Below are 92,242 nucleotides of genomic sequence, written 5' to 3'. Positions count from 1 at the left end.
AGGGTATGCCCTTTGTGGCCCAACTGGCCACCGGTTGGACGCTGGGAGGATTTGCGCAAACTTTTTGTAACAGGTTTACGCAAACCATCTGTAGAAGGTGGTTTATGACTATTTGTAGAGTTTTTTTTTGAAGCATGTTCTAGTTCTTGAACCCGTTTTTCTAACTTAGAGAATGTTTCTTCAAATAAAGAAATAACAGCTTCAGGTCCTTTTTTATATGCATCTAAAATGATTTTTCGATCGACCATCCTATTCACCCCCCTGTTTGATATACTCAGTATTTACAAATGGGAGGCATATGAAACTAGTAAAATTAAAAAAAGACACCAAAAGGTGGCTGAGTAGTTACATATAAAAAAGGTGTGCTTGTAAGTTTGGCTTTTACTACTTTAAATATTAGTGACATATTGAATCGGTAAATGAAATTATATCGGCGATTTTTCAAATATATCGGCGCAACTACAAAAGCTGAAAATAAAAAATGGGCTGCTCCACAAAAGGAACAGCCCACTTCTCTCTTTATTTCTTTAAAGGTGTTACCGTCCAGTACGTAATAACACGCCAAATCCATTCTAATGGACCCATTTTAAAGATTTTCATCCAAATTACGCTACATACAATTTGAATTGCGTAAATTGCAATACATACATATAACGTCTGCATATAAGTTAAATTTCCTGCAAAGTTAAATACACTTCCTGCGATTAAAATCATTGCAGTTTGTCCGATATAATTTGTTAAAGCCATACGACCGTAGTATTTCAATGGTGCTAATAATGTTTGAACTGGTTTTAACTGAAGTAATAAAATTAATGCTCCTACATAGAAAGCTGAAATAATTGGTCCAACTGTAATGCCAATTTTTAAGAATTGACCTGCAGCGTCCACTGTTCCATCCTCATTCATGAGCATCATATTTACAAATGGTTCGGCAGGAACGTGTCCATATTGATACCATAACGCGACAACACTTAAAACAAACATAATTCCTGTAAAAATAGCGACTTGTTTAATTTTTGCTGAAAGATTTTCAAATACTTTATACTGCCCCGCAGCAAGACCTAATAAAATTAACCCTAATGGTAATAATTCCTTAGCTGCCATAATACTAAAAGCTATCGTAAGAATAAGACCAATTACTACATTCACTTCTTTTTTCGCTTTATAAAACGGTAAAACGATTAACCCACAAATTGCGTATAACGCTAGTGCTTCTCCAGGCTGAAACATTTGATGAATTAAACCAAAAATAAATAATGCTACTAAGCGACGTAAAAATAAAACATAGCCATTTTTCCCTTTCGCAATCGCTCTTGAAATAAAGATATAGAATCCCACTCCAAATAAGAATGAGAAGATTGAGAAGAAACGACCTTCTACAAATAAGTATAAAAATCTTTGATAGCTAGCATCCACTGTATTAGGATCTGGAATTTTAATGTTAAGTAATGCGAGAATATTTACTAAAATAATTCCCAGTAGTGCAAAGCCACGAATGTAATCTAACTCATCAATTCGCTTGTTTGTAATATTGTTCCCCATAAAGCAACTCCTTGTATAAAATTTAATCCTTCCTTACTCTACTGGAGAAAGCTGCTCACAACTATCGACAAACCTTACATAAATCTTACATTATTGTCATATAGCAAAATAAAACCAGGTCATATTTCGACCTGGTTTACTCTGATTGTTTTGATTTTTGAGGTTGTCCTTTTTTACTATTACGCTGTTTTACTTGAACAATCGGATCAAGTTCATTCGAAAACTCAGCGTTATGTCCATTTTGTGTTTTTTGCTCTGGGTTATTTTGATCTGAACGTTTCGCCATTACATTCACTCCTTATTAGTGCGGTGTAATAATCATTTGATGTTGCAATTGGCGAATTGCCATACGTGCTCTATTTAATTGCTCACGTTGCTCATCATTCGCATGTTGTTGCATCGTTTGTAAATCGTTATACGCTTGTTCTAATTGTAACTGCGCATCCGAATACTCCATCGTATTATAATGCTCTTGTCTCATACCTTGGTCTAATTGTTCTTTCGCATATTCCACCGCTTGTTCCGCTTGTGTAATATACGATTCAAGTGATTGACGCTCTGCCATAATTGTCCCTCCTTGCTTCAATTCCCCTTTAGTGTGTCCCTTCCTTATGAACCTTATGAGTATGTTATAATGGATTTTGTGTTATTTTGACTCGGCTTAGGAGGGAAAGTAATGAAGGTTCAAAACCCTTTTCCATATACAAACGACAATAAACGTTATCATACATGGAATTATCATTTACGAAATGAATTTGGTGAAAAAATCTTTAAAGTTTCATTAGATGCTGGCTTCGATTGCCCGAACCGTGACGGTACAGTTGCTTATGGCGGTTGTACATTTTGCAGTGCTGCTGGATCTGGTGACTTCGCTGGCGATCGCCGCGACGATGTTATAACGCAATATCATGAAATGAAAGAAAAAATGCGCTCAAAGTGGAAAGACGGAAAATGTATCGCTTATTTCCAGGCGTACACAAATACACATGCACCACTTGAAGTGTTAAAAGAAAAATTCGAACCGCTTCTAGCAGAAAAAGACGTTGTCGGTCTTTCTATTGCGACTCGTCCAGATTGTTTACCGGACGATGTTGTTGAATATTTAGCGGACTTAAATAAACGCACTTACCTTTGGGTTGAACTCGGACTACAGACTGTTCATGAACGTACTGCAAATCTTATTAATCGCGCTCACGATTATCCGTCTTATGTGGAAGGTGTAAATAAATTACGTAAGCACGGCATTCGAGTTTGTTCTCATATTATTAACGGCCTTCCACTTGAAGATTACGACATGATGATGGAAACAGCACGTGAAGTAGCGAAGCTTGACGTACAAGGAATTAAAATCCACTTACTTCATTTATTAAAAGGAACGCCAATGGTGAAGCAATATGAAAAAGGACAACTCGAGTTCCTTTCTCTTGAGGATTACGTAAGTCTCGTTGTTGACCAACTTGAAATTATTCCAGAAGACGTAATTGTGCACCGTATCACAGGTGACGGTCCACCTGATTTAATGATTGGCCCAATGTGGAGCTTAAATAAATGGGAAGTATTAAATTCCATCGATGCAGAATTTGTGCGCCGCGGAAGCTGGCAAGGAAAATATGCAAATGAGGAGAAACAAAAATGAAATTAGAACGTGTATTACCGTTTGCTCGCTCGCTTCTGCAAACGGCAGTAAAAGAAGGCGATTACGCTGTAGATGCAACTTTAGGAAACGGCCATGACACTTGCTTCCTAGCTGAAATCGTTGGAGATAACGGAAAAGTATTTGGATTTGATATTCAAAAAGAGGCAATTGAAAGCTCAACAACTCGTCTAAAAGAAAAAGAACTTTTCGAACGTACTGTTTTAGTTCACGATAGTCACGATACACTTCTATCCGTATTACCAGAAGATGCAAAAGGAAAAGTAACAGGCGCAATTTTCAACTTAGGTTACCTTCCAGGCGGAGACAAGCATATCGTTACAAAACCGAACTCAACAATCTCAGCGATCGAACAATTATTAGAAGTAATGGCACCTGAAGGTATCATCGTCCTTGTTATTTACCACGGACATCCAGAAGGACAAGTAGAACGCGACGCTGTACTTAAATTTGCCGAAGAACTAGACCAAAAACAAGCACACGTACTGCAATACGGCTTCATTAATCAACAAAATAACCCGCCATTTATTGTGGCGATTGAGAAGCGATAATATATCAACGATTTTTCAATTATATCTATCGTAACTCGGGATATATCAACGATTTTTTCGATATATCTATCATAACTTACAATATATCAACGATTTCTCGGATATATCGATTGTTCGACAAAACATAACAAAAAAAGACGTGCATTCACTGCACGTCTTTTTTTATTCTCCTATATAATGGATATATACATTCTTAAAGGAGACGAAACAATGATCGGAATACTAGCAGGAATGGGTCCAAAATCAACTGGACCATTCGTCGATACAGTTGTAGCAAGGTGCCAAACAATATACGGAGCAAAACATGATATGGACTTTCCTCATATGATGATTTACTCGTGCCCAACACCGTTTTACATGGATCGCCCTATTGATCACGAAGCGATGAAAAAAGCGATTATTGAAGGAGCACAAAAACTTGAAAGTACTGGCGTAGACTTTATCGCTATGCCGTGCAATACAGCGCATCTTTATTTTGAAGAATTACAGCGTTCGCTTTCTATCCCGATTTTAAATATAGTCGATGAAACGTTACAAGCAATTCCTGAAAATACAAAAAGAGTCGCTCTTCTCGCAACAGAAGCAACTGTTCAAGCTAGGATTTACCAAGATGGGATTGCAAAGCGTAATATAAAATACATTCATCATGAAAAATGGCAGGAAAGCATTAATCAAATTATTACTTGCATTAAATCTGGAGAGATTGAAGAAGCTCGCGAATTGTGGAATGCGCTCGTTTTACAACTGAGAGATGAAGTAGATACTGCAATTATCGCGTGTACCGATTTGAATGTGGTGGCGAATGAGGATTTTGTTGATTCCTCTCAATATCTTGCTGAAGCGGTTGTTGAAATGTATTTATCAAATAAGAAGAAACATTTATAAACGTTGAAAACCCTAAAAACTTTTAACTTTCTTCACAATTCTTTCAAAGTAATCACACTTAATCTCGCTATATTAAATAAGTAGTTATTCATATAGGGAAGGTTAGGGGAACTGAAAGTATGAAACAAAATCGTTCGCTTCATTACATTTTTTGGCGTTGGCATTTTTATGCTGGACTTTTTATTACGCCGCTTCTTATTACTTTGTCACTGAGCGGAATTGGGTATTTATTTCGGGAGGAAGTTGAAGATTTCATCTATAAAGATTTATATTTTGGAAAGAGCGCTCAAACAGAATCTATTTCGATGGCTGATTCTATTTCCTTAACAGAGAAAAAATATCCACATTATAGCGTGGCGAAAATTAGTGAGTTTAATGGGGATTATAATACGAGACTTACGATTGCAAATGAGTATACTGGGCAACAAAAATATGTGTATTTAGATAGTAATAATCAAATTGTTGGGGATCAAAACGCAAGTGAAACGTTTGCCAATATAATGAGGGAATTACATAGTTCTCTTTTAGTTGGTGGCACTGTCGTCAACTATACTGTAGAACTTGCAGCATGCTGGACAATCTTTTTAATTGTAACCGGATTGTACATGAGTATACGCCAATTCAAAAACACACCATCATCCAATAAGCGAGAAAAGGCAAAAAGACGTCATTCTATTATCGGTATTATATTTACAATTCCTCTCTTTCTGCTAATCGCATCTGGATTGCCATGGTCAGGATTTATGGGGAACCAAATTTATAAAATTGCATCTTCTAATGAATCACTCGGATATCCAAAATTGTACATGGCACCGCCTGAATCAAAGGTAAAAGAATTGCCGTGGGCAACAAGAAAAGAAGCTCCTCCTGAATCGAATTCAAATGAACCGAAAGCAATTTCTGTCGATGAATTACAAAAAGGAATTGAAATAAAGAAGCCATATGTTATTTCACTACCAGCTGATCCGAAAGGTGTATTCACTGTTTCGAAATCGAGCGGTTCTGGTATTACAGGGATGCATGTTGCACCAAGTGAAGAGATAACAGCTTACTTTGATCAATATAGCGGGGAACTCATTTCAAAAACGGACTATCGTGATTATGGATTACTTGCACAATGGTTCACTTACGGTATCCCACTTCACGAAGGACATTTATTCGGATGGCCAAATAAAATATTATGCTTACTAACGACATTATCTCTATTACTTCTTATTTATTACGGAGTAAAAATGTGGTTAGCAAGAAAGCCAAAAGGAAAATTAGCAGCACCTCCAAAGCAAAGAGATAAGAAAAGTATATTCGTTTTCTTTATCATGATGGTAATACTAGGCGCTGTCATGCCTTTATTTGGACTATCTGTTTTAGTTATTTTTGCAATTGAACTTCTCATATATGTATTTTTAAAAATACGATCATAATGAAAAAGCATTTGTACCATCGTGTACAAATGCTTTTTATTTACTGTTCTCTTTTTTTCTACCACTTATTAAAAAAACAATATCTACTATAATAATCAATGCAATGATAATTTGAGCTACATAATCCATCGTTGTAGGACCGCCGGTTTTATTCATCATCATATACATTCCAGTTACAAATGAAATGGAAAGTAGCACAAGTAATATTACTTCAATATTGTCATATAGCTTTTGAAACAATGGCTTCATTTCCACCACCACCTTTACCATATTATAACAAAGAAAACCACTCTACATGAGTGGTTTTCTTCATCACTGCGCCATTTTCTTTCGGTACATCTTCCCGTTCCAATAGAAGAATCTTGAAGTGAGGCCTCCGTACTTTACAATGCGCCGTGCCATTTTGTGCATATTCTTTTGTGCTGATACTTTTTGATCTGATAAATAAATACCAAGTAATCCTCGGCTTATAAGACGATGAAACTTCGCATGAGGCAAATCACCAATGCTCTTCTCTGCTTCTTCTACAAAGTGTTTCATACGATCTAATATAGCTTGCTCGTTTTCATAATAACTACAGAAATTCAAATCTCCGCCTATGCGGTCTTCTTCTTGATCGATGAAATAATCAAGTAAGATATGAAGTCCTTGTACGTAAGGAAAGTATCCTTGTCTAATTTTCGCAATATCTTCATCATGTAATTCATCATGAAATGCATATGCTACAAGGCAGAAAATTCCAAGCGTAGAACCGGCACATGCTGAAAATTCAAACCAGCTCATCTCAGGTAAGTTTTCTTTATGTGCTTCAAACCATGTTTTCAGGCGCGGTTCTCTCTCTTCTAACTTCACGTGTTTATGAATTTGTAAATCACAATAATAACAAGCAAGTTCATGGAGAACAGGAGCGATTTTGTCATAGTGCTTCGTTTTCTTTAAAACATCTTGGCACGTTTCAACAAGTTCATCTAAATAACCACCATCATCTTGATCATCACGGTAACGATAATAATTACCGCCACCTTCCACTTCAGGTGATAGTGCCATTAACATTGATTCATGTAGCGCGGCAAAATCATTCGGATCAAGTGATGTACTGCGATCACATAAATTATCTAAATAGTCACTGATTGTTTGATACGCTACGATAAAACGAATACATTCCTCTCGGTGTTCATTTGCTAGCAGCGATAAAATGCCACCACCCTCACAATGAAACGTTTTATGCTCAATACTTGCGATTGCCTGACTATGAAGCTCATCATTCGGAATATGGTAGGCACGCTCTTTCCACATCGCTAGCTCATGGTGTACAACCGGAAACACATCACGGTATACTTTCGCCATGAGCGTTATGGGATTACTCGGTACGTTCACTTCTTCCTTCATCTCCTCTATTAAATGTACAAATAATGATTTATTTGTTTGTTTTTACTATATTATTGACATGTATTTCAGTAAATGACTGAATATAATTCAAAATTTCATCACGCTCATACTCATTTAATAACTCGTGATAACAATTCGGCCATTCTTTATATGCCTTATCACCTATTTTAACATTATCAAACCACATGCGGACACGTGTTTTATCTACAAGTTTATCCTCACATGCTTGCATTAGCAAGAGCGGAACGTCTGGAAAATCGTCTATTTTTTTATGAGCAATTTCGATAGACTTAATCAATTCACTATACCAACGTACTGATACTTTGCGCAAGAACAATGAATCATTCTCCATTGCATCTCTCACTTCATGATTCCTTGTTGACATTTCCACCGTAAGATTCGTTGCAAATTGCAATTTTGGAGCCACAACATTTAATATTTTTGAAGCAAATTGAAGCGGAGCAGAGGGTCCAGTCACTACCCCTAAACAAGGCGAACTCAAAATAATACCCTCTACATCTTCTCTCTTCGTTTCTTGCATCATACGAATGACGATAAGACCACCCATACTATGACCGAATAGAAAAATAGGTAACCTATACTTTCTTGCTTCTTTCACCCATAATTTAACTTCCTCTATGTATTCATCAAATGAATCAATATGTCCTCTATTTCTTGAAGTTGTTCCATGTGATGGAAGATCCCCCATCACGACGTGGTAGCCGATGTGATTCCACATTTCCGCAACGGCTTCGTAACGTCCGTGATATTCCATTGCGCCGTGCACGATAACAATGACAGCTTTTGCTTCCTCTGCTTCATAATTCCACATACGGACCTCCTCCATTTCACTCTTTCTCATAATTTGATACACTAAAACTAGTCTCTAGGAAAGGAAGACTTTACATGATATATCCTTACAAAGAAAAAAATCCGAAAATTGCGAGTAGTGCTTTTATCGCTGACTATGTTACGATTACAGGCGACGTTTCCGTTGGCGAGGAATCAAGTATTTGGTTTAATACAGTCATCCGTGGTGATGTGTCACCAACAATAATTGGAGACCGAGTAAATGTACAAGACCAATGTACACTCCACCAAAGCCCTCAATATCCTCTTATTTTAGAAGATGATGTTACAGTTGGGCATCAAGTTATTTTACATAGCTGTCATATTAAAAAGGATGCTTTAATTGGAATGGGATCCATTATATTAGATGGTGCTGAAATTGGTGAAGGAGCTTTTATCGGCGCTGGAAGCCTCGTTTCACAAGGAAAGAAAATTCCACCAAACACGTTAGCTTTCGGTCGTCCCGCGAAAGTCATTCGTGAATTAACAGAAGAAGACCGTAAAGATATGGAGCGTATTCGTACGCAGTATGTTGAAAAAGGTCAATATTATAAATCACTACAAAAATGATTTTACTGCTGCCATAATACTGGCAGCTTTTTTATATAAAAACTAACTTTTTCTTTACAAAACATTATTACTCCCTCAACAAAATCTTATTAAAATAAAAGCTAATATCTCCATATATATGTAAACGAGGGAGGAGAATTTTCATGAAGGTCAGTGGATTATATAAAATAGAATGTTACATTTTTAAAGGAATTAATCGCTACTTTGATCAAAAAACATTAAACATCTTTTTCAGCAATATTACCCATATCGGTGGTGCTACTTTCTCCATTGCACTTACACTTTTCTTTTTAATTTTTGCAAAAGGGACTTTACACCAAGCAGCAATCGCTACTGCTATTTCTTTAGCAATTAGCCATATTCCTGTACAAATATTAAAAAGGTGGTATCCACGAAAACGTCCTTATTTAACAATTCAGGATGCGAAATATCCAGTCCATCCATTAAAAGACCACTCTTTCCCGTCTGGTCATACAACAGCCGTTTTCTCTGTCTTCATTCCATTTATTTGCTATAATCCAAGCTTACTTGCTTTCCTATTACCGTTAGCATTATGCGTCGGTATTTCACGTATTTATTTAGGACTTCACTATCCGTCAGATGTGTTCGTCGGCATGTGCCTTGGCACTTGCTCTGGCATCATCTCTTTTTATCAATTCATCCCACTTTTCACATAAAGGAGTGATATGATGAGAATCGCCATTTTTACCGATACTTTTACGCCACAAGTTAACGGGGTTGCGAAAACGTTAGAACGATTAACAAGTTACTTTCAGAAAGAACAGATCGCCTATTCTGTTTTCGCCCCTCAGCATACAGCTGAAGATAATTTCGTAGCTAATGTGAACAAGATGAGAAGTATCCCGTTAACAATATTATATCCAGAATGTCGCTTTTCTTTTCCTACTCCGCGTATTAAACGGGAACTTCATTCCTTTAAACCTGACATTATTCACATTGCTACACCTTTCAACATGGGACTTTGTGGACTGTATTACGCCAAAAAGTTAAACATCCCAGTTGTCGGTTCTTATCATACTGATTTCGATGCGTATTTACGCTATTACAAAATTGAATTTCTCTCCAATATGCTTTGGAACTATTTAAAATGGTTTCATAGTCATATGCAAAAAAATTTTGTTCCCTCCTCTGAAACATTACATCAATTAAAAAATAAAGGCTTTCAGGCCCTCTCCATTTGGGGACGTGGTGTAGATTGTACACTCTTTCATCCAGCTTACAATACAGACCTATTCCGAAAAAAATATAATATTACAGCGAAGTACGTTCTTTCCTATGTAGGACGAATTGCTCCTGAAAAAGATATTGATACGTTGCAAAACCTTATCGTTAAAACATCGCATACTCGAAACGACATTCATTGGCTCATCGCAGGAGACGGACCTCTAGCAACAAATTTGCGTGAAGCTGTTCCACAAACAAATGTCACTTTTACTGGCTATTTACAAAGTGCAGATTTAGCTGAAGCATATGCTTGTTCTAACATAATGGTATTTCCATCAGCTACTGAAACATTCGGAAATGTCGTACTTGAATCACTCGCATGTGGCACACCTGTCATTGGTGCAAATAGTGGCGGGGTTAAAAATATTATTACAGATGGAAAAACGGGAATTCTTTGTCCCCCTAAAAATGAGGATGCATTTCTATCATCCATTTATTCTTTATTGCAAAATGAAGAAAAACTTGAGCAGATGGGAATAGCAGCTTCATCTTTTGCAAAATCAAAAAGCTGGGATGAGATCTTTCGCGGCTTACTTAACCAGTATGAAGAAGTCCTTCAGCATACCGCATCAGAGTTACTTGCTTGAACAGAAAAACTCCCTTCAAAAAACGAAGGGAGTTTATTACACACTTGTAAATTTTAGTTGAATGAATGATACATAAGGTGAAATATCATTTATTTCCATATTCATTATAGCAAAAATAAATATAACTAAACAGACTTGTAATAAAAACCCATAAAAATTAATATATGGTTATACAGTGTTTTTGCTGTATAATGATTTTAAGAATTCCCCTTAAAATCAACTTACTCACATACCTTTATACAGCAATTGTTCCCCAATTCTGTATATCAAAAAAACCTTTCATTCATTTGAAAGGTCTTTTTGAGCCTGCACATATTCTTCTTTCGTATTTACATTTATAAACCAACCCGCATTCACTTGTACATCTTCTCCAGAAACATACTTCACATTACATTGTGATAAAAGCTGCCCCATACTTCTTTTTTCTTCCTGAAGTAAAGCATAAATCTTTTCTTTCACGCGGTTATGATACGCTGCAAGTAGCGGCTGTTTTCTTCCATTAATAATAGGTACAACCGCATCATATTCATTGCTCGTTTGCTCCAGTAAAATGGTAAACCATTCATGCGAAACATTTGGCGCATCGCAAGGCATAATAGCATACCAATCTGCTTCTATGTATTCCATTCCTGATACAATACCGGCCAGCGGTCCATTCCCTTTATAGTGCGGGATATCTTCTATAACAGGAACTTGTACGAATTGCTCTACTCGCTCTTTTATATCAGAATGACTAATGACTACAACTTCTTGGAGCGCACTTGTCATCTCTTTCAAAATATGCTCAATAAAAGTACTACCTTGCCAGCTCGCTAACGCTTTCGGCTCACCAAATCTACTCGACATACCGCCCGCTAATACAATTCCAGCCCACCTACTCATTGGCGATGTAGCTCAAATGTAATATGGCCTAATTCCGGTAAAATTAATTTATTCATCGCAAGGCGAACCGCCCCGCTCGATCCTGGCATCGAGAAAACTACTTTGCGCCCAATTGTACCCCCAATCGCTCTACTTAACATTGCGCTGCTCCCGATATCTTCTAAATAACTAATCATGCGGAACAACTCACCAAACCCGACAATCTCTTTATCTAATAGAGCTGACACTGCTTCAATTGTTACATCACGCTTCGTAATACCAGTACCGCCATTTGTTAATACAACATCTACATCTTCCTTATGATAACCAGCTAACACTGCTTGCTGAATACTTTCTTTATCATCTTTTACAATTTCATAAGAGGTTACTGTATGGCCCGCTTCTTTTAACAATTCATGTAATAGTTGTCCGCTCTTATCCGTTTCTTCCGTACGTGTATCGGAAATCGTAACAATCTTGCAACGCACTTCTTTTGGAGCTTGTTTTTTATGTTCAGTTACACTCATTTTTTATCTTTCCTTTCTTAAAGACTTTTCTTCATTTTATCATACATATCTTTACACAATTATGTATGAAGCCAATCATGCGCCATGATACAATATAAGTATACTAACCCACAAAAAGGAAAGTGCACTTTCTTATACTCCTAGACTACACATCTTTAGTTACTCTTTATATTTTCTACATAATAGAATTCAATTTTAAAACTTGTACTAAAAAATAAATTGGAGGTCTACATAGTATGGAACTTTATAAAAAATTAACAACAACATTCATCCTCTTATTCATCGCTTCCATCACTGTCGGCTTTTCCTTAAAAGGTGCAATTCCATACGCTACATTAGTAAGCATTATATTCGCGACACTATTTTTACTAAGTAGTGCCTTTTGCGCAGGTAAAGTACGTCAAATGAAAGGTTGATCACGTATGTTCCAGAAGAAACCCATCCTTTGTAAATCATGTAAAAAGGAAATACAAACGTATGAAAAGGCATGACTAATACGAAAAAGTATATTGAGCTAGAAGGCGAAGTATATTGCAAATCATGCATTCAAATTATAAGTAAAACGAAATAAAAAAAGCTTTGCGCTCACCGCGCAAAGCTTTTTTTCATATATTATAGACCAGCTTGCTCTTTTAAAGCTGCAGCTTTGTCTGTACGTTCCCATGAAAGATCTACATCAGTACGTCCGAAGTGGCCGTAAGCTGCTGTTTGTTTGTAAATTGGGCGACGTAAGTCTAGCATTTTAATAATACCAGCTGGGCGAAGATCGAAGTTGTTACGAACTAGTTCTACTAGTACGTCTTCAGATACTTTACCTGTGCCGAATGTATCAACTGAAATTGATACTGGTTGTGCTACACCGATTGCGTATGCAAGTTGTACTTCTGCTTTGTCAGCAAGACCAGCTGCTACGATGTTTTTCGCAACATAACGAGCTGCATATGCTGCAGAACGGTCAACTTTTGTTGCATCTTTACCAGAGAATGCACCGCCGCCATGGCGAGCGTATCCACCGTAAGTATCAACGATGATTTTACGTCCTGTTAAACCAGCATCACCTTGTGGTCCACCAATTACGAAGCGGCCAGTTGGATTAATGAAGAATTTCGTTTCTCCATCCATTAATTCTGCTGGTACTACAGCTTTAATTACGTGCTCTTTTAAGTCGCGATCGATTTCTTCCCATGTAACATCTGGGTGATGTTGTGTAGAAATTACGATAGTATCAACACGTACTGGTTTACCATTTTCATCATACTCAACTGTAACTTGCGTTTTTCCATCTGGACGTAAGTATGATAATGTATCATCTTTACGTACTTCAGTTAAACGGCGAGCTAATTTGTGAGCAAGCGAGATTGGAAGTGGCATTAACTCTTGTGTTTCATTACATGCGAAACCAAACATTAAACCTTGGTCTCCTGCACCAATTGCCTCAATCTCAGCGTCAGTCATTTGACCTTCGCGTGCTTCTAGCGCTTGGTCAACACCCATAGCGATGTCAGCAGACTGCTCATCGATAGATGTTAAAACAGCACAAGTTTCTGCATCGAATCCGTATTTTGCGCGTGTGTAACCAATGCCTTGAATTGTTTCACGAACGATTTTTGGAATATCTACGTAAGTAGAAGTCGTAATTTCCCCCGCTACCAATACTAAACCAGTTGTTACAGTTGTTTCACAAGCTACACGTGCATTTGCGTCTTTTGATAAGATCGCATCTAAAATTGAATCAGAAATTTGGTCACAAATTTTATCTGGATGTCCTTCAGTTACAGACTCAGATGTGAACAGATGACGTTTTTTTGTCATGTGGTAAACCTCCCTACAGTAATTGTATATATTGTACGGAACTCATCCTTAATTTGCCACAAACTGCGACATACATTTATTCTCCCACACAAGCATACAGAAAAACCTTTCCTACTTTACATAGAGGAAAGGTTTAATTTGCTACTTGCATACTGCTTTTTGCCCTTCGCTCTTATCGTTCGAGACCTGTAGCCTCGCACAGGTTTTAGCACCTATTCACCTGCATTTATCAATACAAGTGAGGTTGCTGGGCTTCATCGGGCCTGTCCCTCCGCCAGCTCGGGATAAGAGAGTATCCGTCCCAACCTATACTAAAGAAATGATATTCATTTGTCAATTAATATTCACATTTTCCTGAAAGTTTTTCTCAATACGCCTGAAATGAAATATTAATAGGGAAATAATGCATTCACACAAACAAAAAGAAATAAATAGTATACATTATTTATATAATTGTGTTATACTCTTGTTGGGGATTACGAGAAATATTTCATTAAATGAAAAGGATGGTATATAAATATGAGTACTGTGAATGTCCAAATTGGTTTACACGAATTATTGAACGGAAGCAATGCACAGATTCAACTAAGTGTTCCGCAATTAGTGGAAAAAGTATTAATGCGAAATGAAGGGAAATTAACTTCGACTGGTGCCGTTTCTGCTTCAACTGGAAAATATACAGGACGTTCTCCTAAAGATAAATTTATTGTGAAAGAAGCATCGGTTGCTGACAAAATTGCTTGGGGAGCTGTGAACCAACCGATTTCTGAAGAACATTTTAATAAATTATATACTAAAGTTTTAGAATACTTAAAAGAAAAAGAAGAGTTATTCGTCTTCAAAGGATTTGCAGGCGCTGACCGCAATTACCGCCTACCAATTCAAGTTATTAACGAATATGCATGGCACAATTTATTTGTACATCAATTATTCATTCGTCCAACTGAAGAAGAATTAACAACTCATGAATCAGAGTTCACAATTGTTTCTGCACCGAATTTCAAAGCTGATCCAGCTGTTGACGGTACAAACTCTGAAGCATTCATTATGGTTTCATTCGAAAAACGTATCGTACTAATTGGTGGTACAGAATACGCTGGAGAAATGAAAAAATCAATCTTCTCTATTATGAACTTCTTATTACCTGAACAAGATATCCTTTCTATGCATTGCTCTGCAAACGTAGGTGAAGAAGGCGACGTAGCACTATTCTTCGGTTTATCTGGAACAGGTAAAACAACATTATCTGCTGATCCAAACCGTAAATTAATCGGTGATGATGAGCACGGTTGGTCTGATAACGGTGTATTCAATATTGAAGGCGGTTGCTATGCAAAATGTGTAAACCTTTCTCACGAGAAAGAACCACAAATTTTCGATGCAATCAAATTTGGATCTGTTTTAGAAAACGTTATCATTAATGACCAAACGCGTATCGCCGACTACAACGATACTACTTTAACAGAAAATACTCGTGCTGCATACCCTATGCATGCGATCGACAATATCGTACTGCCAAGTGTTGCTGGACACCCAAATACAATTATTTTCTTAACTGCTGATGCATCTGGCGTATTGCCTCCAATCAGTAAGTTATCAAAAGAGCAAGCTATGTATCATTTCTTAAGTGGTTACACTAGTAAACTAGCAGGAACAGAGCGCGGCGTTACATCTCCGCAAGCTACATTCTCAACTTGCTTCGGTTCACCATTCTTACCACTTGATGCATCTCGCTACGCTGAAATGCTTGGTGAAAAAATCGAGAAACACGATGCGAAAGTATTCCTAGTAAACACTGGCTGGACTGGCGGCGAATACGGCGTTGGTAAACGTATGAACTTAGGTTATACTCGTGCAATGATTCAAGCAGCATTAAGCGGCGAACTTGCAAAAACTGAAACAGCTAAACATGACATCTTCGGTCTTGAAGTTCCACTTCACGTACCAGGTGTACCTGACGAAGTGTTAATGCCTGAACAAACTTGGGCTGATAAAGCTGCTTACAAAGCAAAAGCAATCGAGCTTGCAAATGAATTCAAAGAGAACTTCAAAAAGTTCGAAAGCGTTTCTGAAGATATTATTAACTTAGGCGGTCCAATCGCTTAAATTAAAACTTTCTGTTGGAATAACCCTTTACTCATATGAATAAGTGTCGTGTAACCGTAAAGTTTCGCGTACTCACCGACAAAACCCAATGCGGCTTAACGGTTACACACACTTACATAAAAAAGAAGCTTACGTGAAAACGTAAGCTTCTTTCTATATCTTATATAAAGTGAAATGCTAATCTCTTCATCTGTGACCTAGATTATAAAATTACAGCTTCGAATATATACATTATATCCCTACTCGCTACATCTCTCGGGTTTCACATCGTATGGGGTTAAAAAAGGCCCTGACCGCTTCTATTCGTGGCTGGATCATCTATTCCATCTAAAAAGAAGTCTTTTATCTTTTTATCTCTTTGTTAGTTCTTTCTCATCTTTCATGCTATAGTATCCTAAATTCACAACGATTAAGAAATAACCACCCATAATCCCTACTGCAAATGCCCACATAACCATGTGGTGCTCAATTTCGTACATAATAATAGCACCCAAAATGGCAGCTGCAAAACGGTTAAACATACCGAGTGTCGGTGCTTTCGTCTTCTTTACAATACTATCTCCAAGCTTCTCAATTCTTCTCCCTAAAAGCCAAACGCAATACATACTTACAATAAGCCCAATTCCAGCGCCTAAAAAGTGTGCTGAAAACGGTGTTAACATCCAACCTAGTAACAAAATACCTAGTATATAATACGATTGGATTTTAAATGATCTTAGTGACATACTAATCATGCTGTACCTCTCTTCATTCGTTCTTATCTATCCAACAAAAAATTTCTTTCAAATTCATATTCCTTACATCCATTTCACTCAAATTAAAAACAACATAAACAGTATGTTTATGTTGTTTAAATGTTTTTAGAAAATAATATTATACAAGATTTCAAACATTATATTCTCATATTTTGTGACGGTTTTTCAAACTTTTTTCGTCCATTTATGAAAAAAATGATATCAATCTATGAACATACGGATATGATGTAATAAGTACACAAATAAAGGGGGCGTCTAATGATTTATTTTTTAATGGCTCTCATTCACCTCATTATCCCTGCACTTATCGGACTTTCATTGTATTGGTACACGAAAAACCATAGCATTTTTTACGCTGTCCTCGGTGTTCTTCTTCCAGGTATTATTCTTATTACACTCTTCCGTATTCCATTTTTAAACTTAATCCCACTTATTACTGCTATCTTATTTCTCATCTTCTTACCAAAAATAAAAAAATAGGAAAGCAGATCATAGGTGATCTGTTTTCCTATTTTGATATAGGTTCCCCTGCAATAGAATGAACTTTTACTTTCTCCGATTTCACAAACCATAGACCGACAAAAATGATAATTCCACCGATGATCTGTTGAAACGATACATATTCATTTGCCCAGACAGCTGCAAATAAAACAGCTACAAGCGGCGTTATATACATATATACCATCGTATGTGACGCCCCAATTTTTTGAACACCAACATACCACATTACTAGACCAAATACTGTGACAAAGAAAATAGAATATAGTAAAGCAAATTGTGTCATTCCGTGAGTAATGTGAAATGGCATGACAAACACATGCGGACCACTTAACAATAATAGCGGAATCGCACCCACTAATGCAGACCATGCTGTAACACGTAATGCTGAATATTTTTTAATTAATGGTCCTGCTAAAACAGGATAAAGCCCCCAGCATATGGATGTAATAAGTCCAATTCCATTGCCATAAAAAGAACTAGTAAGTGAATGTCCTGCTACTAAAACTAATGCTGCACCAACAAAAGCAATCATAGAACCGATTAACTTTCGAGAAGAAAAATTTTCTTGTTTCAGAAAAATCGCAAATACAGTTGTAAAAATAGGTGAAATAGAAATGAGTAAAGAGGCATTTGTAGCGGATGTATATTTGACAGTTTCCATAAATAACGTTTGATACAGTACAATACCTACAACGCTAACGATGATTAGTCTAGGTATATCCTTTCGCTCCATATAAACCGACTTTTCAATAAAAAAGGTAAGAAGTAACAGGAGCGGTGCCGCCGCCATCATACGAAGTGCAGTAAATTCAATTGCTGCAAATTCTAAAAATCCATACTTTGCAATCGTATAGTTAATCCCCCAAATAATAACAACACTTAAAATTAATAACTCAATTCCCCATCTTCTCATGCGTATCCCCTCCGCAAAGAAGATTATACAGAAAATTCAATCACATGTACATTTCATTATGTGAAAAAATCTTTTTACTATTGGGACGTTTTGGTAAATGAAATTATATCGGCGATTTTCTGAATATATCGGCGCAACTCCATTTATACCGGCGATTCCCCAAATATATCAGCGCAACTCCATTTATATCGGCGATTTTTTCAATATATCGACAATAATAGCGACTTATAAAATAAAAAAATGTGAGTCCAAAATACATTTTGGACTCACATTTCCTTTACTATACTCGAACGTGTAATTTCATATTTGGATTATAAAACTGGCTTGGGCTCTTCAACTGAAAAGTTCCTCCACCTTCATGCCAATCAACCGTTAACTTATCGTCCATAAATACAAGCTTTGTACGATCAGCGATAAAATTCATTGTGCTTGATTCAATATCCACATCGCGCTCATCTTTTTCTGCTACAGCTACTAAATCGATGATTCCGCTCATGACACAACCGCAACCCTCATTATCATAAAATAACTTTATATATTTCGCTTCGCTTGGAATCGTATCCATAATCTTTTTATATGCTGCTTCTGTTACAGTAACGTACATATGTTAATCTTCATCCTCTCTTCTCTTATCATTCATATATTGTATCACCATTTTTCTTAAAAGTTATATACAGAAAATTAAGACTAATATACAATGTATGTGATAAAGTTTCAGCAATCGAGCTTTTATGAGTAGTTCATGCAGGAGAAAGGATGTTTACTATCTGTGTTCAAACTACAACGATATCCTATGTTATTAGGTCTATTTAGTAGTTTCTTCATTTCTAGCGGAATGCTATTACAGCATGTACTTCCCTATTCTCCTTCTATTGGCTGGATTCTAGGTTTTATTTGTTTCCTATCCACTTCTTATTTTGCTACGAAGAATACAAACAACTCATAAAGCAAGAATCATCTTAAGGAGGATTATTAAACATGCCAGCCTTAAAAAAATAGAGCAATCACTCGATTACTTATTTCAAATTGAAAAATACGGGAAAGATAGTGCCTTTAGTCGATTTATCCCAGCCGTATATGATCCTATCAAATTTCCTTGGCAACAATTTTTTGAAGCAAATTTTGTAGATTTATTTAACGGCCTTATGATGCACGGATCTGAAAATGTAAACAAAGTATTTTTAGCTGTATTCCCTACAGATGACGTTCTTGAAACATTCATTTCACAATCCACACCTGGTGATTTACTCTTTATGCACCATCCCCTTGTAATGGAGTGTGGTGATCCGCTTGGAAGATCAGGCCGCGGTTTCATACCAATTCCTGAAAAATATTTGCAAGGAATAAAAGAAAAACAACTTTCTATATATACATGTCACGTACCAATGGATTTTCATCAAACACATGGAACGAGTATTTCAATTGCAAAAGCATTAAACGCTACTGTAGTGGACGACTTTGCATATGGAGGTCCAGAACAAGAACCAGTTGGCCTTATTTGTGAAATAGATGAAACATCAACAGAAGCACTCCAAAAACATCTAAAACAACTCTTCCAGATTCCTTACACAGACTTCGAAGGTAAACGACATGATTCCATCAAAAAAATCGCAATTATCGCTGGATGTGGCGATGTTGTATCTTTAATGAAGGAAGCAGAAGAAAAAGGTGCTGAAGCATATATTACAGGAGAAATCCATTGCCATATCGACAATGATTACGGCCGACATAAATACTCGCTCATTATGGATTATGTAAAAGAAACGGATATGTCTCTAATTGGCGTGTCACACTCTGCCTCTGAATATTTAGTAAAAGAGACATTGATGTATGATTGGTTTAAAGAGAATTTTGATGTGGATGTTATTTTGCTTCCGCAGGAGAAATGGTGGCTCTAACACTACTTAATTCTCCTCCCGCTATCTTTTGAAATCTAGACACAAAATACGATCTGCCACACAAAATTATAGAATTCATAATATATATATAGTAGTTCTATTTTAAAAACTAGATTTTGAAAATATAGAAAGGAGAACATATATGTACCCACGTAATTATTTTAGTTGCGACGGCAGGCGCAACAGCGGTTCTAACGGAAACACTGGGCCCACGGGGAACACCGGACCCACGGGGAACACCGGATCCACGGGGAACACCGGATCCACGGGGAACACCGGACCCACGGGGAACACCGGACCCACGGGGAACACCGGACCTACTGGTAATGCTGGACCTTCCGGAGCGGGTTTCCAAAGTACTACCACCTTCAGTCTAGCAGCGGCTCCCAACTATAAAAAAGGACAAGTTGTCACTTATACGGGCAGCGGCTATGTTGTAAAAAAAGATGCACCTCAAGGGTTTCCTAATATATCTCCAGATTATATCGTATTAGTAGAAAGTGGACCTACCGGTAGTACCGGACCTTCCGGCATCACTGGCCCTACGGGGAACACTGGACCTTCCGGCATCACTGGCCCTACGGGGAACACCGGACCTACTGGCATCACTGGCCCTACGGGGAATACCGGACCTACTGGCATCACTGGCCCTACGGGGAATACCGGACCTACTGGCATCACTGGCCCTACGGGGAATACCGGACCTACTGGCATCACTGGCCCTACGGGGAATACCGGACCTACTGGCATCACTGGCCCTACGGGGAACACCGGGCCTACTGGCATTACTGGACCTACGGGATCTGCCGATAGTGCTTCAGCAAAAAGTATTGTTTTTCAAGGAACAAATGCTGGTTTTCAACGTATAGCGGGTTCTCCTGGAATTGACTCCAATGTTATTCCATATGTCACTGCTGGAGCCGGTAGTGTTGTCGGCTTTTCTGCGTCTATAAATATAAATAATTTACCTGCTGCTATTTATACGATTAATATTTGCAGAAATGTCCCAACAAACCTTACAACCCCTTCTTCTAGCTACATCCTATCTACTATTACCTTAACTACTACTGACAAAATTACCGGAACTATGGTATTTTCCATTAAACCAACGGATAGCGGATCAGAACAAATTCAAGTATTTAATCCTACTCCGGCAGTAGGTCCCGCTACTGTAACTTGGACTAGCATTACAACTGGAAACCCAGTTGCAAGAGGAGATGCTATATCCCTTTATATTACCCCTGGAATTACTGCAAGTGCTGTATATTCTATTTTTCTAATTACTAACATATAGCAATTCATTTCATAAAAAAAGACCCGAGATTCGGGTCAACAAATAGAAATATAAATGAACTACAACAAATAACAGACAAAGCCATTATATATTTTTCGTAGTAAAACATCCATTAATTTCTTTTTACACTATCAATATATTATTTTTCGTTATCGTCCTCTTTTTTAGAACGTCTACCTAAGAAGAATACAAGAACTAATAATATAATTAACAGTAGTACTCCGCCGATAATGTAATATAATGTGTAGTCTTTTTTCGCTTCTACCGCTGTATCATTTAACTTATCAGCTGTCTTTCCTTCAATTGTAAATTTCTTCGTCCATTCCCATTTTTGATCGCCATCAGTGGCTTTCACTTCTACTCGGTACGTTCCTGGATCAAATGCTTTGTTTTCCCAGCTAATAGCATAATCAAAGTTTGAGTTTGGCGCCATTCTTAAATTTTCTTTTTTCGCTTCAAATAAAACGTCTCTACCTTTTTCTTTATATACTTTTGCATCAACACTTAAATTTTTTAACATTGCTGGCTTTACGTTTTGTAAATTTGCAGTAACAACGTTACGCCCGTTAATTTGTGTTGGCTTTACTTCGTTTAATTTCATGTCTGGTTTTACTTCAGCATCCGTCTCTTTTAAAACAACACCAATTGCGTATGCATATTTATTTTCAATTTGCACACCTTCATCTTTTTTCTTTGCATTCTCATCTTCTTTTTCTTTAAAGTATAAACCACCTAAAATAACACCATCAAACGACTCACTTGGCATTTCTAGGTTTATATCAACTGTCACTATGCTGTTAGCTGGGACTTTCGTTTCTTTTGGCATTTTAGCAATTTTAGAAAACGGATATTTCAAAGTAGAATCCGTTTTTGGTTCTACTGTACTATAATCTGTAATACCATTGCTATTCGTAATTGCTGTATTAGCAAACGATTCTACCACAACTTCTTTATTCGTATCATTTTTCATTTGGACTTGAATTGTTTGCTTTTGTCCAGGTTGCATTTTCAAATCAAAATACGTTTGATTTTTATCAATTTGATTTTCTGGTATAACTGCTGTCACAGCGAATTTCATTTCAGCTGCATATACTGAAAAAGCGTTTGCCATGAAGAATGTAATTAATAGTAAGCTAGTAAATAGTTTTTTTACCATCTCTTATGTAATCCCCTTCATATCCATTTTATAGACAAGAAAGAGACAAGGTTAAAGCCATTCCCTTATCTCTTCTCATTTTCCTCTTTTATCTTAAAATTCCTCTTACTTACATAGGAGCGTCTGTTAGTTCCCAAGTTAGTGAAGTTGTGTATTGTGTTTGTTCTTTTTTCGTTTTACCTGGTACAGATAACTCTACGCTTTGTTTCGCTTCTGTTGCATCTTTACCAAACGTATTTACCCATGTACCCATACCTTGGTTTTCTTTTGCATCGATTAAATCAGATGCTGCACCACTTGGATTTAATGTGATAGATTGTTCTGCTGTTGGTGCGTCGCTACCTGCATTTGATTTCAAAGCTGAATTTTTTAATGTTAATGCCGCACCATCCAACGCTTTATCATCTGCAGTTTTGAATTGACCATTTTGTTTTACTGTTAAATGCCATCCAGCATTTGTACCACGATTATCTGTTACTTGAACGTAGTTCGGCACGTCAATTACAGAACCGTCTACTTTTTTCTTTACTTTATCTAATTCTGCAAAGTAGATTTCGTTATTCCCTGATGCTTTTTGTGTTTTAAAGTTGAAGTTAGATACATAATCAATACTTAGTGGACCATCTGTACCTTTTTTATCTGGATCAACTGGATCTACAGTTTCATCTGGATTCTCTGGATTAACAACATCAATTTTATCTGTATTTTTCTCGAATTTAATGAATGCTTTTGAGTCTAATTTCCCGCCATCTTTCTCAGCTGCAAATGCAGACGTTCCTACTGATACTGATGATAATGTTACCGCTCCAATTAATGCTATTTTTGCTAGTTTCATAGTTTTATACCCCTTTATGATCATTTTTAAAATTCAGTCATTCTTAATTTTTAATCTTGTATAAGCTTAGTTTGGTGTATCTTCTAAAGTCCAAGTTAACTCAGCTGAATATTTCGCACCTTTTTCTTTCGCTGTCGTACCTGGTACGAATAAGCTCACACTCTGTTTACCTTGTTCTGTTCCTTTACCAAATGCAGTCGTCCAATCACCCATACCTTTATTCTTTGCGGCAGTAGTAATTTCCACCGCATCTCCACCTGGAGCTAGCGTTACTTTATTTTTAAATGTTGTAGGTGCATATTGTGCATCAGTTACAGAATTTACAGCTGGGTTACTTAAGCTTAAAGCTGCATTTGTTAACTCACTATTACCACTTTTAAATTGTGCATTTTGCTTTACTTTCAATTTCCATCCTGCATTTGTACCACGGTTATCTGTTACAGATACGAAGTTAGGTACTTCAACTGTTTTGCTCCCTTGTTTCACTTTATCCAATTTTGCAAAGTATGTTTGATCATTACCAGAGATAACTTGCTCGCCGAAGTGTAAGTTAGAAACGTAGTTAATACTTAATGGACCTTTTGTTCCTTTTTCATGGTCACCAGGGTTCTCTGGTGTAACTTTTTCATTTGGATTTTCTGGATTGTTTGGATCTGTTGTGCTTGTATCTTCAATAAACGTTACATCGGTTTTTGATTTCATATTTGCTTTCTCTTCCGCAAATACTGAAGTTCCTACTGCTGCAACTGATGTTAATGATACTGCACCGATTAATGCTAATTTTGCTAGTTTCATATGTACCTTCCCCTTTTCTCTGTTTTCATCTATTTTTTATTTTGAATACACTTGCTTTCCCCTAATTCTTTTGAATACATATAGAGATAAAACAATCGAAAACAATCCTATATATTGTTTGAAGTCCCGTGTCTGGCCTCCTGTTTTCGGTAAATATTTATCTCCATTTTTATTTTTATCAACTGTCTCTTTTTTTGTATTTATCTTTGTCGGATCAGTTGATGTATTTGGTGTATAGCTATTCGAAAATGTAATACCCGCTTTTGAATTCGTACTTGTAGCCGTTACTACATTTGCCATAAGAAACGGCACACATATAACTGTGGAAACGATAATACCAACTATTTTTTTCATTACTCTCTCCTTTCTAAAATTTATATATTTCATATATTTTTAGAGAGGAGCATCGGTTAATGTCCATTCTAGCTGTCCAGCATATTTAGTATTTGCTTTGACATTCGGCCCTGGTTTTACTTGTAAATGAATTCCTTCGTTTTCCTTCCAATTTAGTGAAACCTCCTCGTCGTTTTTAGAAATATACGAGAATGCTTCTATACTAGAGGTACTTAAAGGTGTATCCTTTCCATTTCGTTTGTAAATCAATGCTCCTGTCAATGTGTCATTTTGCGCTGAAGTTAATGGTGTGATTTCCTTTACATATACACTCCATTTTTGCTTTTTAACACGATCATCGGTTACCTTTAAAGGATTTGAAATCGTCTTCGGTGCGTATGTCGTTGTTTTCGATGGAATTGTTAAATCTCCAAATGTAATTTCTTTTGGTACGTCTACTAACTTTAAAGTCCCATCAACGACAGTAACCGGCACTTGAATCTCCGCTTGTACACCTTGCTTCGTTTCAATTATAACCGTTACAGTATGATTCCCTATTGTTTTGGTATCTGGAATATTGATTAACTTCACTACTGATATTGGTTTATCTACATCCAAATTCGTATCTACAGATAAATCTGTCACAAATTTAGAAATATCCATTTTTGTTAAATCTGTTCCTTGCACTACTTTTTGTGGGACTGGTTTCCCAGTTGGAATACCTTTATACCTTATTTTTGCGATTCCATCTCGATTACTATCTTGTCCATTCTTATCGCCATCTAAATAATTTTTAGCTGACACCGGTATTTCAAGATAACCATCTTTGTAATATTTCATTACATTAGCACCTTTTACAGGAGAACCTGTAATTGTCATTTCATAAATTTTCCCGTTGAATTCTTCTGTTTTTAGCGCATTTACTTTCGCAACCGCAGTGACTTTATTGTTTGTCCTGCTAATATCAAAGAAGCTACTTACATCATCTCCACTCTCCACATCTTGAATGGAAACATCATTCACAGTAAAATCCTTATTCACTTCACTTTCTAATACAAAAGATTTCGCATAGTGAATCTCTTTCGATTGAGCAGGCATATTTTGATATACCTTATAAGAAAGTTGACGGGAATTATCTTCCACAATATCTCCTATTACACTTGGAGCTGGAATTTCAATTTGTGCAATCGCTAATTGGTCGTATGATACATTAACACCTGAAGCATTTAATCTAACTTCTAGCGGTAATTCTGTTAAATTATCAAATGTAATTGTCATATCTGCTTCTGGAGTAGCTACTGGACCTGCTGTTCCAGAAAACTCGATTTTATTATTCCCTTTGTCTTGATACCTAATTGAACTCGTATCATACACGTATAAATTCGTTAAATGACTACCATCATTACGTAACGTTACATTTTTATAACTATTTATCCTTTTGAAATTCCACATTGCCGTTAATGGTACTTTTTTACTTGTTCCGTGTTCATAAAATTCAAAGGAAGCATTATAAGTTTGTCCTGACCTTCCGTTCCCATATAATTGTAAAAAGTTTTTTGCATCACCTTTAGTTATTGGTGTTTTAACATCTACAGATGAAGCTGTCATAGAGTGAATATTAATACGGACATCAATCCATTTCCCTTGATATTCACCAGCTTTTTTTACTAATACGTACTGTTCTCTATTTGAATTTCTAAATGTATATTGACTTTGACCAGTTCTGTCATTGCTACTACCCTTTACCTCATATGTTACTTGTGGGCTCCAAACAAATCTAAAAGCATATTTACCCGAGATAGAAGGCCCTTCACCTGTTCTATTATTTATTACCTTTACATTTGGATATTTAAGAATACTTGTAACAGGACTAGCAGCTAGTAGAGATTGGCTCTTTAATACCTTCTCAGCTTGAATAGCAGGTAATTCCTGATTATTTTCGTTTATCCTATTGCTCTCTTTTAATTCATTTTCCTTTGGTACGAGTTCTTCATTAACCTTTTCTTTCGCTAAAGTCTTCGTTTCTTTTGGAACTTCAGCATTAGTAGAATTTATTTCTTGTTTTTTATTTTCTTCCGATACTTTCACTTTTTCACTTATTTCTTTTCTCATAACTTCCTCTGAAGCCTTTGGATTTTCATCAGAAATGGCTACATTTAAAGCCTCTTTTTTCTCTACAACATGTAGAGAAGGAGATTCAATTTTCTTTTCATCCCCTTCAAACTTCACTATCGGTTCAAATTTGTACTCTCCAGCTTTTTTCATTTGAATGACTACATATACGTCACCGATAAAATTACTTTGTTCATTCTTTTCAATTTTTACAATGTGATCTTCTGTTACTGAAATGTTTTGAATCGCTTTATTGTTTTCGTTCATTTTTTTCGTTTCTGCTTCATTGAACAGCTGTTCATTAGATAATTTCAGCTCGATATTAGCATCTTGTTTATTTGTATTTGTAATCTTTAATACTACATTTTCATCAACTTTTATTTCTTGTTTATCCATATGAACGATAAAACGTCCTTGCTCGTCGTTTGTAACCGCATAAACTTTCGTTGCAGAGTAATCTAGCACACCAACTTGCGTAAATAATATTCCTCCAGCGAGAAGTATACGCCCAAATTTACCTATTTGATTTTGCAATGTACTTCCCTCCCTCGCTTCTTATGAACCGAATATTTCGAACATTAAATTTATTATTCAGCTAAATTTACAATCATAATGTGTATTCCTAGAAAATAAAAAGCCTGGTTGCCTTTTCGATTTTCATACATCACAACATGTGTGAAAATCCAAACTGCAACCAGACTATCATAGTAATTTTCATTACCTTAGACTCTTAGCTTTGCGACCTATCCTTTCGAATAGTGTGCCCATTTATTTTTTCTTTTTGAGACAATAAAAAATCTGGTTGCCTCTTCGATTTTCATACATACAACTATGTGTGAAAATCCAAACTGCAACCAGACTATCATAGTAATTTTCATTACCTTAGACTCTTAGCTTTGCGACCTATCCTTTCGAATAGTGTGCCCATTTATTTTTTCTTTTTGAGACAATAAAAAATCTGGTTGCCTCTTCGATTTTCATACATACAACTATGTGTGAAAATCCAAACTGCAACCAGACTATCATAGTAATTTTCATTACCTTAGACTCTTAGCTTTGCGACCTATCCTTTCGAATAGTGTGCCAAAAATAGGTATTTATTTATCGTGTTTTGAATATACCATTAAAACCCAAAAAAGAAAATAGTTTTTTTAGAAAAAAACAATTAATTTTTATAGTCTAAATTTTTCACTGAAAAATCCATAATAAAAACTAAAAAAACATTTTGATCTTAGAAATACATCATACATTCTTTATCGATAAAATGAGATTTTTACTATCCACAAATAGCAAGATAAAATAGAAAAACATCACTTATTTGGAAGTGATGTTTTTTCTATTTAATGCAGTGGTAACATAACCTCAACCGTCGTTCCAACCCCAACTTCACTTTCAAAATTCATTTTACCGTTGTGGTCTTTAATAATTTTTTCTGTAACTACTAAACCTAGACCAGTTCCTGTTTCTTTCGTTGTATAAAAGGCTTCATTTAACTTTGGAATTTTATCTTTCGGAATGCCGCATCCCTCATCTTTCACTTGAATGATGATTCCATCTTTTACAGTAACTTTAATCGTAATTGTTCCGCCAACTGACATTGCTTCAATTGCATTTTTAATTAAATTAAAAAAGACCTGTTTTAATCGTTTTTCATCACATGTAATTGATGGTAAGTCTTTACTGTAAATACCTTGTATGTAGACTCCTTGTTTTAAAGCAGGCTTTTCCATAACTCGAATAACATAAGAGATAATTTCTTGTATGTTATGAGTTTCTGATTCTAGTGATTTAGATTTCTCAAATCCACTAAGTTCTGTAGCAATTATATGAATCCGATCTACTTCTTGTTTCATAATATCACTATAAATTTTATCCTCTGGATGCTTGTCTGCTTGTTTATTCACAAGTTTTTTTAAGTTTGCTAAAGGTCTTCTAATCTTATAACCAATAACCGTCGCCATTTTTCCAACAGCTGCTAGTTTTTCTGTCTGTTTTATTTCTTTGTCCATCATCTCAAGCGTACGAACGTAAGACTGAACCCTCAAAAATATAATCCAACATATGATAGTAAATACACTATATAATGCCATTGGGATTAAAACGAGAGAAGATTGAATAATGATTCCTGTAAGAGCGTACTTCCCGACAAGTATCGCTGGAACTAACCAGAAATATCTTTTGTTCACAAAGATTGGTGCGAACAAAATAAAAAATACTTCTACTATATTTCCACCGTCAAATTCCGCATCGCTACCATAATAAATCATAATGTTATGGATACAATCTAATACATTATAGCCAATTAGAATAATATACTTTACCACAAAAACATTCTTCCATTTCATAAAGTATATTCCAATGCAAAACAATACTACCGTCAAAAAGTAAAGCCATAAACCTAAACCATCTTCAAACTTTCCTACGCCTTCTTGCTCTCCCGCGATTAAAGGTACGATAAATTCATAGGCAAGATCATACACAAAAAATATAATAAAAAATAAACTTAAAAATACTTTCAACGCCTTTATTTCTTCATTTTTAAATATATAGCCTTTATTCATATGGTAACTCCTAGCTTTTCTTCCACTTGGATTTCAGTATTTCCACACTCCCTTGGGAGAATGATGTCTATTCTCGTTCCAGTATCTCTTTCACTTGAAATATGCAGCTCACCAAGGTGCTCGGCGACAATTCGATTCGCTACCGTAAGTCCCAGACCAATTTTATCTTGTTTCGTTGTATAAAAGGCCTCTGTAACACGGGTTAAGTTTTCTTGCTTAATACCATAACCATTATCGATTACGCTGATTATTACATATTCTTTCCCTTTATTCTCTAATTGCAAATGTAATATGCCACCTTGTTCCATTGCCTCTAAAGCATTTTTTATCGTATATAAAAAGACTCCTCTTATTTTTCGTTCATCACATTCAACTTCTATTGTTTTTTCTTCCACATTAGAAATAAACTGTACGTTTAATTCATTCATTTTTTCGCGAAGACTTGTTATTACTTGTAATACAATTTTTCCTACATCATGTTTCTTATAAATAGAAGGTTTGCATGTAGCAACTTCCATTAACTCACTTATCATATTATTCATATTTTCTATTTCAAAAATCATACGTTTATAAATAGGATCCTCTTCATGCTTCTCTCGTTGTAATTGCGTAAATCCTTTTAATGAAGCGAGTGGATTTTTAATTTCATGTCCAACCGTCGCTGCCATTTTTCCGATTACTGCTAATTTCTGTGATTCGCTAGCAATCGCAATACTTTCCTTTACAGCTGAAAGATATTGTAAAAATCGATTTAAAATGATATATGCAGCTATTAACATAAGTGTACACATAATAAGGAACATAAATGCTTTTACTTCCTCTAATACAAATAAATAAATTAAATATTTTCCTACAATAGAGGAAAGTAAAAACACATAGAATTTTTTATTTAAAAATATAGGTACAAAGAAAATGAGAATAATTTCTATTATATTTGTCGCATCAAACGCCGCTTTATTATAAAAAACATATGCAAATATATTAGCGATTTCTATCGCTATGTATGCAAATATCCATGCATATTTAACAAGGTTTGCCTTCTCTTTTTTCATTAAATATATATTCACGCACAGTATTGCTACTCCGCAAATAACTTGCCATATTATGTTGTATCCCTTATCCATTATTGATTTCTCTTCTAATACGATTGCATAGAAAATTTGATATACAATAACAATGACATATAACACCCATAAAAGGATTTTTGCATTCTTTTCTTCTTCTTTATATGATAGAAAACTTTCTTTCACTTCAACACCCCTTCAAAATAATATCTCGAAGAATACCATTTATTATAATAAATGATTTTCATAGACAAACAAAGATAAATCGAACATTTGAGGAAAATCGTACCAAAAACGCAATATATTTAGACTATATACAGAGCATAAAATCTATGATCATTAATACGTATATTATGGAGGATGTTTTATATAGACGGCCTAAAAAGTAAAACAAAGCTTTTAGAATGGAGCCTATTGATAGAACAGGGGGAAATTTATGTTTATTACTGTCGAGAAAGATGTGCATATTTTTGTGCAAAACGTTAATCCTGGTCCAGGTAGTAAGACTGTTTTCTTCGTTCACGGATGGCCTTTAAATCATCAAATGTATCAATATCAACTCAATGTTTTACCAGAGCATGGCTTTCGCTGTATCGCCATGGATATACGAGGGAATGGACAATCTGATAAGCCATGGACTGGTTACACGTATGATCGATTAGCCGATGATATCGCAATTGTTCTAGAAGCACTCCAAGTAGAGAACGCTACATTAGTCGGTTTCTCAGTTGGTGGTGCTCTTTCTATTCGATATATGTCTCGCTATAATGGGCGCCGCATTTCTAAGCTCGCATTAATTGACGCTGTCTCTCCCTCTTTCGTTAAAAATCAAGAGTCCCCTTACGGTGTACCGAAAGAACAAGCAGATGCTCTCATTAATCAAATGTATGCTAATTTACCAAAATTTTTAAATGATGTATCTTTATCCTTTTTCAATAGAAACTTAGGAGCTGCAACCCTTGAATGGTTTTCTTATCTCGGTATGCAGTCCGCTTCTTATGCCCTTATCAAAATTTTACAAGCAGCTGCAAATGAAGATGTAACGAAAGATTTAAATAAAATTAACGTCCCAACAAAAATCTTCCACGGCGTTCACGATCAACTAATTCCTTACAAAAGTGCTGAGCTTACGCAACAACGAATTAAAAATTCTCAGTTACATGCTCTTACAAATAGTGGTCATGGTTCACCAATCGATCAAGCGGATGAATTAAATAAAGAACTGATAAAATTTTTACAGACATAACAACTGCAATATAAGAATGAACGTTAACATAATCGTTTTTTATAAAACATAAAATTCACACATTTCTCACAAATACACAAATAAAACGATTATATTTTCATATATACTAAATGTACAAGTAATACTCCCTAAACCCAGCTTGTCTGGTTACCCCGTTAAATATTATGAAAAAAGAACTTGTATCGTTATACAAGTTCTTTTTGTTTCTTTTATTTAAAGAGAATATCTTTACTATATTGATTTCCAACGAGTAAATCATATTGAAGCATTTTATATTGCTCTAACATTTCTTTTTGTTTCTTTGTTAAATCATTGATTACTTCTCCATTTTTATCAACTTTTAATTCATCTCTAAGCACTGGTATTTCCTTGTAAAGTTCCGATAAAAATTGATAAAATAAGGATTTATTTAATCCTGCATAATCAAAAATAAGATTAGAAAAATGAATTGGGCTTACTAAACCTAAATTATCATTTGGCATATCAAAGTTTGCATACATTAATAACGGAGTTTGCGCCATCGCTAAACGTTCGCTCGGTGTTTTTTCATTCGTTATATACCCATTTTCTTTATAAAAAGATTTATTTGTTCCTAATGATGGAAGATGATCTCCAAAGAATACTAATAATGTAGGTCTATCTAAATTATCTAGTTGCTCTATTAAATATTGAAGAGCCTCATCTGAACGTCTTAATCCTTCTGTATACGTCTCTAATTCTCCCTTTGATTCTTCATTTTCTAGACCGCTAATTTCTATTAGGTTTTCACCAAATCGGCCTTCTGTAAATGGAAAATGATTTTGCATCGTAACTGCATGAATAAATGTTGGCTGTTTTTGTTCCTCTAACTCAGCAATTATCTCTTTACTCATCGCTAAATCACTAATATAATCTCCATCAATATCCACATTTTCCATCGTGTCATCTGCATTAAACTTATCAAATCCTAACACCTTATATACATCGTCACGTTTAAAGAATGTGCGACCAAATGAATGAATTGCACTTGTGTAATAACCTTCTTTCTTCAACGCCGTAGGGATTGATGGAATTTCTTTCTTATTTGTAATGACCTGCTGATATGGTATAGAACCTGGCTTTAACAAACTCATTGAATAACTTGTTAATGCCTCAAATTCAACGTTCGCCGTATTTCCCCCAAATGTAGGAGAAATAGTTTGTCCACCAGGAAAGTTTTCTATATAATGATGTAAATTTGGTACAGGATCTTCACTAAAAGAAAGGTTAGTTACTTTCGTCGGATCCCAAAACGATTCACTCATTACAAAAATAATATTCGGTTTCTCTTTTTTCTTTTGGCTCCCTATATTTCCACTATATTGTTTTTTTATATCGTTTGCTATTTGAAGCATATTTTCTTTAGAATAATTTTTTGGTTTTTCCATAACTGTTGTATCTAAATTGCTAATAAACCCAAGTACAAAACCATTTGAAGCATAGTTCTCATTTTGATTCCACAAAACAAAATCTACACCTGATTTTTGAAATACTTTATTCATAAATGTATTCGCAAAATTACCGTACGCATATAAAACAAAAATAGATCCTACTACTAATAAGGCTCTAATTCCTAGATGAATCTTTACATTTTGAATATAGCTTCTCATATATATCCCTGCAACAATACAAGCTACGATACTTAAGATAATGACAAAAATATAGCTCCAGCTAAAATAGTCCATCACCATCGGTATAACAGATTGCATATGCGTAATTTGTGTGAAATCAGAAGGATATAACGGATCGCCTCTGAAAATAAGCTTTAAATAATTCACAATACCTAAAATGACTAACGTACAGCTCGTTAAAACCATACTTAGAAAAACCTTACCTATTAAATTATATACAAGAATATATATTGCATAAATTACTACAAAACTTAATATAAACTGCATATTATAAAAGTAAATCCAATTCATTGCCTCTATGAAAATCATATTAACTTGCATGACAATATAAAATAACGCTACTGTATGAGCTAGTAAAAGTAATATAAAATGCACTCGCAGAGATGCTCTAAGTATAGACATCTCTTTTTTATTGAAATGCGTAATATAAAACGTTATGCCCCATATGAAAATCATCATAACACTTAAAACAAGCTTTTGATTTAAATGATCTTTCATCATATCTAAATTAAAAACCTTTAAAATCATAAACAGCATAGTTATTACTAATAAAGTCACCATACTACTTATAATGCTAGAAATTAATATATTTCTTTTTGGAAGATGAAAAAGTGTAGAACCATACTTCAATTCATTCCCTCGTTTCTATGTCTTAATTTCCCTCGCATCGAAAGAACTATTTCTATTAAAATAACATATATTACATATTTCGTCTGCATACTTGTTTCTATCATAAATGTATTGTCTTAATATTCCCTTAATCAACAGTTAAATTGTGGCATACAAATTACTCATTCTTGAAAAACTTAATTTCAGCATTCCACTTTATGATACAATAACTATTTTTTAGAAGTCCTGCTATTAAAGATTTAACATGAAAATACGAAAGAATTAATAAAAAGGCGTTGCACGTTTTTAACAACTATTACTATAACGAAAAGAACCTGCCACAAGACAGGTTCTTTTCGTTATTTTATGATAAAAGAGAAAATGATTAGTATGTGTATTATATAAAGGGAAGCAGCCATATTTTCCATACGATACATACGAGTACTATAATTACAAAATCAAAAAAATCTAATCTCGGACCTTTTTTCATATTCATATGTAGCCACATATGAAACCACTTTATTTTTGTATATTTATGGATGTTTTTCTTTGCAAATCGGTAAATAAGCATTTGCATGATAAAAAATCCGGCCACAAAAATAAATAATAAGATGAGAAATCCAATCACAAAATTCCTCCTATTTTTGTAGCGTTTTTTCTACTATCCGATTTTTCAACACCCACTCTTCAAACTGGGCACTTCCAAATTCCCAGCTAAGATCGCGAGCATGTACAGAAAAAACGTAATGACCAGCATATTCGTCCATAAATCTCCCTAACCCTACATCGTCTTTCTGAATACCGTATACTCCAAAATTAAAATACACATCCCATACGTCTTCATTCTTTCTCTTATAAGCAATCGATTCCATATCACATTCTGTCCCGAAATAATCAAGATGTAAATGTACGCTATCATCGTATTCGTACTCCATTTTATCACCCCTTATATTTGTACTTCTTTACCACCAAAAAAATTCCTGCTATCTACACTCACATATGGGCGATTACCTACATATCATGCTTGTAGAGTGACTTCTAGGAGGTGTTATATAGTGAAAAAATTAATCGCGATTTTTTGCATCATGTTACTAGCTGTTTTTACTTTTGCTGCTTGTAGTAGTAAAAAAGAAGGTACGAAAGAACAAACTCAAAACATTCGCGTCGGCGAAGTTACCCATTCTCTCTTCTATGCCCCATTATATGTTGGGATTGAAAAAGGATTTTTTAAAGATGAAGGACTAAATATTGACCTACAAACAACAGCTGGTGGCGATAAAACGATGACCGCCCTATTATCTGGCGGAATTGATATTGCTCTCGTCGGTTCTGAAACGTCTATTTACGTTCATCAACAAGGAGCGAAAGACCCTGTCATTAATTTTGCACAGCTTACACAAACAGATGGGACATTTTTAGTTTCACGTAAAAAACTAGACTCTTTTAATTGGAATGACGTAAAAGGTGTTACATTTTTAGGACAGCGTAAAGGCGGCATGCCGCAAATGGTTGGAGAATACGTTTTAAAGAAAAATGGCATTGACCCTCATAAAGATACAAACTTAATTCAAAATATCGAGTTTGCTAATATTGCAAATGCCTTCTCATCTGGTACTGGAGAGTTTGTACAGCTCTTTGAACCGACTGCAAGTATACTTGAGAAAGAAGGTAAAGGTTATATCGTCGCTTCATTCGGAAATGAATCTGGTACTGTTCCTTATACAACGTTCATGGCAAAAGAAAGTTTCTTAAAGAAAGATAAAGCTGCTGCTGAAAAGTTCACACGTGCTCTCTATAAAGCACAGCAATGGGTTGATACACATAGTCCAGAAGAGATTGCTGATGCTGTTTCCCCGCTATTTAAAGACACTTCAAAAGACATAACAGTAAAAGTAATTGAACGGTACAAAAAACAGCATTCTTATGCGACAAATCCACTACTAGATGCGGAAGAATGGAAACAGCTCCAAACTATTATGAAAGACGCTGGCGAATTACAAAAAGAAGTCCCACATGAAGCGCTCGTCAATACAAAAATTGCCGAAAGCGTTATTAAGAAATAGAGGCGAAGTGTATGAGTTTTTTACAAATACGTAACGTTTCTCACTGCTTTTTTGCAAAAGAGAATGCCAAACTTATTCTCGAAGACATGAGCTTACAAGTGGAAGAAGGCGAATTTATTTCTATACTCGGTCCAAGTGGTTGTGGTAAAACAACGCTCCTCTCAATCATTGCTGGACTACTTGATCCAATTGACGGTATCGTCTTTTTAGATGGTGAACCGATTACAACGAAAACATCATCTATGGGATATATGTTGCAACAAGATTACTTATTCCCTTGGAAAACGATTGAAGAAAATATTATGCTCGGACTTCATATTCGAAAGATTTATGATGAGCAGATGAAAGAACATACTTTAAATCTTTTAAAACAAGTCGGTCTGCATGGTGTAGAAGAACAATATCCTCGTGAACTATCCGGCGGTATGCGTCAACGTGCCGCTCTCGTTCGAACATTAGCGACTGATCCGAAAATTTTATTACTAGATGAACCATTCTCCGCACTCGATTATCAAACGAAGTTAAAACTAGAAGAACTCGTTTTCAACTTACTAAATAAATATAAGAAAACATCACTACTTGTTACTCATGATATTGAAGAAGCGATTGCGATGAGTGATCGTATTTATTTACTGCAAGCGAATCCCGGAAAAATCGCAAAAACCTTTATCGTCCCGGAAAGTATCCGTTCTTTATCACCGTTAGAAGCACGCCATCACTACGATTTCCCAGCCCTCTTTCAAGATATATGGAAGGAGCTGGAACGACTTGGATAATATAAAACAACTACATGAACAATTTCGAAAGAACGAACGCAGACGCGCTTGGATTGCTCGCTCGCTACAACTTTTACTACTTATTCTTTTCTTTGCACTATGGGAAATAGCTAGTAAAAAAGAATGGATTGATCCTTTACTCTTTAGCTCTCCTTCGAGTATTTGGGATCTCTTCTTAACGAAATGGATCGACGGTTCACTTTGGGTCCACATATGGACGACATTACTGGAAACTGGAGTAGGCTTCATTCTCGGAACAGTACTTGGTGCTATTATTGCCACGTTCCTTTGGTGGATGCCACTTCTAGCCCGCGTACTTGATCCTTATCTCGTCGTCCTAAATGCAATGCCAAAAGTTGCACTCGGTCCAATCATCATCGTTATTTTCGGCCCAAACATTTCATCTTCTATCGCAATGGGAGTAATCATTTCCATCATCATTACCATTCTCGTTATTTACAGTGCATTTCAAGAAGTCGATTCTAACTATATAAAAGTGATGGACACATTTGGTGCAAATAAATGGCAATGTTATAAGCAAGTCGTTCTCCCTGCATCCTTTCCAGCAATTATCTCAACGTTAAAAGTAAACGTTGGTTTATCCTGGGTCGGTGTTATTTTCGGAGAACTTCTCGTTTCCAAACAAGGACTTGGCTACTTAATTAGCTACGGATTCCAAGTCTTTAACTTCACACTCGTCTTACTTAGCGTACTACTCACATGTGTTCTTGCAACTCTTATGTATGTATTTGTTGAGGCATTTGAAAAAATTCTAATTGGAAAAAGAAAAAGAAGCTGACTCAAAACAGTACGCTATAGTCAGCTTCTTTCTTTTACCTTTTATCACACATTTTCGTTTCATTTGTAATGTTTCCATCCGCAACCGTAACTGTATGGAAACAGTCTTTCACACGTACTGTAACGACATTATCTTTTCGATCTATCACATGATAATCATTAAACTTTTCATTCAAAGCACTACGAATTTGCTCCCCTTCAAAAATCGGAAAACCGTGAGACATTACCCAAATGAGACCAGCAACAGCAAGAATCGTTTTCATACGTTTCATTACCTCCTCGAGAGTAAACTTATAGTCCCTACAACACGCGCATTATAATTGTGTCTAAATTGTGACATTTTTATACTAATTCTATTTTATACCGCCAGTTCCTTCTTCTTTTAAAGAAAAATACAGAATTTTCAATTTTATAAACATAAAAAAACGCAAAGAATTAAAAATTCTTCACGCTTTACTTTAACGAAACTATATCGAACGCATAACTCACATTAGTCTCCACTTTGTTGTTCTATCGTTTTCGAAACATCATATAATCCTGACAGCACTTCCGCTCTCATTTTTACAAGCTCAGGGAACTGATAGAAGAAAGCAATTTTCTTATATTTTAACTCTGTTCCTTCTTTCACTTTTTTTGAATCTTGTAAAATGAACGCTGTAAATGTATCTGCGATATCTTCCGTTACATTTGTTGTTCCATACAACGATACAAACTCATCATGCTTTTCTTTATAAAATTTAATTTGTGCCTCTTCATTTTCTTCTACTTTCTTTTCTGTCCACTCTTGCTCAATTGGTTTCCAGAAAGAGTTATAAAATTGATTAATATAAGATTTTCCCTTCGCACATCCCTCTTGTAAGAAAAGATTTCCACATTTATTTCGGTACGTTGAAATATCTTTATCTTCTTCAAAAGCCTTTACATAGTTTTCATCTACTGGTATTTGCTTATGCCCGAGCGTCAACACGTGAGCCGTCTCATGAATTAATGTTTTCATCACTTCATCGATATTTACCGCAGAATCAAGCGTATCTAGGCTAAGAGTCCAGTCTTTCGGATTCTCCATACTCGGCATAACATGGGCAACAACACCGTCATAACCATCTGTTATTAAATCAAATTCTGTTATATTCCCACGATATTTAGCTGGAATGAGTGTACGATACATATCCCATAAGTCTTCATGATACCCTCTATCTTGACGTTGTTGTAGCACCTCTTCTTTCGCTTCTTTATCTTCAGCGAATACTTTATTTAAACGTTTCCGTTCTATTTTTTCAAAATAAGGATCTACAATTTCATCACCATCGATATAATAAGAAGCTAAAAAGAAATAACTTTCATCATCATCCTCATCATCTTTTTTCTGCTCTGCCTCTTTCATATCCGCACTTTCATGCTCTTCTATTTCATAATCTTCTACTGCTTCAAGCTCAGATAATCCATCTATTTTTTCATATACTTTTTGAAGTTTCTTATCTCCTATTTCCACACATTCTTCGTCTGTTTTACACACTTCTTTTTCTTTCACACTCTTCATAGAACTTTCGCATCCTGCTAGTAAGCCGATTGCAACGATAACCCCTACTAACTTGCCATACAGTCTCTTCATACAGTCCTCCATCAATACATTCTACAAAAATATAATAATCATTTTTTAACGAATATGCGATAATTAATTATAAAAACTGCAAGGAGGCTTCTCATGATTCGTGCAATCTTATTCGACTTAGATGGAACACTATTAGATCGGCGCCAATCTTTAGAACAATTTATTTGTGAACAATATAATCGCTTCTCCTCACATTTGATGAGTATAGAGAAATCAGAGTATTGTTCTCGATTTCTTGAACTCGATAATAATGGTTATACGTGGAAGGATAAAGTATATGCTACTCTCCTTTCCGAATACAACATTACTACTTTAACGCAAGAGCAACTGCTACACGACTATATTACAAACTTCCAACATCATTGTATTCCTTTCAAAAACACGCATGAACTACTTCAACAGTTAAAACAGCGAAACATTAAAATTGGTATTATCACAAATGGTTTTACTGAATTTCAGATGAGCAACCTTCGAGCACTACATATACATACGTATACAAACACCATTCTCGTTTCAGAAGCTGAAGGAATTAAAAAACCTCACCCTGAAATTTTCGAACGTGCTTTGCAAAGACTAGATGTTAAGGCAGAAGAATGTCTTTATGTTGGAGATCATCCAGAAAACGATGTGCTTGGTTCTGAACAAGTAGGGATTCTTGGTGTTTGGAAAAAAGATTCGTTTTGGGGTGATTTTAAGCATTCACGTATCGTAGATGATTTGTTGGAGGTGCTTTTGTTTTTAGAGGTGGAGATAAAAACACAATAATAGTAATTAAATTATATCAACAATTTTCACGATATCTTGATTCACCGACAAAAAATAATAAGAGGAGGCAGTTGTTCAAAAACGCCTCCTCTTCCTTTATTATTCATATACTGTAAACTGCGGTTTACTCGGATGATCTTTTACTAGCGCATCATCTGGAAACTTTGAAACTTTTTGATATACGGCAATGTCACCGATACAACCTGCTGTTAGTAGAATTCCTAAAAATGAGAGTGGCTCCAGATTCATAGCTAATCCCAATACAATTGGCAAAATTCCAGTTGGTAAAAACGGAAGCATTAACACTTTCTTCATTTGCTTTACTGTAACCGCCTGTTTAGAATAAGCATATGCAACACCTAATTTCCAATTAACGCCCCATTTTAGTTCACTCCACGGAACACCTCCGATATAGCGAAAGCCAATTAAATGTATCGCTTCATGAATACAAACGAGAACAATCATTGCGATAATAAAAAGAAACATCGTTAATAATGTAACTTCAACTTGAACCCCACCTGAAAGAAATATATGCAAATAACCAATTCCAAACGACAAAGCAATTATTATAAAAAATAAAGAAAAGTTTAATTTAACCATCGAAACAGTAACAGTCGTTTCTTTTCTTTTATCCATCTTCCCCCTCCTAAAATGTAAATATATCTTTACAAAATTGTATAATATACCCAAAATAATGTGAAGATATATTTACATTTATTCTTACATACAAAAAAAAGAAACCGGCCACTTTACTTCGTAAAACAGCCGATTTCTTCTATATGTTTCATCGTACGCGCTAATACGTCATCGCGCATTATAAAGCTAAATTTTCTATTCGTTTTAATGTTGTCAGGAATGTCTTTTAATAAAACAGACCCTTTCGTTTCTTCGTAATGCGTATGTTCTTCTACCGCACTAATTGTTGCAAAATAAATGTTTTTAATGATTATTTTGTCTTTTCCAGATACTTTGTATTGTCCTAAGTAAGTTAAATCAGAAACTATGCCGCCGGTTTCTTCATGAACCTCTCGAACTGCCGCTTCTTCCGGTGTTTCCCCTATTTCTACTTTACCACCTGGAAATTCAAGACCGCGACGTAAATGATGTGTTAATAACCATTGATCCCCGTACCGGCATACAACCCAAACATGCTTTGGCTCAGGAGAAAATGGATAACGTTCAAACGATAATTGTACAGTGTTGTGGTAATAATCTTTAAATTTGTACATGCCATTACTCCCCTATTGATGGTTACAAGTTTTTCCTACCACAAATTGTAGCATATTCTCGCTTTTCTGCATAATATTATCCAATTACAATCCATTGATTATTCCCATTTGTGCGACTAATTCTTTCGTCTCATGATTCCCTAAATCGTAAATCATTTTATATGCTTTTTGTAGTTGTTCATCATATCGGTCATTATTTGAATCGTGATGATACTCAACAAATGGAACGTGGGAGCGTACAAATGACCCTAAATCTTCTACATATGCTTGATCAAAGTGCTCTCTTAATTCCGTAATTTCCTCATCATTTGCGGAAATCTCAAAATTATACGTATCCGCCGTCTTCACTTGTGAAATTTGACCATTTCCTATTGATATATAATATGTTTTTTTCGTCTCCATGTAACACCCTTCTTTCATCCTTTTATTTTCTATTGTTTTCATTAATTACAAAATTATGTAAAATAAAGAAAAGGAGGGATTTTATGTTCAAAATATTAATTATCGGTATTATCATCGTCCTAATCATCCTCGTACTCTCCATCATGACAATTAATAAAGGCTATGCTTATAAACATTCCGTCGATAAACTAGAAGACAATCCTTATACAAAAAAGAATAAGGAGAATTCCTAATATGCTTCGTATACTTCGCATCATAGTAGCACTCACTGTGATCGTTATGTCGGCAATTGGATTATATACAGGTCAAAATAATTTTTTACCTCTTTCACAATTTCTATTAGGGGCTTTAATGTTTCTCATCGCATTTGAACAAATAAAGAAAAAGGAGGCAGCAACTGGATTTATTTGTATTATTGCCGGTGCTTTCATTTGGATTGTTCTCATCATTAGCTATATCAAATAAAAGGAGGTACATGCATGCTAAAAGGAGTACGGATTACTTTATCACTTATTGCTTTATCTATAGCAATCTATGGATTTTTTACTAGTAATAGAGAAATAATGCCGTATATGTTTATCTCTTTAGGAGTTATGGCCCTCACCATAAGTTTAGAGGAAATATTAAAAAGGCAAACAGGAGGTAGTGTGCTCGCTCTACTAGCAGGAGCCGCTGCTTTATTTATTGGTTTCACAGAAATATTCCGATAAATGGTCTAAAGGAGGCTATACAATGCTAACTCTAACTATATTACGGAGTTTTTTAGCATTTCTCATGCTTCTCTTACTCATTCTAAGCACTTATATCCATGTTACCGATAATTTTTTACTTCTCCCATACGTACAATTTATTCTCAGTTGTTTCTTTATTCTTCTAGGAATTAATGAATTGAAATCCGGACGAAAATCAATGAGTATCCCGTATTTTTTCGTTTCCAGTCTCATATTCTTCTTTTTAATATCAAACTACTTTCGTTATATGTAGAATGAAATTTTGACCAATTTAGCATTTATAATTATTTTCTCTCAGTAACTATTTCTTTCTACTTAAGGGGGATTCCATGTTAAAAAACATTCAAATTATAATCGCCACTATCGCTCTTTCTCTCGCCCTATTTAGCTTCTTTGCAAACTTCACTATTCTTTTACCTTACGTGTTTATCCTTTTAAGTATTATGTGTATCCTTTTTGGAATCGATGAAATAAAGAAGCCGCAAAAAACGAAAGCATTTGTTTATTTTCTCTGTTCTGCCTTTGTTTTATATGTTGGAGTGTCTAGTATACTTTCATAAAAAAAGAACATGTTCGCTCTTAATAAAATAAAAAACTGCCCTTTCACAGGCAGTTTTTTATTTTATCCAAACACTTTCTCAAGTTCATCTTTATCTTGGCTTAACCAGAAGTTCATTAAGCGTTGTGCTCCTTCTAAGTCGTGAAGCTTCGCTTGACCACATTGTGTTTCATTTGCAGCTGGAATTTCTGTAATTTGAACCGCATCTTTTAATGTTAGTTCTAATAAATCAATGATTTCTCGTACTGTCGGTGTTCCGCTTACTACAAGATAATATCCTGTTTGGCAGCCCATCGGTGAAATATCGATAATATCAAAATGCGGATAACGATCAATATATTTACGTAAATTAAATGCTAATAAATGTTCTAACGTATGAATAACATCTGGTTTCATTGCTTGTTTATTCGGTTGGCAAAAACGAATATCGAATTTATTTACAATACCGTCACTACCTACATTGTGAACTCCGCAATGTCTTACATAAGGTGCCTTTACAATCGTATGATCTAATTCAAAGCTTTCTACTGATGGCATACAACATCTCTCCCGCTTTTAATTTAATTCCGTTATATCCAATATGATATAACGGAAATGCACATTAGTAAAGTATTATGTACAGTCGTGCTATAATACTTTAAGACTATGCTGAAAAGGAGACCATTATGAAACAGATTTTTATTGGGATTATACGCTTTTATCAAAAGTTCATTTCTCCGATGACACCACCAACTTGCCGCTTTTATCCGACTTGTTCTCATTACGGATTAGAGGCGTTTCAAAAACATGGTGCCCTCAAAGGCTTTTGGCTTACTTGTAAGCGTATATTAAAATGTCACCCTTTCCACCCGGGAGGATTTGATCCTGTCCCAGATAAAAAGGATGACAAAGTAAATTCTTAATTGTCGTAACCATTCACAACTAAATCTAATTTTCCTGTATCAGGATCTATAACAAGACCGTGAACAGGCACTTCTTCTGGAAGTAATGGATGGTTGCGAAGTATCGATACGCTATGTTCTACACTTTCTTCTACACTAGAGAACCCTTGTAGGAATCTTTCTAAATCGATTCCAGAATAACGGAGTGTATCTAATTTCTCATTTGTTATACCCCGCTCTTTCATCTTCTCAATTGTACTGCTTGCTTGAATTTTTGCCATACCGCAATCGTGGTGACCAACTACACAAACTTCATCAGCACCAAGTTCATATACAGCAACTAAAATACTACGCATAATACTTCCGAATGGATGTGAGATAACAGCTCCTGCTACTTTAATAATTTTCACATCACCGTTACGCATATTCATTGCTTTTGGTAATAATTCAACAAGACGAGTATCCATACAAGAGATAATTACCATTTTTTTATTCGGGAATTTTCCCGTTTCATACTCTTCGTATCTTTTCTCTTCAACAAATTTTTCATTGTATTGTAAAATCTCTTCTAATGACTTCATAGTAAAAAACCCTCTTTTCTCTCATTTACATTACTTATATAGTGTACCAAAATATGAAAAACTCAAAAAGGATATCGCTTTATAGTAAAAATAAGATATTTTCAGATAATCGACATAATTCTTTCAAAATATACACACAGCTTTGTAACAAGTCTCACATACTTCAAACGTATTTTCACTATAAACTGATTGTAGATAATGTAAAAAAGGAGTGAATATTTATTATGTCCGACGTTCTGTTACTGAGTCGTTTTCAATTTGCAATTACTATTTTTTATCACTTTTTATTTGTACCTTTGACAATCGGACTTGTCATTTTAGTAGCATGTATGGAAACTCAATACGCCCGCACATTGAATCCAACATACCGTAAAATGGCAAATTTCTGGGGTAAATTATTTACAATTAACTTCGTAATGGGGATTATAACTGGGATTACGATGGAATTCCAATTTGGAACGAACTGGTCTGAGTACTCCAAATATATGGGAGATATTTTCGGATCACCTCTCGCAATCGAAGCACTCGTTGCCTTCTTCTTAGAATCTACTTTCATGGGAATATGGTTATTCGGTAAAGACAAAATTTCACCAAAGTTCCGTGCCTTCTGTATGTGGATGGTTGCACTTGGAACAAACATTTCCGCACTTTGGATTATTACAGCAAACGGATTTATGCAAAACCCTGTTGGCTACGTAGTACGTAATGGCCGCGCTGAATTAAATGATTTCTGGGCACTCGTTACAAATCCATATGCTTGGAATATGTTCTTCCATACTGTAGTTGGTTGTTATATCGTAGGTGCTTTCTTCGTTATGGCAATTAGTGCCTATCACTTATTACGTAAAAATGAAGTGGAATTCTTCAAAAAATCATTTAAGTTTGGTTTAATGTTAGGCTTATTCGCCGCAACAATTACACCGTTTATGGGACATCAATCTGGTGTATCAGCAGCTAAATATCAACCAGCAAAAGGAGCTGCGATGGAAGCAGTTTGGGAAACTGGAAAAGGACAAGGCTTCTCAATTGTTCAAATTCCTGATGTAAAAAATGAGAAAAACTTTGAATTCCTTACGATTCCAAAACTCGGAAGCTTCTTCTATACAAACTCATTTGATGGCGAAATTGTTGGTTTAAAAGATATTCCGAAAGATGAACGTCCAAATGTTAACCTCGTGTATTATAGCTTCCGCTTAATGGTTGCACTTGGTATGTTCTTTATGGCATTAACTTGGTATGGCTTCTATTTAAACCGAAAAGGAAAACTAGAAAACTCAAAACGTTATTTAAAAATTACAATATGGTCTGTCTTACTTCCTTATATCGCGATTAACGCAGGATGGATTGTCGCTGAAGTAGGTCGCCAACCTTGGACAGTATATAAACTAATGCGTACAGCAGAATCTGTATCACCTATATCTGTCCCGCAAATTTGGTTCTCATTAATTAGTTTAATTTTGTTCTACACTTTACTTTTAATCGCAGACGTCTACTTAATGCTGAAGTTCGCGAAAAAAGGACCTGCAGCATTAGAAGAACCTGCTACTGAGGGAGGTGTGGCCCATGTCTCATGATATGCTTGCAATCATCTGGTTTGGTTTATGGGGCGTGATTTGGACAGTTTACTTCATTCTTGACGGGTATGCACTTGGTAACGGAATGATCTTTCCTTTCGTTACGAAAGATCGACAAGAACGAAATCAATTACAAGAAGCAATTGGCCCATTCTGGGGCGGTAATGAAGTGTGGTTAATTACAGCTGGTGGCGCAACATTTGCTGCCTTCCCAGTCACATATGCAAATATGTTTAGTTATCTATATACACCGTTATTCTTAGTATTACTTGCACTGTTTGCGCGTGCCGCTGGACTGGAATTCATGCATAAAGATGATTCACCGATTTGGCAAAAAACTTGTAAATGGGCATTTGCAATTGGCAGTTTTTTAATTGCTTTCCTATTCGGTGTTACGTTCGCTAATCTTTATTACGGACTACAAATCGGAAAAAATGGTTATGAAGGAAATTTACTTAGCTTACTAAACCATTACGGTATTTTAGGAGGGTTGTTCTTCACTGCTATATTTGTCGTATCCGGTGCCCTTTGGGTCATGATTAAAACGACTGGTGAAGTATCCGACCGTGCTTATAAAATCGCAAGACCATTTTCAATGGCTGCAGCTATTATTTTAGCTATCTTCTATGTAGCAACTGCTAATCGGACAAACTTATTCCAAAACTTTACGGAATATCCGGTACTATTCATTCTTCCAGTACTTGCAATGCTAATGAGTGTACTCGCACTTATTATGGTGTACAAACATAAAATCGGCCTTGCATTCACATTCGTTTGTCTAACAATCGCAATGTTTATGACAACTGGCTTTGCAGGTATGTTCCCAAGAATGTTACCATCCCGTATTAACGATGCATACAGTACAACGTTATACAACGCAGCTGGTAGTCAATTAAACTTAAAAATTATGTTCTTCGTAGCAATGGTCATGGTACCAATCGTTATTGGATATCAGCTTTGGAGCTACAGTATTTTTAAAAATAAAATTCATAAAGACTCTGCTAAAGGATATCACTAAAATAAAAAAGACACTTCGTTTGAAGTGTCTTTTTTTGTACGTATGATTTTCGATAAGATGTTATATTTCTAATCTAACAACTACACTATAGAAGAATCATTAACAGCTCACAGCTAGATTGTATCATAGGGCAACTTCATCATTTTATGCAATTTTACATACTGTACTATAAAGTAAACTGTATCCCCTGATCATTCGCATCATTATCCCATACATCAGCTGTACTAATCCCGCTAAACGTTTGTACTTTCATTCCTGTATTTGAAGATCCCGATCCATTATAAGCCTTCGTCTTTTCAATCGGCTGTACGTTATATTTGTCACCTACATTAATTGTTCCATTGCAGTTTTCAATAATAACACCTTCCACAACTGCCGGCATTTTGTCACCCACTTTCATTTCTTTACTTTTATTTTATGAAAATCGCCTAGAAAAATAGCATGTTTCAATAAGAAAAAGCACTCAATTTGAGTGCTTTTTCTTTAAGCATAAAGACAAGTTTGGAGACAGTTGACTTCTTCAAAATTTTATTAGGGGTAATATTTTGAAAAAGAAAGCCTTTCATATGTAGGTTAACACCACTGGAATATATAGTAAATTGATAATATTTATACGGAAGATTGCTAATGTTTAGTATAGATAGTTTACACTATGCTAACAGTGAAAACTATCTATACTAATAAAAAAAAGGTGCCTTCAAAGAAGCCACCTTTCAAAAACAGACACTATAAAACAGAATTATTTATTGTTATACGATTGTTAGATACAAAAAGTAGAGGGAAATGTTTGTATGAAATTCTGCTTTATAAAGTCTGTCTACAACTTATATTGTAATCCTCTTCATTTGAAAAAAAATATAATATGCACAATTACATACAAAAAGAAAAAGCACTCTACTGAGTGCCTTTTCAACCATTTTACTTTTAATATATCGCTTTGAATATATTGTAACATACGTATCTATATATTTTATTGAGAAAATTCAAAATCATTTTTTCTTTCATTTTTACTTATAAAATCATGTAATATAAAAGGTATGTCAAATTCTTATACAAATTGAGGTGTACTATATTTATGATGTATTTCGGAATTATTCCTCTTATACTATTTATTATTTTTCTTATTTCCTATTTAAAAGATCCGCGAAAAATAATAAACGGCTTTTTATTTAATGCCTTTATCTGTTCATTTCTATTATTTTGCGCTATAGCCTCATTTGAGTCTGGTAATAACGATTTACATTTTATCGTTATCATCCCCATGCTAGCACTACTTGTAATGATTCCTTTTGCTATAGTCGCTTTAATGTTTGGACTCTTTCTTAATGCAAAAATTTTAATGCAACGTGAAGGAAGACGCTTCACAAACTCTTTAACTTTAATTGCTGCTTTAGGGATTTTATTCTTTATAATGCTCCCTATCATAAATCCAGCAAATTTATTCTCAGAGCATTTTCAATTTATCTTTGCTGCTATCTCTCTTATAACTATGTATTTCTTTGTGCATTTATCTAACTTCTTAAGCGCATATTTTTTATACCAATTCAACAGACCAAGACGTAATCAAGATTTCATTATCGTTCTCGGTAGCGGCTTAATTAATGATAAAGTACCACCTTTACTTGCAAGCCGAATTAATAAAGCTATCGACTTTTATTGGAAACAAGCTGCTGTGAATACACCACCAACAATTATTTTCTCTGGCGGTCAAGGTCCAGATGAAGGACTTCCTGAGGCAGAAGCAATGCAAAATTACGCTGTTGAAAAAGGCATTCCGATTGAACATACAGTGCAAGAAAATCGCTCTGTAAACACATATCAAAACATGTTGTTCTCTAAAGAAATTATGGATTCTTTAAAGCCTGAAGGTAAATATAAAAGTATTTTTACCACAAATAATTTTCACCTTTTCCGCGCTGGTATATATGCAAGACAAGCTGGTCTTAACAGCCAAGGGATCGGATCAAAAACTGCATTTTATTATTGGCCTAACGCAATGATCCGTGAATATGTTGCGATTGTCGTAATGGGACGTAAGCGCCATATGAAAATATGTGGAACTATTTTAGGTTTCGCTTTATTCCTAACAGCCCTTAGTTTTATTGTTTCTTAATAGCTATTAAATAAAAGGTCCCCTGAATGCTTTATACAAGGGGGGCCTTTTTTATATCTTTCAGTTCATTAGATTTAAATAAGTAACATAACAGCATACAACACATTAATTATTCCAGAAACCAATCCAACAATAGCAAATGTTTTACTCGTACCTGTCACTTTTTTGTTTAAACCCAATATAGAAAATACGATAGCTACACTACCAATAAGCCCCCATAAGTTTATAAACCAAGATATTAATCCAGTGATGAAACCAACTAAAGAAAAAACTTCTATACTACTATTAGAACTGCTATTTGGAAAACTTCCCTCTACCGTTTTATAGCTAAGACTCTCCCCGCACTGTCCGCAAAATTTATTGCCTTCTTTCGTTTCATTTCCACATTTCGTACAGTATCCCACAGAATCCCCTCCCTAAGGTTAGTGCCCCAAATGTATATATCCATACTATTCATTCTACTTTTTCATATTAAAATTATGACCACTCTCTAATCTTCTACTGTTGTATTTTAAATAATAATATGGTCATAATATTCCCTGCATACATCCATTAAAGGAGAAATTTTTCAAATTAAATGTTAAAATAAAATTTAGGTGTGAATTATGTAACAAACAAGAAACTAGTTTGAAACGAGGAAATTACATGGAGAAAATTATCAAAAACAAGCCCAATAAGCTAAAAATTGCTTCGAAAGCTTTGATGATTATTATTGGGGCATTTATCACAGCGTACGGATTAGAAGCAGTATTAATTCCAAATAACGTATCAGACGGTGGTGTGACTGGTTTAAGTATCGTTAGTTCAAGATTATTTGGATTGCCATTAGGAGCTCTAATCGCGGTTATTAACATTCCTTTCGTTTGGTTAGGATATAAGCAGATCGGTAAAAGCTTTGCAATTTATTCTATTATCGGGATTGCTTCATTAGCAATAGGTACCGTTGTCATGCACGGAATACCAGCTATTATTGAAGGCGATACATTATTAGTTACAGTTGTTGGTGGTATTATCATCGGTTTTGGTATGGGACTAGCATTACGTAACGGTGGCGCATTAGATGGAATCGATATGCTAGCTGTATTGCTCTCTCGTAAGTTACCATTTGGAACGAGTGACCTTATTTTATTCTTAAACATGTTCGTATTTATTTTCGTATCAACAGTATTCGGTCTTCAAGGAGCTATCCTCTCGGCAATTGCTTACTTTATCGCTTCGAAAGTAATTCATATCGTTGAAGTTGGTTTAAGTGGTTCAAAAGCATTTAAAATTATCACAAAAGAGCCTGAATTAATGGTAGAAACAATTCGCGATCGTTTAGGCCGAAGTGCAACATATAACGAAGTATACGGTGGTTATTCAAGAGAGAAATTCAAAGAAATTTCTTGCGTAATTAATCGTTTAGAAGAAAGTAAAATGAAAGAACTTATTAATGAAATCGATCCACACGCCTTTATTACAGTTTATGACGTAGCAGAAGTAAAAGGCGGTAATTTCAAGAAACGCGATATTCATTAATCGTTATGAAAAAGAGGGTGTGCCAACAATTTGGCACACCCTCTTTTTATTATTAAGTTGCTATAGTTGTCAGTTTTTTTTCAGTAAGTAGATATATTTTTACTCGCCCCACCGACTCCCACGTTTAATCCACGCTACATACTTTTGAAAAGCCGTCACTTCATGTTGAAAACGCAGCGGGATATACAACAATAAAGTGCATGTACACAGTATCCATAGAATACCTACTACAAAATGAAATTTCATTGTCGTGCTAATAAACAAGCTGAGGAATAATACAAGGAACATAATTACACTAAATCTTTTATACGTAGTCATACTATCCCCTCCTTATACTTCAATTGTACCAGTTATAAGGAATTAATTTCCACAAAAAGACCAAAAAGCAACTTACACTTTTCGGTCTCTCTACTATCTTCTCTTCGTAATTTTCCCTGAACCACCGACCCTCGTTTTCGGAGGAGATGTATTTCTTGGCGGCGTTTTAATAGATGATTTCGGCTTCACATCTGATCCACTTGAACCACCTGGTGTTTTTGTAATTTTACCCTTGCTTCCAGTAGAAGGTGGGGGCGTCGTATTACTTCCTTTTTCAGTAATACTTCCCTTATCACCTACTGATGGTTTCGAATCTACATTATCGCCTCGCTTAATGATAGACCCTTTCCCTTCCTTCGTAATTGGAGGTGGGGTTTTCTTTTCTTCTTTCGTAGGTGGTCTCTCTGGAATAACTGGTTTATGATTTTGTCTGTCATTATATCCTCGATAATCACCATATGATGATTTTCGTGAACCGAATATATCGTTTAATATGCTACCCATAATATATCCTTGCAAGAAGGACGGTTGGTAGTTTTGACGGACAAATTCTTCATTACTTACTTCAATTAACGTATCAGATGGTTTCTCTTTATCCTTTTGAAGGTTATACATTTTATCCGAATAAACGAGAAACATTTGATTTTCGTCTTCTTTAGATGCTTGTTTCGGTTTCCTTTCGGCTATAAGTTCCTTCGCGACTTCAGGAACTGACCGATTGGCGGCCCTATACACGTAAGATTCTTGTTTACCTTCCTTTGCGACAGACTCAAGCGGATAACGGTCTTGAATCGACTTTGTCTGCCCGCCTTGACAACCTGATAAGGCATAACCAGCAACAACAAGTAATGTAACGATAGCAAGTATAGGGATCACAAACGATTTAATCATGGTAAACAATCGGTTTGACATGATTACGCCCCCTTACGTTGCTCTTATAATTTGTACATCAGCAGGAATGATTGCTTCTCCCTCATACATCATTGTACGACCATTTTGCCATTCAATACGCAATAATTTTCGATTATCTGATTGGAATTCCCAGACGTACTGTTCCTCTGAAGCTGAGAATGGTGTTTTCCCCATCACAACAACACGTCCGTTATATTGTTCTTCCATATGGTACTCTGTATCATCCATTTCAATTGTCGTCGGAATTTCCTCAATTGAATCTAAGCGACCATCAATTGGTGTATATAATTTGTAATACGTATTTTCACGATCTTCAATTTTTAAATAACGAATGTCTTTCCCGTCTTGCAGTGTTAAAACAATTTCCTTGCGAGAATGCATACTCGTTTTCCCAGTTAATTCGTACATGACTAATGAAACTTCAATCATATCACCAGGAGCTAACGTTAAAAGACTCTTTTCCGGCTTCGGTGGCTCTGGGCTTTTCATTATATTTTTAATTCGTTTAAATAAACTCATGATCTATCCCTCCTTTTCTCTTTATAAACAAGCACCTAAAATAAGTGCACCAACAATATGTAATGATCCGGCTAACATCGCATGTGCAACGCTACCTTCTTTCGTACCTTCTTCTAAATCAAGACCAGACATTTTCTTTAATACGAATTCGATAAACATTTCTACCACTAATAAAATAACGAAAGAAACTGCTGATGCAAGAAGTGCTTGCCATAAATCATTTGCTTTCGTTATCGATTGAGATAAAATGTACCCTTGTGCAAATAATTTCATAATAAAACGAGTTGTTACAGCTGTATTTCCATTTTTGATTTCTTTTAAATCATTGTATTTTGTAAAAATCGAATCAACCCACATAATTGCAAATAAAAGTACTGCACTCGCTCCAGTCCATACAAGCATGGCAACTACATTCATCCATGTCATTGCAAAACCTCCTCAAAAATATAATAGAAAACCGACATGAATTTGTTTAGACATGTCGGTTCATTTGTCTCTATTCTATATTATTTCTCATACTGCTTCATAATACGAGCTAATTCATCGTCAACAGCAGAATTTTTGTTTAAGCTTGCGAATTCATCATCTAATGACTTTTCTTTCTTATAAACTTCACCGCTTGCTTCCGCTTCAGCCTCTAATTGAAGAGCTTTCTCCTCCATACGGCTTAAACCAGCTTTTGCTGAATTTGAATCAAATCCAGACATCGCCTGATTAATATTTTTTTGTGCTTTCGCTGCATTTACACGTGCTACAAGTGTTTCACGTTTATTTTTCAGCTCATTTAATTGCTTGCGCATTTCTTCTAGCTTAAGGCGCAGGTTATCAGCAGCAGCTTTATTTTGCTCGTAGCTTGCTTTATACTCATTCATCTTTTGTTCTGCGTTTTGTTTTTCTTCAAGAGCACGACGCGCAAGATCTAAGTTATTAGCTTGAACAGCCATATGAGCTTGCTCTTCACGTTTTTTCACAAGTGCTTCTTGCTCTTCAAATAATATTTTGAATTTCTTCTCAAGTGCGATTTGAGCTGCTACACTTTTCTCAGCCTCTTGTACATCGGCTTGCATATCGCGTAAATATTGATCCGTCATCTTAACTGGATCTTCCGCTTTTTCAATTAACGAGTACACATTCGACATTGTTAAATCTCTTAATCGTTTAAATACAGACATTTAAATTCCTCCTATGATATACCTCATATTTCAAATTCACTACTTGGAAAACTGAAAAATCTCCCTTTACAGTAAAGAATATTCATTTTTACAGCCTATGTGTTTATTATAACAAAACTAATATGTCCTTACATGTTATTTCCAAAATACATCCATTATAATATGACATTCTATATACAATATTGCATTTCTAATATATTCTCATTATCCCTCTTTGAAATTAACTTACTTTTGTGCAATTTCACTAAATTACATAAGTGTAATGTTACTGTAAGCTAACTCGATAGTTGCATTCCGATATTTCTTATACACTAATACCAGAAGCAACAAACAAGCTTCTTCACATGTAAGCACTAATACAAAAATTGTATTTACTATAAAACATATAAAAGGAGAAATCATCATGAAAAAATTAGTAGGAATCGGATTAGCAGCAGCAATTTCATTTGGAGCATTATCAGGTTGTTCTTTATTAGGAGAGAAAGCGAACGGTTTTGTACTGTACGGCTCAGAAGAACAAGTTCAACAAATTACAGATAAAAACAAAAAAGAAGTGAAAGAAAAAGACTTCTATAAAATGAAAATGACAACATTAGATGGTAAAAAAGTTCTTGTAATGGATAAGAAAACTGGTGAAGAACTAGTGAAAAAAGAGTTACTTAGCAAAGTTGATGAAAAAGACAACACGAAACCACTTGATAAATTACCAGCTGTAACAACAGAACAAGGTGTATTATTCGCAAAAGAGAAAGTAGAAAATGCTACACTTGATGGAGCGAAATTAAAATATGAAGGCAACACAATTATCGGAAGTGGCCGTGCATATACAGATATGTATGCAATTGTTGATGACGCAACTTACAGCAATGTAAAAGGTGATGAAAAATCTGTAGGTGTATTAAAATTTGATAAAGACCCGAGTAAAGAATTCCCTGGTTACAAAGGCGTAGAAGCTTCTCAACTTGTAAAAATTAAAAAGTAAAACAAAAAAGCTTTGCGAAATTCGCAAAGCTTTTTTCTATTTATTATGAGCAATTTGCTCCATATCCGGGCTACAAGTTTGCGACTGACATGACTTATTTAAAGAACATGCCGCGCATTTTCCTTTTTTACTTCTCTTTACAAAATTAACTAACGTATATGCTGCATAACCAAAAATGATAGCTCCAATTATAATATTGACCATCATCACAATACATCTCCTTCTAGAATCCGAGTAAGGATCCAACTTGGTATATAATGAGCGTTAATACATAAGCAACTACGAGTGGATAAACGACTGAAAAAATCGTCCATTTCGCTGATCCTGTTTCACGTTTAATAACAGCTACGGTCGCTAAACACGGAACATATAATAAAATAAAGAACATAAATGCATAAGCTGATAATGCTGTATAATGTGCTCCTATTACATTTCCAAGCACATCTTCTTTAACCGCATAAATAATTGCCATTGTAGAAACGACAACTTCTTTCGCTAAAAATCCTGTTAAAAGGGATGCCGCAGCTTGCCACGTTCCAAAGCCGAGCGGTGCAAATAATGGTGCGATAAATCCACCAATCATCGCTAAGTAGCTATCTCCCATATCAACGCCAAATCCTGATGGACCTGCATAGTTTAATAACCAAATAACAACCGAACCACCAAAGATGAATGTACCAGCTTTACGAACAAATCCCTTTCCTTTCTCCCACGTGCTCAGCCATAACGTTTTCGCTTGTGGCACACGATAAGGCGGTAGTTCAATTACGAAAATAGATTTTTCTGCTTTCAAAATCGTAAGAGACATAATTTTTGTAACGAGTAATGCCAGAACAATACCTGCGACATATAAAGAAAATACAACAGTCGCCTGACTATTAGGGAAGAATACGCCCGCAAATAATGCATATACAGGTAATCGTGCTGAACAAGACATAAACGGTGTTACTAAAATGGTAAGTAAACGTTCTTTCTCCTGTTCAATGGTTCTCGCTGCCATAATACCTGGAACGTTACATCCAAAACCAATAATCATCGGAATAAAAGCTTTACCGTTTAAGCCAAAGAACTCCATAATTCTATCCATAACAACTGCAATTCGCGCCATATATCCTGAGTCTTCTAATAATGAAATGAAAAAGAATAGTGCAAAGATTTGTGGTACGAATACTAATACAGCACCAACACCGGCAATAATACCTTCTGTAACGAGTGCTTGAATAAAATCAGAAGCTCCAATACTTGTAAGTCCAGCCGTCACCCAATCCGTAAGCTGACCACCAAAAAACTCATCTAACATATCCGATAAAGGTGTACCAATCCACGTAAACGTAACCTGAAAAATAAAAAACATAACTGCTAAAAAGATTGGAAGTCCTAAAATTTTATGTGTAATTAATCTATCAATTTTTTCTGAAAAAGGAATTTTCCCTTCTTTCTCATGCTTCATAACATTTGTTTTTAACTTTTCAATATACGCTTCACGAGTTTTGTAAATGTGCTCTTCTAACGTACAATCAAGTTTTCCTTCTAAGCGAGATCGAATGGCTATGAGTTCCTTATAAATTGGTAATGCTTTCATTTCTTTTTCTACTACTTCGTTATTGCTTAAAAATTGAAGTGCTAACCATCTCGGATGCTCATAATTCGCTGTCTCTAAAAGAGCAATTACTTCTCCAATTCCTTCATCCATTTGTACACCATATGAAATAAGGAATGGCTTTTTCTCCTTTTTGTCATTTTCTTTAAGAGTCGCAAGTAGTTCTTCACAACCTTTTCCACTTCTTGCAACGACAGGAACGACTGTTACACCTAATAGTTCTGATAATCGTTTTACATCAATGACAATTCCTCTTTGCTTCGCCACATCAACCATATTTAAACCAATTGAGACCGGCTTACCAAATTCAAGTAATTGCAACGTTAAATGCATATTTCTCTCAAACTGCGAAGAATCTACGATATTTAACATATGATTAAATTCTTCTGTTAATAGAAAGTTTGTTACAACACCTTCATCACGTGAAACTGGATTTAAATCATACACACCTGGTAAATCAATTAATGTTCCTTGTCTATCTTTTAATTTACCAACCTTTTTTTCTACTGTTACACCGCTCCAGTTTCCTACGTATTCATAAGAACCAGTAAGTGCATTAAATAATGATGTCTTCCCTGTATTCGGATTCCCTAGCAAAGCTACCTTATTCACGCTAATTCCACCTTTATCATTTTCGCGTCACAATGACGAATACTAATTAACTGTCCACGACACTCCAATGTACAAGGACCTTTGAACATCGCTTTCTGTTTCAAGCGAAGTTCGCTTCCTTCCGCAAGACCGAAAGCAGCTAGTCTACGCTTTAATAGCTGATCTAAAGACTGAATACTTTTTACTAACACTTTCTCTCCAATTTTAATATCTACTAAGCTCATAACCTTCCCCCTCAGAAGAGAATGATAATTATTTTCAAAAAAATTATACCACACCCAATTTCTCTTGTACTATACCCTTTTGCTTCATATTTATTAACATTTCGCTACAATTCTATTTCAATTATTGTCATACAGCATTTGTTTGCCATTCTCATCCATTTCGCTTACAATAAACAATAGCAAATAAAGAATCTCGTTATCACTGGGGGAGCCATGCCGCTGAGAGGGAACACTTCGTTCCGACCCTTCGAACCTGTTAGTTAATGCTAACGCAGGGATTGTGCAAACGTCCGAAATACATACCTCATTTTTATTTACGTATTTCGTATCCTCCTATGATATCTATTCTTTTTTGTACAACTTGGATTTAGGGGGAGACAACATGCGTAACACCAATTTACAAGCGATGATTGAATCTGCTATTCTTGCAGCCTTCGCCTTGGTCATCGACATTTTACCACTTTCAATCAAAATATCAGCAACAGGCGGTTCCATTTCATTTGCTATGATTCCTATTTTTATTATCGCATACCGCTGGGGCTTCAAAATGGCTTTCTTAGGAGGCTTAATTTGGGGATTATTACAAATTGTCGTAGGCGATGCCATTATCGTCACACCAATTCAAGTATTAATTGAATACTTTGTTGCTTTCGCATTCATTGGATTTGCTGGTTTATTCTATCGTCCAATTCAAAAGGCGCTTTTAGCGTCAAATGAAAATAGCGAAGAACAATCAAATTTAGGTAGCCGTAAAGACAAACCTTCATCAAAACCAAACCAAGGAAAGAAAGTAATTGGATACATTATCGTCGCTACTTTTATCGGTAGTCTAGCTCGTTACTTCTGTCACTTTATCGCTGGTATCATTTTCTGGGGACAATATGCACCAAAAGGCCAATCGGCTTTCCTATATTCTTTAATATTTAACGGTAGTACAATGATTGGTTCCTATATTCTATGTACCGTTTTACTTATATTTTTATTTATCACTTCACCACGCTTATTCAAAAGCATCAGTGCTTATCAAATGAATACACAAAAAAAGGGCGCTTAATGAGCGCTCTTTTTTCATATCGTAATATTAATTAAAAATACAATAAATGCGCAAAAGAAAATAAATACCATTATACTTAGCCAATTGCTATGCACGGTTCATCGACTCCTTACATAACCTCATATTCTAAACAAATTATACTGATTAAAAATAAAGATTAGGTAAAGATAATATGAAAATAATTTAAAAAAACGTAGATTATATTTTCTACGCTTTTTTCGGTAAATAGAAATAAAATAACACACCATCTTCTGTATTTCCTGCCCCATATTCAGTATCATGTAGTTCTAAAATATTCTTTGAAATGGCAAGCCCAAGCCCCGTCCCACCTTGTGAACGCTGACGAGCTGTATCCACTCGATAAAAACGATCCCAAATTTTATCTAATTGTTCTTCTTCAATGTGAGTACCTTTATTTTCAATGCACACTTTTATACGATCCTTCTCATCTATTGTAGAAATAATAATATCTTCTTTATTTGGTGTATAACGTATGGCATTCGTAATGAAATTTACGATGACTTGTTCAATCCGGCCTTGATTTGCAATCACTTCAAATGAACATATATTTTTATGAACACGAAGCTCTTTTTTCTCTATTTCCACAGATAGATGTTCACATATGTCTTCAATTACTGTATCAATATAAAACGAATCCTTTTTCATTTTATATGTACCAGATTCAAATTTAGCTAACTCAAGCATATCCAAAATTAACGTATCCATTTTGTCTACTTCTCTCTCCATCGCCTGAAAATAATAATCCTTTTTATGCTCAGCTACCCCGTCTTTTAAAATAGAAATACAGCTTTTCATAATACTTAGCGGTGTTTTTAATTCATGTGAAACACCAGAAATGAATTCTTTTCGCGTCTTTTCTAACTTTCTTTCCTTTTCAATATCGTGTTCAAGCTGTCCGATATGAGAATTTAATTTGTTAGAAAGTATATTAATATTTTTCGATAAATCACCAATTTCATCTTTTGAAGTAATCGGTATTTTTTCTGTAAAATCTAATTGTGCTATTTTCTTCGTCGTATCATTTATTTTTAATAACGGTTTGGCAATTTGTTTTGAATAATAAAACGAAGCTAAAAAAATAAGAACGACTACAAATGCAATGATGTATATGTAATAATCTTGCACCATTTGTACAGCTTCATCTACAGGCTGTAAAGAAGCCATAGCATAAATATATGTTACTGATCCGTCTTTTTCTTTTATTGGTTTAATTAATAATTTATATTTTATATCATTCTTTTCATAATCCATTGTTTGTGTTGTATATCGTATTTTATTGCTTTCTTTTAATAATAAATCGGTTTGAAAACCCTTAATATTATCTAAAAATATGCTATTTTTATAAATTGGATTCACAGGACCGTTTACATCTGGTAACTGTACTTTTGTAACACGTCCTCCTATGTAAACGCCTAATTCCTGAGCAGCTTCTTCCTGAACAGCTGGTTTCTTTTCCTTAGCAAGTTGCTCCCCAGCCGCTCTCTTTTTCTCCTCATCTAATTTTATTTTCTCCTGAAATGCTTTTTCTAACGGTTTATTAGATCCGCTTAAATTCTGCTTAGATAAAGAAAAAGAGAATGGAATAAAACTATCTTCTTTTCTCACTCCAGAAAAATAAATTTCTTGTCCTAAAAACTGCTCTGATAATTTATTATCAATTTCCTCTATATTGACGAGATTACCTAAGGGAATTTTGAATATTTGTTGTCCAAAGCTCTTTTGTTGCCTACGATCTATCGTTACTTCAAAATAAAAATCATCTGCGTGTTTTAAATTCCCGTTCTTATCTAATGTCGTAATCCACGTATTATTTTCTCTTAAAAAGTCTTGCTCAAGTTTCTGAATTCCTTCTACGTTTCCTGTGTAGTTTAAATAATTCTTCTCAAAGGAATTTAAATTTACTTTAATATCTTCCACTTTTCGATTCGCATAATATTGTTTAAAAAATATCGTTTGTCCAATAAATATCGTCGCTAAAATCAACATACATAATGCTGTTGTAAGAGTAAATAATTTTAGTACAATTCCTTTTCTCATATATTCCCCTCAAATTTATAACCAGTTCGTACTACAGTTGTAATGTACTTTGCTTTCTCTCCTAATTTATTTCTTAAATTACGAATATGACTATTAACCGTTCGATCATCGCCAGCAAATTCATATCCCCAAATTCTTGAAATGAGTTGTTCTCGCGTTAAAACGATTCCTTGATTTTTCATGAAATACGCTAATATTTCAAATTCTGTATGTGTTAAATTAATATCAGTTCGATTTACCGTAACAGTGCGCGACGGAAAATGAACGTGAATATCGTGGATTGATAATGTATCATCTTCATTCTCTAAAAGTTGCTTTGTCACTTTTCTGCTTTCTAACAACCTTTTCGCTCTTGCTAATAAAATTGGCGGACTATACGGCTTCGTCACATAATCATTTGCCCCAAGTTCAAAACCAAGTAACGTATCGTCTTCATCTACGCGCGCCGTCAGCATAATAATAGGCACCTCGGACGTCTTTCGAATTCTTCGGCAAACAGACCATCCATCGAGTTCTGGCAACATAATATCTAAAATAACTAAATCAACCTCTTCTTCTTCAAATACAACTAAAGCCTCTTTCCCGTCCCTCGCTTCAAACACTACATATTGCTCACTTAAAAAATAATCTTTTAATATTTCACGTAATATGTCTTCATCTTCAACAATTAAAATGTTTTTTGACATAACTGATATATCCCCCTCCCGTTTTCAGAAACTATAATTTCACTTTGAATAACTGCCAGTTAACGTCGCCTCGATAATATATCTATCTGGTGCATCCCCTATATAATCAAATGGGTAACAAGTTGTCAGTGTTAATATCGGTTCTTCTTTTTTTATAATAACAGTACGATCATCCGCATGAGTAATCCATGTCTTTTGAATTTCATATGTGTACGTTTTATTATCATACTCTAAAACAAGAGTATCCTTTTCTTTCAACTCTCCTAAATCTGTAAATACAGTATCTCGGTGTCCACTCAGTACAGTATGTCCTCCTCCAGATGGGGTTGTCGTTAAATCACTAACAAACATACCAACTCCTTTTTTCAAAGTCGTATCATCCGCTCCCCAATATATAGAAAACTTCTTCTTTATTTTCGGTATGTTTAACATCGCTACCTTTTCACCTTCTTTATGTTCTGTTTGAGAAGAAGGCACTTGAGAAGTTACAGGTGTTTCATGAGAAAGTTGAGTATCTTGTATATTTTTAAGGCTCTTTATTTCTTCTTTCGTTAATTCTTGAGCAGAGCTTTTTCCTTTATACCATTCCACAGCGTAATAGGATCCCATGAATAGCCCAATAGCCATCAATATGATACCGATATAATTGAGTAACTTCATTCTTCATCCCTCCATGCAAAAAATGGTAGGAGTAACCTACCATTTTTAATATATGAAATTATTCCATTCTTTATAGGAAAATATTTTATTTACACTTTAATCTTATTGCGACGATTCAAACCAAATAATGTACCTATCGCTACAAGACATGCACTTAATCCCATCATTGCTACATTATTTGATGCTGTATTTGGTAATTTTTCACCTTGTACAACTGGCTTTACTACTTCTTTTTTAGCTACTTCATTCTTTTGTTCGACTTTTATCGCTGCTTCTTTTTTTGCCATATCATTTTTTAACTGTTCTTGCGCTATTCTCTTTTTCTCTTCTTCACTCTTTTTCTCAGCTTTTATTGCTTCCTCTTTTTTAGCCATATCATTTTTTTCTTGTACTTGGGCCGCTTGTTTTTTCTCTACTTCATTTTTTTGCTGTTCCTTAATTGCTTCTTCTTTTTTAGCTTTATCTTGTTGCACTTGCGCTTCTTCTTCCTTTGTTACTGTTCCAGTATCCGCACTCGCTACTGAAGAATATCCTACTGTTAAAAATGCCATTGCACAAATTGGTAATAGTCTCTTTTTCATCTTCATTCTCTCCTTATATTTTATTCACATCAACTCGCACCGGATGTATTACTAGAATAAGCAAGAGATATAAATATAAGATGCAGATGAAATATATTTCATTTAAAGATTTCATTGTAGAAAAAGAAAAAAACATCGTAATATGTACGATGTTTTTTCGGGTGTGTGTCTCAATATTTACATGTTACTTTCGTGTGATTTGGAAGTAGAACGGGCCGGAGCGATAACTAATTGTCTCGGCTCAGTTTTCTTGAAGTGATTTTTGACGTTACACTTACGACGTTGAACAACCCACGCTTTAATAGGGTTTGTTAAAATAATCTTTTGCTCTTCGTTAGGGGCCTCTTCTTCAAACCTACAACTTTCGCTCCATTTATTCCATTTCATTGTAAATTTAGAAGAAGAATGATCATCTTCACGATCAAACAAGTGCAAAAAATCCATTTTTCCATCTAGCATTACGGTGTTACTAGTCGCTAAAAAAGAAAAGGTCGTCCAACGTTTCTCCATGCCCTCCTACTCCTTTTTCACATATAGAGTGCCTAAAACTTAATTTACCTAAAATATGCTTGCCTTTTACCTTACACCCATAGTTTATCCAAAATGCTATTATGCAACTATCGATTTGCCTTACAACTACCTTACATTTTTGTAAGAAACAAAAAAACCTTCACTCTATATAATGAAGGTTTCTTACTTTTTATCTATATGATCTCTCATATCATCAAGTCCAGCTTCTTTTAGCTGCGACATCATACCGTGCGAAATTGCTCCTAACACTAAAGTCATTCCAATTAATGAAATACGAATCGCAGGTACATCAATTACGTAAGCCAACAGGCCAAGAACAATTGTTAAAAGTAATGCTTTTATAAATGTTACACTTGTGTACTGTTTCTTCTTCATCATATTCACCCTTTATGGAAGCGTTTTCTTAATATACTTAGTATATCATATCATCAGATGATTTTGTCGTTATCTTTGTAAAAAATTACTATCTCCTTTGACTTTTTCTATTCTATCCTTTACAGTCGAAATGTTCGCAAGTTTTACACTGTAGGAGGATTACAATGAATATTGAAATAAAAGACACTTTAATTTCTGAAGAACAATTACAAGCAAAAGTTAAAGAATTAGCACTTCAAATCGAACGTGACTTTGAAGGAGAAGAAATCGTAGTTATCGCAGTATTAAAAGGTTCATTCGTATTTGCTGCTGATTTAATTCGTCACATCAAAAATGATGTAACAATTGACTTTATTTCTGCATCTAGCTACGGAAATCAAACAGAAACAACAGGAAAAGTGAAACTACTAAAAGATATCGACGTAAACATTACTGGGAAAAACGTAATTGTTGTAGAAGATATTATCGATTCTGGTTTAACACTTCATTTCCTAAAAGACCACTTCTTTATGCATAAACCAAAGGCACTCAAGTTCTGTACATTACTTGATAAGCCAGAACGCCGTAAAGTAGACTTAACAGCTGAGTATGTTGGCTTCCAAATTCCAGACGAATTCATCGTTGGATACGGTATCGACTGTGCGGAAAAATATCGTAACTTACCATTCATTGCTTCAGTTGTAACGGAATAATCGTATAACTTAAAAAATTGATAGTACATAAAATGTATATCGGCGATTTTTTAAATATATCGACTTACCGACAATAACTGACAATGTTAGCATCCAATTAATAGGGAGAAGCTGTTCTAAAATACATGGGAACAGCTCCTTTCTTGCCATTACAAACTACAGGGAGAGATGAAAAATGACAAAGACAAAATTTGAAAAAGTACTCCTTATCGTAAATCCGAAAGCTGGTCAAGGTGACTTACATACAAATTTAACGAAAATCGTACCACCTCTTGCCGCAGCTTTTCCTGATCTACATATCCTTCATACGAAAAAACAAGGTGATGCAACAAAATATTGCCAAGAGTTTGCTAGTAAAGTAGATTTAATTATCGTCTTTGGTGGTGATGGAACAGTATTTGAATGCACAAATGGCTTAGCACCTCTCGAAAATAGACCTACACTTGCAATCATTCCAGGCGGAACTTGCAACGACTTCTCTCGCACACTTGGTGTTCCGCAAAACATTGCAGAAGCGGCAAAACTTATTACAAAAGAACATATAAAACCAGTTGACGTTGCAAAAGCAAATGGACAACATTTCTTAAACTTCTGGGGCATTGGTCTCGTATCTGAAGTATCAAACAATATCGATGCAGAAGAAAAAGCAAAGCTTGGTAAAATCGGTTACTATTTAAGCACAATTCGAACTGTAAAAAATGCTGAAACATTCCCAGTAAAAATTACTTATGACGGACAAGTATATGAAGACGAAGCTGTCCTTGTCATGGTTGGAAATGGTGAATATCTTGGTGGTATTCCATCCTTTATTCCGAACGTTAAATGTGATGACGGAACACTTGATATTTTCGTAGTCAAATCAACAGGTATTCAAGCATTTAAAGATTACATCGGAAAGAAACTATTCGAGGATTCAAATGAAAATGACATCTTCCACGTAAAAGCGAAATCCATTCATATTGAAACGAAAGAAGAAAAAGAAGTAGATACAGATGGAGAAAGTTCGCTTCATACACCTTGTCACATTGAATTATTAACAGGACACTTTACGATGATTTATAATCCTGCGGTTGTGTAAAGAAAAAAACGAGTGCTAGCACTCGTTTTTTTCTCTTCTAATCTAGCTATGTCGTTGAATCATTTCTTGTATTTCTTTAACTCTCTCTAAAGTAATTCCATTTCTTTGTTCGATTGCTAAAGGATGCTCGGTTAGCTCTAATTCAACATACGGTGCCATTCCAACTTCTCTTATATGTACATTTGTTTTTAAATTTAATGTTTCTGGATAAAATGGTATTTCTACAGATAACCAACCAAAATAAGGATCACTATTTTCTCGGCCTCTCTCATCCCACTTTTCTAATACTTCATCATAACTTTCTTTACTAAGTGATACCCAAACAGTCCATATGAAGTTTTCGTGGTAGTCAATGATAGGAATCTCTAAACATCCTCTAATAAAATAATGTTCATCATCCATTACACAAAGATCCGATGTTAAATGGAAGCGTCCCTCTCTTTCATGGGGCGCTACCTCGTAATAATAATATGGCGCTTCACTTCCGTAGCATAGAGGTAGTGCAAAACGATGCATTTGTACTTTTTCTCCGGATTTTCTTCTTCTTTTCATTTGTTATTCTTTCTCCTATCCTTTTCAGTCACAATCAAACTCTACCCAATTTCTCCAATGCGTATTAGCATTTTCATTCACAATAACACTTGGATCTTTCTTCTCTATTGCAGAGGCTACTGATTGGAAGAATTCATTTTCACTTACTTTTTCGTCTTCAACATGTTTCCATTCTTCCGTTTCATACGCTACTTCCCAGTCGCCTTCTAAACCGAACTCTTCTAAAATTTCTCCTTTATCCCACCACAATAATTTTTGAGCTTCCTCATTAGTAGCAAGCATACGCATAAAGTATGTTGGATAATGCTCTGTCGTTTGTACTTCTATTCCATTATTTATATAATCCTCTTCTGTAAATTCATATTCAAAACGATGCTCACGAATTTTTAGACTGCCGTTATAAATATTCGGCATAAATTCACCTTCATCATCAAACAACTCATAATTGCCATCATTTAATTGTAAAATGCAATCATCACCCATTGAATGAGTAATTCTATCTCCATATACTTGAATATCATTACATACACCTAATGAACCTACACCAACAAGTTGAAACACCATTAACCAATCCTTAGTATCGTTAAAGAAAAGAGAGAATTTCACTTGCGAAATATCCATATATTCATTATCAAATGCAGGAAATTCATAGTTACTTTGCTTTTTATCTAATAGTTTTAAAATATCTTTTTGCATATGTAGCATCTTCACCTCGATATAAACAAAAATATTTTTTTAATTTCACTAGAGTATAACATAACCATACTTAACTGTGACATTCTAATAACACTACTAAAAAATAGAAGAATGGCTTGTTTGCATACTCTAGTTCTTTTTATGTACAATGAAGGAAAGAAGCACCTTCATATAAGGGAGAGGACAAACTTTGTTCAACCAACAGTTAGTTAATTTACGCATTGATTTTGCATTTAAACAATTGTTTGGTACGAATGGTAGCGAAGATATTCTAATTGCATTTTTAAATGCTATGTTACAAGAGTCTTTAGAGTCGTCCATTGCTTCTCTACAACTAGAAGATCCACATTTACACAGGGAATATGAAGAGGATAAGTTATCTATTTTAGACATTTCAGCGACATTAGACACCGGAACAAAAGTTAATGTAGAAATACAACTCAATAATAATCACGATATGGTTAAACGCAGTTTATATTATTGGGGAAGACTATACACATCTCAACTACAAAAAGGGATGCCCTACAGTGCACTTCACAAAACCATCACCATAAACTTACTAAACTTCGTAATGTTTTCGGAACACCCAGCCTTCCATACAACGAGCATATTATGGAATACACAACAAAAAAAGCTCCTAAGTGACGACATAGAAATCCACATTATAGAAATTCCAAAGTTAACTGAACAATGGCATGAAGAAAAAGTAAATCCGTGGAAAGATCCATTTGTTCGTTGGCTTTTATTGCTTTCAGCAAATGAGGATGAGCACTTAACTAAACTATTGGAGGATATTGCTATGAACGAAGATCCTATTTTACAAAAAGCGATAAATAAATGGGAACGTATGAGTCAAGATTCTTCTTTCCGGCAAGCCTATGACGCAAGGGAGAAAGTTTTAATGGATGAAGCAGCAAAATTCGCCCATGCAGAGACAGAAGGAATAAAAAGAGGAATGGAACAAGGAATTAAAAAAGGGCTTGAAAAAGGCATTGAACAAGGTCGAAAAGAAGGAGTTCAACAGGGGAAAATTCAAATGATTAAAAATATGTATGATCTTGGTATACCACTTGAAACGATTGCTAAGGCAAGTAAATTAAGTTTACATGAGATTGAGCATATTTTAGGACATAAATAGTGATAAAAAAAGAGCTTGAATAGTTTCAAGCTCTTTTTTATCAACTCTCCTCAATATCATCCAATTGAGTCTTATAACATTCATCACACTCTGGCCTCGTAGGAAGAATCCCTCTTTCATCAGGTAATAAAACCCTCAAAACTTCTCGATCTATCTCTACGAAAGACTTCATAATAATGGGATATCTTTCTCTAAAAAGGTTAACATCCATACAGTTTTTCCTTTATCGTTCATCAGCAGCACTTTATGGTTTAACTTCCAAGCCACTTCACTAACATGATCAAACATCTTTATTAATACGCCTTAATCAATTTCAAGCCAACCCATTCCCATAGAAAGAAATAACAACAGTCCGATTACAAAAAAGAGACCCCCAGTTAAAAAATAGAACGGCACTCCATGCAATGGATCACTAAATAACTCTATCAAATTTCCAGCTACTACTTTCCATTTCTCTTTCTTTGAATTTTTTTCTTTTAATTCTTTTATAAATCGATAATTACTTATACTAATCAAAATAATTCCTATTAATAGGCATCCTACTATGATTAAAATCTCCAAATATAACACTCCATGTGTACATTTATATCTATTTTCGTTTACATACTATTGTTATTCATAATCCATTTTAGCTAATAAACAAACGAAAGAGAACTAGGTGGATTAATGTTTACTTAAAAATCAAAAGTCCGAAACTATATAAAGTGATTTCGGACTTTTGATTTTTAAAATATTAAATTACATTTCGAACAAAAAGGAGCTGAATTTCCTCTTCTAATTTTCGTATCACATTTTGGACAATATACATATCGTTCCTCTACCTTTTGTCGTTCTATCATGTGTAAGGATACTATTTTCATACTGCACATAATTCCAATTAAGATAAGGCTAAAAATGAGTAGCACAACGCTCTTCCTTCCTTAACTACTTACCTATATTTTACCATTAAATAAAGATAATTTTATACTTATAATCCTATCTTGTCCTTCATACTGGAAGAAACTTTCTTTACTTCTATTTACTCATCAGCGTGATTCTTTTTTGTCTATATAAATAAAGAATACCTGTAACTATAAAAACAATCACGCCAAAATACACGCCATATTCTATCGCGATCGCTACAATACTTTCAATATGTTTTCCAAATAAAGCACCGAGCACAAAGTAAACGAGTGTCCAAACAAATCCTGTCGTATAAGAATACAAAGCATACGTCTTAAATGACATGTTATTCATTCCAACTAAATACGGTACGATATGTCTTACAACTGGTATGAAGTAACTTGTGACTAACGCATAATGACCATACTTCTCTACCATTTGTTGAGATTTCAAAAGATATTTCGCCTTTTTCTTTTTCATTAGCTTATCAAGTACTTTCGTACCAAATATTTTCCCTAATATATAACCTAAAGAAAGCCCAGATACAACACCTAAATATGTTAATAAAAATGCAGGAATGACACTTAATATCCCTAGTGAAGATACAAAGCCACCACTCATTACGATCATTTCGTCTGGAATTGGCATACCGATAATACCTAACCATAAACAGAAAAATAATGCCCAATAACCGTATTGTTCAATATAAGATAATAATTCATGTAATTCCATTATGCATATGCTCTCCTTAGCTCTTTTTTACAGCTAAAGATGTACGCTGGTGGGAAATTGAGCCACACTTTCTCTAGCGTAATTTCTGGAAAGAAGTGCTGTATAAACCCTTTTTTCACAAGTGAATATTGAAATGTAATGAATTCACCATTCTCATGTATCGCTTCCATCGCATTATTTAAAATGCGCTTTGAAACTTCTTCTGGTAAAGAAGTGAAAGGCAACCCTGATAAAACGTAATCAATGCATTCTATATTGAGCTCCTCCATATACTTCTTTATATTTTCAGCTGAACCGTGTACAACAATGACATTCTGCTCATCTTTAAACTTTCTTTTTAATTCTTTGAAAAATACTTCATTAATTTCAATAAGAAGAAATATTGTTTCCTTCTTTTTTCTCTTCATAATCTCTTTCGTAAAAACCCCTGTACCAGGACCTAACTCTACAATGCATTTCGCTTTATTAAAATCAATTACATCTACCATTTTCTTTGCTAATATTTTTGAACTTGGCGCAATTGCACCAGTATGTTTCGGATGTTTAATAAATTCATGTAAGAATGTTATGAGTTGCATATAAACCTCTCCTCATTCGTTCAATAGTTTCTAACTTGTTTCTAAGTATAACTATTATTTCTTAACAAAAATTGAGGAGATTTCTTAAGATTTTATGAAGAATAAAAAAACAGCTATCGTCTCTAGCGATAGCTGTCCCTTATTACTTCGCACTCACGATCTTATAATAAGAACGAACCGTTAAGAAGTAATATCCAATATAGATGACACCGTATACTCCAATACTAATGAGAAGCGGAATCATAATTTCAAATGGTAATATATTTGATAAACCTTTTAGTGCAAATAAGCTGTGTAAAATACCGATTACTAACGGAATAGCGAAGATAAAGCTCACTTGTTTTGCGATAGCTTTCTTCATTTCTTGCTTCGTTACACCAACTTTATGAAGGACAATGTAACGATCACGGTCAGCACTTGCTTCTGTTAATTGTTTAAAGTAAATAATTGAGCCTGTTGCTAATAGGAATACTAATCCTAAGAATAACCCAATAAACATCATTAAGCCTGTCGTTTCAAGCCCCATTTGGAATCCTGTATAGAAATCGTTAAATGGTTTTAAAACTTCTGATTCTCCAGCTGGCATAATGCTTGCTAATTTTGCTGTTAACTCTTTACTATTTCGCTCACCTTTTACATCAATATTTTTTACAGTACGCGTTTCGTTTACTTGTTTCACTTGCTCATATGTTTTATCAGGAACGATTACAAATAGTTCATTTAAATTTGTAAGGCTTCTATTATTTACACCTTTAATTTTTAATTCTTTTGACTCATTTCCAACAGGGAATACAGCTGTATTTCCTGTATAAAGAGGACCAAAATCAAGTTTCTCAATATATAAGCTATCATATACGAAAGCTTCATTCGCACTTAAATTTACAGGTTCTACATCTAAATGTTTCACATGTTTATTAAAGCTTGATTGAGAAATAAGCTGGTACTGATTCGTAACATTATAGTGTGTGTTCAGAACTTGATCAGCTCTTTCACCTTTAAATGTTCCTTTCACAGGAATCATTTCAACTTCTGATTCATATGTGACTGGGTGATTATTCTTCTCTCCAGCAAGTATTTCATTTACTTTTTTATCTAATGCTGCATCTTTTTTCTCATAGGAATAACTATACGGCGCAGCAACTTTTGATTGCGTAAATGTGTTGTAATACATCGTAACTGACGTACCAACCGCTGTTAATGTAACTGCACTTAAAATAGCGATTGTCGCTAATGATTTCGCATTTCCTTTAATACGATATAGTAACTGCGATGTCGTTACCATATTCATACCATTATAAAATGCTGACTTATTATTTCTTGCACGTTTCAATACAAATACTGTGAAGAACATGAACAGTAAATAAGTCCCTGCTACTGTCGCTAATAAAATATATAATGCAACGACCATAAAGTCTGCATACATAACTGCTTTCATGTACATTAGCGCTAAAAAATAACCTGAACCGATTAAGAAAACTGAAATTAATGCCATGATGACAGATCCTTTTGGCATTGCTTCTCCTTCACGTTCTGCACGGAAAAGTTCAATTAACTTAAAGCGATAAATTAAACGATATCCTTGAAGTGATGTATATAAAATAATCACAAAGAAAATAATTGCTGTATCAATAATGGCAGCCATCGGTACTTCAAAATGAACGTTTAAATTTAATCCCATCATATTTACTAATAACTCAAGGAATAATTTCGAAAGGACACTACCGATCGCAATCCCGATTACTAATGACATTAATCCCATTAACATATTTTCATAAAAGAGCATTTTACCAATTTGTCTTTTACGAATACCTAATAACGAATATAAGCCAACTTCTTTTTTACGTTTACGTGTAAAGAATCCGTTCGAATATATAATGAACACTGCTACGAAAATGATAAGCATCACACTGGAAACTTGGAACGCTCCGCTAATTTTTTTTGAAGCTTCTGCTGCTTTTTCCATTTGTGAATTATATTGCAGTGCTTTAAATGTAAAATAAATAACAATACTAAAAATCATAGATGCGAAATATACAAAGTAGTCTTTAAAGTTCCGCTGTATGTTGCGGAGGGCAATGCTAGATAAGGTCATCAGCCATACCTCCAGAAATAGAAGACATTACGTCAACGACTTTTTGGAAGAACTGTTTACGCGTTGATTCACCACGGTGCAATTCTTTATATAGTTCACCATCTTTAATGAAAATAACTCGTTTACAATAACTTGCTGCAAATGCATCGTGCGTTACCATTAAAATTGTTGAGTTATCATATTCATTTAACGACTTCATACTTTCAAGTAAATCTGTTGCAGATTTAGAATCAAGTGCTCCAGTTGGCTCGTCTCCGAAAATCATACTTGGATTCGTAACAATTGCACGCGATGCTGCACAGCGCTGCTTCTGCCCACCAGATACTTGATATGGGAACTGACTTAAAATATGATCAATACCGAATTTCTTTGAGATTTCAAGAACGCGGCGATCAATCTCACTCGCTTTCACCTTTGATAACGCAAGTGGTAAAGCGATATTCTCTTTCACTGTTAACGTATCTAATAAGTTATAATCTTGGAAAATGAAACCTAAATGATCGCGGCGGAATAACGCTAACTTATCATCATTCATTTTCACAATATCTTTTCCATCAATTAAAATTTCACCGTTCGTCGCATTATCAATTGTAGAAAGAACATTTAGTAAAGTTGTCTTACCAGAACCAGAAGGTCCCATAATTCCAACGAACTCACCTTCTTTTACTTGTAAGTTAATACCTTTTAACGCTGCAAATTTATTACCACCCGTGTCATATACTTTTTCAATATTTTTTGCTTCTAATACTGTTTTCATCTCGACATCCCTCATTTCTTCTATTCTCTATTTTCAACTATATACACTCTCTACTCTTGCCACTATCGATGTTTCTTACACAAACATGACAGTTATGTAAGGCACATAAGTAAAGAAATCAAAAAGTTAACGTAATGAATTAAAGTACTTTGTTACTATAACATTGGGATATCATACCATCCATTCATTCTCCTTACAGGAACATTACAATTTTGTAAGGTAAAAAATGCACCTACAAAGTTGTGCACGAAATGTCGGATGGAGCTATTTCGTTCCTGCTATTCTATGTACAGAGGAGGTCATAATATGGATTCACTTAAAAATATGAATGCTGCAATGCAGTATATCGAAAACAACCTTACACATGAAATTAATTTTAAAGAAGTCGCAAAAATAGCTTACTGCTCCGAATATCATTTCAAGAGAATGTTTTCTTTTTTAGCTGGCATATCACTATCAGAATATATTCGCTGTAGACGTCTTACCCTCGCTGCCTTTGAACTAAAAAACAACAATGTAAAAGTCATTGATATCGCTATAAAATATGGATACAACTCGCCAGATTCATTCACTCGTGCATTTCAAAACTTGCACGGTATAACACCTTCAGAGGCCCGAAATAGTAGCCATTCTTTGAAGGCTTATTCACCAATGACCTTCCAATTATCTATTCAAGGAGGAAATGAAATGAACTATCGAATTGAAGAAAAAGAGCCATTTCGAATTATAGGTATTACAAAACGAGTCCCAATCGTTTTTAACGGTGTAAATGAAGAAATTGCTTCTATGTGGAAAAGTTTAAACCCAGAGTCTATTCAAACATTAAAGTCCCTTTCAAACATTGCACCTACTGGAATTATTAGTGCTTCTACTAATTTTTCTGAAGGAAGAATGGCGGAAAAAGGAGAACTTGATCACTATATTGGAGTAGCCACAACAAAGGATTGTCCAGAGCAGTTTAAACAACTCGAAGTCGCAGCTTCAACATGGGCTATATTCGAAGCTGTCGGTCCATTTCCTGATGCACTACAAAATGTATGGGGGCGTATTTATTCTGAATGGTTCCCTTCTTCGAACTATGAACTAGCGGAAGGACCGGAAGTATTGTGGAATGAACAGAAACACATATCTTCTCCAAACTTTAAAAGTGAAATTTGGATACCGGTTTTGAAGAAGTGATAAAAAAACAAAGCTGCTCTTCCCTAAAAGGAAAAGCAGCTTTATTTACATTTTCAACTCTTCTTTATAAATACTATATGACTTTATTGTTGATACGATAATACATATTAATATGATTCCAATCCCCATAAAAATATTAAATGGATCTGGAAGCAAAGCCCCGGCATATATACAAAGTGAACCTATTACAAATACCCTCGAAGCAAATCTATGTGTTTTTCTCCAAACTACAGGATTTTCTAATGTCCAGTCCATTCGAATGCCTACTAACCCGTTCGGCTTCGTTTGTTGCATGTAATTACCTAGTACAAGAAACAATGTTCCAAGTCCAAAATTAAATGCAATTGAGCCCGATGCAATATAATTAGACGCTGCTAATAGTGCAAATATGTTACATCCAAATCCGATAAAGAGAATGGCATAATTAATCGCTGAAAGAACTTTGGATTGCTGTGTAGACTTATCTTTTATGAATCCAAAAACTAGCCATATCATATAGAGCACTACCATACTACCTATCGAGAATGAACTTGCTTCTATTTTAGAAAAATATCCATCTACTACTCCTGCTGCATTATAATGGCGTGGAATTTGTTCTGGTAAATATGGCCATACAATATACCATCCAATTGCAATGCCAATAATTAAACTCCATGGTAATACGTGTCTTTTCATCCTCTCTCCCCCATAATTTTTTATTAGGCCCCTATTTCTTTTTTATAAGCAATATATGAATATCCCATCGTTAATCCTACTGCACCAATAATAATTCCAACCATTACGAAAGATTTCCACGTTACTGGTGCAAAAACACTTAAAATCATAATGATCCCCAATGCAACAAACACCTTTCCGCTAAAACGGTGTGTCTTTCTCCATACTTCTTCGCTACTTAACGTCCACGGCGTTTTTATACCTACAAAATAATTTGGTTTACATTGTGGTAAATAGTTTCCGATGACTATAAATAAAATACCCACTAATAATTCCGGCACGCGATTAATGAATAAATTGTATCCTAATCCACTTGTAATAATATCTATATTTCCTACAAATAGTAGCAATAGTACACCATTATTCATCATCATAAAGGCTTTAGAAAATTTCTCGTAATTTGCTTTTCTTGGATCAATCTTTGGTATCACATTTAGAAATATATATAATGCAATCATAATTCCGACCATAGAAATCATTCCGTAAAATTTAGAAGAATATCCATCTACCTTACCTCCGCTCCAATGCGTTGCAATTGTATCCGGCAAATGTGGCCAAGCAAACGCCCAAGCTAAACAAGTTATAACAATTAATAAGATTGCAAAAAGATGTTTTTTCATTTCCCCTCTTCCCCCTTATTCGTAAATGTAAACACCCAAGTTAATAAATCTTGAAAGACAGTTGTGTTTAAAGAGTACACAACAAATTGCCCTTTCTTTTCATCTTGAATAAGTTCAGCATTTTTAAGTGCGCTTAAGTGGTGTGAAATACTTGGTTTTGTCATATTGAAATGTTCAGCGATTTCACCAGCGGTTAAATCACCTTCTTTTAATAAGTCTAAAATTTTTCGCCTTGTTGGATCTGCTAATGCTTTGAATGCTTGATTCAATGTCTTTCTTCCTTTCGATAATTAGACATTTAGATATTTATCTAAATGTTAAACCGATTACCGTTATTTGTCAATTTAATCCAGCGCCCTTTTTACTTTTCTCACTTTTAACCTATACTGTTTACTAGCTTATCTTTCAACATAATGAAAAGACTTGAAACACATGATACACTATAGCTACAATTGTTTTTTTGAGGAGGAATATACATATGTATAAAATTTTAATCGTTGAAGACGATCCAAATATTTCATCATTACTGCAATCTCACATTCAGAAGTACGGTTATGAGGCTGTGGTAGCGGAGAATTTCGATGATATTATGGAATCGTTTAACGCTGTGAAACCACATCTTGTTTTACTTGATGTAAACTTACCGAAATTCGATGGTTTCTACTGGTGCCGTCAAATTCGTCATGAATCTACTTGTCCAATTATTTTCATTTCAGCTCGTGCTGGTGAGATGGAACAAATTATGGCAATTGAAAGCGGTGCGGATGATTACATTACAAAACCGTTCCACTACGATGTTGTAATGGCGAAAATTAAAGGACAATTACGTCGTATTTACGGTGATTATGCACCAAATATTTCTGAACGTATCGTTGAAGTAGAAGGTTTAAAACTATTCCCAGAACGTCCTGAAATTCACTTCGGATCTGAACAAGTTCTTTTAACGAAGAAAGAAGCTATTTTAGCTGAAATGTTATTATCTAAATTCCCTCGTACAGCGAGCCGTGAAGATTTATTAGCTGCGCTTTGGGATGACGAGAGCTTCGTTGAAGAAAATACATTAAACGTAAACATTACGCGTCTTCGTAAAAAGTTTAATGAGCTTGGCATTGAGAACTCTATTGAAACAGTACGTGGACTTGGATATCGCTTTAACGCAACTTGGAGTGAATAAGCATGAAGCTATTTTTACGTGATCATTTTGCATTTTTCCTACTGTACGTTTTAAACTTCGGTATCATTTTCGTTCTTTATGATGCAGTAGATGGATTTCAAAACAATAAATTTTACTTCGTCGTTTTAAGTTTATATTTATTTATTTGTTTCCTCGCTTACCGTTACGTTCGCAATCGTAGAATGTACCATAGATTAAGTGAGCAACCAGAAAAAATGGAAGATGCGTTTATTGAAAGAGCGACTGCTCCGATGCCTCACGGTGTCAATGAACTCGTGCGTACGCAGTACCGCCTCTTCCAAAAAGAACTACAATCGTATGAAGTAAAACAACAAGAACATCAACTATTCATTAACCATTGGGTACATCAAATGAAGACACCTGTTTCTGTTATGCAGCTTATGGTGCTAGAAATGGAAGACGAGCATTTAATTCCAAAGTTTAAAAAAGAATTAGAGCGTCTAAACCAAGGGCTTGATATGGCTTTATACATGGCTAGGTTAAATAACTTCCATGAAGATTTCCATGTCGAGACGATTTCATTAAAAGATACGGTAACAAAAAATATTAACGGATTAAAAGAACTATTCATTCGTAATGGTGTCTTCCCTGTTTTAGAAGTCCATTCTGATTTAAAAGTTGCTTCTGATGCAAAATGGCTAAAATTTATCATCTATCAATTAATGACAAACGCTGTTCGTTACTCCGGTGAGCGCGGAAAGAAAGTTTTCTTATCTGCTTACCGAAACGGAAAAGATATTATTTTAGAAGTTCGTGATGAAGGTGTTGGTATTCCACAAGAAGATATTCGAAGAGTATTTGAACCGTTTTACACTGGGAAAAACGGTCGCGCCTTCGGAGAATCTACTGGTATGGGACTTTATATTGTAAGTAAAATTTGTGATTATTTAGGTCACTCTGTCAAACTAGATTCTGAAGTTGGTAAAGGAACGACGATTAAAATCATCTTCCACAACGCTGCAAATAATCAAGCAGAACATACGGAGAAGGTGACCGAAGTATGATCGTAACATATGCAAGCAAAATGTATGAGAACTCACTCTCATACATTTTTTGCAATACAACTACTTCTATATCTTCTAGCCGGAGGTATAATCTATGACATTTTGGCAATTTGCATTTAAAAACGTCACGCGCAACTCGAGAGCTTATTTTGCTTACTTTGTAAGTAGTTCCTTTTCCATTGCTGTGTTCTTTTCGTTTGCTGTTTACTTATTCCATCCGAAATTACAAAACTTTGACATGACCTCTGAAATTTCAGCATTAATGATATTTTCAGAAGTAGTAATTGTATTTTTCTCTTTCTTCTTTTTACTATATTCCATTGGTACTTTTTTAAAAGTTAGAAAAAAACAATTTGGTATTTTGACCATTTTAGGAATATCGAGAAAACAATTACATCGTCTTATTTTTATGGAGAATATGTTAATCGGGATTTTATCTATCTTTTTCGGCATGCAGTTTGGAGTTGTTTTTTCTCAATTTTTCTTATTAGTAACAGCCAAACTTACGCATGTTCCAGGAATATATTTATACGGGCCTACTAACGCGTTTATTTTAACAACCATTGTTTTCCTTAGTCTTTTTATCATTGTATCTGCATTCACACCAATGCTTATTCGTACAAAAAAAGCAGTACACCTTTTAAAAACAAATGGTGGAAAACAAAAAGAAAGAAAACCATCCATACTTGTTTCATTATTTGGTGCGATTTGTTTATTTGGTGGTTATGCGTTAGCTGGAAATCCTAAATATTTCGTATCAGTAAGCCCACAAATCGGTGTTATATATATGGTTTCAAGTATTTTCGTTATCCCAACGCTTGTTACAATTGGAACATATTTCTTCTTTTCACAAATTAGTTTCTTACTTATTTATATTTTAAAGAAAAGAAGGAAGTTTTATATGAAACGGATTAATATGCTTTGGATTTCGGATTTAGCAAGCCGTATTCGAACGAATATTAATATGCTGTTTATTGTAGCGATGCTATCTACAATTGCTTTCACAATGATTACGTTTCTATATGGATTCGGGAAATTTATTAAGCTAGAGGTGAATAGAACTTCTCCTTTTCCAATTTCTTATTTTTCTTATGATGCGAACCCTTTTGTTACAGAGCATTTAAATTGGCTTGAGCAACAATTACAAAAAGAGCATTTCCCCTATCAAAAAATAAAAGCTGATATATATGAAACACCACTAAAAGAAGATAAAGATATAGCTATTTATAATGACGTATACGCAATTAAGCAAAGTGACTATAACAAACTTGCATATTCTTTACGAATGAAACAACTATTTATGGATGATAACGAAGCATATGTGCTAACAGGGACATCTTATAACACCATATTCAACGAATTTGAGCAAAGCTACAAAAGAGATTACATTACACTCTCTAGTACAAATACGAAATTACGAGTGAAAGGCTATGAGCATGTGAATGCAATTCCATCTGGCTTTTCATATCAAACGATAGTTTTGCCTGATGTTATCGTAAATAACTTACCTAGCACCGTAAAGCATATATCAGCATACAATTACAAAATTCAAAACTGGGAACAGACATATGAAATTGCTGATAATTTTATAGAAAAAGTGCAAAAAGATCGAAATAAATCCCAGTATGAAGGACCTCTTATTCGTTCCTTTGAATCAGCAGGATCGTTATACAAAATAACATCAGGCAGTGCTGCATTTTTCCTAATTGGGACATTTTTAGGAGTTATTTTCTTCATTGGAGCTGGTAGCGTTCTTTACTTTAGAATGTATACGGATTTGACGAACGAACAAGAGAAATATATAACGATTTCTAAAATCGGTGTAACAGATACAGAAATGAAACGATCTGCAACCATTCAACTTAGTATTTTATTTTTCATTCCGTACATTATGGCATCCATTCATACAATGTTCGCAACAAAAATGCTACAAGATGTAATTGGTTTATCTCTGTTCAAAGAGGTTTCAGCCGTTCTTATTATTTTTGGATTCGTTGAAATCGTATTTTTCGTATTCATTCGTTCACTTTATATGCAAAAATTATCACAATACACGAGTGGACAAAATATTTAAAACAAACTTGATGAAAAGAGTATTTCTTATGCTCTTCTCATCTTCACCCTATCAGGAGGTTCAGGTGAATGACATTTTGGCAGTTTGCATTTAAAAACGTGACGCGGAACGCCAGAGCTTATTTCGCCTATTTTGTAAGCAGTGCGTTCTCCATCGCAATCTTTTTCTCATTTGCAGTTTATTTATTTCATCCTAAATTGCATATGACAGACGTGAATTATTCTCTGAACATATTAATGACAATTTCAGAAGTTGTCATTGTGTTCTTTTCATTTTTCTTTTTACTGTATTCAATCGGGACGTTTTTAAAAGTACGAAAAAAACAGTTCGGGATTTTAACAGTACTTGGCATATCCCAAAAACAATTAAAGCGACTCATATTTATAGAAAATATGTTAATTGGTGCTCTTTCTATATTTTTTGGTATTCAACTTGGAGTTGTCTTTTCACAGTTCTTTTTATTAGTTACCGCCAAAATTACACACGTACCTGGTTTATATTTATATCCGCCTACAAGTGCTATCGTTTTAACTATCATCATCTTTCTCGGGCTCTTCATTCTCGTATCATCTTTTACACCGATGCTCATTCGCACGAGAAAAGCCGTACGTCTTTTAAAAGAAGGAAAACAACAAAAAGAAAGAAAAGCATCCGTGCTCATCTCTCTATTTGGTGCGGCATGTTTAATAACTGGATATGTATTAGAATCCAATCCATTATATTTTATGTCGTTAGGCGATATCATTGGGCTTTTATATGCCGTCTCTAGTATATTTGTTATTCCATCGCTTATTGCAGCTGGAACATACTTTTTCTTTTCACAAATTAGTTTTTTACTTATTCGTATTTTAAAAACGCGAAGAACGTTTTATATGAAACGAATTAATATGCTTTGGATTTCGGATTTAGCAGCGCGCATTCGGACAAACATTAACATGCTCTTTATTGTAGCGATGCTATCAACACTCGCTTTTACAATGATTACATTCTTATACGGTTTTGGGAAATTTACAAAGTTTGATGCAATTAGACAAAACCCTTTCCCGTTTACGTATTTATCGCATACTGAAAATACATTAGCTGATGAACATTTAAACTGGTTAGAGCAAAAATTTAATGAAGAGCATTTTACTTATACGAAATTTAAAACCGATATATATGAGGTATCTTCAGCTGAAGATAACACGCAGCTCTATTACGCAATTAAACAAAGTGACTATAATGTACTTGCTAAAGCATTAAATTGGGAAAAACTTACGGTAAATAAGAATGAATCTTATATTCTTATGAAAGACTTAGATGATCAAGTTATTGGAACACTTCACAATGAAGAAAAGAAAAATACTCTTACACTTACTCAAAACAATTTACAACTACAAGTGAAAGAATATAAAAGTTATAGCCCATTCCCAAACAGCTTAATATACCAATTACTCATACTATCTGATGAAAATGTAGAATCCTTATCCACAGTTTCCAAACAAATGAGTGTATATAACTTCAAAGTTACAGATTGGGAAAAAGCACATAATATCGGTTCATCGTTTATAACAAAAATTGATAACGATAATGCAGCAATTCAAGCAGAGCATCCACCTTTCCATGCAAGTGAAGCGAGCGATTCCCTATATAAGACAAAACTAAATGTCGCTTCGTTCTTCTTAATTGGTACTTTCTTAGGTGTTATCTTCTTTATCGGTGCTGGTAGTGTTCTTTACTTCCGAATGTATACAGATTTAACAAATGAGCAAGAAAAATATATAACGATTACGAAAATTGGCTTAACTGAAACTGAAATGAAACGTTCAGCGACAATTCAGCTTGCGATTCTTTTCTTCGTGCCTTACATCATGGCGTCAATCCATACGATGTTTGCGACAAAGATGCTACAAGAAGTTTTACATCTCTCGTTCTTCGCTGAGATTACAGTCGTACTGTTGATTTTTGGAACAGTTGAAATTTTATTTTTCCTTTTAATTCGTTCCTTTTATATGCAAAAATTATCACAACATATTAAGTTTTAAAAGTAGAAAGGTGATTACTATGGAAGAAGTATTACACATAAAAAACGTCTCAAAAGTATATGAGGGAAAAGTCCCTCATACTGCTTTAAAAAATATAAATTTACACGTAGATAAAGGGGAATTCGTTGCCATTATGGGTCCATCTGGTAGCGGGAAATCTACATTTTTAAACGTTATTTCTACAATTGATTCTCCTACTTCTGGTGACGTCGTTATTAACGGAAAAAAACCACACACATTTCGTAGAGAGAAGTTAGCTATTTTCCGCCGCCAAGAGTTAGGATTTGTTTTCCAAAACTTTAACCTACTAGATACACTAACAATCGGTGAAAATATCGTACTACCTTTAACATTAGATAATGTTCCATTAAAAGAAATGGATGAAAAGCTTGATAACATTTCAAAAAAGCTTGGAATTGATCATATTTTGGACAAACGTATTTTTGAAGTTTCTGGAGGACAAGCACAGCGTACTGCAGTAGCACGTGCTGTTATTCATCACCCTTCTCTCTTACTAGCCGATGAACCGACAGGGAACCTGGATTCAAAAGCCGCTATTGATGTAATGGAGTTATTTACGAAATTAAACAAAGAAGAAGATGCAACGATTTTAATGGTTACGCACGATCCGTTTGCAGCAAGTTATTGTAACCGTGTTATTTTCATTAAAGATGGAGAGCTTTACAATGAACTGCACCGCGGATTATATCACGAGAAGTTTTATCAAGAAATATTAGATGTTCTAGCCTTATTAGGAGGAAGACGTGGATGACGTTTTGGCAATTCGCATTTAAAAATGTCTCACGTAATTCAAAAGCATATTTCGCCTACTTTGTAAGTAGTGCGTTTTCTATCATGGTTTTCTTTTCATTTACTGTATACGCGTATCATCCACGCTTACAGAGTGTACAAAGCTTTCAAGAACGTGATCCTCTAATGAATTTAGCTAGTACAGCACAGCTTGTGATTGTTATGTTCTCGTTCTTCTTTCTCTTATATTCAATTGGAACATTTTTAAATGTACGGAAGCAGCAATTCGGGATACTCACTATTCTTGGTATCTCACAGAGACAATTAAAAAGATTGTTATTTACCGAAAACATGATAATTGGGATATTATCTATCTTTATCGGCATTCAAGGTGGACTTGTATTTTCTAACTTTTTCTTATTAGTCACTTCGAAATTAACAAACGCGAAAGGTCTCTATTTATATTGGCCAACAGAAGCGATTATCGTTACAACCGTAACGTTTATCATTTTATTTTTAATCGTTTCTACATTTACACCAATGTTTATTCGTACTCGAAAAACAACGAAGCTTATTAAGGGCGTTAACAAAGAGAAGAGCGAAAAAAAACCATCTATACTCATTTCACTATTTGCTTTAACTTGTTTAGGACTATGTTATTATATTGCCGGTTATCCGCAAGGCTACATAACGGAAAAAAATGCACAAAATGGATCTGTATTCTTAATTATGCTATCTATTTTACCGCTTGTAGTGATTGGGACGTATTTATTTTTTTCACAAACATTTCTTCTCTTTATCTATATTTTAAAGAAACGAAGAAAGTTTTACTTAAAACGAATAAATATGTTATGGATTTCAGATTTAGTTTCTCGTACACGCAGTAATATTAATGTACTCTTTATTGTTTCTATGCTATCTGCACTTGCATTTACAATTATTATCGGGTTATTTGCTGCAAACAATAATACGAAAGCACCCATACTAGAACGATATCCAATACCATTCACCTATACATCAGAAGGTGTTAATGCATTTGAACAAAAGCATATTACTACGATTGAAACTGAACTTACAAATGCTAATTTTCAATATGACAAATATAAGTTTACCGTTTTAAAAGATACAGCTTCAAAAGAGTCAATTGCCATTATGAAAATGAGTGATTATAACGCAATAGCACAGCAATTAAACAGACCAGAAATCACTCTCGATTCTTCACAAGTTTATAATATTTCTCGCTATTCACCAGCGTTATTAAATCTCGTGTCTAACCCATTTGCGAAGCAGAACACAATTACACTTGGCTCTAATAAAAAGGAATTTCAAATTAAAGGTTTTATTAATAGAGGAATTGAGCCTCCCTTTGCATTACCTCACTTAATTGTGATGCAAGATGAAGTAATTGAAAATATGATTCCTCATATTGAAACAATTACAGTCTATAACTACTTCGTGGAAAATTGGGAAAATGCAATTGTCCCAACAAAAAATATATTAAAAAGCTTAGATCATGATGCAGAAATTTTGTATGAAGCACATAAAAATGAAGAAAATTTCATTAAACCATTTTATATTTATACAGCTACGGATGAACTCGTTCATAGTAAAGGAAATGCAGTCGCTCAATTCTTTATTTGGGCATTTCTCGGCTTTATTTTCTTTATCGGAGCAGCTAGTGTTTTATATTTCCGTATGTATAATGACTTAACAACTGAAAGACAAAAGTATATTACGATTACAAAGCTTGGCTTAACTGAATCAGAAATGTTTCGCTCTGCAACGATTCAATTAGGAATTTTATTTTTCGTTCCTTACATCGTTGCTGGTGTTCACACATTATTTGCGGTTAAGTTTTTACAAAGCATGTTTTCTTTCTCCTTACTAAAAGAGACATGTATCGTACTCACCTTTTTCGGGGTTATCGAGATCATTTTCTTCTTCTTAATCCGTTCTCTGTACATTAATAAATTATCACAGCATATAAAAATATGAATAAAATAGCCTTGTGCAATATGCACAAGGCTATTTTCAATAGTTTTTAATAATTAGCAGCAATATCCACCGTAGCCGCCTGCGTAACCGCCGTAACCACCATAGCCACAACCGCCGCCTCCGCCGAAGCAGCTAGCACCGATGATAATTAATAAAATAAACAATACGATTAGAAGCGCAAAACCGCCTCCGCAACCATGTCTGCGGTTACAATCATCATGTCTGTGTTCACACTTTTCGCTCATTACCCTATTCCTCCTTTAGTATCATTCATAACAAGTTCACCTTGCTCTAAATGAGGGGATTCCATTTATATTATGTTTTCAGGGCGAATAGGAAGCTTGGCTTACCTAAAAACGGGCTTGTTTTAGGAATTGGGCTTAATCAAAAAAAAAGATACCTATTCAGGTATCCTTTAAAGAAACATATTCAACAAAAGAGCAAAACCAAATGCAATAAATGATAACAATGTTTCCAGCACCGTCCACGTTTTAAATGTTTCCTTCACCGTCAAACCTAAATACTCTTTTACAAGCCAGAACCCTGCATCATTTACGTGAGAAAACATTAATGAACCTGCACCGGTTGCAATAACGAGAAGCTCTAAATTCACACCAGACATGTGCTGAATAACTGGTGAAACAATCCCTGCTGCTGTCGTTAATGCTACTGTAGCTGAACCTGTTGCAATTCGAATTAAACCAGCTACCATGAAAGCTAATACGATTGGTGATAACGAAATATGTTCTGCCATTTGTGCAATAGCTGTTCCAACGCCGCTTTCAATTAATATTTGTTTAAATCCACCGCCTGCACCAATTATTAAAATAATAGAACCGACAGGCAATAAACTTTCATCTGTTAATTTTTTAATCATCTTTTTATTAATACCTTGTTTGATACCAAGTAAATAAAATGCTGCGAAACATGAAATAAGTAAGGCGATTACTGGACTTCCTATAAATACGAAAAATTCAGTCAATTTTTTCGGTAATGAAATATATGGTGCAACTACTGATAAAATCATCAATACAACTGGTAATAAAATAATAAAGAATGAAACTTTACGACTTGGCAAATCAGTTGATACTGTCGTAACTCGAACAAGCTCCGGTTCATTTTCAGGTATAACCCTCTTATGTACCCACTTTGCAAATATTGGGCCTGCTATAATAGCCGTCGGTAACGCGATAATTAATGAATATAAAAGTACCTTTCCTAAGTTCGCGTTATAAATACCGATTGCAGTCATGGCACCTGGATGCGGAGGTACTAGCCCATGTACGATAGATAATCCCGCAATAACAGGTAAAGCAATTAATAATATGTTTTGCTTCGTTGTTTTTCGAATTGAAATTACAAGTGGTAATAAAATAACAATCCCTACTTCAAAAAAGACGGGAATCCCTATAACAAAACCTGCAAATAACATAGCCCAAGGTAATTTTTTTACGCCGAAAAATCGAATAAAGAAATCTGCAACTTGCATGCCTGCTCCTGAATCAGACATCATTTTCCCGAGTATAGTTCCAAGTGCCAAAATACCAACTAAATGACCTAGTACACTACCAACACCAGTTTCATAGACAGCCACTATTTTCGTTAAGTTCAGTCCAGACATAATAGCTAAAAACAAACTCGCAACTGTTAAACTAATAAATGCATGCCATTTCCACCATGATACCCCTAAAATAACAATTGTGATCGCAAGTAACGTGACGATTAATAAGTATATATCCATCTCTCATTCTCCTTACTTTTATCCCGATTGGTGTGGGCTAATAATTAGTGGGTGATGCCCTCCTCCACTAATTAAAGTTTTACTTTATAAAAAAAGAGGGAACATCCCCTCTTTTTTATACGTCATAATTCACTACATAATGCTGCATTTCTGTATTGTAGTAGCCTTCGCTATATTCAATTACTTCGCCAACTTCATCATAAGAATAGCGCATACGTTTTAATAACGCTGTTCCCTCTTTTTCACCTAGCGCTTCTGCAACGAAATTAGGTGCAAGCCCAACCGCGAATTCATCTCTGAAGTTTTCTAAATGTATACCTCGGTCTTCAACTAAATCATAAAGCGATTGTAAATCAAAGTCCGATAAATCTGTACTTGCCATTCCTGCTGAGAAATAGTGCGTATAATGAATGTACGGTGCATCATTTAACGTATATAAACGTTCGATACGGAAACTCTCTTTCCCGAATAATCGAAATGGCACTGTTCCTTCTTCATTATGCACGACTTCTGCTTTTAGCAATTTCTTCTGTACTTTATATCCTTCTTCCACTAATACTTCTGTAAATTTCTTACCCTTTGACAGTTTTGTCGCAGAAGTATTACGAATCACTTTCGTTCCTTTACCACTTTTCTTTTCCAAGTATCCTTCTTGAGCGAGTTCTTTAATGGCATTACGCACTGTAATCTTACTAACTTTGAACTCTTCTTCTAATTGCGGTTCTGAAGGAATATTCGTATGAATCGCATATACGCCATGCAATATTCGATCACGAATAATATTTTTTATTTGTAAATATAATGGTCCTTTTTTCCTCGTTACGTTCACTGTTACACCCACTACCTTTCTACATCACCTACTGATGCCGTCATCGCCCGAAGTATATCTTTCTCTGATGACATTGGCGTATCACCGACGATTGTATGTGCTAGCATTCCAGCTGCTGACGCAAATGAAACAGCTTTCTCTGGTGCAAACTCTTTTATCTCGCCATGAATAATTCCGCTCGTATAAGCATCTCCAGCACCTATTCTATCATATACAGAAAACGTAAGTGTTTTTGCAAAAGTGAACGAATCATTTTTACATATAAACCCGCGAAGCGAATGTGTATTATCACTGTTGATGGAGCGATGAGTACCAGCGATTGTAGCGATATGATACGTTTCAGCTACCTTTGGAATAAGATCCAGCAGCTGCGCCTCACGCTCCGTCTCTTCTGTTTTCATCCCAAGAACGAACATCGCATCTTTTTCATTCATCATAACGATATTAGCAAGTCCTAGCATTTCTTCATAATGCGGTTTTGCCTGTTCATATCCGTCTTCTCCCCAAAGTGAGGGACGATAATTACAATCAAAAACGACGGTTCCTCCGTTTTCTTTAACTGCTCTCGCTAAAGATTTCATATGATGACGTACAGTATCATTCATCGCAAGTGTAATACCGCAAAAATGAACGATATCAATTCCCTTTGCGATTTCTTCAAATTGATACATTTCTTCACATGCCGTATTGAAGCTACTTTCTAATCGATTCGAATATGTAACGCGGCTTGCACGTGCACCGAATCCATTTTCTAAAAAATACATACCTACATATTTACCGCCTCTTGAAACAAGAGAAGTTTGAATCCCTAGCTTTTGAATGTAAGATACAGCTGCATCTCCAACCGAATTTTCCGGTAAAGTTGAAATAAGAAGCCCTTCATGCCCTAAGTGAGAAAGTGCCGCTACAACATTCACACCTGTACCTGAAAATGAGTAATTTAACGTGTTAGCTTGCGACAACAATTCATATCCAGGTACTTGCAGGCGCATCATTACTTCGCCGAACGCTGCAATTTTCTTACGCATATTGATCAACTAGCTTTTTCACGACTGCTAATAATTCACGAACATCTTCTACTTTCGTATTACCAGTTTCTTTATCAATAATAGAAGAGTATACGTGCGGGATAACTTGCTCTATATTTGCCTCAAACGCAATACGTACAATTGTTTCAAAGTTTTCTTTATCAATTCCACCTGTTGGCTCTAATGCGAATCCTTCTTCCGCACAAGCTTTCGCAACTGCGCGATATTCTTCTTCGTGAGCTAGCCCTTTCATCGGGAAGTATTTCAATGAATTTCCGCCCATATCACGCACAAGTGCGATTGCTGTTTTAATTGGAACGATTGCTTTTTCTTCTCCAGCCGCACTAATTGGGCCAGTAGAAATATTTACGTAACCTACTTTTCCTGTTGGTGATACTAAACTATTAATCCAGCTATCTTTTTCGCCGAGATTTGCACGCGTTGCTCCAACTGAAGGGAACACTTGGTTAATATGGCTACCAGGATAATGCTTCGCAATTTCAGCCACAACTGCTGCTTGGCGATTATCTCCTGCGCCTAGTCCAATTGATACAGCGTCATCAATTTCTTTTCCGTATGCTTTCATAGCTGTAACAGCTTCTTCTACTGTTGGGTAGTCTTTTGATAACACTCCCACTACTACATAACCTTCTGCTGCTTCAAAAATATCTTTTGCGTTTTCTATATTGTTTGCCAATACATTTAATGCTACGCGACCTTTATAAAAACGTTTTTGAATGTTTGTCATTTTAGTTTCCCCCTACAATTTCTCTCATTTTTTCTTCAATCACATGTATATCATCACCTTGAAGTGGACGTGGATCGATATCAAAGAATCCTTGTCTTACTCCATAATCACGTGTATAAATTGCGATTTCCCCTTCGCGTAATGCAGTCACAACATCTCTTGCTGATTTGTTTAACTCTTTTTCGTTAATATGAATACGTGCTCTAAAGATTGCTCTTCCAGCTTCATCTTGAACGATCGTTACATTTACACCATTTAATTCTTTTAGCGGCATAAGTACTTGTAGCAATTCTTTTTCTTGCTCGCTCTTATCTTCTTTTACTCCGTACTCATCAAGCGCTTGAAGTAAGCCAAAAGTTGTCTCTTTCCCGACTTTCATACTTCTTCCGATGCAATGTAATTGCACTTTCAGCCATTCGATATATTTTCGTTTACCGCCAACAATACCAGAAGTAGGTCCTTCAATTGCCTTTGAACCACTATAAATGGCAAGGTCTGAATACTTCACATATTTTTGAATGTCTTCTTCAGCTGCCGCATCAACGATAAGTGGTACGTTATTTCGCTGCGCTACTTCCCATGCTTCTTCAACAGAAATCATATTTTTTTGCACTGCATGATGTGATTTCACATAAAGAATTGCTGCTGTATTTTCGCCAATCGCATCTTCAATATGTTCTGCTTTCCCTTCATTTGCGTAGCCAACTTCAACGAGTTTTCCTCCACCTAAGTAAATCATCGTTTCAACAGGAGCACCGTATTGAACGTTATGACCTTTTAACATAATCACTTCGTTTTTCGCGATTACTTCTTGATGAAGTCTTTCACTTTTACGGCGATTTCCTTCTGTAACGATACCAGCGATAGAAAGCGCAATTCCGCTCGATGCTGAATTCACAACGACCGCTGCCTCTGAATCTAGAATTCTCGCAATATGGTCTCCTGCTTTATCTACTAAATCAGCAATTTCCACATAATTTTGTCCACCATGTTTCATCGCATCCATTACTGTATCTGTAGGAGCAGATACACCTAAAATACTCATTCTACCGCTCGCATTAATCACTCTTTTTAATCCGTACTTAGCATTCAATGAATGACCCATTAGTTACAACCCCTTTCGTATCAATTCTTTTTTCAGCAATGCGCTGATCCCCTTCTGAATCAATTAACGTAACCTTCTCATCTTTAACCGTAAATAAAGTTAAGTTTGCAATATCCCCTTCTTGAATACGGCCAAGCTCTGGTTTCTTAAGCCACTCTGCCGCATTTTTCGTAACCGCACCAATTACTTCTTCTAGCGGATAACCTAAGTAAAGGAATTTCGAAAGAACGTGAGCCATACTATACACTGGACCATGTATACGATTCTTCCGGTAAATATCCGTACTAATTGTATTAAAGGCAATATCGTGACGCTTCGCCGCTTCTGCTACTTTAAAAGAAAAGCTAGCATTACCGTGACCAACATCTAAATGCACGCCGCGATTCACCGCATCTAACAACACAGGTAGCGGTTTCCCTTCTTCATCAAATAAATTATTTTCTTTCCCGTTTAAATAATGTGTAATCACATCATCTTTTTCTAAAAGAGGTACAACTTCCTCTATACGGGGAGGCGCTGAACCGATATGTACCATAATCGGTAATGATGTTTCTCGAGATAAAGCGCGCGCTACATGCAGCGGTTCAATTCCACTATCACAAACGACACTTTTACTCATTCTCGCCTTTAACCCAACGATTACATCTTTATACTTTTCTACTGCTTCTATCGCTTTCTCTTTATCTATCCATTCCATATTGGATAATTCATCAATTCGTTTCAAACCGATGCGAGAAATATTTAAAAAGGCAAATAAATTTGTCTTTGCCTGCTCTCTACTTTTTACTAAATCTGCAATGCGATCAGCACCGCAACTACCCGCATCAACAATTGTCGTTACCCCTTGCTTAACGCCAATTTCATCTACCTCATCGCCATACGGATCAAACTCTGGAAAAGCGTGAACGTGCAAATCAATCCAGCCACTCGATACGTAAGTACCAGAGTAATCAAGAACCTTTCCACCCTCGCCAGCACCAGCTTTCGTCACCTGTGCGATTTTATTATTTTCAATTACAATGTCAATCTCTTCCCCGTTCACACGTTTCACATTACGTAGTACGAATCGTTCTGTCATTGTATTTCCACCCTTTTCTATAAGAAGCCATAAGAATACGCTTACATTAAAGTTTCATTTTATATCTCTTTCACACGTTTAGCGTAACACAAAAAAAGGGAGAAGTAAATATAACGTTATAATGTTTGAAAGTGAATAAAAAGATGCTCCTCCAAAATGGTAATAGTATAGGAAATTATATCAACGATTTTTTGAATATATCTATCATAACTTACAATATATCAACGATTTTTCAATTATATCTATCATAACTTATAATATATCAACGATTCGACAAGGAATATCGATTTACCGACAAGAAACGTCAATTCCTTTCTTATATAAGAAAAGGCTGTCCCAAATGGCACAGCCTTTTTCTCTATTCCTGAACCGTCACAATAACCCCATCCATATTGTTCCCGGAAATTTCATACTGCTTGTTTGCTGGAACGTTCACTTTCGTATTCTCAGAAACTTTATAATAAGAAACAGTATATTTCTTACCTTCTACTTCAGTTGAAACCTCTTTTTCCTCTTTTAAAAACTCTAAATATTCCTCTAGTGTAAAATTCTTTTTTTGCATAATTGCGCTATGAGGTAGGCCGACATAACGGATATGCCATGGCTCATATTGAATTCCAGTAATGTTACTTTTATTTTTCGGATAACGTAATACAAAGCCATGCTTCCATACGTTCTCTTCAATCCATTTTCCTTCAGGCGCTTTCTCCATTTTCTTTTGAGTAGACCCAATGTCCAGTGATAATCCTAAATTATGTTCACTGTATCCTGCTGGAAGTGCATAATCAGATCCCATTTTTTCATATAGCTGTTTTTGCTCTTGGAAATCTCTATAACCACTACTAATCAAAAAATGGTTAACACTTTCTTTTCCAGCCGCATCGACAACGTTCAAAAACTTTTTCACAACATCCTTTGATAAACGAAGATTTCTATCAAATATTACATAACCTCTTACTAATTCACTATTATGATTTACATTTATAATATCAGACCTAATACTATCTTTTTTTACTGGATAATCCCTGTTAACTAATAATAAATCGCCCTTATAAATTTGTTCCTTCGTAATCTCTTTCCCCTCGGTGTTTGCCGCCTTTACTAGCTCATCTTTCCCGACAATTTTAACATCGATTTCCTTTTGAAATAACGGTGATATATAAACGCCTACACATACTGTGAATGCTATAAAAAAAGAAATAAATACCCACTTTTTCATTTCTAGTTCCTCCTTAACGTAACTTACGTATAGAATAGAAAAAACTATTAAAATAAAAAGTGGGGTAAAGTTTAAATTTTTATTAAATTGTTACATTCTCGTCTTTTGGCAATCGTACTTCAAATAGCGTTCTAACTACATTGCTCTCAGCAGAAATCGTACCATTATGCTGCTCGACAATATTTTTCGCAATGAATAGTCCTAGGCCAGTCCCGCCACGGTTCTCAGTTCTCGCTTTATCACCTGTATAAAACATATCAAAAAGATACGGTAAATCTTCTTCTGGAATGCTATCTCCATAATTCATAATTTGTACGACAACTTCTCCATTATCAACATATCCATTCATATCAACAAATTGCCCATCATACCCGTAACGAACGGCATTTGTTAACAAGTTTTCAAATACTCTAGCTAACAATTTTCCATCACCGTGCATCGGTAAATGAGGAGCCACGTTCAATCTAGCTTCTAAATGATGTTTTTCTAATAACGGATACAATTCCTCCTCTAACTGTATAAGTAACTCACTTATATCGATCGGCTTTTTATCCAGCTTTAGCATGCCATAATTCATACGTGTAATTTCAAATAGCTCATCAATTAAACTTTCGAGCCTTTGCGATTTCGTATATGCAATTGTGGAGAAATGTTTAATTTGTTCTTTTGTTAAATTTTCATCTTTAAGAATTAAATCTAAATATCCTAACACGGATGTTAACGGTGTTCTTAAATCATGAGCTAAATTCACAACGAGCTGATCTTTACTACTTTCTGCAAAATCTCCTCTTTCAACAGCTTCTTTTAACTTTTCACTTGCAACATTTATTTCACGCGCGATATTGTAGGGTAAGAACCCAGCGCCTTAAGACCTCTCGGTCTTAGGTTTCCGAGAACTCCCCCCCGAACCGTACGTACCCCTCTCAAGGTATACGGCTCTCCGTCTCTTCAGTCTAGCTTCCCGTTATGCAGGTCACGATGACACTTTCGACAAAGTATCATTGTTTTACGGTTCCTTGCTATCATCTGTCTTTCCCATTTCTTTTTCCCTTTAAGGTTCTTTAACTTTCGAACATGATGAACTTCCATTGAGCCTTCTTCAGCCTTACACCATTCAC

The 92,242-nt window shown here is 35.0% G+C and carries 104 protein-coding genes, 1 pseudogene and 5 riboswitches; of the genes and pseudogenes, 38 read left to right on the top strand and 67 right to left on the bottom strand.

The features are described 5' to 3' along the window. From ATL10_RS23400 to ATL10_RS23385, 4 genes are all read right to left on the bottom strand, one after another. A partial coding sequence (locus tag ATL10_RS23400; protein WP_258375787.1) for a DUF6444 domain-containing protein occupies positions 1-248 on the bottom strand: 248 nt, incomplete at its 3' end. Between the two features lie 271 nt (positions 249-519). Further along, positions 520-1,542, bottom strand: a complete 1,023-nt coding sequence (locus tag ATL10_RS23395; RefSeq protein WP_000527713.1) for a DUF418 domain-containing protein — start codon at positions 1,540-1,542, stop codon at positions 520-522. A gap of 136 nt (positions 1,543-1,678) precedes the next feature. Further along, entirely contained in the window at positions 1,679-1,828 is a 150-nt protein-coding gene (locus ATL10_RS23390) for a hypothetical protein (protein ID WP_001129340.1), read from the bottom strand. A 15-nt stretch (positions 1,829-1,843) separates the two neighbouring features. After that, positions 1,844-2,107 (bottom strand): YtzC family protein, encoded by a 264-nt coding sequence (locus tag ATL10_RS23385; RefSeq protein WP_000840869.1) that lies wholly within the window; start codon positions 2,105-2,107, stop codon positions 1,844-1,846. A gap of 111 nt (positions 2,108-2,218) precedes the next feature. Here ATL10_RS23385 and mnmL point away from each other — a divergent pair, with 111 nt between their 5' ends. From mnmL to ATL10_RS23360, 4 genes are all read left to right on the top strand, one after another. Then, positions 2,219-3,178 carry a tRNA modification radical SAM protein MnmL/YtqA gene (mnmL, locus tag ATL10_RS23380; RefSeq protein ID WP_000868033.1) on the top strand — a complete coding sequence of 320 codons (960 nt, stop codon included), beginning with the start codon at positions 2,219-2,221 and terminating at the stop codon, positions 3,176-3,178. Next, positions 3,175-3,747: a tRNA 5-(aminomethyl)-2-thiouridylate-methyltransferase MnmM gene (mnmM, locus tag ATL10_RS23375; RefSeq protein ID WP_098236129.1), complete on the top strand. Its 573-nt coding sequence runs from the start codon at positions 3,175-3,177 to the stop codon at positions 3,745-3,747. The genes mnmL and mnmM overlap by 4 nt, the downstream gene beginning before the upstream one ends. A 210-nt stretch (positions 3,748-3,957) precedes the next feature. Beyond that, positions 3,958-4,632, top strand: a complete 675-nt coding sequence (locus ATL10_RS23370) for an aspartate/glutamate racemase family protein (protein WP_098211244.1) — start codon at positions 3,958-3,960, stop codon at positions 4,630-4,632. A 119-nt stretch (positions 4,633-4,751) separates the two neighbouring features. Next, complete coding sequence (locus ATL10_RS23360; protein WP_063548840.1) at positions 4,752-6,053, top strand: PepSY-associated TM helix domain-containing protein; 1,302 nt, start codon at positions 4,752-4,754, stop codon at positions 6,051-6,053. Positions 6,054-6,089: 36 nt separating this feature from the next. Here the strand turns inward: ATL10_RS23360 and ATL10_RS23355 are convergent, their stop codons facing one another. Genes ATL10_RS23355 through ATL10_RS23345 form a run of 3 tightly spaced genes read right to left on the bottom strand, consistent with a single transcriptional unit; the run spans position 6,090 to position 8,274 of the window. Next, positions 6,090-6,323 (bottom strand): hypothetical protein, encoded by a 234-nt coding sequence (locus ATL10_RS23355; protein ID WP_142325711.1) that lies wholly within the window; start codon positions 6,321-6,323, stop codon positions 6,090-6,092. A gap of 42 nt (positions 6,324-6,365) precedes the next feature. Further along, positions 6,366-7,430: a tetraprenyl-beta-curcumene synthase family protein gene (locus tag ATL10_RS23350; protein WP_001102475.1), complete on the bottom strand. Its 1,065-nt coding sequence runs from the start codon at positions 7,428-7,430 to the stop codon at positions 6,366-6,368. 40 nt (positions 7,431-7,470) lie between these two features. Further along, on the bottom strand, positions 7,471-8,274 hold the full coding sequence (locus ATL10_RS23345; protein ID WP_025118653.1) for an alpha/beta hydrolase: 804 nt from the start codon (positions 8,272-8,274) through the stop codon (positions 7,471-7,473). A 74-nt stretch (positions 8,275-8,348) separates the two neighbouring features. On the opposite strand from ATL10_RS23345, the gene ATL10_RS23340 reads away from it, so the two are divergent. The 3 genes from ATL10_RS23340 (at position 8,349) to ATL10_RS23330 (ending at position 10,693) form a co-directional block, all read left to right on the top strand. Further along, positions 8,349-8,861 (top strand): gamma carbonic anhydrase, encoded by a 513-nt coding sequence (locus tag ATL10_RS23340; protein WP_000640208.1) that lies wholly within the window; start codon positions 8,349-8,351, stop codon positions 8,859-8,861. 143 nt (positions 8,862-9,004) lie between these two features. Next, positions 9,005-9,538, top strand: coding sequence for a phosphatase PAP2 family protein (locus ATL10_RS23335; RefSeq protein ID WP_000868582.1), 534 nt, complete (start codon positions 9,005-9,007; stop codon positions 9,536-9,538). Positions 9,539-9,550: 12 nt separating this feature from the next. Next, positions 9,551-10,693: a glycosyltransferase family 4 protein gene (locus ATL10_RS23330; protein ID WP_110497596.1), complete on the top strand. Its 1,143-nt coding sequence runs from the start codon at positions 9,551-9,553 to the stop codon at positions 10,691-10,693. Between the two features lie 279 nt (positions 10,694-10,972). Here the strand turns inward: ATL10_RS23330 and ATL10_RS23325 are convergent, their stop codons facing one another. Continuing rightward, positions 10,973-11,575, bottom strand: coding sequence for a molybdenum cofactor guanylyltransferase (locus ATL10_RS23325; RefSeq protein ID WP_098843221.1), 603 nt, complete (start codon positions 11,573-11,575; stop codon positions 10,973-10,975). Further along, positions 11,572-12,081, bottom strand: a complete 510-nt coding sequence (locus tag ATL10_RS23320; protein WP_000117130.1) for a MogA/MoaB family molybdenum cofactor biosynthesis protein — start codon at positions 12,079-12,081, stop codon at positions 11,572-11,574. The genes ATL10_RS23325 and ATL10_RS23320 overlap by 4 nt, the downstream gene beginning before the upstream one ends. 236 nt (positions 12,082-12,317) lie before the next feature. Here ATL10_RS23320 and ATL10_RS23315 point away from each other — a divergent pair, with 236 nt between their 5' ends. Then, complete coding sequence (locus ATL10_RS23315) at positions 12,318-12,497, top strand: hypothetical protein (RefSeq protein WP_000424799.1); 180 nt, start codon at positions 12,318-12,320, stop codon at positions 12,495-12,497. A gap of 196 nt (positions 12,498-12,693) precedes the next feature. Here the strand turns inward: ATL10_RS23315 and metK are convergent, their stop codons facing one another. Next, positions 12,694-13,893 carry a methionine adenosyltransferase gene (metK, locus tag ATL10_RS23305; protein WP_000163117.1) on the bottom strand — a complete coding sequence of 400 codons (1,200 nt, stop codon included), beginning with the start codon at positions 13,891-13,893 and terminating at the stop codon, positions 12,694-12,696. A gap of 169 nt (positions 13,894-14,062) precedes the next feature. Beyond that, positions 14,063-14,184, bottom strand: a riboswitch (SAM riboswitch). A 228-nt stretch (positions 14,185-14,412) separates the two neighbouring features. On the opposite strand from metK, the gene pckA reads away from it, so the two are divergent. Further along, on the top strand, positions 14,413-15,999 hold the full coding sequence (gene pckA, locus ATL10_RS23295) for a phosphoenolpyruvate carboxykinase (ATP) (RefSeq protein WP_053563510.1): 1,587 nt from the start codon (positions 14,413-14,415) through the stop codon (positions 15,997-15,999). A gap of 350 nt (positions 16,000-16,349) precedes the next feature. On the opposite strand, the gene ATL10_RS23290 is transcribed toward pckA, so the two are convergent. After that, positions 16,350-16,733, bottom strand: coding sequence for an ATP synthase subunit I (locus ATL10_RS23290; RefSeq protein ID WP_000624925.1), 384 nt, complete (start codon positions 16,731-16,733; stop codon positions 16,350-16,352). A gap of 279 nt (positions 16,734-17,012) precedes the next feature. Between ATL10_RS23290 and ATL10_RS23285 the strand changes: the two genes are divergently transcribed. After that, positions 17,013-17,234 (top strand): hypothetical protein, encoded by a 222-nt coding sequence (locus tag ATL10_RS23285; RefSeq protein ID WP_000639042.1) that lies wholly within the window; start codon positions 17,013-17,015, stop codon positions 17,232-17,234. A gap of 28 nt (positions 17,235-17,262) precedes the next feature. Here ATL10_RS23285 and ATL10_RS23280 read toward each other — a convergent pair whose 3' ends face one another. Next, positions 17,263-18,168 carry a DMT family transporter gene (locus tag ATL10_RS23280; protein WP_110497594.1) on the bottom strand — a complete coding sequence of 302 codons (906 nt, stop codon included), beginning with the start codon at positions 18,166-18,168 and terminating at the stop codon, positions 17,263-17,265. A 280-nt stretch (positions 18,169-18,448) separates the two neighbouring features. Beyond that, positions 18,449-18,772 (bottom strand): iron-sulfur cluster biosynthesis family protein, encoded by a 324-nt coding sequence (locus ATL10_RS23275; protein ID WP_000289570.1) that lies wholly within the window; start codon positions 18,770-18,772, stop codon positions 18,449-18,451. A gap of 544 nt (positions 18,773-19,316) precedes the next feature. On the opposite strand from ATL10_RS23275, the gene ATL10_RS23265 reads away from it, so the two are divergent. Further along, entirely contained in the window at positions 19,317-20,066 is a 750-nt protein-coding gene (locus tag ATL10_RS23265; RefSeq protein ID WP_258375788.1) for a Nif3-like dinuclear metal center hexameric protein, read from the top strand. A gap of 142 nt (positions 20,067-20,208) precedes the next feature. Continuing rightward, positions 20,209-21,360: a collagen-like domain-containing protein gene (locus ATL10_RS23260; protein ID WP_110497592.1), complete on the top strand. Its 1,152-nt coding sequence runs from the start codon at positions 20,209-20,211 to the stop codon at positions 21,358-21,360. A 139-nt stretch (positions 21,361-21,499) separates the two neighbouring features. Here the strand turns inward: ATL10_RS23260 and ATL10_RS23255 are convergent, their stop codons facing one another. The 7 genes from ATL10_RS23255 to ATL10_RS23225 all read right to left on the bottom strand — a co-directional run bounded on the left by ATL10_RS23255 (position 21,500) and on the right by ATL10_RS23225 (position 30,402). Further along, entirely contained in the window at positions 21,500-22,516 is a 1,017-nt protein-coding gene (locus ATL10_RS23255; RefSeq protein ID WP_110497590.1) for a WxLIP family cell surface protein, read from the bottom strand. 109 nt (positions 22,517-22,625) lie between these two features. Continuing rightward, a complete protein-coding gene (locus ATL10_RS23250; RefSeq protein WP_000761506.1) occupies positions 22,626-23,351 on the bottom strand; it encodes a WxL domain-containing protein in 726 nt (241 codons plus the stop codon). Positions 23,352-23,417: 66 nt separating this feature from the next. Further along, positions 23,418-24,146 (bottom strand): WxL domain-containing protein, encoded by a 729-nt coding sequence (locus ATL10_RS23245; protein ID WP_110497588.1) that lies wholly within the window; start codon positions 24,144-24,146, stop codon positions 23,418-23,420. Between the two features lie 36 nt (positions 24,147-24,182). Then, a complete protein-coding gene (locus tag ATL10_RS23240; protein ID WP_000724871.1) occupies positions 24,183-24,500 on the bottom strand; it encodes an EF2685/EF0750 family sortase-dependent surface protein in 318 nt (105 codons plus the stop codon). Positions 24,501-24,539: 39 nt separating this feature from the next. Then, on the bottom strand, positions 24,540-27,125 hold the full coding sequence (locus ATL10_RS23235; protein WP_110497586.1) for a WxL domain-containing protein: 2,586 nt from the start codon (positions 27,123-27,125) through the stop codon (positions 24,540-24,542). 152 nt (positions 27,126-27,277) lie between these two features. Continuing rightward, positions 27,278-27,366, bottom strand: a riboswitch (cyclic di-GMP riboswitch). 71 nt (positions 27,367-27,437) lie between these two features. Next, positions 27,438-27,526: riboswitch (cyclic di-GMP riboswitch) on the bottom strand. Between the two features lie 71 nt (positions 27,527-27,597). Beyond that, positions 27,598-27,686: riboswitch (cyclic di-GMP riboswitch) on the bottom strand. Between the two features lie 245 nt (positions 27,687-27,931). Next, positions 27,932-29,152 (bottom strand): ATP-binding protein, encoded by a 1,221-nt coding sequence (locus tag ATL10_RS23230; protein WP_001032635.1) that lies wholly within the window; start codon positions 29,150-29,152, stop codon positions 27,932-27,934. Then, entirely contained in the window at positions 29,149-30,402 is a 1,254-nt protein-coding gene (locus ATL10_RS23225) for an ATP-binding protein (RefSeq protein ID WP_016512215.1), read from the bottom strand. Before ATL10_RS23225 ends, ATL10_RS23230 begins: the two co-directional genes overlap by 4 nt. Before the next feature lie 250 nt (positions 30,403-30,652). Here ATL10_RS23225 and ATL10_RS23220 point away from each other — a divergent pair, with 250 nt between their 5' ends. Further along, positions 30,653-31,462 (top strand): alpha/beta fold hydrolase, encoded by an 810-nt coding sequence (locus ATL10_RS23220; protein ID WP_110497584.1) that lies wholly within the window; start codon positions 30,653-30,655, stop codon positions 31,460-31,462. Between the two features lie 209 nt (positions 31,463-31,671). Here ATL10_RS23220 and ATL10_RS23215 read toward each other — a convergent pair whose 3' ends face one another. From ATL10_RS23215 to ATL10_RS23205, 3 genes are all read right to left on the bottom strand, one after another. After that, on the bottom strand, positions 31,672-33,741 hold the full coding sequence (locus ATL10_RS23215; RefSeq protein WP_098236122.1) for an LTA synthase family protein: 2,070 nt from the start codon (positions 33,739-33,741) through the stop codon (positions 31,672-31,674). Positions 33,742-34,117: 376 nt separating this feature from the next. Continuing rightward, positions 34,118-34,348, bottom strand: coding sequence for a hypothetical protein (locus ATL10_RS23210; RefSeq protein WP_000578980.1), 231 nt, complete (start codon positions 34,346-34,348; stop codon positions 34,118-34,120). 10 nt (positions 34,349-34,358) lie between these two features. Then, a complete protein-coding gene (locus ATL10_RS23205; RefSeq protein ID WP_110497582.1) occupies positions 34,359-34,655 on the bottom strand; it encodes a DUF3986 family protein in 297 nt (98 codons plus the stop codon). Positions 34,656-34,775: 120 nt separating this feature from the next. Between ATL10_RS23205 and ATL10_RS23200 the strand changes: the two genes are divergently transcribed. Genes ATL10_RS23200 through ATL10_RS23190 form a run of 3 tightly spaced genes read left to right on the top strand, consistent with a single transcriptional unit; the run spans position 34,776 to position 37,358 of the window. Beyond that, entirely contained in the window at positions 34,776-35,783 is a 1,008-nt protein-coding gene (locus ATL10_RS23200) for an ABC transporter substrate-binding protein (protein WP_000733141.1), read from the top strand. A gap of 11 nt (positions 35,784-35,794) precedes the next feature. Then, complete coding sequence (locus ATL10_RS23195) at positions 35,795-36,559, top strand: ABC transporter ATP-binding protein (protein WP_000009022.1); 765 nt, start codon at positions 35,795-35,797, stop codon at positions 36,557-36,559. Then, complete coding sequence (locus ATL10_RS23190) at positions 36,552-37,358, top strand: ABC transporter permease (protein WP_000368798.1); 807 nt, start codon at positions 36,552-36,554, stop codon at positions 37,356-37,358. The genes ATL10_RS23195 and ATL10_RS23190 overlap by 8 nt, the downstream gene beginning before the upstream one ends. Before the next feature lie 34 nt (positions 37,359-37,392). On the opposite strand, the gene ATL10_RS23185 is transcribed toward ATL10_RS23190, so the two are convergent. Further along, entirely contained in the window at positions 37,393-37,620 is a 228-nt protein-coding gene (locus tag ATL10_RS23185) for a hypothetical protein (protein ID WP_000849112.1), read from the bottom strand. A gap of 227 nt (positions 37,621-37,847) precedes the next feature. After that, the gene (locus tag ATL10_RS23180) at positions 37,848-38,969 is read right to left on the bottom strand and encodes a recombinase family protein (RefSeq protein ID WP_110497580.1); all 1,122 of its coding nucleotides are present in this window, start codon (positions 38,967-38,969) and stop codon (positions 37,848-37,850) included. Positions 38,970-39,062: 93 nt separating this feature from the next. On the opposite strand from ATL10_RS23180, the gene ATL10_RS23175 reads away from it, so the two are divergent. Continuing rightward, positions 39,063-39,734, top strand: coding sequence for an HAD family hydrolase (locus ATL10_RS23175; RefSeq protein WP_000617258.1), 672 nt, complete (start codon positions 39,063-39,065; stop codon positions 39,732-39,734). Between the two features lie 99 nt (positions 39,735-39,833). Here ATL10_RS23175 and ATL10_RS23170 read toward each other — a convergent pair whose 3' ends face one another. The 3 genes from ATL10_RS23170 to ATL10_RS23160 form a co-directional block, all read right to left on the bottom strand. Further along, the gene (locus ATL10_RS23170; protein ID WP_110497578.1) at positions 39,834-40,370 is read right to left on the bottom strand and encodes a DUF3267 domain-containing protein; all 537 of its coding nucleotides are present in this window, start codon (positions 40,368-40,370) and stop codon (positions 39,834-39,836) included. A gap of 113 nt (positions 40,371-40,483) precedes the next feature. After that, positions 40,484-40,963 carry an antimutator 8-oxo-(dGTP/GTP)ase gene (mutTA, locus tag ATL10_RS23165; RefSeq protein WP_000276382.1) on the bottom strand — a complete coding sequence of 160 codons (480 nt, stop codon included), beginning with the start codon at positions 40,961-40,963 and terminating at the stop codon, positions 40,484-40,486. An 84-nt stretch (positions 40,964-41,047) separates the two neighbouring features. Then, a complete protein-coding gene (locus ATL10_RS23160) occupies positions 41,048-41,365 on the bottom strand; it encodes a hypothetical protein (RefSeq protein WP_000448409.1) in 318 nt (105 codons plus the stop codon). An 83-nt stretch (positions 41,366-41,448) separates the two neighbouring features. Between ATL10_RS23160 and ytzI the strand changes: the two genes are divergently transcribed. The 4 genes from ytzI to ATL10_RS23140 all read left to right on the top strand — a co-directional run bounded on the left by ytzI (position 41,449) and on the right by ATL10_RS23140 (position 42,656). Next, positions 41,449-41,598: a YtzI protein gene (gene ytzI, locus ATL10_RS23155; RefSeq protein WP_000472791.1), complete on the top strand. Its 150-nt coding sequence runs from the start codon at positions 41,449-41,451 to the stop codon at positions 41,596-41,598. Position 41,599: 1 nt separating this feature from the next. Next, positions 41,600-41,830 (top strand): DUF3953 domain-containing protein, encoded by a 231-nt coding sequence (locus ATL10_RS23150; protein WP_000944455.1) that lies wholly within the window; start codon positions 41,600-41,602, stop codon positions 41,828-41,830. A 14-nt stretch (positions 41,831-41,844) separates the two neighbouring features. After that, positions 41,845-42,075 (top strand): DUF3953 domain-containing protein, encoded by a 231-nt coding sequence (locus tag ATL10_RS23145; protein WP_000912059.1) that lies wholly within the window; start codon positions 41,845-41,847, stop codon positions 42,073-42,075. 350 nt (positions 42,076-42,425) lie between these two features. Continuing rightward, positions 42,426-42,656, top strand: a complete 231-nt coding sequence (locus tag ATL10_RS23140; protein WP_071713474.1) for a YczI family protein — start codon at positions 42,426-42,428, stop codon at positions 42,654-42,656. 62 nt (positions 42,657-42,718) lie between these two features. On the opposite strand, the gene luxS is transcribed toward ATL10_RS23140, so the two are convergent. Continuing rightward, positions 42,719-43,192, bottom strand: a complete 474-nt coding sequence (luxS, locus tag ATL10_RS23135; RefSeq protein ID WP_001141371.1) for an S-ribosylhomocysteine lyase LuxS — start codon at positions 43,190-43,192, stop codon at positions 42,719-42,721. Positions 43,193-43,320: 128 nt separating this feature from the next. Here luxS and yidD point away from each other — a divergent pair, with 128 nt between their 5' ends. Continuing rightward, entirely contained in the window at positions 43,321-43,557 is a 237-nt protein-coding gene (gene yidD, locus ATL10_RS23130; protein ID WP_000809334.1) for a membrane protein insertion efficiency factor YidD, read from the top strand. Here yidD and ATL10_RS23125 read toward each other — a convergent pair. Then, positions 43,554-44,117: a beta-class carbonic anhydrase gene (locus tag ATL10_RS23125; RefSeq protein WP_000838173.1), complete on the bottom strand. Its 564-nt coding sequence runs from the start codon at positions 44,115-44,117 to the stop codon at positions 43,554-43,556. The two genes, yidD and ATL10_RS23125, sit on opposite strands and share 4 nt — an antisense overlap. Positions 44,118-44,341: 224 nt before the next feature. On the opposite strand from ATL10_RS23125, the gene cydA reads away from it, so the two are divergent. Both cydA and cydB read left to right on the top strand, forming a co-directional pair. Beyond that, positions 44,342-45,691, top strand: coding sequence for a cytochrome ubiquinol oxidase subunit I (gene cydA / locus ATL10_RS23120; protein WP_001286188.1), 1,350 nt, complete (start codon positions 44,342-44,344; stop codon positions 45,689-45,691). Further along, positions 45,681-46,709, top strand: coding sequence for a cytochrome d ubiquinol oxidase subunit II (cydB, locus tag ATL10_RS23115; protein WP_000017662.1), 1,029 nt, complete (start codon positions 45,681-45,683; stop codon positions 46,707-46,709). The genes cydA and cydB overlap by 11 nt, the downstream gene beginning before the upstream one ends. Positions 46,710-46,875: 166 nt before the next feature. Here the strand turns inward: cydB and ATL10_RS23110 are convergent, their stop codons facing one another. Beyond that, positions 46,876-47,109 carry a spore germination protein gene (locus tag ATL10_RS23110; protein WP_002001299.1) on the bottom strand — a complete coding sequence of 78 codons (234 nt, stop codon included), beginning with the start codon at positions 47,107-47,109 and terminating at the stop codon, positions 46,876-46,878. A gap of 678 nt (positions 47,110-47,787) precedes the next feature. Here ATL10_RS23110 and ATL10_RS23105 point away from each other — a divergent pair. After that, the gene (locus ATL10_RS23105; protein WP_042969141.1) at positions 47,788-48,822 is read left to right on the top strand and encodes a YdcF family protein; all 1,035 of its coding nucleotides are present in this window, start codon (positions 47,788-47,790) and stop codon (positions 48,820-48,822) included. 74 nt (positions 48,823-48,896) lie between these two features. Here the strand turns inward: ATL10_RS23105 and ATL10_RS23100 are convergent, their stop codons facing one another. Beyond that, positions 48,897-49,226: a zinc ribbon domain-containing protein gene (locus tag ATL10_RS23100; protein ID WP_053563494.1), complete on the bottom strand. Its 330-nt coding sequence runs from the start codon at positions 49,224-49,226 to the stop codon at positions 48,897-48,899. A 241-nt stretch (positions 49,227-49,467) separates the two neighbouring features. On the opposite strand from ATL10_RS23100, the gene ATL10_RS23095 reads away from it, so the two are divergent. Beyond that, complete coding sequence (locus ATL10_RS23095) at positions 49,468-50,340, top strand: YitT family protein (protein WP_000411240.1); 873 nt, start codon at positions 49,468-49,470, stop codon at positions 50,338-50,340. Positions 50,341-50,439: 99 nt separating this feature from the next. On the opposite strand, the gene ATL10_RS23090 is transcribed toward ATL10_RS23095, so the two are convergent. The 5 genes from ATL10_RS23090 to ATL10_RS23070 form a co-directional block, all read right to left on the bottom strand. Further along, positions 50,440-50,658, bottom strand: coding sequence for a hypothetical protein (locus ATL10_RS23090; RefSeq protein WP_016123492.1), 219 nt, complete (start codon positions 50,656-50,658; stop codon positions 50,440-50,442). A gap of 93 nt (positions 50,659-50,751) precedes the next feature. Then, a complete protein-coding gene (locus ATL10_RS23085) occupies positions 50,752-51,570 on the bottom strand; it encodes a DUF4247 domain-containing protein (protein WP_065229475.1) in 819 nt (272 codons plus the stop codon). A 12-nt stretch (positions 51,571-51,582) separates the two neighbouring features. After that, positions 51,583-52,089, bottom strand: coding sequence for a DUF4178 domain-containing protein (locus tag ATL10_RS23080; RefSeq protein ID WP_000051755.1), 507 nt, complete (start codon positions 52,087-52,089; stop codon positions 51,583-51,585). Positions 52,090-52,110: 21 nt separating this feature from the next. Then, on the bottom strand, positions 52,111-52,515 hold the full coding sequence (locus ATL10_RS23075) for a DUF350 domain-containing protein (protein WP_000220087.1): 405 nt from the start codon (positions 52,513-52,515) through the stop codon (positions 52,111-52,113). Between the two features lie 80 nt (positions 52,516-52,595). Then, the gene (locus tag ATL10_RS23070) at positions 52,596-53,261 is read right to left on the bottom strand and encodes a PspA/IM30 family protein (protein WP_000110280.1); all 666 of its coding nucleotides are present in this window, start codon (positions 53,259-53,261) and stop codon (positions 52,596-52,598) included. Between the two features lie 403 nt (positions 53,262-53,664). Between ATL10_RS23070 and ATL10_RS23065 the strand changes: the two genes are divergently transcribed. Beyond that, positions 53,665-54,243: a lipoprotein BA_5634 family protein gene (locus ATL10_RS23065; RefSeq protein ID WP_048565089.1), complete on the top strand. Its 579-nt coding sequence runs from the start codon at positions 53,665-53,667 to the stop codon at positions 54,241-54,243. Between the two features lie 36 nt (positions 54,244-54,279). On the opposite strand, the gene ATL10_RS23060 is transcribed toward ATL10_RS23065, so the two are convergent. The 3 genes from ATL10_RS23060 to ATL10_RS23050 are packed head-to-tail and all read right to left on the bottom strand — an operon-like array spanning position 54,280 to position 56,679. Next, complete coding sequence (locus ATL10_RS23060) at positions 54,280-54,450, bottom strand: FeoB-associated Cys-rich membrane protein (RefSeq protein ID WP_000989598.1); 171 nt, start codon at positions 54,448-54,450, stop codon at positions 54,280-54,282. A 16-nt stretch (positions 54,451-54,466) separates the two neighbouring features. After that, positions 54,467-56,455: a ferrous iron transport protein B gene (gene feoB / locus ATL10_RS23055; RefSeq protein WP_110497576.1), complete on the bottom strand. Its 1,989-nt coding sequence runs from the start codon at positions 56,453-56,455 to the stop codon at positions 54,467-54,469. Next, entirely contained in the window at positions 56,452-56,679 is a 228-nt protein-coding gene (locus ATL10_RS23050; protein WP_000060512.1) for a FeoA family protein, read from the bottom strand. The genes feoB and ATL10_RS23050 overlap by 4 nt, the downstream gene beginning before the upstream one ends. Positions 56,680-56,873: 194 nt before the next feature. Further along, positions 56,874-56,975, top strand: a riboswitch (TPP riboswitch). Positions 56,976-57,061: 86 nt separating this feature from the next. Between ATL10_RS23050 and ATL10_RS23045 the strand changes: the two genes are divergently transcribed. Next, on the top strand, positions 57,062-57,733 hold the full coding sequence (locus ATL10_RS23045) for an energy-coupled thiamine transporter ThiT (protein ID WP_001246567.1): 672 nt from the start codon (positions 57,062-57,064) through the stop codon (positions 57,731-57,733). 207 nt (positions 57,734-57,940) lie between these two features. Here ATL10_RS23045 and ATL10_RS23040 read toward each other — a convergent pair whose 3' ends face one another. The 6 genes from ATL10_RS23040 to ATL10_RS23015 all read right to left on the bottom strand — a co-directional run bounded on the left by ATL10_RS23040 (position 57,941) and on the right by ATL10_RS23015 (position 62,627). Then, positions 57,941-59,791 carry a sensor histidine kinase gene (locus tag ATL10_RS23040; protein WP_110497574.1) on the bottom strand — a complete coding sequence of 617 codons (1,851 nt, stop codon included), beginning with the start codon at positions 59,789-59,791 and terminating at the stop codon, positions 57,941-57,943. Next, positions 59,788-60,477 carry a response regulator transcription factor gene (locus ATL10_RS23035; RefSeq protein WP_000041862.1) on the bottom strand — a complete coding sequence of 230 codons (690 nt, stop codon included), beginning with the start codon at positions 60,475-60,477 and terminating at the stop codon, positions 59,788-59,790. Before ATL10_RS23035 ends, ATL10_RS23040 begins: the two co-directional genes overlap by 4 nt. A gap of 39 nt (positions 60,478-60,516) precedes the next feature. Beyond that, complete coding sequence (locus ATL10_RS23030) at positions 60,517-61,137, bottom strand: class D sortase (RefSeq protein ID WP_053563488.1); 621 nt, start codon at positions 61,135-61,137, stop codon at positions 60,517-60,519. A gap of 89 nt (positions 61,138-61,226) precedes the next feature. Continuing rightward, positions 61,227-61,718 (bottom strand): LPXTG cell wall anchor domain-containing protein, encoded by a 492-nt coding sequence (locus ATL10_RS23025; RefSeq protein ID WP_078401147.1) that lies wholly within the window; start codon positions 61,716-61,718, stop codon positions 61,227-61,229. Positions 61,719-61,895: 177 nt separating this feature from the next. After that, positions 61,896-62,228 (bottom strand): hypothetical protein, encoded by a 333-nt coding sequence (locus tag ATL10_RS23020; RefSeq protein ID WP_098836125.1) that lies wholly within the window; start codon positions 62,226-62,228, stop codon positions 61,896-61,898. 183 nt (positions 62,229-62,411) lie between these two features. Next, on the bottom strand, positions 62,412-62,627 hold the full coding sequence (locus ATL10_RS23015; RefSeq protein WP_002001286.1) for a hypothetical protein: 216 nt from the start codon (positions 62,625-62,627) through the stop codon (positions 62,412-62,414). A 161-nt stretch (positions 62,628-62,788) separates the two neighbouring features. Between ATL10_RS23015 and hpt the strand changes: the two genes are divergently transcribed. Beyond that, positions 62,789-63,316, top strand: a complete 528-nt coding sequence (hpt, locus tag ATL10_RS23010) for a hypoxanthine phosphoribosyltransferase (protein WP_001019295.1) — start codon at positions 62,789-62,791, stop codon at positions 63,314-63,316. Positions 63,317-63,491: 175 nt separating this feature from the next. Continuing rightward, entirely contained in the window at positions 63,492-64,394 is a 903-nt protein-coding gene (locus ATL10_RS23005; RefSeq protein WP_000167892.1) for a diacylglycerol/lipid kinase family protein, read from the top strand. Between the two features lie 42 nt (positions 64,395-64,436). Here the strand turns inward: ATL10_RS23005 and ATL10_RS23000 are convergent, their stop codons facing one another. Together ATL10_RS23000 and ATL10_RS22995 are read right to left on the bottom strand one after the other, a co-directional pair. Then, a complete protein-coding gene (locus ATL10_RS23000) occupies positions 64,437-64,946 on the bottom strand; it encodes a DUF2199 domain-containing protein (protein ID WP_098329588.1) in 510 nt (169 codons plus the stop codon). 24 nt (positions 64,947-64,970) lie between these two features. Next, a complete protein-coding gene (locus ATL10_RS22995; RefSeq protein ID WP_090976798.1) occupies positions 64,971-65,642 on the bottom strand; it encodes a DUF7003 family protein in 672 nt (223 codons plus the stop codon). Between the two features lie 190 nt (positions 65,643-65,832). Here ATL10_RS22995 and ATL10_RS22990 point away from each other — a divergent pair, with 190 nt between their 5' ends. After that, positions 65,833-66,780, top strand: a complete 948-nt coding sequence (locus ATL10_RS22990) for an Rpn family recombination-promoting nuclease/putative transposase (protein ID WP_110497572.1) — start codon at positions 65,833-65,835, stop codon at positions 66,778-66,780. Between the two features lie 303 nt (positions 66,781-67,083). Here the strand turns inward: ATL10_RS22990 and ATL10_RS22985 are convergent, their stop codons facing one another. The 6 genes from ATL10_RS22985 to ATL10_RS22960 form a co-directional block, all read right to left on the bottom strand. Continuing rightward, entirely contained in the window at positions 67,084-67,341 is a 258-nt protein-coding gene (locus tag ATL10_RS22985; RefSeq protein WP_000404320.1) for a hypothetical protein, read from the bottom strand. A gap of 164 nt (positions 67,342-67,505) precedes the next feature. Continuing rightward, positions 67,506-67,685, bottom strand: a complete 180-nt coding sequence (locus ATL10_RS22980) for a hypothetical protein (RefSeq protein ID WP_001986677.1) — start codon at positions 67,683-67,685, stop codon at positions 67,506-67,508. 109 nt (positions 67,686-67,794) lie between these two features. Continuing rightward, positions 67,795-68,394: a DedA family protein gene (locus ATL10_RS22975; protein WP_000418924.1), complete on the bottom strand. Its 600-nt coding sequence runs from the start codon at positions 68,392-68,394 to the stop codon at positions 67,795-67,797. Then, positions 68,394-68,972 carry a class I SAM-dependent methyltransferase gene (locus tag ATL10_RS22970; protein ID WP_098284234.1) on the bottom strand — a complete coding sequence of 193 codons (579 nt, stop codon included), beginning with the start codon at positions 68,970-68,972 and terminating at the stop codon, positions 68,394-68,396. The genes ATL10_RS22975 and ATL10_RS22970 overlap by 1 nt, the downstream gene beginning before the upstream one ends. Before the next feature lie 142 nt (positions 68,973-69,114). After that, the gene (locus ATL10_RS22965; RefSeq protein WP_000176150.1) at positions 69,115-71,064 is read right to left on the bottom strand and encodes an ABC transporter permease; all 1,950 of its coding nucleotides are present in this window, start codon (positions 71,062-71,064) and stop codon (positions 69,115-69,117) included. Beyond that, positions 71,051-71,821 (bottom strand): ABC transporter ATP-binding protein, encoded by a 771-nt coding sequence (locus ATL10_RS22960; RefSeq protein ID WP_000859656.1) that lies wholly within the window; start codon positions 71,819-71,821, stop codon positions 71,051-71,053. Before ATL10_RS22960 ends, ATL10_RS22965 begins: the two co-directional genes overlap by 14 nt. A 306-nt stretch (positions 71,822-72,127) precedes the next feature. Between ATL10_RS22960 and ATL10_RS22955 the strand changes: the two genes are divergently transcribed. Further along, positions 72,128-73,000: an AraC family transcriptional regulator gene (locus tag ATL10_RS22955; protein ID WP_090976794.1), complete on the top strand. Its 873-nt coding sequence runs from the start codon at positions 72,128-72,130 to the stop codon at positions 72,998-73,000. 45 nt (positions 73,001-73,045) lie between these two features. Here ATL10_RS22955 and ATL10_RS22950 read toward each other — a convergent pair whose 3' ends face one another. Genes ATL10_RS22950 through ATL10_RS22940 form a run of 3 tightly spaced genes read right to left on the bottom strand, consistent with a single transcriptional unit; the run spans position 73,046 to position 74,603 of the window. Further along, positions 73,046-73,675, bottom strand: coding sequence for an SdpI family protein (locus ATL10_RS22950; RefSeq protein WP_000820672.1), 630 nt, complete (start codon positions 73,673-73,675; stop codon positions 73,046-73,048). Positions 73,676-73,698: 23 nt separating this feature from the next. Beyond that, a complete protein-coding gene (locus tag ATL10_RS22945; RefSeq protein WP_090976789.1) occupies positions 73,699-74,334 on the bottom strand; it encodes an SdpI family protein in 636 nt (211 codons plus the stop codon). Continuing rightward, on the bottom strand, positions 74,331-74,603 hold the full coding sequence (locus ATL10_RS22940) for an autorepressor SdpR family transcription factor (RefSeq protein WP_001070531.1): 273 nt from the start codon (positions 74,601-74,603) through the stop codon (positions 74,331-74,333). The genes ATL10_RS22945 and ATL10_RS22940 overlap by 4 nt, the downstream gene beginning before the upstream one ends. A gap of 209 nt (positions 74,604-74,812) precedes the next feature. Between ATL10_RS22940 and ATL10_RS22935 the strand changes: the two genes are divergently transcribed. The 6 genes from ATL10_RS22935 to ATL10_RS22910 all read left to right on the top strand — a co-directional run bounded on the left by ATL10_RS22935 (position 74,813) and on the right by ATL10_RS22910 (position 83,376). Continuing rightward, a complete protein-coding gene (locus ATL10_RS22935) occupies positions 74,813-75,508 on the top strand; it encodes a response regulator transcription factor (RefSeq protein ID WP_000276738.1) in 696 nt (231 codons plus the stop codon). Between the two features lie 2 nt (positions 75,509-75,510). After that, positions 75,511-76,533 carry a sensor histidine kinase gene (locus ATL10_RS22930; RefSeq protein ID WP_000765342.1) on the top strand — a complete coding sequence of 341 codons (1,023 nt, stop codon included), beginning with the start codon at positions 75,511-75,513 and terminating at the stop codon, positions 76,531-76,533. A 94-nt stretch (positions 76,534-76,627) separates the two neighbouring features. Next, positions 76,628-78,607 (top strand): FtsX-like permease family protein, encoded by a 1,980-nt coding sequence (locus ATL10_RS22925; protein WP_098289599.1) that lies wholly within the window; start codon positions 76,628-76,630, stop codon positions 78,605-78,607. Positions 78,608-78,675: 68 nt separating this feature from the next. Beyond that, on the top strand, positions 78,676-80,631 hold the full coding sequence (locus tag ATL10_RS22920) for an ABC transporter permease (RefSeq protein ID WP_075717293.1): 1,956 nt from the start codon (positions 78,676-78,678) through the stop codon (positions 80,629-80,631). Positions 80,632-80,650: 19 nt separating this feature from the next. After that, positions 80,651-81,403 carry an ABC transporter ATP-binding protein gene (locus tag ATL10_RS22915; protein ID WP_072941165.1) on the top strand — a complete coding sequence of 251 codons (753 nt, stop codon included), beginning with the start codon at positions 80,651-80,653 and terminating at the stop codon, positions 81,401-81,403. Beyond that, positions 81,400-83,376, top strand: coding sequence for an FtsX-like permease family protein (locus tag ATL10_RS22910; protein ID WP_086386860.1), 1,977 nt, complete (start codon positions 81,400-81,402; stop codon positions 83,374-83,376). The genes ATL10_RS22915 and ATL10_RS22910 overlap by 4 nt, the downstream gene beginning before the upstream one ends. 53 nt (positions 83,377-83,429) lie before the next feature. Here ATL10_RS22910 and ATL10_RS22905 read toward each other — a convergent pair whose 3' ends face one another. The 10 genes and pseudogenes from ATL10_RS22905 to ATL10_RS31960 form a co-directional block, all read right to left on the bottom strand. Then, positions 83,430-83,621 carry a YjcZ family sporulation protein gene (locus ATL10_RS22905; RefSeq protein WP_001290392.1) on the bottom strand — a complete coding sequence of 64 codons (192 nt, stop codon included), beginning with the start codon at positions 83,619-83,621 and terminating at the stop codon, positions 83,430-83,432. Positions 83,622-83,791: 170 nt separating this feature from the next. Then, positions 83,792-85,117: a gluconate permease GntP gene (gene gntP, locus ATL10_RS22900; protein WP_110497571.1), complete on the bottom strand. Its 1,326-nt coding sequence runs from the start codon at positions 85,115-85,117 to the stop codon at positions 83,792-83,794. A 115-nt stretch (positions 85,118-85,232) separates the two neighbouring features. Next, the gene (locus ATL10_RS22895) at positions 85,233-85,958 is read right to left on the bottom strand and encodes a GntR family transcriptional regulator (RefSeq protein WP_000539288.1); all 726 of its coding nucleotides are present in this window, start codon (positions 85,956-85,958) and stop codon (positions 85,233-85,235) included. After that, positions 85,958-86,974 (bottom strand): sugar kinase, encoded by a 1,017-nt coding sequence (locus tag ATL10_RS22890; RefSeq protein ID WP_110497569.1) that lies wholly within the window; start codon positions 86,972-86,974, stop codon positions 85,958-85,960. Before ATL10_RS22890 ends, ATL10_RS22895 begins: the two co-directional genes overlap by 1 nt. Then, positions 86,967-87,722 (bottom strand): 2-dehydro-3-deoxy-phosphogluconate aldolase, encoded by a 756-nt coding sequence (gene dagF / locus ATL10_RS22885; protein WP_110497567.1) that lies wholly within the window; start codon positions 87,720-87,722, stop codon positions 86,967-86,969. Before dagF ends, ATL10_RS22890 begins: the two co-directional genes overlap by 8 nt. Before the next feature lies 1 nt (position 87,723). Next, positions 87,724-88,827 carry a DgaE family pyridoxal phosphate-dependent ammonia lyase gene (locus tag ATL10_RS22880; RefSeq protein WP_060632690.1) on the bottom strand — a complete coding sequence of 368 codons (1,104 nt, stop codon included), beginning with the start codon at positions 88,825-88,827 and terminating at the stop codon, positions 87,724-87,726. Beyond that, the gene (locus tag ATL10_RS22875) at positions 88,805-89,905 is read right to left on the bottom strand and encodes an amidohydrolase/deacetylase family metallohydrolase (RefSeq protein WP_090976778.1); all 1,101 of its coding nucleotides are present in this window, start codon (positions 89,903-89,905) and stop codon (positions 88,805-88,807) included. The genes ATL10_RS22880 and ATL10_RS22875 overlap by 23 nt, the downstream gene beginning before the upstream one ends. 358 nt (positions 89,906-90,263) lie before the next feature. Beyond that, positions 90,264-91,124, bottom strand: coding sequence for a D-Ala-D-Ala carboxypeptidase VanY (locus ATL10_RS22865; protein ID WP_000759402.1), 861 nt, complete (start codon positions 91,122-91,124; stop codon positions 90,264-90,266). Positions 91,125-91,206: 82 nt separating this feature from the next. After that, positions 91,207-91,968: pseudogene (locus ATL10_RS22860) on the bottom strand (sensor histidine kinase); the annotation flags it as partial. A gap of 104 nt (positions 91,969-92,072) precedes the next feature. Further along, positions 92,073-92,242: HNH endonuclease (locus ATL10_RS31960; protein ID WP_346763353.1), on the bottom strand; the 170-nt coding region annotated here is incomplete at its 5' end.

This window comes from Bacillus sp. 196mf, assembly GCF_003217275.1.
GTDB lineage: Bacteria > Bacillota > Bacilli > Bacillales > Bacillaceae_G > Bacillus_A > Bacillus_A thuringiensis_S.
This window is presented reverse-complemented; position numbering and strand designations above follow the sequence as displayed.

What these genes read in the sequence shown, in the direction of transcription:
- ATL10_RS23045 (WP_001246567.1), top strand. Translation starts at nt 57,062, where the DNA reads ATGCGTAACACCAATTTACAAGCGATGATTGAATCTGCTATTCTTGCA.
- mutTA (WP_000276382.1), bottom strand. Translation starts at nt 40,963, where the DNA reads ATGTACAAATTTAAAGATTATTACCACAACACTGTACAATTATCGTTT.
- ATL10_RS22960 (WP_000859656.1), bottom strand. Translation starts at nt 71,821, where the DNA reads ATGAAAACAGTATTAGAAGCAAAAAATATTGAAAAAGTATATGACACG.
- ATL10_RS23105 (WP_042969141.1), top strand. Translation starts at nt 47,788, where the DNA reads ATGTATTTCGGAATTATTCCTCTTATACTATTTATTATTTTTCTTATT.
- ATL10_RS22920 (WP_075717293.1), top strand. Translation starts at nt 78,676, where the DNA reads ATGACATTTTGGCAGTTTGCATTTAAAAACGTGACGCGGAACGCCAGA.
- ATL10_RS23030 (WP_053563488.1), bottom strand. Translation starts at nt 61,137, where the DNA reads ATGAAGTTACTCAATTATATCGGTATCATATTGATGGCTATTGGGCTA.
- ATL10_RS22955 (WP_090976794.1), top strand. Translation starts at nt 72,128, where the DNA reads ATGGATTCACTTAAAAATATGAATGCTGCAATGCAGTATATCGAAAAC.
- ATL10_RS23340 (WP_000640208.1), top strand. Translation starts at nt 8,349, where the DNA reads ATGATATATCCTTACAAAGAAAAAAATCCGAAAATTGCGAGTAGTGCT.
- ATL10_RS22970 (WP_098284234.1), bottom strand. Translation starts at nt 68,972, where the DNA reads ATGCAACTCATAACATTCTTACATGAATTTATTAAACATCCGAAACAT.
- ATL10_RS23020 (WP_098836125.1), bottom strand. Translation starts at nt 62,228, where the DNA reads ATGGAGAAACGTTGGACGACCTTTTCTTTTTTAGCGACTAGTAACACC.
- ATL10_RS23160 (WP_000448409.1), bottom strand. Translation starts at nt 41,365, where the DNA reads ATGGAGACGAAAAAAACATATTATATATCAATAGGAAATGGTCAAATT.
- ATL10_RS23290 (WP_000624925.1), bottom strand. Translation starts at nt 16,733, where the DNA reads ATGATTAGTATGTCACTAAGATCATTTAAAATCCAATCGTATTATATA.
- ATL10_RS22995 (WP_090976798.1), bottom strand. Translation starts at nt 65,642, where the DNA reads ATGCAAAAAGATATTTTAAAACTATTAGATAAAAAGCAAAGTAACTAT.
- ATL10_RS22875 (WP_090976778.1), bottom strand. Translation starts at nt 89,905, where the DNA reads ATGACAGAACGATTCGTACTACGTAATGTGAAACGTGTGAACGGGGAA.
- ATL10_RS23265 (WP_258375788.1), top strand. Translation starts at nt 19,317, where the DNA reads ATGCACGGATCTGAAAATGTAAACAAAGTATTTTTAGCTGTATTCCCT.
- ATL10_RS23070 (WP_000110280.1), bottom strand. Translation starts at nt 53,261, where the DNA reads ATGTCTGTATTTAAACGATTAAGAGATTTAACAATGTCGAATGTGTAC.
- ATL10_RS23240 (WP_000724871.1), bottom strand. Translation starts at nt 24,500, where the DNA reads ATGAAAAAAATAGTTGGTATTATCGTTTCCACAGTTATATGTGTGCCG.
- ATL10_RS23000 (WP_098329588.1), bottom strand. Translation starts at nt 64,946, where the DNA reads ATGAAAAGAAGAAGAAAATCCGGAGAAAAAGTACAAATGCATCGTTTT.
- ATL10_RS23385 (WP_000840869.1), bottom strand. Translation starts at nt 2,107, where the DNA reads ATGGCAGAGCGTCAATCACTTGAATCGTATATTACACAAGCGGAACAA.
- ATL10_RS23360 (WP_063548840.1), top strand. Translation starts at nt 4,752, where the DNA reads ATGAAACAAAATCGTTCGCTTCATTACATTTTTTGGCGTTGGCATTTT.
- ATL10_RS23320 (WP_000117130.1), bottom strand. Translation starts at nt 12,081, where the DNA reads ATGAGTGTAACTGAACATAAAAAACAAGCTCCAAAAGAAGTGCGTTGC.
- ATL10_RS22925 (WP_098289599.1), top strand. Translation starts at nt 76,628, where the DNA reads ATGACATTTTGGCAATTTGCATTTAAAAACGTCACGCGCAACTCGAGA.
- ATL10_RS22965 (WP_000176150.1), bottom strand. Translation starts at nt 71,064, where the DNA reads ATGACCTTATCTAGCATTGCCCTCCGCAACATACAGCGGAACTTTAAA.
- ATL10_RS22950 (WP_000820672.1), bottom strand. Translation starts at nt 73,675, where the DNA reads ATGAAAAGACACGTATTACCATGGAGTTTAATTATTGGCATTGCAATT.
- ATL10_RS23205 (WP_110497582.1), bottom strand. Translation starts at nt 34,655, where the DNA reads ATGGAGTACGAATACGATGATAGCGTACATTTACATCTTGATTATTTC.
- ATL10_RS23075 (WP_000220087.1), bottom strand. Translation starts at nt 52,515, where the DNA reads ATGACATGGATGAATGTAGTTGCCATGCTTGTATGGACTGGAGCGAGT.
- ATL10_RS23255 (WP_110497590.1), bottom strand. Translation starts at nt 22,516, where the DNA reads ATGGTAAAAAAACTATTTACTAGCTTACTATTAATTACATTCTTCATG.
- ATL10_RS23345 (WP_025118653.1), bottom strand. Translation starts at nt 8,274, where the DNA reads ATGTGGAATTATGAAGCAGAGGAAGCAAAAGCTGTCATTGTTATCGTG.
- ATL10_RS23125 (WP_000838173.1), bottom strand. Translation starts at nt 44,117, where the DNA reads ATGAAGTCATTAGAAGAGATTTTACAATACAATGAAAAATTTGTTGAA.
- ATL10_RS22880 (WP_060632690.1), bottom strand. Translation starts at nt 88,827, where the DNA reads ATGGGTCATTCATTGAATGCTAAGTACGGATTAAAAAGAGTGATTAAT.
- ATL10_RS23325 (WP_098843221.1), bottom strand. Translation starts at nt 11,575, where the DNA reads ATGAGTAGGTGGGCTGGAATTGTATTAGCGGGCGGTATGTCGAGTAGA.
- ATL10_RS23370 (WP_098211244.1), top strand. Translation starts at nt 3,958, where the DNA reads ATGATCGGAATACTAGCAGGAATGGGTCCAAAATCAACTGGACCATTC.
- pckA (WP_053563510.1), top strand. Translation starts at nt 14,413, where the DNA reads ATGAGTACTGTGAATGTCCAAATTGGTTTACACGAATTATTGAACGGA.
- ATL10_RS23250 (WP_000761506.1), bottom strand. Translation starts at nt 23,351, where the DNA reads ATGAAACTAGCAAAAATAGCATTAATTGGAGCGGTAACATTATCATCA.
- ATL10_RS23090 (WP_016123492.1), bottom strand. Translation starts at nt 50,658, where the DNA reads ATGACTACGTATAAAAGATTTAGTGTAATTATGTTCCTTGTATTATTC.
- ATL10_RS22915 (WP_072941165.1), top strand. Translation starts at nt 80,651, where the DNA reads ATGGAAGAAGTATTACACATAAAAAACGTCTCAAAAGTATATGAGGGA.
- cydA (WP_001286188.1), top strand. Translation starts at nt 44,342, where the DNA reads ATGTCCGACGTTCTGTTACTGAGTCGTTTTCAATTTGCAATTACTATT.
- ATL10_RS23140 (WP_071713474.1), top strand. Translation starts at nt 42,426, where the DNA reads ATGTTAAAAAACATTCAAATTATAATCGCCACTATCGCTCTTTCTCTC.
- cydB (WP_000017662.1), top strand. Translation starts at nt 45,681, where the DNA reads ATGTCTCATGATATGCTTGCAATCATCTGGTTTGGTTTATGGGGCGTG.
- gntP (WP_110497571.1), bottom strand. Translation starts at nt 85,117, where the DNA reads ATGGATATATACTTATTAATCGTCACGTTACTTGCGATCACAATTGTT.
- ATL10_RS23355 (WP_142325711.1), bottom strand. Translation starts at nt 6,323, where the DNA reads ATGGTAAAGGTGGTGGTGGAAATGAAGCCATTGTTTCAAAAGCTATAT.
- luxS (WP_001141371.1), bottom strand. Translation starts at nt 43,192, where the DNA reads ATGCCATCAGTAGAAAGCTTTGAATTAGATCATACGATTGTAAAGGCA.
- ATL10_RS22935 (WP_000276738.1), top strand. Translation starts at nt 74,813, where the DNA reads ATGTATAAAATTTTAATCGTTGAAGACGATCCAAATATTTCATCATTA.
- ytzI (WP_000472791.1), top strand. Translation starts at nt 41,449, where the DNA reads ATGTTCAAAATATTAATTATCGGTATTATCATCGTCCTAATCATCCTC.
- ATL10_RS23060 (WP_000989598.1), bottom strand. Translation starts at nt 54,450, where the DNA reads ATGATGGTCAATATTATAATTGGAGCTATCATTTTTGGTTATGCAGCA.
- dagF (WP_110497567.1), bottom strand. Translation starts at nt 87,722, where the DNA reads ATGACAAACATTCAAAAACGTTTTTATAAAGGTCGCGTAGCATTAAAT.
- ATL10_RS23335 (WP_000868582.1), top strand. Translation starts at nt 9,005, where the DNA reads ATGAAGGTCAGTGGATTATATAAAATAGAATGTTACATTTTTAAAGGA.
- ATL10_RS22910 (WP_086386860.1), top strand. Translation starts at nt 81,400, where the DNA reads ATGACGTTTTGGCAATTCGCATTTAAAAATGTCTCACGTAATTCAAAA.
- ATL10_RS23150 (WP_000944455.1), top strand. Translation starts at nt 41,600, where the DNA reads ATGCTTCGTATACTTCGCATCATAGTAGCACTCACTGTGATCGTTATG.
- ATL10_RS23330 (WP_110497596.1), top strand. Translation starts at nt 9,551, where the DNA reads ATGAGAATCGCCATTTTTACCGATACTTTTACGCCACAAGTTAACGGG.
- ATL10_RS23275 (WP_000289570.1), bottom strand. Translation starts at nt 18,772, where the DNA reads ATGTACGTTACTGTAACAGAAGCAGCATATAAAAAGATTATGGATACG.
- ATL10_RS23050 (WP_000060512.1), bottom strand. Translation starts at nt 56,679, where the DNA reads ATGAGCTTAGTAGATATTAAAATTGGAGAGAAAGTGTTAGTAAAAAGT.
- ATL10_RS23085 (WP_065229475.1), bottom strand. Translation starts at nt 51,570, where the DNA reads ATGTCAAACCGATTGTTTACCATGATTAAATCGTTTGTGATCCCTATA.
- ATL10_RS23390 (WP_001129340.1), bottom strand. Translation starts at nt 1,828, where the DNA reads ATGGCGAAACGTTCAGATCAAAATAACCCAGAGCAAAAAACACAAAAT.
- ATL10_RS23005 (WP_000167892.1), top strand. Translation starts at nt 63,492, where the DNA reads ATGACAAAGACAAAATTTGAAAAAGTACTCCTTATCGTAAATCCGAAA.
- ATL10_RS23175 (WP_000617258.1), top strand. Translation starts at nt 39,063, where the DNA reads ATGATTCGTGCAATCTTATTCGACTTAGATGGAACACTATTAGATCGG.
- ATL10_RS22890 (WP_110497569.1), bottom strand. Translation starts at nt 86,974, where the DNA reads ATGCGTAAGAAAATTGCAGCGTTCGGCGAAGTAATGATGCGCCTGCAA.
- ATL10_RS23035 (WP_000041862.1), bottom strand. Translation starts at nt 60,477, where the DNA reads ATGTCAAAAAACATTTTAATTGTTGAAGATGAAGACATATTACGTGAA.
- ATL10_RS23025 (WP_078401147.1), bottom strand. Translation starts at nt 61,718, where the DNA reads ATGAAAAAGAGACTATTACCAATTTGTGCAATGGCATTTTTAACAGTA.
- ATL10_RS23110 (WP_002001299.1), bottom strand. Translation starts at nt 47,109, where the DNA reads ATGAAAGTGGGTGACAAAATGCCGGCAGTTGTGGAAGGTGTTATTATT.
- ATL10_RS23245 (WP_110497588.1), bottom strand. Translation starts at nt 24,146, where the DNA reads ATGAAACTAGCAAAATTAGCATTAATCGGTGCAGTATCATTAACATCA.
- hpt (WP_001019295.1), top strand. Translation starts at nt 62,789, where the DNA reads ATGAATATTGAAATAAAAGACACTTTAATTTCTGAAGAACAATTACAA.
- ATL10_RS23395 (WP_000527713.1), bottom strand. Translation starts at nt 1,542, where the DNA reads ATGGGGAACAATATTACAAACAAGCGAATTGATGAGTTAGATTACATT.
- ATL10_RS23185 (WP_000849112.1), bottom strand. Translation starts at nt 37,620, where the DNA reads ATGAAAACGATTCTTGCTGTTGCTGGTCTCATTTGGGTAATGTCTCAC.
- yidD (WP_000809334.1), top strand. Translation starts at nt 43,321, where the DNA reads ATGAAACAGATTTTTATTGGGATTATACGCTTTTATCAAAAGTTCATT.
- ATL10_RS23040 (WP_110497574.1), bottom strand. Translation starts at nt 59,791, where the DNA reads ATGAGAAAAGGAATTGTACTAAAATTATTTACTCTTACAACAGCATTA.
- ATL10_RS23260 (WP_110497592.1), top strand. Translation starts at nt 20,209, where the DNA reads ATGTACCCACGTAATTATTTTAGTTGCGACGGCAGGCGCAACAGCGGT.
- ATL10_RS23170 (WP_110497578.1), bottom strand. Translation starts at nt 40,370, where the DNA reads ATGGATAAAAGAAAAGAAACGACTGTTACTGTTTCGATGGTTAAATTA.
- ATL10_RS23065 (WP_048565089.1), top strand. Translation starts at nt 53,665, where the DNA reads ATGAAAAAATTAGTAGGAATCGGATTAGCAGCAGCAATTTCATTTGGA.
- ATL10_RS22930 (WP_000765342.1), top strand. Translation starts at nt 75,511, where the DNA reads ATGAAGCTATTTTTACGTGATCATTTTGCATTTTTCCTACTGTACGTT.
- ATL10_RS23280 (WP_110497594.1), bottom strand. Translation starts at nt 18,168, where the DNA reads ATGAGAAGATGGGGAATTGAGTTATTAATTTTAAGTGTTGTTATTATT.
- ATL10_RS22975 (WP_000418924.1), bottom strand. Translation starts at nt 68,394, where the DNA reads ATGGAATTACATGAATTATTATCTTATATTGAACAATACGGTTATTGG.
- ATL10_RS23015 (WP_002001286.1), bottom strand. Translation starts at nt 62,627, where the DNA reads ATGATGAAGAAGAAACAGTACACAAGTGTAACATTTATAAAAGCATTA.
- metK (WP_000163117.1), bottom strand. Translation starts at nt 13,893, where the DNA reads ATGACAAAAAAACGTCATCTGTTCACATCTGAGTCTGTAACTGAAGGA.
- ATL10_RS23080 (WP_000051755.1), bottom strand. Translation starts at nt 52,089, where the DNA reads ATGAGTTTATTTAAACGAATTAAAAATATAATGAAAAGCCCAGAGCCA.
- ATL10_RS23180 (WP_110497580.1), bottom strand. Translation starts at nt 38,969, where the DNA reads ATGAAGAGACTGTATGGCAAGTTAGTAGGGGTTATCGTTGCAATCGGC.
- ATL10_RS23230 (WP_001032635.1), bottom strand. Translation starts at nt 29,152, where the DNA reads ATGAATAAAGGCTATATATTTAAAAATGAAGAAATAAAGGCGTTGAAA.
- ATL10_RS22905 (WP_001290392.1), bottom strand. Translation starts at nt 83,621, where the DNA reads ATGAGCGAAAAGTGTGAACACAGACATGATGATTGTAACCGCAGACAT.
- ATL10_RS23095 (WP_000411240.1), top strand. Translation starts at nt 49,468, where the DNA reads ATGGAGAAAATTATCAAAAACAAGCCCAATAAGCTAAAAATTGCTTCG.
- mnmM (WP_098236129.1), top strand. Translation starts at nt 3,175, where the DNA reads ATGAAATTAGAACGTGTATTACCGTTTGCTCGCTCGCTTCTGCAAACG.
- ATL10_RS22945 (WP_090976789.1), bottom strand. Translation starts at nt 74,334, where the DNA reads ATGAAAAAACATCTTTTTGCAATCTTATTAATTGTTATAACTTGTTTA.
- ATL10_RS23195 (WP_000009022.1), top strand. Translation starts at nt 35,795, where the DNA reads ATGAGTTTTTTACAAATACGTAACGTTTCTCACTGCTTTTTTGCAAAA.
- ATL10_RS22865 (WP_000759402.1), bottom strand. Translation starts at nt 91,124, where the DNA reads ATGAAAAAGTGGGTATTTATTTCTTTTTTTATAGCATTCACAGTATGT.
- ATL10_RS23145 (WP_000912059.1), top strand. Translation starts at nt 41,845, where the DNA reads ATGCTAAAAGGAGTACGGATTACTTTATCACTTATTGCTTTATCTATA.
- ATL10_RS23315 (WP_000424799.1), top strand. Translation starts at nt 12,318, where the DNA reads ATGGAACTTTATAAAAAATTAACAACAACATTCATCCTCTTATTCATC.
- ATL10_RS23220 (WP_110497584.1), top strand. Translation starts at nt 30,653, where the DNA reads ATGTTTATTACTGTCGAGAAAGATGTGCATATTTTTGTGCAAAACGTT.
- ATL10_RS23285 (WP_000639042.1), top strand. Translation starts at nt 17,013, where the DNA reads ATGATTTATTTTTTAATGGCTCTCATTCACCTCATTATCCCTGCACTT.
- mnmL (WP_000868033.1), top strand. Translation starts at nt 2,219, where the DNA reads ATGAAGGTTCAAAACCCTTTTCCATATACAAACGACAATAAACGTTAT.